The sequence below is a fragment of the Oscillatoria sp. FACHB-1406 genome (genome assembly GCF_014698145.1).
GTDB lineage: Bacteria > Cyanobacteriota > Cyanobacteriia > Cyanobacteriales > Spirulinaceae > FACHB-1406.
In genome coordinates, this window is sequence record NZ_JACJSM010000009.1 from 1 (window position 1) to 115,343 (window position 115,343).

Annotated in this window: 95 protein-coding genes, 2 tRNA genes, 1 pseudogene, 1 CRISPR repeat array and 1 riboswitch (1 of these 100 running past the window's edge); of the genes and pseudogenes, 41 read left to right on the forward strand and 57 right to left on the reverse strand. The window is 48.0% G+C overall.

The window, feature by feature from the left end; translation table 11 throughout:
- Positions 1-239: 239 nt before the first annotated feature.
- Complete coding sequence (locus H6G50_RS11140; protein WP_190716175.1) at positions 240-2,006, reverse strand: GGDEF domain-containing response regulator; 1,767 nt, start codon at positions 2,004-2,006, stop codon at positions 240-242.
- A 154-nt stretch (positions 2,007-2,160) separates the two neighbouring features.
- Positions 2,161-2,257: riboswitch (TPP riboswitch) on the forward strand.
- A gap of 8 nt (positions 2,258-2,265) precedes the next feature.
- Between H6G50_RS11140 and thiC the strand changes: the two genes are divergently transcribed.
- The 3 genes from thiC (at position 2,266) to H6G50_RS11155 (ending at position 7,018) form a co-directional block, all read left to right on the forward strand.
- Complete coding sequence (gene thiC, locus H6G50_RS11145; protein ID WP_190716176.1) at positions 2,266-3,642, forward strand: phosphomethylpyrimidine synthase; 1,377 nt, start codon at positions 2,266-2,268, stop codon at positions 3,640-3,642.
- Between the two features lie 51 nt (positions 3,643-3,693).
- Positions 3,694-5,787 carry an adenylate/guanylate cyclase domain-containing protein gene (locus H6G50_RS11150; RefSeq protein WP_242032791.1) on the forward strand — a complete coding sequence of 698 codons (2,094 nt, stop codon included), beginning with the start codon at positions 3,694-3,696 and terminating at the stop codon, positions 5,785-5,787.
- Positions 5,788-6,160: 373 nt separating this feature from the next.
- Entirely contained in the window at positions 6,161-7,018 is an 858-nt protein-coding gene (locus tag H6G50_RS11155) for a metal ABC transporter permease (protein WP_190716177.1), read from the forward strand.
- Positions 7,019-7,413: 395 nt separating this feature from the next.
- Here H6G50_RS11155 and H6G50_RS11160 read toward each other — a convergent pair.
- From H6G50_RS11160 to H6G50_RS11170, 3 genes are all read right to left on the reverse strand, one after another.
- A tRNA-Ser gene (locus tag H6G50_RS11160) sits at positions 7,414-7,500 on the reverse strand.
- 196 nt (positions 7,501-7,696) lie between these two features.
- Positions 7,697-9,913, reverse strand: a complete 2,217-nt coding sequence (locus H6G50_RS11165; protein ID WP_190716178.1) for a ComEC/Rec2 family competence protein — start codon at positions 9,911-9,913, stop codon at positions 7,697-7,699.
- Positions 9,914-10,276: 363 nt separating this feature from the next.
- Entirely contained in the window at positions 10,277-10,549 is a 273-nt protein-coding gene (locus tag H6G50_RS11170) for a hypothetical protein (RefSeq protein ID WP_190716179.1), read from the reverse strand.
- A gap of 140 nt (positions 10,550-10,689) precedes the next feature.
- On the opposite strand from H6G50_RS11170, the gene H6G50_RS11175 reads away from it, so the two are divergent.
- Positions 10,690-10,929 (forward strand): helix-turn-helix transcriptional regulator, encoded by a 240-nt coding sequence (locus H6G50_RS11175; RefSeq protein ID WP_190716180.1) that lies wholly within the window; start codon positions 10,690-10,692, stop codon positions 10,927-10,929.
- Positions 10,930-11,229: 300 nt separating this feature from the next.
- Here H6G50_RS11175 and H6G50_RS11180 read toward each other — a convergent pair whose 3' ends face one another.
- The 3 genes from H6G50_RS11180 to trmB all read right to left on the reverse strand — a co-directional run bounded on the left by H6G50_RS11180 (position 11,230) and on the right by trmB (position 13,238).
- Positions 11,230-11,628, reverse strand: coding sequence for a type II toxin-antitoxin system VapC family toxin (locus tag H6G50_RS11180; protein ID WP_190716181.1), 399 nt, complete (start codon positions 11,626-11,628; stop codon positions 11,230-11,232).
- Positions 11,625-11,870: an AbrB/MazE/SpoVT family DNA-binding domain-containing protein gene (locus tag H6G50_RS11185; protein ID WP_190716182.1), complete on the reverse strand. Its 246-nt coding sequence runs from the start codon at positions 11,868-11,870 to the stop codon at positions 11,625-11,627. Before H6G50_RS11185 ends, H6G50_RS11180 begins: the two co-directional genes overlap by 4 nt.
- A gap of 726 nt (positions 11,871-12,596) precedes the next feature.
- Entirely contained in the window at positions 12,597-13,238 is a 642-nt protein-coding gene (trmB, locus tag H6G50_RS11190; protein WP_190716183.1) for a tRNA (guanosine(46)-N7)-methyltransferase TrmB, read from the reverse strand.
- A 46-nt stretch (positions 13,239-13,284) separates the two neighbouring features.
- Between trmB and H6G50_RS24395 the strand changes: the two genes are divergently transcribed.
- From H6G50_RS24395 to cutA, 5 genes are all read left to right on the forward strand, one after another.
- On the forward strand, positions 13,285-13,416 hold the full coding sequence (locus tag H6G50_RS24395) for a hypothetical protein (protein WP_277882682.1): 132 nt from the start codon (positions 13,285-13,287) through the stop codon (positions 13,414-13,416).
- A gap of 404 nt (positions 13,417-13,820) precedes the next feature.
- Positions 13,821-14,486, forward strand: a complete 666-nt coding sequence (locus H6G50_RS11195) for an Npun_F0813 family protein (RefSeq protein ID WP_190716195.1) — start codon at positions 13,821-13,823, stop codon at positions 14,484-14,486.
- Positions 14,487-14,594: 108 nt separating this feature from the next.
- On the forward strand, positions 14,595-15,584 hold the full coding sequence (locus tag H6G50_RS11200; RefSeq protein WP_190716196.1) for a hypothetical protein: 990 nt from the start codon (positions 14,595-14,597) through the stop codon (positions 15,582-15,584).
- Positions 15,581-16,498 (forward strand): transposase, encoded by a 918-nt coding sequence (locus tag H6G50_RS11205; RefSeq protein WP_190716197.1) that lies wholly within the window; start codon positions 15,581-15,583, stop codon positions 16,496-16,498. Before H6G50_RS11200 ends, H6G50_RS11205 begins: the two co-directional genes overlap by 4 nt.
- Positions 16,482-16,823, forward strand: a complete 342-nt coding sequence (gene cutA / locus H6G50_RS11210) for a divalent-cation tolerance protein CutA (protein ID WP_190716199.1) — start codon at positions 16,482-16,484, stop codon at positions 16,821-16,823. The genes H6G50_RS11205 and cutA overlap by 17 nt, the downstream gene beginning before the upstream one ends.
- Positions 16,824-17,111: 288 nt before the next feature.
- Here cutA and H6G50_RS11215 read toward each other — a convergent pair whose 3' ends face one another.
- The 4 genes from H6G50_RS11215 to ribD form a co-directional block, all read right to left on the reverse strand.
- A complete protein-coding gene (locus H6G50_RS11215; protein ID WP_190716201.1) occupies positions 17,112-17,786 on the reverse strand; it encodes a hypothetical protein in 675 nt (224 codons plus the stop codon).
- A gap of 274 nt (positions 17,787-18,060) precedes the next feature.
- The gene (locus H6G50_RS11220) at positions 18,061-18,912 is read right to left on the reverse strand and encodes a hypothetical protein (protein ID WP_190716203.1); all 852 of its coding nucleotides are present in this window, start codon (positions 18,910-18,912) and stop codon (positions 18,061-18,063) included.
- Positions 18,913-18,957: 45 nt separating this feature from the next.
- The gene (locus H6G50_RS11225; protein ID WP_199302807.1) at positions 18,958-22,077 is read right to left on the reverse strand and encodes an AAA-like domain-containing protein; all 3,120 of its coding nucleotides are present in this window, start codon (positions 22,075-22,077) and stop codon (positions 18,958-18,960) included.
- A gap of 411 nt (positions 22,078-22,488) precedes the next feature.
- Positions 22,489-23,628: a bifunctional diaminohydroxyphosphoribosylaminopyrimidine deaminase/5-amino-6-(5-phosphoribosylamino)uracil reductase RibD gene (gene ribD, locus H6G50_RS11230; RefSeq protein WP_190716205.1), complete on the reverse strand. Its 1,140-nt coding sequence runs from the start codon at positions 23,626-23,628 to the stop codon at positions 22,489-22,491.
- Positions 23,629-23,760: 132 nt separating this feature from the next.
- Between ribD and H6G50_RS11235 the strand changes: the two genes are divergently transcribed.
- The gene (locus H6G50_RS11235; protein WP_190716207.1) at positions 23,761-24,210 is read left to right on the forward strand and encodes a hypothetical protein; all 450 of its coding nucleotides are present in this window, start codon (positions 23,761-23,763) and stop codon (positions 24,208-24,210) included.
- A gap of 79 nt (positions 24,211-24,289) precedes the next feature.
- Here H6G50_RS11235 and H6G50_RS11240 read toward each other — a convergent pair whose 3' ends face one another.
- Positions 24,290-25,489: an acetate kinase gene (locus H6G50_RS11240; RefSeq protein WP_190716209.1), complete on the reverse strand. Its 1,200-nt coding sequence runs from the start codon at positions 25,487-25,489 to the stop codon at positions 24,290-24,292.
- A gap of 112 nt (positions 25,490-25,601) precedes the next feature.
- Here H6G50_RS11240 and H6G50_RS11245 point away from each other — a divergent pair, with 112 nt between their 5' ends.
- Positions 25,602-26,675, forward strand: a complete 1,074-nt coding sequence (locus H6G50_RS11245; protein WP_190716211.1) for a GerMN domain-containing protein — start codon at positions 25,602-25,604, stop codon at positions 26,673-26,675.
- A 192-nt stretch (positions 26,676-26,867) separates the two neighbouring features.
- Positions 26,868-28,010 carry a glycosyltransferase gene (locus tag H6G50_RS11250; RefSeq protein ID WP_190716213.1) on the forward strand — a complete coding sequence of 381 codons (1,143 nt, stop codon included), beginning with the start codon at positions 26,868-26,870 and terminating at the stop codon, positions 28,008-28,010.
- Positions 28,011-28,240: 230 nt separating this feature from the next.
- Here the strand turns inward: H6G50_RS11250 and hisIE are convergent, their stop codons facing one another.
- Positions 28,241-28,891 carry a bifunctional phosphoribosyl-AMP cyclohydrolase/phosphoribosyl-ATP diphosphatase HisIE gene (gene hisIE, locus H6G50_RS11255; RefSeq protein ID WP_190716214.1) on the reverse strand — a complete coding sequence of 217 codons (651 nt, stop codon included), beginning with the start codon at positions 28,889-28,891 and terminating at the stop codon, positions 28,241-28,243.
- Between the two features lie 174 nt (positions 28,892-29,065).
- On the reverse strand, positions 29,066-29,824 hold the full coding sequence (locus tag H6G50_RS11260) for a metallophosphoesterase family protein (RefSeq protein WP_190716217.1): 759 nt from the start codon (positions 29,822-29,824) through the stop codon (positions 29,066-29,068).
- Positions 29,825-30,090: 266 nt separating this feature from the next.
- On the opposite strand from H6G50_RS11260, the gene miaE reads away from it, so the two are divergent.
- Together miaE and H6G50_RS11270 are read left to right on the forward strand one after the other, a co-directional pair.
- On the forward strand, positions 30,091-30,690 hold the full coding sequence (miaE, locus tag H6G50_RS11265; RefSeq protein ID WP_190716219.1) for a tRNA isopentenyl-2-thiomethyl-A-37 hydroxylase MiaE: 600 nt from the start codon (positions 30,091-30,093) through the stop codon (positions 30,688-30,690).
- Positions 30,691-30,803: 113 nt separating this feature from the next.
- Positions 30,804-30,889, forward strand: a tRNA-Leu gene (locus H6G50_RS11270).
- 236 nt (positions 30,890-31,125) lie between these two features.
- Here H6G50_RS11270 and H6G50_RS11275 read toward each other — a convergent pair.
- Complete coding sequence (locus H6G50_RS11275) at positions 31,126-31,599, reverse strand: molybdenum cofactor biosynthesis protein MoaE (RefSeq protein WP_190716221.1); 474 nt, start codon at positions 31,597-31,599, stop codon at positions 31,126-31,128.
- Between the two features lie 247 nt (positions 31,600-31,846).
- Between H6G50_RS11275 and H6G50_RS11280 the strand changes: the two genes are divergently transcribed.
- Positions 31,847-32,077, forward strand: coding sequence for a GUN4 domain-containing protein (locus H6G50_RS11280; protein ID WP_190716222.1), 231 nt, complete (start codon positions 31,847-31,849; stop codon positions 32,075-32,077).
- A 236-nt stretch (positions 32,078-32,313) separates the two neighbouring features.
- A complete protein-coding gene (locus H6G50_RS11285) occupies positions 32,314-32,853 on the forward strand; it encodes an SRPBCC family protein (protein WP_190716224.1) in 540 nt (179 codons plus the stop codon).
- A 359-nt stretch (positions 32,854-33,212) separates the two neighbouring features.
- On the opposite strand, the pseudogene hemF reads toward H6G50_RS11285, so the two are convergent.
- Positions 33,213-34,235 (reverse strand): annotated as a pseudogene (hemF, locus tag H6G50_RS11290) (oxygen-dependent coproporphyrinogen oxidase); the annotation flags it as partial.
- Positions 34,236-34,477: 242 nt separating this feature from the next.
- On the opposite strand from hemF, the gene H6G50_RS11295 reads away from it, so the two are divergent.
- Together H6G50_RS11295 and hemN are read left to right on the forward strand one after the other, a co-directional pair.
- Positions 34,478-35,230, forward strand: coding sequence for a heme oxygenase (biliverdin-producing) (locus tag H6G50_RS11295; RefSeq protein ID WP_190716226.1), 753 nt, complete (start codon positions 34,478-34,480; stop codon positions 35,228-35,230).
- Positions 35,231-35,335: 105 nt separating this feature from the next.
- Positions 35,336-36,733 carry an oxygen-independent coproporphyrinogen III oxidase gene (gene hemN / locus H6G50_RS11300; RefSeq protein WP_190716228.1) on the forward strand — a complete coding sequence of 466 codons (1,398 nt, stop codon included), beginning with the start codon at positions 35,336-35,338 and terminating at the stop codon, positions 36,731-36,733.
- Positions 36,734-37,045: 312 nt separating this feature from the next.
- Here hemN and H6G50_RS11305 read toward each other — a convergent pair whose 3' ends face one another.
- From H6G50_RS11305 to H6G50_RS11315, 3 genes are read right to left on the reverse strand one after another with little or no spacing between them, the layout of a single operon-like run.
- A complete protein-coding gene (locus H6G50_RS11305; protein ID WP_190716230.1) occupies positions 37,046-37,618 on the reverse strand; it encodes a hypothetical protein in 573 nt (190 codons plus the stop codon).
- On the reverse strand, positions 37,615-39,174 hold the full coding sequence (locus H6G50_RS11310) for an LlaJI family restriction endonuclease (RefSeq protein ID WP_190716232.1): 1,560 nt from the start codon (positions 39,172-39,174) through the stop codon (positions 37,615-37,617). The genes H6G50_RS11305 and H6G50_RS11310 overlap by 4 nt, the downstream gene beginning before the upstream one ends.
- 6 nt (positions 39,175-39,180) lie before the next feature.
- A complete protein-coding gene (locus H6G50_RS11315; protein WP_199302810.1) occupies positions 39,181-40,398 on the reverse strand; it encodes a restriction endonuclease in 1,218 nt (405 codons plus the stop codon).
- A gap of 322 nt (positions 40,399-40,720) precedes the next feature.
- Between H6G50_RS11315 and H6G50_RS11320 the strand changes: the two genes are divergently transcribed.
- Positions 40,721-42,028, forward strand: coding sequence for a hypothetical protein (locus H6G50_RS11320; protein WP_190716235.1), 1,308 nt, complete (start codon positions 40,721-40,723; stop codon positions 42,026-42,028).
- A 23-nt stretch (positions 42,029-42,051) separates the two neighbouring features.
- Here H6G50_RS11320 and H6G50_RS11325 read toward each other — a convergent pair whose 3' ends face one another.
- Positions 42,052-42,531: a GNAT family N-acetyltransferase gene (locus H6G50_RS11325; protein ID WP_190716237.1), complete on the reverse strand. Its 480-nt coding sequence runs from the start codon at positions 42,529-42,531 to the stop codon at positions 42,052-42,054.
- Positions 42,532-42,662: 131 nt separating this feature from the next.
- On the opposite strand from H6G50_RS11325, the gene clpB reads away from it, so the two are divergent.
- Entirely contained in the window at positions 42,663-45,422 is a 2,760-nt protein-coding gene (clpB, locus tag H6G50_RS11330; RefSeq protein WP_190716239.1) for an ATP-dependent chaperone ClpB, read from the forward strand.
- A gap of 7 nt (positions 45,423-45,429) precedes the next feature.
- Here the strand turns inward: clpB and H6G50_RS11335 are convergent, their stop codons facing one another.
- Positions 45,430-46,014 carry a GNAT family N-acetyltransferase gene (locus H6G50_RS11335; protein ID WP_190716241.1) on the reverse strand — a complete coding sequence of 195 codons (585 nt, stop codon included), beginning with the start codon at positions 46,012-46,014 and terminating at the stop codon, positions 45,430-45,432.
- A 124-nt stretch (positions 46,015-46,138) separates the two neighbouring features.
- Here H6G50_RS11335 and H6G50_RS24405 point away from each other — a divergent pair, with 124 nt between their 5' ends.
- The 7 genes from H6G50_RS24405 to H6G50_RS11365 all read left to right on the forward strand — a co-directional run bounded on the left by H6G50_RS24405 (position 46,139) and on the right by H6G50_RS11365 (position 59,263).
- Entirely contained in the window at positions 46,139-46,453 is a 315-nt protein-coding gene (locus tag H6G50_RS24405; protein ID WP_190716421.1) for a pentapeptide repeat-containing protein, read from the forward strand.
- A gap of 512 nt (positions 46,454-46,965) precedes the next feature.
- Positions 46,966-47,268, forward strand: a complete 303-nt coding sequence (locus H6G50_RS11345; protein ID WP_190716243.1) for a type II toxin-antitoxin system HigB family toxin — start codon at positions 46,966-46,968, stop codon at positions 47,266-47,268.
- A gap of 151 nt (positions 47,269-47,419) precedes the next feature.
- A complete protein-coding gene (locus tag H6G50_RS24120) occupies positions 47,420-47,554 on the forward strand; it encodes a membrane protein insertion efficiency factor YidD (protein WP_242032792.1) in 135 nt (44 codons plus the stop codon).
- 219 nt (positions 47,555-47,773) lie between these two features.
- Entirely contained in the window at positions 47,774-50,863 is a 3,090-nt protein-coding gene (locus H6G50_RS11350) for a peptidase domain-containing ABC transporter (protein ID WP_190716245.1), read from the forward strand.
- Positions 50,864-51,101: 238 nt separating this feature from the next.
- Positions 51,102-53,414: an HlyD family efflux transporter periplasmic adaptor subunit gene (locus H6G50_RS11355; RefSeq protein WP_190716247.1), complete on the forward strand. Its 2,313-nt coding sequence runs from the start codon at positions 51,102-51,104 to the stop codon at positions 53,412-53,414.
- Positions 53,415-53,499: 85 nt separating this feature from the next.
- Entirely contained in the window at positions 53,500-56,388 is a 2,889-nt protein-coding gene (locus H6G50_RS11360) for a DUF4114 domain-containing protein (RefSeq protein ID WP_190716249.1), read from the forward strand.
- Positions 56,389-57,049: 661 nt separating this feature from the next.
- The gene (locus H6G50_RS11365; protein WP_190716251.1) at positions 57,050-59,263 is read left to right on the forward strand and encodes a hypothetical protein; all 2,214 of its coding nucleotides are present in this window, start codon (positions 57,050-57,052) and stop codon (positions 59,261-59,263) included.
- A 323-nt stretch (positions 59,264-59,586) separates the two neighbouring features.
- Here H6G50_RS11365 and folP read toward each other — a convergent pair whose 3' ends face one another.
- The 7 genes from folP to H6G50_RS11400 form a co-directional block, all read right to left on the reverse strand.
- The gene (folP, locus tag H6G50_RS11370; protein ID WP_190716253.1) at positions 59,587-60,471 is read right to left on the reverse strand and encodes a dihydropteroate synthase; all 885 of its coding nucleotides are present in this window, start codon (positions 60,469-60,471) and stop codon (positions 59,587-59,589) included.
- On the reverse strand, positions 60,468-61,214 hold the full coding sequence (tpiA, locus tag H6G50_RS11375) for a triose-phosphate isomerase (RefSeq protein WP_190716256.1): 747 nt from the start codon (positions 61,212-61,214) through the stop codon (positions 60,468-60,470). Before tpiA ends, folP begins: the two co-directional genes overlap by 4 nt.
- Positions 61,215-61,705: 491 nt before the next feature.
- Positions 61,706-63,040 carry a DUF2330 domain-containing protein gene (locus tag H6G50_RS11380; RefSeq protein WP_347239921.1) on the reverse strand — a complete coding sequence of 445 codons (1,335 nt, stop codon included), beginning with the start codon at positions 63,038-63,040 and terminating at the stop codon, positions 61,706-61,708.
- Positions 63,041-63,270: 230 nt separating this feature from the next.
- Complete coding sequence (locus H6G50_RS11385; RefSeq protein WP_190716258.1) at positions 63,271-64,599, reverse strand: DUF2330 domain-containing protein; 1,329 nt, start codon at positions 64,597-64,599, stop codon at positions 63,271-63,273.
- A gap of 101 nt (positions 64,600-64,700) precedes the next feature.
- Positions 64,701-65,579, reverse strand: coding sequence for an RnfABCDGE type electron transport complex subunit D (locus tag H6G50_RS11390; RefSeq protein ID WP_199302821.1), 879 nt, complete (start codon positions 65,577-65,579; stop codon positions 64,701-64,703).
- 591 nt (positions 65,580-66,170) lie between these two features.
- On the reverse strand, positions 66,171-67,268 hold the full coding sequence (locus H6G50_RS11395; protein ID WP_190716262.1) for a hypothetical protein: 1,098 nt from the start codon (positions 67,266-67,268) through the stop codon (positions 66,171-66,173).
- Positions 67,269-67,391: 123 nt separating this feature from the next.
- Positions 67,392-68,363, reverse strand: coding sequence for a hypothetical protein (locus tag H6G50_RS11400; protein WP_190716264.1), 972 nt, complete (start codon positions 68,361-68,363; stop codon positions 67,392-67,394).
- A gap of 386 nt (positions 68,364-68,749) precedes the next feature.
- Between H6G50_RS11400 and H6G50_RS11405 the strand changes: the two genes are divergently transcribed.
- Positions 68,750-69,085: a helix-turn-helix transcriptional regulator gene (locus H6G50_RS11405; RefSeq protein ID WP_190716266.1), complete on the forward strand. Its 336-nt coding sequence runs from the start codon at positions 68,750-68,752 to the stop codon at positions 69,083-69,085.
- Positions 69,086-69,163: 78 nt separating this feature from the next.
- Complete coding sequence (locus H6G50_RS11410; RefSeq protein WP_190716268.1) at positions 69,164-69,796, forward strand: ImmA/IrrE family metallo-endopeptidase; 633 nt, start codon at positions 69,164-69,166, stop codon at positions 69,794-69,796.
- Between the two features lie 100 nt (positions 69,797-69,896).
- On the opposite strand, the gene H6G50_RS11415 is transcribed toward H6G50_RS11410, so the two are convergent.
- From H6G50_RS11415 to H6G50_RS11425, 3 genes are all read right to left on the reverse strand, one after another.
- Positions 69,897-70,703 (reverse strand): WecB/TagA/CpsF family glycosyltransferase, encoded by an 807-nt coding sequence (locus H6G50_RS11415; protein ID WP_190716269.1) that lies wholly within the window; start codon positions 70,701-70,703, stop codon positions 69,897-69,899.
- Positions 70,704-70,957: 254 nt separating this feature from the next.
- Positions 70,958-72,031, reverse strand: a complete 1,074-nt coding sequence (locus tag H6G50_RS11420) for an NAD-dependent epimerase/dehydratase family protein (RefSeq protein ID WP_190716270.1) — start codon at positions 72,029-72,031, stop codon at positions 70,958-70,960.
- Between the two features lie 177 nt (positions 72,032-72,208).
- Positions 72,209-73,441, reverse strand: coding sequence for a glycosyltransferase (locus H6G50_RS11425; protein WP_190716271.1), 1,233 nt, complete (start codon positions 73,439-73,441; stop codon positions 72,209-72,211).
- A 158-nt stretch (positions 73,442-73,599) separates the two neighbouring features.
- Between H6G50_RS11425 and H6G50_RS24545 the strand changes: the two genes are divergently transcribed.
- Positions 73,600-74,871 carry a WD40 repeat domain-containing protein gene (locus H6G50_RS24545; protein WP_190716272.1) on the forward strand — a complete coding sequence of 424 codons (1,272 nt, stop codon included), beginning with the start codon at positions 73,600-73,602 and terminating at the stop codon, positions 74,869-74,871.
- A gap of 32 nt (positions 74,872-74,903) precedes the next feature.
- Here H6G50_RS24545 and H6G50_RS11435 read toward each other — a convergent pair whose 3' ends face one another.
- The 4 genes from H6G50_RS11435 to H6G50_RS11450 all read right to left on the reverse strand — a co-directional run bounded on the left by H6G50_RS11435 (position 74,904) and on the right by H6G50_RS11450 (position 80,067).
- Positions 74,904-75,998: an acyltransferase gene (locus H6G50_RS11435; RefSeq protein ID WP_190716273.1), complete on the reverse strand. Its 1,095-nt coding sequence runs from the start codon at positions 75,996-75,998 to the stop codon at positions 74,904-74,906.
- A 249-nt stretch (positions 75,999-76,247) separates the two neighbouring features.
- Entirely contained in the window at positions 76,248-77,900 is a 1,653-nt protein-coding gene (locus H6G50_RS11440; protein WP_190716274.1) for a hypothetical protein, read from the reverse strand.
- Positions 77,901-77,909: 9 nt separating this feature from the next.
- Positions 77,910-79,061, reverse strand: coding sequence for a glycosyltransferase family 4 protein (locus H6G50_RS11445; protein WP_190716276.1), 1,152 nt, complete (start codon positions 79,059-79,061; stop codon positions 77,910-77,912).
- A 115-nt stretch (positions 79,062-79,176) separates the two neighbouring features.
- Positions 79,177-80,067 (reverse strand): glycosyltransferase family 2 protein, encoded by an 891-nt coding sequence (locus H6G50_RS11450; protein ID WP_190716278.1) that lies wholly within the window; start codon positions 80,065-80,067, stop codon positions 79,177-79,179.
- Positions 80,068-80,169: 102 nt separating this feature from the next.
- On the opposite strand from H6G50_RS11450, the gene H6G50_RS11455 reads away from it, so the two are divergent.
- Together H6G50_RS11455 and galE are read left to right on the forward strand one after the other, a co-directional pair.
- Positions 80,170-81,111, forward strand: a complete 942-nt coding sequence (locus H6G50_RS11455) for a hypothetical protein (RefSeq protein WP_190716280.1) — start codon at positions 80,170-80,172, stop codon at positions 81,109-81,111.
- Positions 81,112-81,204: 93 nt separating this feature from the next.
- Positions 81,205-82,197 carry a UDP-glucose 4-epimerase GalE gene (galE, locus tag H6G50_RS11460; protein WP_199302823.1) on the forward strand — a complete coding sequence of 331 codons (993 nt, stop codon included), beginning with the start codon at positions 81,205-81,207 and terminating at the stop codon, positions 82,195-82,197.
- Between the two features lie 198 nt (positions 82,198-82,395).
- Here the strand turns inward: galE and H6G50_RS11465 are convergent, their stop codons facing one another.
- From H6G50_RS11465 to H6G50_RS11475, 3 genes are all read right to left on the reverse strand, one after another.
- Complete coding sequence (locus H6G50_RS11465; protein WP_190716282.1) at positions 82,396-83,346, reverse strand: glycosyltransferase family 2 protein; 951 nt, start codon at positions 83,344-83,346, stop codon at positions 82,396-82,398.
- A 96-nt stretch (positions 83,347-83,442) separates the two neighbouring features.
- Entirely contained in the window at positions 83,443-85,545 is a 2,103-nt protein-coding gene (locus H6G50_RS11470; protein WP_190716284.1) for a YCF48-related protein, read from the reverse strand.
- A gap of 137 nt (positions 85,546-85,682) precedes the next feature.
- Positions 85,683-86,540 carry a sulfotransferase family protein gene (locus H6G50_RS11475; protein WP_190716286.1) on the reverse strand — a complete coding sequence of 286 codons (858 nt, stop codon included), beginning with the start codon at positions 86,538-86,540 and terminating at the stop codon, positions 85,683-85,685.
- Positions 86,541-86,792: 252 nt separating this feature from the next.
- On the opposite strand from H6G50_RS11475, the gene H6G50_RS11480 reads away from it, so the two are divergent.
- The 3 genes from H6G50_RS11480 to H6G50_RS11490 all read left to right on the forward strand — a co-directional run bounded on the left by H6G50_RS11480 (position 86,793) and on the right by H6G50_RS11490 (position 89,762).
- On the forward strand, positions 86,793-87,986 hold the full coding sequence (locus H6G50_RS11480; RefSeq protein ID WP_190716288.1) for an RNA-guided endonuclease TnpB family protein: 1,194 nt from the start codon (positions 86,793-86,795) through the stop codon (positions 87,984-87,986).
- 87 nt (positions 87,987-88,073) lie between these two features.
- Positions 88,074-88,418 carry a 6-phosphogluconolactonase gene (locus H6G50_RS11485; RefSeq protein WP_190716290.1) on the forward strand — a complete coding sequence of 115 codons (345 nt, stop codon included), beginning with the start codon at positions 88,074-88,076 and terminating at the stop codon, positions 88,416-88,418.
- Positions 88,419-88,577: 159 nt separating this feature from the next.
- The gene (locus H6G50_RS11490) at positions 88,578-89,762 is read left to right on the forward strand and encodes an aldo/keto reductase (protein ID WP_190716292.1); all 1,185 of its coding nucleotides are present in this window, start codon (positions 88,578-88,580) and stop codon (positions 89,760-89,762) included.
- A gap of 267 nt (positions 89,763-90,029) precedes the next feature.
- Positions 90,030-91,003: direct repeats of the CRISPR family, unit length 36 nt; unit sequence GTTGCAACAAACATTAATCCCTATCAGGGATTGAAA.
- A gap of 138 nt (positions 91,004-91,141) precedes the next feature.
- Here H6G50_RS11490 and H6G50_RS11495 read toward each other — a convergent pair.
- From H6G50_RS11495 to H6G50_RS11505, 3 genes are all read right to left on the reverse strand, one after another.
- Entirely contained in the window at positions 91,142-91,366 is a 225-nt protein-coding gene (locus H6G50_RS11495; RefSeq protein ID WP_190716294.1) for a type II toxin-antitoxin system HicB family antitoxin, read from the reverse strand.
- A gap of 94 nt (positions 91,367-91,460) precedes the next feature.
- Entirely contained in the window at positions 91,461-92,405 is a 945-nt protein-coding gene (locus tag H6G50_RS11500) for a glycosyltransferase (protein WP_190716296.1), read from the reverse strand.
- Entirely contained in the window at positions 92,406-93,629 is a 1,224-nt protein-coding gene (locus H6G50_RS11505; protein WP_190716298.1) for a glycosyltransferase family 4 protein, read from the reverse strand.
- Between the two features lie 266 nt (positions 93,630-93,895).
- Here H6G50_RS11505 and H6G50_RS11510 point away from each other — a divergent pair, with 266 nt between their 5' ends.
- Positions 93,896-94,885 carry a glycosyltransferase family A protein gene (locus tag H6G50_RS11510; protein ID WP_190716300.1) on the forward strand — a complete coding sequence of 330 codons (990 nt, stop codon included), beginning with the start codon at positions 93,896-93,898 and terminating at the stop codon, positions 94,883-94,885.
- A gap of 51 nt (positions 94,886-94,936) precedes the next feature.
- Positions 94,937-95,872, forward strand: a complete 936-nt coding sequence (locus H6G50_RS11515; protein ID WP_190716302.1) for a DNA adenine methylase — start codon at positions 94,937-94,939, stop codon at positions 95,870-95,872.
- A gap of 185 nt (positions 95,873-96,057) precedes the next feature.
- On the opposite strand, the gene H6G50_RS11520 is transcribed toward H6G50_RS11515, so the two are convergent.
- The 4 genes from H6G50_RS11520 to H6G50_RS11535 all read right to left on the reverse strand — a co-directional run bounded on the left by H6G50_RS11520 (position 96,058) and on the right by H6G50_RS11535 (position 100,643).
- Positions 96,058-97,059 carry a zinc-dependent alcohol dehydrogenase family protein gene (locus H6G50_RS11520; protein WP_190716305.1) on the reverse strand — a complete coding sequence of 334 codons (1,002 nt, stop codon included), beginning with the start codon at positions 97,057-97,059 and terminating at the stop codon, positions 96,058-96,060.
- A gap of 39 nt (positions 97,060-97,098) precedes the next feature.
- Complete coding sequence (locus H6G50_RS11525) at positions 97,099-98,058, reverse strand: DUF1517 domain-containing protein (protein WP_190716307.1); 960 nt, start codon at positions 98,056-98,058, stop codon at positions 97,099-97,101.
- Positions 98,059-98,315: 257 nt separating this feature from the next.
- Positions 98,316-100,295 carry an AAA family ATPase gene (locus H6G50_RS11530; protein ID WP_190716309.1) on the reverse strand — a complete coding sequence of 660 codons (1,980 nt, stop codon included), beginning with the start codon at positions 100,293-100,295 and terminating at the stop codon, positions 98,316-98,318.
- A 108-nt stretch (positions 100,296-100,403) separates the two neighbouring features.
- Entirely contained in the window at positions 100,404-100,643 is a 240-nt protein-coding gene (locus H6G50_RS11535) for a hypothetical protein (protein ID WP_190716311.1), read from the reverse strand.
- A 259-nt stretch (positions 100,644-100,902) separates the two neighbouring features.
- Between H6G50_RS11535 and H6G50_RS11540 the strand changes: the two genes are divergently transcribed.
- Positions 100,903-101,334 carry a YraN family protein gene (locus H6G50_RS11540; protein WP_242032793.1) on the forward strand — a complete coding sequence of 144 codons (432 nt, stop codon included), beginning with the start codon at positions 100,903-100,905 and terminating at the stop codon, positions 101,332-101,334.
- Positions 101,335-101,339: 5 nt separating this feature from the next.
- On the opposite strand, the gene H6G50_RS11545 is transcribed toward H6G50_RS11540, so the two are convergent.
- The 4 genes from H6G50_RS11545 to H6G50_RS11560 all read right to left on the reverse strand — a co-directional run bounded on the left by H6G50_RS11545 (position 101,340) and on the right by H6G50_RS11560 (position 104,323).
- The gene (locus H6G50_RS11545) at positions 101,340-101,870 is read right to left on the reverse strand and encodes a hypothetical protein (protein WP_190716315.1); all 531 of its coding nucleotides are present in this window, start codon (positions 101,868-101,870) and stop codon (positions 101,340-101,342) included.
- A gap of 66 nt (positions 101,871-101,936) precedes the next feature.
- Entirely contained in the window at positions 101,937-102,281 is a 345-nt protein-coding gene (locus H6G50_RS11550; RefSeq protein WP_190716317.1) for a hypothetical protein, read from the reverse strand.
- Between the two features lie 150 nt (positions 102,282-102,431).
- A complete protein-coding gene (locus H6G50_RS11555) occupies positions 102,432-103,028 on the reverse strand; it encodes a CDP-alcohol phosphatidyltransferase family protein (RefSeq protein WP_190716319.1) in 597 nt (198 codons plus the stop codon).
- Between the two features lie 224 nt (positions 103,029-103,252).
- Positions 103,253-104,323 carry a RuBisCO accumulation factor 1 gene (locus H6G50_RS11560; protein WP_190716321.1) on the reverse strand — a complete coding sequence of 357 codons (1,071 nt, stop codon included), beginning with the start codon at positions 104,321-104,323 and terminating at the stop codon, positions 103,253-103,255.
- Between the two features lie 215 nt (positions 104,324-104,538).
- On the opposite strand from H6G50_RS11560, the gene hemJ reads away from it, so the two are divergent.
- Positions 104,539-105,099, forward strand: a complete 561-nt coding sequence (gene hemJ / locus H6G50_RS11565; RefSeq protein ID WP_190716322.1) for a protoporphyrinogen oxidase HemJ — start codon at positions 104,539-104,541, stop codon at positions 105,097-105,099.
- Between the two features lie 261 nt (positions 105,100-105,360).
- On the opposite strand, the gene H6G50_RS11570 is transcribed toward hemJ, so the two are convergent.
- From H6G50_RS11570 to H6G50_RS11590, 5 genes are all read right to left on the reverse strand, one after another.
- Positions 105,361-106,800, reverse strand: a complete 1,440-nt coding sequence (locus tag H6G50_RS11570; protein ID WP_190716324.1) for an MFS transporter — start codon at positions 106,798-106,800, stop codon at positions 105,361-105,363.
- A gap of 306 nt (positions 106,801-107,106) precedes the next feature.
- Positions 107,107-107,328 (reverse strand): hypothetical protein, encoded by a 222-nt coding sequence (locus H6G50_RS11575; protein WP_190716326.1) that lies wholly within the window; start codon positions 107,326-107,328, stop codon positions 107,107-107,109.
- Positions 107,329-107,426: 98 nt separating this feature from the next.
- Positions 107,427-107,951 carry a hypothetical protein gene (locus H6G50_RS11580; protein WP_190716328.1) on the reverse strand — a complete coding sequence of 175 codons (525 nt, stop codon included), beginning with the start codon at positions 107,949-107,951 and terminating at the stop codon, positions 107,427-107,429.
- A gap of 313 nt (positions 107,952-108,264) precedes the next feature.
- Positions 108,265-109,362 carry a hypothetical protein gene (locus H6G50_RS11585; RefSeq protein ID WP_190716330.1) on the reverse strand — a complete coding sequence of 366 codons (1,098 nt, stop codon included), beginning with the start codon at positions 109,360-109,362 and terminating at the stop codon, positions 108,265-108,267.
- Between the two features lie 181 nt (positions 109,363-109,543).
- Positions 109,544-110,761: an aspartate aminotransferase gene (locus H6G50_RS11590; RefSeq protein ID WP_190716427.1), complete on the reverse strand. Its 1,218-nt coding sequence runs from the start codon at positions 110,759-110,761 to the stop codon at positions 109,544-109,546.
- A 281-nt stretch (positions 110,762-111,042) separates the two neighbouring features.
- Between H6G50_RS11590 and H6G50_RS11595 the strand changes: the two genes are divergently transcribed.
- Complete coding sequence (locus H6G50_RS11595; RefSeq protein WP_190716331.1) at positions 111,043-111,639, forward strand: GNAT family N-acetyltransferase; 597 nt, start codon at positions 111,043-111,045, stop codon at positions 111,637-111,639.
- 210 nt (positions 111,640-111,849) lie between these two features.
- Here H6G50_RS11595 and grxC read toward each other — a convergent pair whose 3' ends face one another.
- The 3 genes from grxC to H6G50_RS11610 all read right to left on the reverse strand — a co-directional run bounded on the left by grxC (position 111,850) and on the right by H6G50_RS11610 (position 113,964).
- A complete protein-coding gene (grxC, locus tag H6G50_RS11600) occupies positions 111,850-112,119 on the reverse strand; it encodes a glutaredoxin 3 (protein ID WP_190716333.1) in 270 nt (89 codons plus the stop codon).
- A gap of 56 nt (positions 112,120-112,175) precedes the next feature.
- Positions 112,176-112,925 (reverse strand): TIGR00297 family protein, encoded by a 750-nt coding sequence (locus H6G50_RS11605; RefSeq protein ID WP_190716335.1) that lies wholly within the window; start codon positions 112,923-112,925, stop codon positions 112,176-112,178.
- A 79-nt stretch (positions 112,926-113,004) separates the two neighbouring features.
- On the reverse strand, positions 113,005-113,964 hold the full coding sequence (locus tag H6G50_RS11610) for an FTR1 family protein (RefSeq protein WP_242032794.1): 960 nt from the start codon (positions 113,962-113,964) through the stop codon (positions 113,005-113,007).
- 239 nt (positions 113,965-114,203) lie between these two features.
- Between H6G50_RS11610 and H6G50_RS11615 the strand changes: the two genes are divergently transcribed.
- Positions 114,204-115,343, forward strand: the 5' portion of a protein-coding gene (locus H6G50_RS11615) for an NAD(P)H-quinone oxidoreductase subunit 4 (protein WP_190716336.1). It continues 546 nt past the right edge of the window; 1,140 of the gene's 1,686 nt are visible here — the first part of the coding sequence; it begins with the start codon at positions 114,204-114,206; its stop codon lies off the right edge, out of view.

The following is a 115,343-nucleotide window of genomic DNA, read 5'->3' on the forward strand; positions in this document are numbered from 1 at the left end:
GGGGGAATTCATCTTTGAGAAGCCCATCAGTTACAGTGCCATGATTTCATTTTCCCTCATCAGGGGACTTGACTCCTACTCCCTCTCACCTGTCGCACAGAAGGACTACTTTTTGTCGTGCGGAATGGGGGATTTAATGCTGGTGGGCGCTGCCCACCCTACTAAAATTACTAAAATTACGAATTACGAATTACGAATTACAAATTACAAATTACAAATTACGAATTACGAATTACAAATTACCCTTCATGACTCATGATTAACTTTTTATCGCTCTGAAGAAGTTCAGTAAACCGAGCAGCAGATAAAGGTTGGCTGAAGATATAACCTTGAATTTCATCGCAGTGGTGCGCGCACAAAAAATCTAATTCTGCCTCAGTTTCTACCCCTTCAGCCACTACTTTAATGCCCAGAGCGTGAGCCATTTGAATAATCGCGCTGATAATGGCTTGGTTGGCATAATTATCGACCAAGTTTTGAATAAAACAAGGATCGATTTTGACGACATTGAAGGGAAATTGACGCAAGTAATTAAGAGAAGAATAACCCGTGCCGAAGTCGTCGATCGCGAGAGTCATTCCGAGGGCTTTGAAGGCGTTGAGGCGTTGGGCGGAGATGGCGGCATTTTGAAGCAGACTGGATTCGAGAAACTCTAACTCGATCGATTGATAATTGAGGGGAATTTCAGCCAAAATTTTAGCGATACGCTGGCGCATATCGATTTGGTTGAACTGACGAGCGGAAATATTAACGGCAAGACAGAGATGCTTCCAGCCCGCCTGATGCCATTGATAAAGCTGCTTGCCGCCAGTTTTGAGAACCCATTCGCCAATTTCGCCCATGAGTCCCATTTCTTCGGCAGCGGGAAGAAATTTATCGGGCGCAATCCAACCGCGCTGGGGATGTTGCCAGCGCAGGAGTGCTTCGCAACTAACGATTTGCCCGGTTTTAAGTTCGACTTTGGGCTGATAGTAAACTTCGAGTTCTTGGCGCTGCCAAGCGCGGCGAAGTTCGCTTTCAAGGCCGATGGGATTACTGCGATCGATGTTTAATAGGGCGGTGTAGAGTTCGACGCAGTTTCCCCCGCGCGTGCGAGCGGTATTCATGGCTCGGGTGGCGCGATGCAGCAGTTTGTCGAGGCTTCTACCATCTCGAGGGTACAACGAAATACCAATACTGGCACTTAAAAAAACTTCTTGGCGATCGAGATGAAAGGGTTTGCTGAAGGGTTCTCGGATGCGTTCTACGGTATCGAGAACTTCTCGTTTATGGGCGACAGGCGGCAGGAGGAGGGCAAATTCATGGGCGTTGGAACTGGCAACTACGCCCCGTTCGCCCACGGCTTGGGCGAGTCGGCGGGCAGCCGCTTGCAGGAGGCGATCGCCCCAAGCATACCCGAAGTGGTCGTAGATGCGGTAAAAGCGATCTAAACTGAAGCAGAGAACCGGGACGATCGCGCCGTTGCTTCTTTCGGAGATATTTAAACCGTAGCGTTCGAGAAATTCTACGAAGCGCTCGTTGAGGGTTTGGCGATCGGGCAATTGCGTCAGGCGATCGCGTTCTAACTGCCGCTCGAGCCGTTGGGCGTAATACTGACGAATGGCTTGATGTTTCTGTAGCTGCGTTTCGAGCGCTTTGAGGGTTTTCTCAGCTTCTAAGGGCGCATTGAGGCAATTATCGCCGCCTGCTTCGATAATTTGTTGTAAATCTACCGTTTCACTGCTCGAACCGAGGACGATGAAAGGAACGATCGCAGCCTGCGAGTCCTTTTTTAAGGCGCGCAACACCTCCCAACAGTCCGCATCGGGTAGCCGCGCTTCGCATAAAATTAAGTCGGGACGTTGGGTTTGTGCCAGTTGCAGGCCGGAACTCGCGGTTTCCGCAGCGATCGCATTGTAGGAACCGCTTTCGAGCCATTCAAGCAGTTGAGCGCGAGCGCTCGATTCGACGGCGATCGCGAGAATTTTAGCTTGTTTGGAAGTTCGGGCGCGATCGTTTCCTCTCATAACTCCACTGAATTCCTTTGTTGTTAAGATTTTTTGCGGGTTCTCTTTACGGTCAAATCCTTCTCCAGTTGCTTGTTACCGACGATCGGTACCGCCATTTATTAAAAATTCCCGACAGCCTCATTTTATCCAACTCAGTAATGTTACGATATTGAATCTAAGCTAGGAGCGCCCGGATTTTCGGGCTGAGATCGTATCCTTAGAACCTGAATCCGGTTAGGACCGGCGGAGGGAAGCTGTTAATTAAGAGGAACCAAATATGCGTACAGAATGGGTTGCAAAGCGTCGCGGGCAAGATAATGTGACGCAAATGCACTACGCTCGTCAAGGTTTGCACACGGAGGAGATGCAATACGTCGCGCAGCGGGAAAATCTGCCGGTGGAGTTGATTCGCGAGGAAGTAGCGCGCGGACGCATGATTATCCCCGCTAATGTCAACCATGCCAATCTCGAACCGATGGCGATTGGGATTGCTTCTAAGTGCAAAGTGAATGCCAATATCGGCGCGTCTCCCAACTCGTCGAACCTCGAAGAAGAAGTCGCTAAACTGCAATTAGCGGTGAAGTACGGCGCGGATACGGTGATGGATTTATCGACCGGCGGCGGCGACTTGGATATCATTCGCACCGCGATTATCAACGCTTCCCCCGTTCCTATCGGTACGGTTCCGATTTATCAAGTGATGGAAAGCGTACATGGCAAAATCGAGAATCTCACGCCCGATGATTTTCTCCACGTTATCGAGAAGCAAGCCCAACAAGGCGTGGATTACATGACTATCCATGCTGGGATTTTAATCGAATATTTGCCTTTAGTCCGCAATCGCATTACCGGAATCGTGTCGCGCGGCGGCGGGATTATCGCGCGCTGGATGTTGCACCACCACAAACAAAATCCGCTCTATACCCACTTTAACGACATCATCGAGATTTTTAAAAAGTACGATGTGTCTTTCAGTTTGGGCGATTCGCTGCGTCCGGGTTGTACTCACGATGCTTCCGATGAAGCGCAACTCTCGGAGTTGAAAACTTTGGGGCAGTTAACGCGCCGCGCTTGGGAACACGACGTTCAGGTGATGGTGGAAGGTCCGGGCCACGTGCCGATGGATCAAATCGAGTTTAATGTCAAGAAGCAGATGGAAGAGTGTTCCGAAGCGCCGTTTTACGTGCTGGGGCCGCTTGTCACCGATATTGCGCCGGGATACGACCATATTACCAGCGCGATCGGGGCTGCGATGGCGGGATGGTACGGTACGGCGATGCTTTGCTACGTGACTCCAAAAGAACACCTCGGACTGCCGAATGCAGAAGATGTGCGTAATGGCTTGATTGCTTATAAGATTGCCGCCCACGCTGCTGATATCGCCCGCCGCCGCCCCGGAGCGCGCGATCGCGATGACGAACTGTCCGCAGCGCGGTATAATTTCGATTGGAATCGTCAGTTTGAGTTGGCTCTCGACCCCGATCGCGCCCGCGAATACCACGACGAAACGCTACCGGCCGATATTTACAAAACAGCCGAATTTTGCTCCATGTGCGGGCCGAAGTTCTGTCCGATGCAAACCAAAGTGGATGCAGACGCGCTGACGGAGTTAGAAAAGTTTCTCGCTCGAGAACAGGAAGCAGTAGCGCGGTAATTTCAACGATAACGGCAAACGGGGCAGGGAGAAGAAGGAGTTGAAGTTGAGTTGAAACGCTCCCTGCTGTCAAAGTTAATAAGGTTAGTTGCGATCGCGGGTTTATTTCTCGCGATCGTCTTTCCCTTTACCGCCGTCGTCCATCAACTGATCTCTGAAGTTGATACCCAAATTCAGTTCGCCCGACAGGAACGACGCGGCCTCGAGTACAATGCTCGATTGCGAACTGTATTAGAGTACCTTATCGAGCATCAAAGTCAAGTCCAAAGATATTTAGAAGGGGATAGCGCTTACAAACCGAGAGTTCTCGCGATTGAATCCCAAATCGATCGCGAAATCGAAGCAATAGACGTTCTCGATCGCCGCCTCGGACAACCCCTGCGTACAAGCGAAGAGTGGCGCAAACTTAAGGGTGAGTGGCAGCAGTTGAAAAAGCAAGTCTTCAGCCTCGATGAAGCAGCAATAGTCGGCGCGCACGGGAAATTCGTCACGAAAGCGATCGCACTAATGAAGCAAGTCGGCGATACTTCCAACCTGATCCTCGATCCTGTCATCGATAGCTATTACTTAATGAGTCCCGTCGTCGTTTATCTCCCGCAGTCAATCGAAAGCATCGACTCGGCTAGAACTCTCGGCGAAGAAGCCATCCGACGCGATCGCCTCGCGATCGACCAACAGGTTCAACTGTCCATGCAAGCGGGAACCTTAGAAACGGCTAGGGACGAGGTAGCGCGGGGGATGGAAGTGGCCTATCAAGCCAACCCAACGCTCAAATCTAAACTCGATACTGCCGTCCGGAGCTATATTAACACCGCGAGTTGGTTCTTGGAAGATTTAGCCCGCCTGAAAGCGGTAGAGGAAGCTTCCAAAGCGCCCGCGATCGATCTTTATACCACGGGCGCGCAAGCCCTCCAAGCAAGCTTTCACCTGTACGACGAGACATCGCCTGCTTTAGATCGACTGCTACAAGCGCGTTTGAGTCGGTTAATCCGCAAAAAATACCTCATCGAACTCTTTAGCGTTGCTGTTCTGGCGATCGCGATTTTGGGCTACCTGGCCTTTACCCTCAACCTAGAAAAACGCCGACAAGCCGAACAAGCCGTGCGTCAGGCAGAGACTAAGTTTCGCAGCATTTTTGAAAATGCCACCGAAGGCATTTTTCAGATCGCCCCCGAAGGAAAATATCTCAGCGCTAACCCGGCGTTGCTTCGCCTCTACGGGTACGACTCCCTCGAAGAACTCAACCGAAATCTCGATGAAACCGGACTACATTATTACGTGGATCCGCAACGACAGGCTCAATGGAAACAGGAAATTGAGTTACATCAAGCCGTTGCCGGATTTGAATCCGAAATTTATCGCGCTGACGGCAGTCCGATTTGGATTTCAGAAAATGCCCGCGTTATTCGCGATCGCGGCGGTAATATTGCCTACTATGAAGGAACTGTGGTCGATATTACCTATCGCAAGGCAGCCGAAGAAGCCCTGCGTTTAGAACAGGAACAATCCGAACGCTTGTTGCTCAATATTTTACCAGAAGCGATCGCCCGACAGTTAAAAACCGAACCGACAAACATCGCCGAATCCTTTGAGGAAGTTACCGTTTTATTTGCCGATCTAGTTGGGTTTACCGTCCTTTCGGCGCGAATGCCTCCCAAGGAATTAGTACATTTATTGAATACTATTTTTTCGGACTTCGATCGCCTTGCCGAACAACACGGATTGGAGAAAATCAAGACAATTGGGGATGCTTATATGGTCGTCGGGGGCGTACCGTTGCCCCGACTCGATCACGCCGAAGCCGTTGCTGCAATGGCCCTCGATATGCAAGATGCGATCGCGCAATTCAACGAGCGGACGGGCGAATCGTTTAGCATGAGAATTGGGATTAATACGGGCCCCGCGATCGCTGGCGTAATTGGGATTAAAAAGTTCATTTACGATTTGTGGGGCGATACGGTTAATGTTGCTAGTCGCATGGAATCGCACGGATTAGCCGGAAGTATTCAAGTGACGGCAAAAACCTATCATTTATTGAAAGAACTTTTTGAGTTTGAGGAGAGAGGACTGATTCAAATTAAGGGAAAAGGCGAAATTGAGACTTATCTATTAACAGGAAAAAAGAAGATAATTTATAATTCGTAATTCGTAATTTGCGGTCATCGATCTTGCCGAAATGCCGAAATGTAATTCGTAATAATTACCCCATGAATCAAGTCCTACCAATTCCCAATCGCGATGCACTAAATTCTTTTGCTGTAGGGGCAGCCACATTGTTATACCCTCTTCGGGAATCGTACAAAATCAATGAGAATTGGTATCAGGTGCTTGAAATGCGATGCTAGGAATTTATTTGTTTTCCAGAACTGAAGTTAGTTGCTCTAAAAACCGTATTATAGGGCTACGCAACTCGCTTAGAATATTGAGTAGCGGGCAGTTCCACCTCCAAAGGCTTGGTAAGTAGCATTATAATTAAGTTTGCCAGTAATTACGAATTACGAATTACGAATTACGAATTATGTTGACATTCTTACTCGATCCACTCCACTATGAATTTATCCGCCACGCGATCGCGATTGGCTTAATCGTCGGTATTCTTTGCCCCTTCGTCGGCACTTATTTAATCGTGCAGCGCATGGCTTTACTCGGCGATGTAATTGCCCATTGCGTCTTACCGGGACTCTCGATTTCCTTCTTTCTCGGCATCGATATTCTCATCGGTGCGTTTATTTCCGGGATATTAGGTTCCCTCGCGATCGCAGGAATTCGCACTCAATCCCGCGTTAAAGTTGATGCAGCAATGGCATTGACATTTTCGAGCTTTTTTGCATTAGGGATCGCTTTGATTACTGTGTTGCAAAATAAGCTGGATTTAGATAGTTTTTTATTCGGCGATATCTTAGGTGTAACCCAAACCGATATTTTACGAACCTTCTGTATTGCAGTACCGATTTTACTCGCGATTAAACTCTTTTATAAAGAACTCTTATTCTACACCTTCGATCGCACCGGCGCGCAAGCAATGGGTTTACCGGTCAACACAATTCACCTCGGCTTCATGGCAGCAATTACCCTGACTATTATTGCCAGTATGCAAGCCGTTGGCGTTATCCTTGTCATTTCCCTCCTCGTCGGCCCCGCTTTAACGGCTTACCTCCTCGTTAAAGAACTGCATCAAATGATGTTTGTCGGAGCAATCTTCGGTACTTTGTCCAGTATTACCGGCGTTTATCTGAGCTATTATACTAATCTTCCTTCCGGCCCCGCGATCGTTTTAGTATCCTCCAGTTTCTTCGTTTTGGTATTATTATTTAGCCCCGATCGAGGCCTACTAACGAACAGTCGTTTGTTAACTCAGAAACGCAATATGAGTTGAAATTAAGCTTTAAAAATATTGAACGATCGAACAGTCTCCGATGACGCACATTTTGCTAAAAGGGATAAACCAATCGCAGCAGAGAACGAGGTTTTGAAAAATAGTCCACAGTTGAGTCGATGCAGTAGGGTGCGTTAGCAAAGCGTAACGCACCGCTATATTGACTTAAATTTCAAGTTCGTAAATCCGTTGCAACATCATACTAATTGGAATCTGTATCTTACTCGAAAGAAAAACGCTATATCCCTTGTAGTTCATAGGATGAATCGCAATCTCAATTAATGCGATATAACCCTCATTCAACTGGAGTGCTTGTCCTCGCTACCGCACGCACCGACAGCAAAGCTTAACAAGTCGCCCGGTTTGATATTGCGCTCTTGAATGCGTATTAGAAACGGAGAGGGAGGGATTTGAACCCTCGAAGACGTTGCCGCCTTAACGGTTTTCGAGACCGTCGCATTCAACCACTCTGCCACCTCTCCAAGGTGCTGGCCTGGTTTAGTATAGCATAAAATTTGCTGAGTAATTGACAATTCGTTCGGCTCTGCCCAACGAGGGATGTGATGTAACGAAAAAAGATTAGGCTTCAACAGAGCAATGAACGGCTGCGAACGTTATCCATTGTCAATTATCCAAGACGTTATCCATTATCCATTGTCAATTATCAATTGTCCATTATCAATCTTGCTCGGAGAGGGTTTGCCAGCCTTTTTGGGGAGTCCATTGTAGGGGATTGTCGCGGGTGAGGGTGTAACGTTGCACGTTGGGGGGAACGGTTGCGAAAGAGGGCGCGATCGCAACTTTCGGTTTAAATTGCTTTAAAACTTCAGTCGGTAACGGTTTTCCCCACCAAAGCAGCGTCTCGATAGGCGAGGTGGGAGGAGCGATTTTGCTGGGGATAGCCAAGCTTGCATCGACAAATAACATTTTTTGCGCCCCAATCTGCAATTGCAAAACGGGCGGTTGCACGCTGAGAATTTGAATCGCGGTTGTGCCGATTCGCTCGGTTTGTCCGATTTTTAAGGGCTGGTATGTTATGTTTTGAGGTTCATCAGCGGGAGTTTTCGCAGGCTCTACACTGCTTAAGAGCTTATTTACTTTTAAATTTGAGATAACTTCTTTCCAACCGCTTTTCAGGGGATTGACTGGCGCGATCGCGAAATCGAGGCGGTTGATGCCGCGATCGCGCAAAAATGGAATCAGGGTATAACGGGCGCTATCTTCATCGGGATTCGCAATCGCAACCGCTTTACCTTTATCGCGAAGCAGGAGAACAGGTAGAGGACGTTCCGGCAAAATTGCAACTTGCACTCCTGTAAAATGTTGATAGCCCAGAGGAAGCAACACCGCCGTCAAAGCAGCCAGGATTGGTAGCAACCAACGCTTTTGCAACGCAGGCAACAGCCAAATCCCCACAATTGCCCCATAAACAAACAGCAGTTGCCCGAGGGTAATCGTTCCCACTGCCCAAGCACTTCCCGGCAAGCGATTAAAAATTTCCACGATCGCGATTAACCCCCGTAAGGGATAATCGAGTAGCCACGCGATCGCGCTTCCCGCCGGTGGAAACGCCAACGCCGCCGCAGCAGACACCATTCCCCCCAAACTCAGCAGCGCAATTAACGGTGTCGCGAGGACATTCACGATTAAACTATAAGTCGCGATCGTACTAAACGCATAGATGAGTAACGGCAGCGTCCACAACGAAGCCGCCACCGGAACTGCAATCGCGCCCGCGATCGTTGGCGGCAACCAGTCCAAACGCTGAGTTATCGCCGTTGCGGAAACAATTAAGCCCAACGTCGCCAAAAAACTCAACTGAAACCCCAAATCCCACACCCACAGCGGATTCAACAGCAATAGCACCGTCGCCGCCGCTAACAGCAAGCCCAACGGCTTTAACTTGCGATCCGCCGTTAGCGCTGCCAATACCGCCGCCCCCATCAACGCCGCGCGCATCACCGAAGGCTGAATTCCCGTTAAAGCGACGTAAAAGAATAGCATTGCCAAACCGGAAATTAAGCGCGATTTTGCCCCCAACTTCCGCGTCAGCGCCAGCGCCACCCCCACCAACAGCGAAACCTGAAACCCAGACGCAGCGAGGACATGGCTGAGTCCGGCGCGGCTAAACTCATCTTGGATGTCAAACGGCAAATCCACCGCCGCGCGCCCCAACACCATCGAACTCAACAACTGTCCCCTCGGACTTCCCAACCACCGCACTTGCGATCGCACGATGCGCCTTCGGATTTGCCACCATCCCCAAGGAGTCCTGCTAGGTTCTCCAAGCAGTTCCCCTGCCATCCCTGCAAAAACACCGCGCCGCGCTAAAAAGGTTTGAAAATCAAAAGCGCCGGGTAATGTCGGCGCTTGGGGTTGATAGAGTTGTCCGCGAAGGCGAATCCTGTGTCCGGGTACGAGTCCGGTTCCTTGGAGTAGGGGAACGGTAACGTAGAGTTTGCCCGTAACGATGCGATTGTTGGCGCGTGCCGCTACGCGGATCCCTGCGGGATCGCATTCCAGGGTAAAACGCACCTTTTGCTTGCGATTCAGGGTAGGAACTTCGGCAATCGTACCGCTAACTTCTACGGCGGTAGGCGGAGTTGTAACCAGGCGGCTGATATCGTTTTCTCCGGGCTGCGGTACTCGCCATTGCAAAGATACGACCGCTAGCGCCGCCACGATTCCCGCCGCCAACCACAGCGGCAAGCGCGGCCCGACTCGCCAAAATCGCGGTACGATAAAACCGGCTAACAAGCCTAAAATCGTCCATCCCGCCGCCAAGCCGCCCCACTGCTGCCAAGGAATATCCCTTAAATCCGTTCCTAAAATTCCCGTCGAGAACAAGCCAAGAATATAAGCACCGCAGAGAATCGCCCAGCTTGTCCCGTTCATCGCTTATTGTGTTAAATCTTCGGGAAAATATAGCATTTTTCGGTCAAACTTGCGCCTCGTAATCTTACCGAATCCGGTCGGGGCATCATTGGGGTAAAAACCAAATCGGTAGGGGCGAATGGTATTCGCCCTCTTGGGTGTAACTTATACCAATTCTCATTTTCAATGCACTAAATTTTGTCTGTAGGGGCCATTAGCGTCAACTTAAGCTTAAACCTGCTCACCTAGCCCGCCTTGGGTTCAAACCCAAGGCTAATAGCTCAAGTCCTCATTTATAGGACTGGGAAATTCAAATGTATCCAACCCGTTTCAACGGGTTTCAGCTATCAGCCAGGAACTTGAGTTCCTGGCGGGCTAAGTGTTTCACCTTAAGTTGACACCCATGAACACTGTTATGCCCTCGCTCTGGGGAATAGTGCAAAACCTATGGGAATTGGTAATAGACTGGGCAGTAATGGGCAGTTCTTCAATATCCAGCAACTTCCACCCATAGCGTCGTTCCATATTGTGGCAATTTTCCTTACCGACTGCTGCATGGCGGGAAATATCTTTATCTTCGTCGTATCGAGGTTTCATAAACGGCTCGGCAATATCATCGCACGCTCCTTCGTCGATCGGCTTGAGTTTGACTCGCATCTGGTGCAACACTAGAGACAAGGTTGGTAGAGGAAGTCAATTGTTATCGGCATCCCGGAAGCATCATAAATTCGATTCTAGAAATCAATTTACAGAAAAATCGGGTTGTTGTCAATAAATTTCTAGAAATATATTTCGCGATGCCCGGAGAAAGTTTGCCAAGGTCGGAAGAGTTGAAATTCAAACAGTTGAGAGAAAATGCAGGACTCTCTCAAGAAGCATTGGCCAGAGCGTTGGATGTAACCTCAAAAACGGTCAGCAATTGGGAACGGGGAGTTTCGCCAGCGAGTCTGACGATTCCTCAAGTCAAGACTCTCTGCAAGCTCTTAAACATTACCTTAGAGGAATTGCCCGATTTGCGCGGCCCGAACGCTAAGTAGGGAGGATGCAGAAGACAAGAGAACCATCTATGCAGGAATGGCACTGACGTTAAGCAAGAATAAATAGCCTGTAGAGACGTTGACTTGCAACGTCTCTACAGATATTTCGTAGGGTGGGCAGCGCCCACCAGCCTTAAGTCAGTGCCATTCATCTATGCAGCAATGCCGACAGAACCGACTCGAGTGGTTGGTTCCGGAATCGGCTCTCCGCGCTCTTGCAAAACCTCGGGATACAGTTCAATCGCTTCTTTAATATTTTCCTGAACTTCTTCCCTCTTTTTGGGTTGAGTATCGTAAAATTCAGCGTAAAGAGTTGATGTGCGGTAAGTGACTTAGTTTGGCATCGAAAGAAGCAGTTTCACTACATCCTGCTAACTGATTTACCCTCGCAATTAAATAATCTGAAAAATCCGCATTCCCTAACCTCATTTGCTGAATCGCCCATTCAATAGCAGATGGCTCTTCAAATACAAAAATGTTAGCTCTTAAAAGACTTTCTAATGTTTGAATGAGTTGTTCGCGACCGAGTTTATATCGACTTCGTAAAACCCAGGCAACCTCACAAAGGACTATATTATTGATGAAGCAAGGTTCATTAACTTGTAAAGCTTCATTAATATAGCAATCGGCAATTTGCCACTGTGTTGGGTCGTCGCGGACTAAGAAACGCACGATGACGTTAGTATCTAAGCCCCTCAAACTGATTCTCCTGCGCTTTCAATAATTGCCGCATCCATTTCCGCCAGGGAAATTGCTTCTCTCCCGGCTTGATATAGCATTCCCGATAAGGTGCGGACATCAATCGGTGCAGGTTGGATGTAAACTCTGCCATTCGGCGCGATCGCTAACTCAATTTTGTCGCCCGGTTTTAAGTTTAGTCGTTCGATAATTTCTGAAGGTAAGGTAATTTGTCCGGAAGCCGTCAAAGTTGTAAGTGTCATGTTTTCACCTCACTCATGGAGTTTTTGGTTAGAGGGCCAGGATAACGCTATAACAATCACTATCAGTATTTTATCGGGTCTGTTGGTGGGCAAGTTTATCTTAATGAATCTCTCAAAAAATCCTACTTGTTACCTTGTCCACCCTACGTTTACTAAATTTTATCTGTAGTAGTTATTCTAACCCGTAATTGAGGATTTTTTTTCTGTAATACCAAATCCCCGTCCTGATGCAATAAATTTTATCTGTAGGGGCAGCCGCATTGCTCATTAGCGTCAACTCAAGGTGAAACACTTAGCCCGCCAAGAACTCAAGTTCTTGGCTAATAGCTGAAATCCGTTGAAACGGGTTAAATACATCTGAATTTCCCAGTCCTATTTATAGGACTTGAGCTATTAGCCTTGGGTTCAAACCCAAGGCGGGCTAGATGAGCGAGGGGTTAATACCAATTTAAGATTATGTTGCCTAGAATCAACTCTCCTAAATTCTCAGGATAGCGGTGCGTTACGCTCCGCTAACGCACCCTACTTTTCATTCTATGCAGCTTCACATCAATCTGGTATAAGCTTAAGTTGACACCCATGAGCATTGCTCTGCCCTAGTTGATGCGAATAGTGCAAAATTAATGAGAACTGGTATAAGTTAGATTTAATAAGTATTAAACTCCCCTCAGTTTTTGGTTAAGATAATGGTGCGTTACGCTTCGCTAACGCACCCTACTTTTGATTCTATTCATTATTCACTTTAAACAAGCATCGATAGACGGGTTCGTTGCGTTCTAAGGTGGCTTTTTCTCGTTCTGTGGCGATGGGAAAAGGGTTTTCTGTTAGCCATTCGTCGGAGTGTTGCAATTTGAAAGCCGAGCAAGCGTTGAAGCGATCGCGCATTTGTCGGGCGATCGCTTCAACATCCGATTGCAGAAAAACCTGTCCGCCTTCCGGCAAAATTTCTGCTAACAATTCAACGAGTTCCGGTTGCACGGCGCGTCGCTTAGCGTGCCGTCTTTTGAACCAAGGATCGGGAAATTGAAGGGTGACGCATTGTAAGGTTCCAGCGGGTAGCGATCGCGCAATAACCGGCAGATCGATATTGACATTTCCGCACAAATAGTGTAGGTTTTTTGCCCCTAAATCATTCCGCCAGCGATTCGCTTCGACGACCAGCGGTTCGCGAATTTCCAACCCTAAGTAATTCCAATCGGGTTGAATTTGTGCCAAGTCTCGCAGAAACCGTCCCCAGGCGCAGCCGATATCGAGGTGGAGCGGTTGTTTGGGGTTAAGATAAATTTCCTCCCAATTCGGCGGCGCGATCGGGTTTTGATACTTATGACTGAGGGGGTTAACGTGCTGTCGAACTCGAACGCGAGACATACTGAGGGGAAATTGATAATGGATAATGGATAATGGATAATTGATAATGAAATTCCATATTACCGATGCTCTGAGTATCCCTATTAGAAGGAATAATCTTTCGGTAAGCCGCGATCGCAGCACGACGGGAGCAGCAGGAAATCTTTTCTCGAACGATAAAACTGCGAACATCCCCTGAATTGTTTTCAGGCAAGATTCGGATAGTACGCGATCGCTTCAATGAGTCACGCGGCAAAAATCGAGCTTCAAAGCATCGAAACGGGGGATTAGGTCGGGAGCTTCGGCAGGAAAGCGCCTAAAGCGTTGCATCGCGACCTCAGAATGCGTCCTGCCAATTTGTCACGCAATGCTGCATTGCTGTAATACTATACCATAAGGCGACCTTCAGTTTTGCTGACGGGAAGAATGCCGCGCCTTGAATTCTCGGTTTACCCAGATATCTCAGATCGGATAAAATCGGGCTATGATACACCCCCCTGAATTTTGTTCTCTACAAAATATCGTTAGGGACAAAGCCTTTGCGTCCTGCGATGGTTAGTTTACAGACCCTACAACCCTGTCAGGAGTCATTTGCCAGAGACTATGTTTATTTTAAAAAGACAGGATGTTGAAATTTCAAGCATTCAGCACCCGAAGCGAGAGCAAAAAATCCCAATTCTTAAATATCAAGATCAGAGTTTCCGGCTGATCGGTGTTTTCGCAGCGAACCAAGCCGAAGAAGCGCGGAATTACTGGCGAGATCTCACAGACAACCAAGGAAAGTTCTGTATTCTCCTCGAAGAACCCGATCGCCATAGTATTTGGGGTAGAATTCGTGCCGATCAGTTGAGCGACGAAGAGAGTATGGCGGATGCTCGGCTCGTTCCCCTCGCGCAAGCAAGTTTAATCCTGTTACAGACGGTGTATCTAGATATCGAAGACTTGCTCGGCAATCGACAAGCCAAACAATTCCAAAAAGATATCGCTCAAGTCTTTGTCGAGTGGAAGTTTGCCCAAGCCGATTCGCCCGCAGCCGTCGAAAGACTGTTAACTCAAGTCGATCCCCTCGATATCAGCCAAGTTCAGCCTTGGGAAGAGCATCAATTGATCACCCTTCTTCAAGAACTGTACCGTTTCGGCAAAGCCTACTTTGGCAATACGAGTTTTGCTGAAGAAGTTGAAGATATTTTACAAGATATGCCCGATAAGGAGAGAGAGCAGTTTCTGGCTTGGCTGAAACGAACTCCTTTAGGCAAATGCTGGCGATAGTTTCGCCTTGTTCGGGCAGCCCAGCGCAACCCAAAACGCGCGATCGCCCATTCCTTGTTGAAAATCATGTCAAAATATTGTTCTGATTTAGCACCCAAATAAAGTCCTATGAGCAGTGCTGTAGAAAAATCCCAGGAATCTGGCACCTACTTGAATGGTCAGAAAGTCATCTACGTTGGAATTGCTTGGGCAATTCTCTCTTTATTTCTGTTTATTGGTGGCATTGTTGCGCCAGAATTTGGCGACTCCCAAGCCTATTTAATTGCTACCTATGTTGCAGAATCGCTACCCTTTATTTGTGCTGCGCTCTTATGCTACCGAAACTGGAAAAGTCCGAAAATTGTTAGCGGTCGCAACGTTTGGTTATTCGTCGGTTTGGGCATTCTTTCGTACTTCATTGCCGACTTGATTTTTGGGTTTTGGGAAGTTTACTGGGGTCTCGATCCGGAAGTTTCCCCCGCCGATTTCTTCTATATGTCCTTCTATATTTTGCTCGGCGGCGGAATGGTTTTGGCAGTGTTATCGAGGCGCTTGAACCTGGAAGGCTGGCAGTGGGGGACGCTTTCAGTTATTGCGGTTATTGGCATGACGCTAGCCGTGTGGGTTGCCTTAGCCAAACCAGCAGTATCCGCCGATCTCGAACCGGCGATCGCAACACCAGCCGCGATCGAACAAACCGTACCCGCCCCAGAACCCCCTAAAACAGAAATTGAATCTCCGGCGCGCCAAATTCCCGCTTGGGTTCCCGCTACCGAAGAATTTTTACTTCAGTTTTCCACGCCGATTAACGTTTTTTACATCCTCTGCGATGTCGCCCTGCTCATTATCGCAGCAATGTTGTTACTCGCGTTTTGGGGCGGGGCTGTATCCCTCTCGTGGCGCATGATTGCCGCCGCTGCCCTCGCGAAATACGTGGCCGATATGTGGTTTAAATATGCAGGGACGCTTCCCACTGAATATGTCAGCGGCGGGCTGCTCGAAGTGTTCTTTGTTTTTAGCGGTATTCTCTTTGCAATTGGTGCTGCCTTAGAATATGACATATCTAGTCGTCCGCGAAAACGGCGCAGAAAGGCAAGCGATCGCACTGAAGTAGCATGAGTCCAAGAAAACTGACCGACTCCGACAAACAAGAAATCCTCCAACTCTATCGAACGCCCCAGGAAACGACTTCCACCCTCGCAGAGCGCTATCAAGTTAGTAGCTCTACGATTAGTCGCTTCCTGAAAACTCACCTCGCGGAAAACGAGTATGAAGAACTCATCCAACAGAAGCGCCTCAGCCGAACTCCCGCTGGTGCTGCCCAAGTTATGAGTCAATTCACCCCGCCCCCAGACGAGCCAGAAGCGCCCCTGCTTGAGTTATTGAGCGCCAACGAACCCGAGGAACTCAAAACCCCCTCTCCTCCCGCCCCTAACCCACGGCGGACGCGGCGACGCTCCTCTGCCCCCTCTCCCGAAACTGCCGTCGAAAAACCAATCCTGTCAACGCCAGCAGTTAACTACTTTGAGGTAGACGAGGAAGAAGACGAGGACAGCGTTCATGCTCTCGAAGAAATGCTTGGAGAAGATTTGGGCGATCTCAACCTCGATACCGAAGAAGATCTCGAAGATTTTGAAGAAGAGGGTGATGATTTTGATGAGGAGGACGACGATTGGGCTGACGGGGAGGAAGTAACCCCCACCGTTAAAAGTCGGATTAAAATTCAAGTCCTACCTTTTTCCGAAGCAACATTACCGAGAATATGCTACTTAGTCGTCGATCGCGCAGCAGAATTGGTTACGCCACTGTTACGCGAATTCGGCGACCTCGGCACGATTCCCACCGATGAAATTCAACAAAAAACGCTGCCGATTTTCGACAATCATCGCGTTGCTCGGCGTTTCTCCAAACGTTCACAACGGGTGATTAAGATTCCCGACGGCAAAATGCTCGAAAAAACGGGCGCTTGTTTGGAGGCAAAAGGCATTAAGCGCTTGTTAATTAACGGTCAGGTTTATGCTCTCGAATCTTAGTCAAGAATCGAACGCTGACAGTTACTGCGTTGTTCTTGTAACCGCCGCCTCGCAGCAGGAAGCAGAAGCAATTGCTTCTGCTCTTCTTTCCGCGCGACTCGCAGCTTGCGTCAGCATGGCTCCTATTCATTCGATGTACGTTTGGAAAGGGGAAGTAAATGCGGACGAGGAATGGCAACTGACGATTAAAACCCGTCTGGCTTGTTTTGCAGCGCTCGAAGCAAAAGTTCGGGAACTTCATTCTTACGAAGTTCCTGAAATTATTGCACTACCAATTGTGGCGGGTTCTCAACCCTATCTCGATTGGATAAAAAATGAGTTATGAATTATGAGTTATGAGTTATGAATTACGTCTGATGTGCAATATCCGAAAGTCTTAATTTCCCTCACCCCCAGCCCCTCTCCCAATGGTGGGCGAGAGGGGAAAAAGAACAGTAATACCATTTCCTACAAGTTTTGCACTAAATTCGTCGCCGTAGGGGCATAACACCGTTATGCCCTCTTAGGGATTCGTGCAAAATCAATGAGAATTGGTATAAGATCGAGCTTTCTAGCTTCTAATTCCCATTAGGAGTGAATTGTGAATGGGGAATGATGAGTCGCTAATTACAAATTAAGAACGAAATCCAGTTTCTCTTAAAATGATGCGGTTTCCTTTGCGAACAATTAAGTTTGCAGGTCGCTGAGAATTCTCTGTAATAAATTGTTCGAGAACATAGGAATATTCTCCATTTCGCCAAGCAGTGCGGCAAACGCCATCCCGACAAGTGACTTTTCCGCCCGTTAAATCAATGCAATTATTTTGGTTGTCGCAACCGCGATAAGTCACATTTCCAGTTCCATTCGTTCCATCCCAGGAACTCATATTTCCAATTTCTAAAGTCCATTTTCCATTGCGTAATACCAGCAAATCTTGCTCTGGCAAATCTGCTAGTTCAACTTCAGAAATCAGCGTCTCTAAACGAGTTTTTCCGCAAGGTTCGATACTTTGGCAGTCATTGACAGACAGTTTATTATAGGTTAAATTGACTCTTTGATTGAGAATTTCGGAAGCGCGCTCGCAAATTTCAAAAGTTGCACCAATGTTATAAGTTTGATTGCTATCGCTGACGACTGTTGCATAGCACATGATATCGCCAACTTGCAGTTCGGTAATAGTCCCTAATCTCGGATAATTAGAGGAGTTTTGAGCGTGGGCGCTGTCGATCGCAATACTGCTTAATAATCCAGAACTCGCACCCACAATTATGCTTAAACTAGCGATGGCCCGTCGAGTAATTTTAACCATTAATATTTCCCTAACATTATTACTGCTATGCTAACCAATCGTTTAGCCTTCCGCAAGACATCGAGACGATCGAACTCACTTTACAAAATTTTATGACATGGATTTGTATAGCAGTTTTCACAGGGATGAGGTACACCTAGCGGGCGAATACCATTCGCCCCTACGGGGCGGCGTTTAATTTCGAGGCGACCTCGAAATCCGCGCCCCTACCGATTTGATTTTTGGAACTGTACCTCACGCAAACGAAAAACGCTATATAATTCTTTCCTAAAAATTAAGAACGAAATTCAGTTTCTCTTAAAATAACTCGATCGCCTTGCCGAACAATCAAGTTAGCGGGTTTTGCTTCCCCATCCGTTATAAACTGTTCGACGACATAAGAATATTCTCCGTTTTGCCAAATAGTACGGCAAACGCCCTCCCGACAAGTGACTTTTCCGCCTGTTAAATCGATGCAATTATTTTTGTTGTCGCAGCCTCGATAACTCACACTTCCAGTGCCATTCGTTCCATCCCAAGACTTCATATTGCCAATTTCTAGCCGCCATTTTCCATTACTTAAAATAGTGGTATCTTGTTGGGCAGAATCGCCAGAATCGGCAGAACCGACAATTTTAACCTCAGAAATCAGGTTTTCTAAGCGTGTTTTGCCGCAAGGTTCGTTACTTTGACAGTCATTGACGCGCGTTTCTTGATAAGTTAAACGAGCTTTTTTATTCAATAATTCTGAAGCGCCTTCGCAAACTTCAAATGTTGCGCCTAGGTTGTAAGTTTTATTGTTATCGTCTGCGACTGTTGCGTAGCACATTAAATCTCCGGATTGTAGTTGAGTAATCGTTCCTAAGCTTGGGTAACTTGAATCATTTTTAGCAGCTTCTTTTTCAGAACTCTTGACATTTTCTTTCTGAGGACTGCTGGATTTTTCTGTTTCGGGACTCTTTAAAGTTTCCTTTTCCGAACTGCTTGAATTTTCCCTTTCAGTAAGGCTAACGTTTTCTTTTTCAGCACGGCTCGGATTGTTTGGTTCGGAAAGGCTCGAATCCTTAGAACAACTTCCTAAAAATACTGAAACCGTACCTAAAAGAATCATTAAACTCGCAATCGCACGTTGCTTTATTTTCGCCATTTTACTTTCCACCAAAAGCTTTAGCCATAAGCTAGCTATGCGTTTTCAGGCTGAGGGAAGACTGAGTGCCACTTGATAAATAGGCACAGGTTCGGGCAATCCCTTTAATTCCTGCGGTCCGCAATAGTTAACTTCAAGAGACAAATTATTTTTTACGACTTCATAAACGGTTTGCGAGATGCAAATCCCGCCCGGTTCTGCTTTGGCTTGCAATCGCGCGGCGATGTTGACTCCAACGCCTAAAACGTCGTCGCCGTTAAAGAAAACATCGCCAACGTGAATGCCAATTCGATGTCTTAGAATTGCAATATCCGGCAAAGTTTCAGCCTTTTTCGCTAACGCTCTTTGAATTTCTCGAGCGCAATCGACGGCTTTAACGGCGCTGACAAAATAAATTAATAAGCCATCGCCCATCGATTTAAGAACTTGTCCGTCGTAGCGCTGACAAATCTCGCGCATGAGTTGAAAGTCGCGTTGCATCGATTCTAATGCTTGGGTAGGATTGGCGACAGAAAGTGCAGTAGAATCGACAACATCGGTAAAGGCGATCGCGGCTAAGCTGCTTCCTTGCGTTGCAATAGAGGGTGTTTCCGGACGAGGGGCAATTTGCGAAACTCCCTCGAGACGCTCGCGGAAATAATCGCGATATACCGCACAGCGAGGTAATACTTCATTGCCGCTCAAATGCAATAACCCCATACTATACAGTTTAAAAGCCGTGTCGGGTTGAATAGAAACAGGTTCGTTTGCTGCTACCACAACCCTAAAATCGATCGCGAGTTGGGGATATTGTTTGAGAATCCAGAGATTGCGGCGCAGGTGATCCCCGTATAATCCCGATTCCGAGGCTCCGGTTTGCAGCAGTCGCTCGAGGGTTGTATCGCCTTTAGCAATATGATAGAGAGCGAGGCGCACTAGGTAAGGATGTCCGCCAACGGCAGCTAACAACGGTTCGATCTCGCGCGCTTTCCAGTCCAATCCGTGCAACTGCGCTAAGTGCTGCACCTGTTGGCCATTAAATTCAGGCAGTTCGACGGGCAACCCGACGTTAAACGGCGATTGATTGACATTGAGGCGCACGTAAACTTCCGTCGAATGCACCACGACTAAGCGCAACTTTTGCCAAATTTCTCGATTTTTCGCCTCTTCGTGCCAAGCGCGCAACAAGCTAAAAAAGTCTTCCGCAATTTCAGGATATTCAAAAACGCGATCGACTTCATCGAGTCCGAGAACGATTGGACTCTCGATTTCTTGCAGTAAATAGTCTTCAAAATACGTCGTACAATTTTCCTTACTGCCGAAAAGATCGTCCCAGTAATCGCCAACGCGGTTGGGGATTTGTAGGCGGCGGGTAATACTGGCACAAAACCAGCGCAAAAATTTATCGAGATCGGCAAAAATTTTGCCGTCGGCGAGTTGAAAGCTAAGGCTGACGGGTTTGCCGCCCTCTTGTTCGGCGTGCTGGAGAATGCGCGCCATCAGCGAGGTTTTGCCCATTTGTCGGGGCGCTTTAATGCGAATTAAACTGCCCGGTTGGATGATGGTTTCGTAGCAGCGCGCTTCGATGGGCGGGCGTTCGATGTAGAAGACTGATGTTAAACCGACTTGTCCTTCGGGTAGAACGGGTTCGGCGGCGGGTAAGGGTTTGCCGCTGGGACTTTCTTCGGCGGGGAGGAGGGTGGGGAGATAGTCTTCTTCGGTTGGGAAGTCTTCTGGCGCGCCGGAAAGCCGAAGGTGCAGTTCTTCGAGGAGGGCGGGCGTGTCGGCGGGAGAGTGCCAGTCGCGCGTGCCGCTGCGCGGATCTTCGTTAGAGCGTAAACTGGCGAGATAGCCGCGCAATTCGTAGTTGAGGGGGGCGCGTTCGGGCAGGTTGACTCGTACTAGGAGGATGGCGGGTTTACCGTCGAGGGAGCGATCGCGCCGCCCTTTGACGCGACTCACCTGCTCGGTTATCATTTCGCTGGTGGCTGCATACTCGCACAACAACACCACGAACAGATCGCAAATTTCTAAACCCTCGTTGGCGCGGCTGTTCCATTCTTCGCTCGGACAGAGGAAGACGCGATAACCCTCGGCGGTTAGCGCTTGGTAAAGTTCGTTAGCGAGGGTGCGATCGATGTCGCGATCGGCGTAGGCGATCGAGACGATCTCCGGGCGATCGACAACGGTTGCTTCTGCCTTGAGGGTTAGATTTGAGAGACGACTCGTTTCAAGGACAACTGTTTCGGCATCCGTTTCATCGAGTTCGGGCTGGCTGCTGGGGAAGAGTTCGCCGATGGGAGTGGTGAGGACGCGACTCACGCCTTGGAAAAAACGACTGAGGGGAGAGATGTTTTCGCCGTCTCGAGCGCGCCGTTCTAAATCCTCTAAGACAGCTTTAGCAGATGGATAGCGCTGGGAGTAGGAAGGGGAAACCATTCTCGAGATAACCGCGATCGTCTCCGGGCTGATAATTAAATCTAGATGCCAGTTATTTTCCCAATCGGGTTCGCTTTGGAACTGAAGCGGTTTTTTGCCGGTGAGGGCTTGAATGGCGATAATACCGAGGGCGTAAATATCGCTGTTGGGCTGGGGGTTGCCTTGGGCTTGTTCGGGGGCGATGTAGCCCGGAGTGCCGATAACAACGGTTTGTGTTGCGGGGTTGCGCTCGTTGCCAGAAACCGTTCGCACTTGCTTGACGGCTCCAAAATCAATCGGACAAAGCTTATCATCCGAGGCGCGCCGGATAATATTATCGGGTTTGAGGTCGCGGTGAATGACCCCAAAACTATGAATGAACTCGAGAACGGGCAAAATTTCTTTGAGGAGATTGAGAACTTGATGTTCTGTCCATTGTTGCCCCGGTAAGAATTCCCCGCGCAAGGAGAGTCCGTCGATGAATTCCTCGACGAGGAAAAATTCGGCGTTCTGCTCGAAGTAAGCCAGTAGGCGCGGAATGCGATCGTGATTGCCGAGTTTTTCGAGGATTTCGGCTTCTTGGTGAAATAACCGCCGCGCTACCGTTACATCTCGCGGCGTGTTGCTTAGTGGTTTGAGTTGCTTGACGACGCACTCCGGCTGTCCGGGGCGGCGGCGATCTTCAGCCAGGTAGGTTTGACCAAATCCTCCCGCTTCCAAAACTCGAATAATATGGTAGCGTCCGTCTAGGACTTGACCTAATATCACCGACACCTCACCCCCTTGAAGAAATTAATGGCGTTATCCTCAGTTTAGCGAATTGTTGAGTTTTATCCACCCTTAAACGCTCGTTGCGCGATCGCGCTAATCTTCGCGATTTTTCTGCATAGGACGTTTAAGCGATCGCTGTAGTAAGCGATCGATATCGAACTCTTTAAAGGGGTAAAAAATAGCCATCTTGTCAGATTGAAATAGGGCTTGCTGAATAATGAATAATTGATACTCTTAAGACATCCCTCGGTTGAAAGGTTTTCATTCTCACTATCAGCAAATAGTTATTGAAGTAAAAAGAATGCAGTCGTAGAGACGTTTCATGAAACGTCTCTACTTATTGAATCGGTTAGAGCGGAAGGTTAGAAGAAATAACTGTTGAGGTTATCTCCAACTCGCTTCAATGGGCTACGAAATTGAATCATTCGCTCTGTTTTCTAGCGGCAAATATCCTTCGATGAGAAAATCGGGTTCTATACCCGTCACGGTAACGCGCTCCAGTTGTAACGCTTGCGTCATTTGAGTTAATCCTAATTCGCCGATGGGAGAAGGCGCATCGCGACCGCCGATAATTTTGGGGGCGACAAAGGCCATAATTTTATGAACGGCAGATTGCGCGATCGCTTCAGCAGCCAAAACGCCCCCACATTCCCATAAAATCCGAGAAAGGCCGCGATCGTACAAATGCGCCATTGCCGCCGCTGGAGTTAAGGGCGACAATTCCACCACTTCTACGCCCAGTTGCTCCAATTTCCCGCGAACGGTGGCATTTGCCCCCGTTTCTGTTAATACCAGTGTTGCGACTTCCGCCGTATGCCATAACTTCGCCTCGAGGCGTAAGTTCAAACTGCGACTCATAACGACGCGCAACGGGTTGTGGGGATGGACGTTATGGCTGGTGAGGAGGGGATTATCTTGGCGCGCGGTGTTGCCCCCAATAATAACGGCATCGGCGGCGGCGCGTTCCCAGTGGACGAGATGGCGTGCTTTCTCTCCCGTTACCCAAGCACTATGGCCGCTGCTAGCCGCAATTTTGCCATCTAGGGTCATGGCATACTTGAGAATGCCGAAAGGTTGTTGGTAACGGATGCGATGAAAGAAAGCTTCGTTCAGTTGGCGACAGGCGGCTTCTTCGACTCCGACGATAACTTCGATTCCCGCCGCGCGCAGGCGATCGACTCCCGTTCCGGCAACGAGGGGATTGGAATCGATCGCGCCGACTACCACTTTTGCCACGCCTGCCGCGATTAAAGCTTCAGTACAGGGCGGGGTTCGTCCGTGGTGATTGCAAGGCTCTAAATTGACGTAAACCGTCGCTCCGCGCGCGTTTTCGCCCGCCGCTTGCAGCGCAAAAATTTCGGCATGGGGCTGTCCGGCTGCGGGATGGAAGCCTTCGCCGACAATCTCGCCATTGCGCGCAACAATCGAACCGACGAGCGGGTTTGGGGTTGTGCGCCCCAAGGCGCGGCGGGCTAGTTCTAGACAGCGCTGCATCATGGCGCGATCGACCCAACCGATCGCGTCAGGGAAGGGGGAGGAAGATTGCATAGCAACAGATGGGGGAAGTAAGATGACAGCAATTGTGGCTCTAGGGGAAGTGGCAAGATTGTCGTGGCTTCAGCCCGACGTAGTGTGTCAAAATAGGCCCAAGCCCGACTTTATTTTTAGAGATACCACACAATGTTTGTCCGGTGGGAGCAACGGAAGGAGAATTTAGAAGCAGTGCTGGTTGAGGCTGACAGTCAAGCTCGGCAACGAGTTGTCAAAACGCTAGCCTGCATTAAAAACGAAGACGTTCATACATATTGGGGACATCTGAATTTTTGGAAGGATGTTTCGAGTGTCTTAGAAGATTTCCCGGACGAAACGCGCGAGCAAATCGTTGGCGAGCTTTCCGGGCGGATTGTCCCCGTTCCAAATTGGGCGGTGGAGAGAATGGAAGCTTTGTTTAACGAATATCATCAACGAGGCGAATCGCTCTTGGAAGCGATCGAGGCAGAAAAACAACGGCACGAGATGAAGTTAATCGAACTGACGCTGCAAGAAAAAGGCGAACGCGAAGAATTGGAGGCGAAGAAGGCGACGTTGTTAGAGGAGATTGCTAGCGAGTTGGGTCGGAATGATGAGTGATGAATTGTGAGCGATCGATTATGAGTAGAGGCGGGTTTTAAAACTCGATACCTTATACTCTTTCATCATTCAGAACTCATCATTCATCATTGATTTTCCAGCATTCTTGCGCGATCGCCCAATCTTCCCGAGCGCGGATAACAAAGACGCGAACCGGCGATTCAGCACTGGCAATATCGCGATCGATGGGACGCGCTTCATTTTCGGCTTCATTGAGTTGCAATCCGAGGAATTCTAAGGCTTGGCAAGCACTGCGCCGCACGAGGGGAGAATTTTCGCCGACACCGCCGGTAAAAACGAGGGTATCTAAACCACCTAAAGAGACTAGCATCGCTCCAATGTGTCGCTGCAAGCTGTGGAGGTAAACCTCTAAGGCGAGTTGGGCGCGATCGCTTCCAGACGCGATCGCGCGATTAATTTGTCGCAAATCGTTCCCCACTCCCGACAGTCCCTTCAACCCCGATTCTTTATTCAGCAAGCGGTTTAAGCGTTCGACATCGTAGCCCTGACGCAGTAAGTGAATGAGAATGCCGGGATCGATACTTCCGGAACGACTGCCCATCATTAACCCTTCCAGGGGCGTAAATCCCATTGTCGTATCGATGCAAGTGCCGTCGCGGATGGCGGCGAGAGATGCGCCGTTACCGAGGTGGCAGGTAATCAGGCGGTGGGGAAGGCGATTTTGTAGCGCTGCGACGCGATCGCGGCAATACTGATGGTTGATCCCGTGGAACCCATAGCGGCGAATCCCTTGTTCGTAAAAAGAGTAAGGAATGGGATAAACGGCGGCGGCGGGGGGAAGGGTAGCGTGAAAGGCGGTATCGAAGACGGCGACTTGCATTACATCGGGCAGCACTTTAGAAATTGCGTCGATTCCTTCGAGGTTGACGGGATTGTGTTCCGGTGCAAGGGGAATCAAAGACGCGATCGCCTCGACAACTTCCGGAGTCACGCGCACCGCTTCGCGATACTTCTCGCCGCCGTGAACGATGCGATGTCCGACAGCATCGATTTCTTGGAGATCGGATAGCACTTGCGTTTCACCTTGATACAGCGTCGCTAACATTCGCCCTATCCCTTCTTGGCGTTCTCCCCCTAAAATTTGTTCTTCTAACGATGTACCTTGCTGCGTTGTCACCGACAGCATCGCCGCATCCTGCATCCAGTCAATTTTCGCTTCCCAAAGCGGTTTGGGCGGCGTATCGGGAAGGGCATTCAGGATTTCGTACAAACAGCTTTTTTGGGTGCTAGAACCCGCATTTAAAACCAGAATTTTCATGGCGATTAGTTTAGCGCTTCCTGCAAGATTTCTTAGAGCGAGCTTGTTATCGTTAGTTTAGAAGAGTCCTCGTTAGTGACACTTTAAGACTGTAAGACTGTAAGACTGCGATATGTTTAACCGCTCGAAGCTATTCCTTCTCTCCCTCCTCGCTATCTCAGCAACCCTAAATGGATGCCCTAGCGTCCAACCCCCCGTTACCAATAATCCGCCCTCCCCCGAACCCAGCCAGACTTCTGAACCCCCTCCTAGTTCTCCTAAACCCGCCTCGCCAACCCCCACGCCTCAACAACCTCAATTTAAAAATCGCGTTAAAGTTTATTTCCCTAAAACGCCTGAAAGTAACGAGAACTTCAGTTACGTCGAACCCGTTTGGAGAAATACTAACAGCGATGGGGTCGCTCAATTCGCGATCGCGCAACTCCTCGAAGGTCCCACCTCCCAAGAACAACAAGTCGGACTCGTCCGCGCCGTCCGACTAAAAGACGCATCCAACTGCGGCAGCGACTTTAAGATTGAAATTGCCAAAAAAGTCGCGCAACTGCAATTTTGTCGCACGGTTGTTTCCGGCGGCGTGGGAGATGATGCGCGCGCCCTCAGCGCCCTCAACGCTACCCTCAAACAATTTCCCACCGTCGATTCTGCTGTTATTCTCGATAAAAATGGCAACTGTCTTGGCGATGGTAGCGGCGACAACCGCTGTTTAGCCAACCTTCCCCGCAAACTCGATACGACGGCAAAACTTGCCCTAACTAGCCTCGGCCCCGTTCGCGTCGGGATGACCCCGGAAGAAGCAAGCCGCGCCGCCGGAACTAAAATTGTCGAGTGGGGAACCAACCCCGAACGCTACTGCCTGTACTATCGACCGGAAGGCGAACCGAAAGACGTTTCTTTTATGGTCGTCGAAGGTCGAATTGCCCGCATTGATATCGACACTCGCAGCATTACTACGCTCGGAGGCGCAAAAATTGGCGACAGTGAAGCGCGCATTCGCGCACTCTATCCCGGACAAATCAAAGCAGAACCCCACGAATACGTTTCGGGGGGCAAATATCTCATTTTTGTGCCGCGAGACTCCGCACAGGGCAATTATCGGGTAGTTTTTGAAACTGACGCGAGCGGAATAGTCACCCGGCTTCGCAGTGGCAAATTGCCGGAAGTGAAGTATGTTGAAGGCTGCGCTTAGCGATACAATTTTCGACACGGTAGCTCGAGCGAGGGCGACTCGAAACAGTCGAATCAGTGGGCTACGAGTTGGAATTTCTTTGGAGTTTTAAGGGGAATGTGCCTCCCCCAAAGAACGTTTCGCAAGCTTCAAGGGATTCCATTCTCAATTGTCCTTGTCAATTGTCAATTATCCATTATCCATTAGCCCCCTATGACCAAAATCCTCATTCTCTATTCCTCCCTCGGTTCGGGACATATCAGCGCGGCGAAGGCACTGGAGGAAGCTTTTGCTCGTTTTCCTGAAGTGACGGTGACGAGTGAAGATGCTCTCGATTATGCCAGTCCGATCTATCGCAGTGCAGTTACCCAAGCTTACAAGCAATTAAGCGAGAAAGCGCCGCAGTTATACAAAGCGTTTTATGAAGGCAGCGATACGGCGGATTTGGAAAAATCCCTCGATAATAACCTCGCTTGGGCAAAAATCGAACGTCTTTTCTTTAGGAAATTGGGTCAGTTGGTACGAGATCTAGACCCCGATGTTATTGTTTGCGTCCAACAAATTCCCAGTCGTTTTCTGCAATTATTGGAACAAGAAGATAAGCTTTCTAAACCGCAATATGTCGTTATTACCGATATCATTGCCCACAGCACTTGGATTAATTACGGTGTTGATGGCTATTTTTTGCCGAATAAATTGGGAGCTAATTTGTTGATTCAACGTGGCGTAAATCCCGATATTCTCCACGTTACCGGGATTCCCATCAAGCTGGAGATTATGGAACCAAAAACGAAGGAAGAGGTGCGATCGCGTCTCAATCTTCCCTTAGATGCTCCCGTTATAACCCTTTTTGGCGGCGGACTCAATTCCCGTCGAGTTCGCGCTATGGTTGTGGATTTGCTAGCGACTTTGCCTTCGGGAACGTTAATCGTGGGGGCGGGGCGCAATGAGGATTTGTTGGAGGCCTTGGAAGAAGTTGAAAGCAGTCCGACGGTGGAGTTACGCAAGCTTGGGCTTATCGATTCGGTTGACGATTTGATAGTCGCAAGCGATGTAGCGATCGCGAAGGCGGGCGGACTGATTAGCAGCGAAATCTTGGCACGCGGTACGCCGACGGTAATTGTGGATCCGATTCCGGGACAAGAAGAACAGAATGCCGACGCGATCGCGGCAGCAGGGGCAGGCGTACAATTGCGATTATTAGAAATGGTTGCCCCAGCAGTTCGTTATTTGCTCGAACATCCAGAACGCCTTCAGGAGATGCGAAAATCTGCCCTCGAAATCGGGCAACCTCGCGCTGCGTTGAATATTGCTGAGTGCATTCTTAATGATTGGCGATCGCGGAATAATGAATAGTGAATAATGAATAATGAATGATGAGTGGTGAATGGGGGAATGATGAGTGATGAATAGTGAATGATGAATAATGAATAGTGAATGATGAATAATGAATGATGAGTGCTTGAGGAGGAAGCACAATTGGCTCGCTAACTCCTATTTGGGACGTTCCAACAAGCCCTAATTATCCATTATCCATTGTCAATTATCCATTACCTAATTATCCATTATCCATTGTCAATTATCCATTATTTACTTCGTTCTTCTAAGACGCGATAAACATCCCGCAATTCAACGTTATGGTGTGCCATCGCGACGAGGGCGTGATAAAACAAATCGGCGACTTCGGAAGCGATCGCGCTTTTATCGTCATCCTTACAAGCCATCACCACTTCTGCGGCTTCTTCCCCAATTTTTTTCAAGATTTTGTTATCGCCGCCGTTGAATAACTTGCAGGTGTAAGACGTTTCGAGGGGATTATCGCGGCGATCGCGAATTGTTTCGTACAATCCCGATAACGTATTGGCTGGCGGCGCTTCTTTCCCCTCCCCGACTTGATGGAAACAACTGCGCTCGCCCGTATGACAAGCGATATCGCCGATTTGTTCGATCGCGACCAAAATCGCATCGCTATCGCAATCGTAACGCAGCGATCGCACCTTTTGGAGGTGTCCGGAAGTTGCCCCCTTATGCCACAATTCTTGGCGCGAGCGGCTCCAGTACCACATTTCCCCCGTTTGCAGCGTTTTCTCCAGGGATTCTCGATTCATCCAGGCCATCATTAGCACCGTACCATCGAGGTAATCCTGCGCGATCGCTGGAACTAAACCTTGTTCGTTGTAGCGGATGCGATCGAGGGGAATGGCGCGATCGAGACTTGACGGGGAAACAGTAGACATTGCAGAAACTTAACTATCGGGCTTGTAGCTCCAATATTGTATAGTCTCCTATGATAATTCGTAATTCGTAATTCGTAATTCGTAATTCCCCCCTCATCATTCACCATTCACCCATTCATAATTCATCATTCATAACTCATAATTCCCCCACTCATCATTCATAACTTAAGAGTATTACGAGCGGCTATAACGTAATCCTCGCCGCCCTCCTAAAAGCTTAAGGGGATGAACTTTGGTTACGACTTCTTCTAAGGGGAGAACGCGCTGCCGATCCGTCAGCGTATTGACTTGATAGACTTGTTGATTGGTATAGTCAAAACCCGTCAGCCAGCCGCTTTGGTGGTGATAAGCCCCTGTATCGATATCGAGCCAACCGCAACCGCGCGCTAATTTTCCAGGCTGAACGCCGGGGAGGGTAAAGGTGATCGTATGACCGGCGATAATTAGTTTGTCTGGGAAAAAGGGTTCGACCATGTAATGAAATTCATCGCGAATCCAGCAAAACTGTTCGATAGTTTGCTCTTCGAGGGGCATTTGCGGATGCACGCCTGCATGAACTAGCCAAATATCGCCTAAATCTAGGTAGGCGGGCAGATTTTTTAGCCATTCAAAATGTTCGGGCGGAATTCCGCGATCGCCGTAACTGTCGAGGGTGGCTTGACCGCCGCTGTAGAGCCAGGATTGACGAATGTGATGGGGCAAATCTGGCTCTTCTAGGACATCGAGAAACATTTGTTCGTGGTTGCCGAGCAAACAAGGACAGTTATTTGACATCACGAATTCTACAACTCGATCGCTGTCCGGGCCGCGATCGATTAAGTCGCCCACAAAGTAAATCATATCCTCCGCAGTGGGTGCGATCGCATCTAGTAACTGCATGAGTGCATCGTAGTAACCATGCACATCTCCAATAAAAATTCGACGCTTTGTCATTGTTTCCCTTCGCACATCCAAAAATACATCGAACAGCAGATTTTCCTTAACATCGAGCAATCCTAACGATTTCCCCGAGTGAGAGGGATTGTTTGTTATGCCGATCTGTTTAACGTTCCCGATTTTGACTGGCAACCACTATTTAATTATAGGAACTGCTATAAGAACCGCGACGGGCTGCACTTTCTGCTCTTATACGTTAGCAGCCCTTCGCGCGGAAAATCCGTTAGACTTAACCCTAGATAAGGTTTGAGGTTCAGTAGGGCGTGACTTATTCTACAGCAGTAAAAATTAATATTTTGCAACAGCCAACGAGTGGAGCATGGGTCGAACAGGCGATCGCGAATCTCGATGAAGTCTTACTCGACCATTCCCACTGCGAACGCAAAGCAGCAGCCACGGCACTCAATCTCATGTTTCGCTACCCTGCGCGCGAGGAACTCGTCCGACAACTGACGGCGATCGCGCGCGAGGAACTGGAACATTTCGAGCAAGTCAATCAATGGCTGGCACGACGAGGCGTACCGCTTGCACCGCTGAACGCGCCGCCCTACGCTGCCGGACTCAAAGCGCAAGTCCGCCGCGCCGAACCGCACCGATTGCTGGATTCCTTGCTTGTTTCGGCGTTAATTGAAGCGCGATCGCACGAACGCCTCGCCCTCCTCGGGGAATATTGCCCCGATCCCGAACTGGCTAAATTCTACCGCGCTCTGGTCGCCTCAGAAGCTCGACACTACGGCGTTTATTGGCTGCTTGCCGATACTTACTGCGATCGCGCCGTCGTGCAAAGTCGCCTCGAAGAACTCGCCGTTATTGAGAGCGAACTGCTTGCCACCTTACACCCAGAACCCCGCGTCCACAGTTGAGCGAAATTCCCCGTATCGGGTAGGTTTGCCAAAAAATTCAGCATTAAGGCAGCGATCGCGTTTTTAATTGACACAAATGCTGCTACACTAAATAAGCTAACCTCAAAGGTTATGGGGGCGTGGCGGAATGGTAGACGCTGCGGACTTAAAATCCGTTGACCCTGAACAAGTCGTGTGGGTTCAAGTCCCACCGCCCCCATTCTAATTCGTAGTTCGTAATTCGTAATTCGTAATTGGGAGTCTTAGCTTAGGACATTGGGTAGGGTGGGCAGCGCCCACCAGCCAAGACTTTCAGCGGGGAGGGCGGGTTTTTATTTCTAGATCGCTCTCATAACAATAGTTTCAGCTAAACCCGCCCCTACAAGTCTTGTTAACTTTTTTTATGCCCTCCTACTTACAGGCGATTTATTCTTTCTTTATGTCAGTGCTATTCGATTAGGGCTGAGTTTCGCACGCACCAATACTCACCCACTCGCTCGAACCATCTTGCCAATGTTCCTTTTTCCAAATCGGGGCATTATGCTTGAGCGTATCAATTGCGTAACGACACGCTTCAAACGCTTCACCGCGATGGGGACAACCAACCGCCACCAAAACGCTAATTTCGCCAATTTGAAGTTTCCCAACGCGATGGTGAATAATCACTCGATTGGTACTCGGCCAGGTTACTTGAATTTCTGCGGCAATTTTGCGGAATATTTCTAACGCCATCGGTTCGTAGGCTTGATATTCCAAAAAAGCGACGGATTTTCCATCAGTTTTATTACGAACCGTACCGCTCATTACGACAACTGCCCCATTACTTGCATTATCCGCTAACCCATACGCTTCTTCTAAGGAAAGGGGGGCAAACGTAATGCGAAAGGCGTTTCTTTCTACAATTTTGGAGTCGGCAAGAGAGGGAATCATGAAACTATAGCAATCCTTTCTTAACAAGGGGTGAAATCGTCGTAATGCCGATTCCTAACCGCGATACACTGATTTTTTTCCTGTAGGGGCATAACACTGTTATGCCCTCTTGGTTATGTTCTCTTGGGGAATCGTGCAAAATCAATGGATCCAGTAGTGGCAATCGTGAATAATAGAAAAAGAAGCTGAAACCCAGCAATTGCACATTCATTTTATCCTTATCTGCTCATCTAAATTCTCGAACGATATGGAACAAAACACCGATCCGTTGGATGCAGTCGAACTGAAGTCAGAAAAAGGCGCGGACTACACCCCACTGAGAGACCTGCTGAAGACGCAACAATCGAAGGACGCGGACAAAGAAACCATGATAGTGATGCTCGAAATTGCGGGACGGAGAAGGCAAGTTTGGTTAGATACTGAAAGCATCGACACATTTCCCTGCGCCGACTGCGTACTACACCCCATTGTTTATTGAGATTTAGGATGGGATGCGTCACGTTTGTGTAGGGGCATTGCTGGCGATCGCTGAGTAAATATACAGATGTCTCTCGCTCTGTCAACCTATCGGTAAAAACTACACGGGTTTTTCACCATAACTTCACGAAAATTTTGCATTATTAGGCATTCACGCGAGTAAATTGGTAAATAGGTGCTATTCGCTTTCGGTATTAGCGATCGCCATTCCGCCCAAACTTCGTTACCTATATCGGTATGCCTGCACTTTCCGCCTGGACTCAATATCAACAAACCGCCCTCCTGAGAGGAGAAATTATTTTGAACGCGCAGTCCCATACAGCTTGGGGTGGCGCTTGTACGGCGAGTATGTATCTGCCGATGGCGCGATTGCTCGTTTGGCAGCAAGTTACGAACTATCCGCGTTGGGTTCACTACTTCCCCGATATCGTCGAAAGTCGGGTTTTACCGGAAGCCGAAGGTTTGACTTCTGGGTACAAGCGATTGTATCAAACGGCTCGCAAAGCTTTTCTGATGCTGGCGGTTGAGGTGGAAATTTACCTCAAAGCGATCGAAGTTGTCCAGCAGCAAATCCAATTTCGCATGGAAAAAGGAAGTTTCGTCGATTTCAGCGCCGATCTCAAGTTAGAAGACTTTGAGAACGGCACTCTCCTATCCTACAGCGTTGCTGCTACTCCCTTAATCCCCGTCCCCGGACTGTTGATTCAGCAAGCGATGCACTTCGATTTACCCACGAATATGCGGAAAATGCGTCAGGTTTTGTGCGATCGCGCTTAGAGGCTATATCGTGAAGAAAATCTCGAATTCTCAGTTGGGCAAGCATTGTCTTTCCCGATTTTAAATCAAAAAAAAGGGACGGTATTGAACCGCCCTAGAAGGAGATTACACGGGTAAAATAGTCATCTTTAAGGGGCTTCGTCTGGGTAGACTTTTTGATACTCCTCCAATTCTTCGACGGAGAGTAACGGCTTAAAAGCTTCTTGGCGCGATTGCAATAAACTTTGAGCTAGCGCCGACATTTCGCGATCGCGCAATCCTGCATCTGTTAGTTCGTCGAAGCAGCGATGATAAACTTGCTCCAGTTCGTGGTGAAATTTAAACCGTAAATCCCGCGCTTTATTTTCATCGGATTGCTTCCAGTTAACCCAATCTTGCGCTTTGAGAAACACTTCCGTTAACTCCGCTTCCGGCGTTCCCGGTTCGGGTTGATAGCCATATTCCCAGCGGGTTAAGGGCGGCAGCGACATTAAAATCGATTCGGTGCGCCCGTTGGTTTGCAAGCCGAAAATCGTGCCGCGATCGTAAACTAAATTAAACTCAACGTAGCGTCCCCGGCGATACAATTGGAAGTTACGTTCGCGATCGCCGTATCCCAAATCTTTTCTGCGATCGACAATAGGCAAATACGCCGGTAAGAAGGAATGCCCGCAGCTTTGAGCGAACGCAAACAAATCTTCCCAACCGCGCCCCACAAAACCGACTTCTTTCGCGTACTGCCCCGCCTCCTGTTCCGGATTTGAACCGCAGTACAACTGCCCGCGATAATCTTGGTAATCAAAGAAAATCCCGCCTACGCCCCGTGCTTCTTGGCGATGTTTCAGGTAAAAATATTCATCGCACCAGCGTTTAAACACATTGTAATATTCCGGGTGATGCGCGTTGCACGCTTGCTGGATGGTTTTGTGGAAATGAATGACATCTTCAACAAAAGGATAGTACGGCGTGAGATCGATACCACCGCCAAACCACCAAATCGGGCCAGCTTCAAAGTAACGATAGTTGAGGTGAACGGTGGGAATGTAAGGACTGCGCGGGTGGAGAACCATTGAAGTTCCCGTCGCAAAGTAGCTGTGTCCTGCTGCTTCCGGGCGTTGCGCCAAAATTGAAGGCGGAAGCGTATCCCCCCACACCGCCGAGAAATTAACGCCGCCTTGCTCGAATACACCGCCATCGCGAATCACGCGCGTGCGCCCGCCGCCGCCGCCTTCTCGCTCCCAGCTATCCTCCTTAAACTTCGCTTTGCCATCGATTTCTTCTAAACCTTGGCAGATTTCATCTTGTAAGTCCATTACGAACTGCTTTGCTCGGTCTTTGGAGTCCGCAGGCGGCATTCTGTTTTCGGTCGTGGGTTGGGGAAGGGGTTGGACGCGATCGCTCATAACTTCTCAATTCCTTCGTTGCTGAAAAATTTGCCTTTAATAACTCTATGGATATAGACCGCTTTAAGAGCGATTTCTTTTCAAATCTTCACATCCTGCCGTTAAAGCACGGATTAATAGGCTTTGTAGCGTTACTCGTTCCCTCCAATGTAAAGTTTTGAAAACTTATTTATCTCCAAATGCTTTATCGCTATAGAGTGATTAAACGAAATCGCCCATTTCCCAGCTTAGGAGAGCAACCCATGACTTGCGACTTAGCAACGCAACTGCGAGAAGGAACCAAGCAATCCCACACCCTAGCGGAAAACACCGCCTTTATGAAATGCTTCCTTAAAGGGATTGTGGAAAGAGAACCACTCCGCAAACTTTTTGCCGATTTGTACTTCGTTTACAGTACCCTAGAAGCAGAACTCGAACGCCACATCGAGCATCCGGCTGTCGGAGCGATTTATTTCCCCGAATTAAACCGTAAAGAGAAGTTAGAGCAAGACTTAGCGTATTTTTATGGGGAAGATTGGCACGATTTGATTCATGCGTCCGCAGCGGGAAAAACCTATGTCGCGCGCATCAAAGAAATTTCCAACAACGAACCCGAACTCCTGATTGCTCATGCCTACGTTCGTTATATGGGCGATCTTTCCGGCGGACAAGCCCTGAAAAATATTATCCGTTCTGCCTTAAAATTACCGAGCGATCGCAGCATTAACTTCTATGAATTCAATGCAATTTCCACCGTTGAAGCGCGGCGAGAATTCAAAAATAAATATCGCGACGCGCTCGATCGACTGCCGATTGATAAGACTACCGTTGCCAGAATTGTTGAAGAAGCAAATTATGCGTTTGCGCTCAATCGCGATGTCGTTCATGAATTAGAAAACGAAGTAAAAGCCGCCATAGGTATTCATGTTTTCGAGTTACTAACGCGCCAAGATATTCCAGGTAGTACCGAACGCGCTCCCGGAAAACCAGCAGTAGAATTAGTCGCGGTTGAATAATGAATAATGGATAATACGATGATACGGCTTAAAGTATTTTAAGCTATTATCAACTATCCATTATTTATCGTTTTTTTACATTAGAAACTTTCCTCAAAAACTGTAATGCAACTTCTAGAACAAGCCGTAAAATTCGATACAAACCTAATTCAAAAATACAATAAACCCCTACCTAGATATACGAGCTATCCCCCGGCTACGCAACTCACAACCGATTTTACAGGCAACGATTTCAAAGCCGGAATCGTAGCCGGAAATTACAAACAAACGCCACTTTCCCTCTATTGCCATATTCCCTTCTGCGAAACGCCGTGTTATTTTTGCGGTTGCAACACCCTGATAACGCAACGCAAACAAGTTGCGGAACCTTACCTTAACTACCTCGCCCGCGACATCAAACAAGTTGCCGAACTGGTTGATTCTCAGCGCCAAGTTAACCAGATGCACTGGGGCGGGGGTACGCCAAATTATTTAAATCAGACTCAGATTGAGTTTTTGTGGCGAACGATTCAATCGCACTTTAACTTCAATCCGGACGCAGAAATTTCGATTGAAATTAATCCTCGCTTTGTCGATCGCGACTACATTTTATTTTTAAGAAATTTAGGCTTTAATCGCATCAGTTTCGGCATCCAAGACTTTAACCCCATCGTTCAGCAAGCCATTAATCGCGTCCAACCCGAAGAAATGCTATTCAATGTGATGAGTTGGATTCGCGAGGCAGAATTTGAGAGCGTTAATGTCGATCTGATTTATGGATTGCCTTTTCAAACGCTAGAAACTTTTACAGAAACCATCAAAAAAACGCGCGAACTTAATCCCGATCGCGTGGCAGTATTTAACTTTGCTTACGTGCCGTGGATGAAAGCAGTACAGCGCAATCTTCCCGAAGATAAGCTACCTAATGCTGCCGAAAAACTCGCTATTTTCAAAATGACAATCGAGCAGCTAACGGGGAATGGTTATGTTTATATTGGTATGGATCATTTTGCCAAACCCAACGACGAACTTTCCATCGCGCAACAAGATGGAACCTTGCACCGCAACTTCCAAGGCTACACGACGCAGCCCGAATCGGATTTGCTTGGATTTGGGATGACTTCGATTAGTATGCTGCACGACGTTTACGCGCAAAATCACAAACGTCTCAAGGATTATTATGCCGCGATCGATAACAACGAACTGCCAATAGAGCGCGGTGTCAGTCTCAGTCGCGATGACTTAATTCGACGCACAGTTATCATGGAATTGATGTGCGAATTTCAACTCTCATCCCACGCCTTAGAAGAAAAATATCATTTAGGGTTCGATTTCGAGTTTGAGGATTATTTCAACCGCGAAATTCCCGAATTCAAAGCCTTAGAAGACGACGGTTTAATCGAAATCGTACCGCACGGAATTAAAGTTACCGCAGCCGGACGATTGTTAATCCGCAATATTGCTGCTGTTTTCGATGCTTATTTGCGGGAACCCAAACATCAGCAGTTTTCTAAGTCTATGTAAAGCTAATTATAAGGACGTTTAATTGAACGTTCCTACGATTTCTAGGCATTTCTAGATTAGCCCTAGTTTTAATATAAAATAAGTAGTAGTCGGGCGGGCATTACAGCAGCACTTTTAAATTTAGGGTGCAACTTTAAATTTGCAATGCCCACCCTATAAGACTTTGGTGAGCAACACAATTCAATTAATTGCTTAGGAGTCATACTCGTTACCTTGCCTACCCTACTAGACCTTCCGAATGGTTTCGTTTAGAGCGAGGAAGTATGCTTAAAAATCAATTGTGAGATCGCCATTGATACTTGACAATTTTATTCAGAAGCGATTTTCAGATGGTTGTTTGAGAGTATCTAGAATTTCTTGAAGAGTAAAATGTAAATAGTAAAATACAGGTTCTCCATTGACAGAAATAAATCCATATTTTCGATAATCTAGAAAAAGTTTTTGCGGGCGATATGAAAAATATGGACGACCTTCTCGACGATCTGAGTAACTAAGCCTCGCTTCTCCACTATTCCCTGAAAATGAAGGACTAAGATATGCAACTTGAATTGGGGTCATTTCTTCATCAAATGCAACGCTCCATTTCAACTTGTTGATTAGTCTTCCATTAATATCTCTTTCACCTAAGTCGAAAAATAAGGTGTTGTAAAAATATTCCATTTCTACTTGGTTGAAATCTTTCAAAGTTATAGTCTCCAAATATGGAACGAGTTGAACTGAATCCTCAATTTTAAGTATGCTTTTAAAGAAAACATCAGCCTCCCTAATAACGTAAGATTCAGCTATACCCTTATGCTCTTGAGTAGCAAAAGAAATAAATGGAATGTAAGAGCTATACACTCCACGATTGTTTTCATGAATTCCAAAAATGCTAAAATCACTCATGAATTTTCATCTAGATAAACTTTTTGAATTAATAAAAAATTAGCTTTAAAGACATCAATTTTGACGCGCATACCATTGTATTTTAAAGGAAACCCGATTTCTCCCCAAGGATTAGCTTCGGGTGGATTTTCGTAAAAGTAAGGAATAAAAAACCAATTTTCCGAAATGGTATGAGTTTGTTGAATAGCAAATTCATACGTCAGTTGTTTTATAATATCTTCCCTAAACTTTTGTTGTGATTTTTTAGAAAGACTGGAGTTCGTGTAAAAGCTTAATGGCACATACTTGTAGTCAACAATTATAACTTTAGAAGGGTTTCTTAGAGATCTTAAAATTAAATCTGGTCTAGGAAAGCGACGAAATCTAGTCTCACTTCTATCTCTTGCATTAAAATCGTCATATTGCCGATTTGTATAGACTAATGTGCCAGGTTTACTATCCATCTCGATACACAGTAATTCGTTCCAACCAAAGAAACCGTTCGTCTTGGAATAGGGAATATCAGAAATAGTACAATAAATCCATTGATTCCAATGTTTGCTTCCATCATGAGTAGAATAATTTCCAACTCGGCTTTGTTCTCTATCGTTTCTACGAAGATTAGAATAATTTTTTAGAGAAATATCTGTATCAGCGTATAGTATTTCTTTACGGTATTTCTTGAAAAAGAATGTGTGGCACATATCCTCCCAAAGTAATGAGAAGCCTTTAATCCCCCAAAAATCTCCATCTGTTTGGTTAGAGTTTAGTTCTCCGTATAGAAAGGTTTCTATAGCTTCATAAAGTTGCCAATAATCAGAATCTTTGTAGTAAGTGTTTCTATCAATATTGTCTAATGCTTCTTTCAAAATACTAACTGTTTCAACAAATGTATCTTTATCAAAGATAGATTGATTAACTGTAAGATAATTGTCCTGAAAGTGTTGTGAGAAGAACTGAATATCTTGCAAGCGCGCTTTAATATTATCAGGAACATCTTCTTGAAGTTGTTGCACAATTTCATCAAGAATATAGCAGTACAAATTTATTAATTCTGTACTTTCATATCTAACTATGGGACGCGCTAAGTCCATAGATTCTACATAAACTACATCATTTTCCAAGTAAACTGCTCTGTCTAAATATCGATGTATCTGAGAATAATTAATCTCTTCGCTTCGTCTAACTTTCTTTTGAATTGAATTTATAGCAAGATCGTCATAAGCTTCTAGAATTTGCTCAATCATCTTTATCTTGCTATATAAAACGCATACTTCCCCTTCTGCCGTCTGCATACTTACCCCGCCTGGAGAAAGTGTTGTTTGATCTTGGTCTCGTTGAAAATGTGAAGGATTACGATTAAATCGATTTGTAGTTATATTATCCTGCTCAAACTTTCTAAAAGTTCGATACATTCCAAAAAATAAGTTCCTAATCTCATCAAAATTTCCTTCTGGAAAGTCCTCAAATCCGTTTGGAAGACAAAACTCAAACTCTTCGCTAGATGAAGATTTACGAATTCCCACAAAAGAATCCTTAGAACCCTTTACTAGCTTAAGATCGGAGAAATCAAACATTAGTTATTAAGGAGAAAAATTTGTTTCACTATTACTATTTGAATTTGCTGCTGTTTCTGTCCAGTTCATCAAACTATGTACGAAATTATTATGGAGCAGAGTAAAGTCACCAAAAGTAACTAGCTGGTCACGCTTAACCCCTAGTAAGTCAGCTAGTGGCTTTTTATCTCGGTTGAAAACACTATCCCATGCAAAAAACATCAATTTATTCTGAATCTTCGCAGAAGTGACAGGTTGTTTTATAAAAAAATAACCAACTTGCTTATCTTCAATACCCCGAATAGAAGCATGATGAGTTTTAATAAAGCTATTAAAATTTCTAATCAACTTCTTCCATTGTTCTTCAGTTAAAATGCCATGTTCGCCATAAGTTGGCGTTGGTGGCTTACTGTCATCCCAGTCCACAAATTCCCAATCCCAACGACGTTTAAATGCACTATCCATAAAATAGATAGAATTATCTGATGTATTCATGGTGGCTATTATTGAAAGATTGGGAGGTAGCCAAATTTTTCGATCCTTTAAATTAAGTTTCAGTCCATCAACTCTATTTTGAAAAGTAGTGTAATTTTTAACCCAATCGCTTTCGCCTGGAAATTTATATTCAAACTGATCTCCTTCAAGGGCTTTTTCCTCAACTCCTATTAATGAAAGCAAAGTTGAAAGTTCTATTTCTGTAATGTTGATGCCGTAAGAAGACCATCCACTATCATCCCGATCTAAAAGCTGAAAGACTGTACCAAAAATAGCGGATGAGTTTCCCCTATTAATTTCATCTATGACTAAAGCAACATTTGAAGCTTGATTACAAGCTATCTCTCGAGCGCGATTAATCTCAAAGTCTTTATTTTTATCAGAAAGTTCTTTAAGCTCTTTACTTTTTGTGGGAGCGATGTAGTGAGACAGAATATTTTTATAGGCTTGAGAAAGCGCTTTTAGAAAATGTCCTTCATAAAACTTATATCTAACGCTTCTACCTTTTGTTATGGGTACAAGTTTACCCATAAAATCACCATAAGTATATTCTGGGTGAAAAACTGTTTTGATGATACTTTCTGGATTAATGGTCTCGTCAATCTTCAAGTCTTTAGGAATTATCTCTCGATCGATTCGGTAACTCTTACCTGTGCCAGGGCTTCCAAACAAGATTTTCTGAATTGGATGTGTAGTATTTATCTGCTGTGTTTCTGTGGTTGATGATTCGCTATGAGGAGCATCATACATACGTTTAACTGATGAGGGTCGCATACCTGAGCTAGTGGATATTATATAAATTTAGCATTTCAACTATGTAATTATTCCCAGTTATTACTACCGATTTAAAATTTAACAGGAGAAATATAACCAATTTGTTTAAACTGTTAAGCATGGTCAGTCCCAACTTGGATGAAACATTTAATGGAAAGTCAGAATATCTAAATTAGAATTGTATCGCAAATACAGTACGATATAGAATACTGTCTAATTTTGATTTTTCCCGATCGCCAACAACATTAGCGCTACAATAGCGATCGCGCCAAAAATTGCGATCTACCGCTAACTGTTAATGGTCGAACACCGCCAACTCAATGCCCTCTCCCTCGCCGCTCTGCTCGTTTCCGCTCACTACGGTTTGGGGTTTCTCCTCGGTACAGGGGAAAAAGCCTTTACCCTCGGAATGGCGGGCAGTCTTTACGCAATTTCAATTGCGCTGGGAACGATCGCTCTCCTCGCTCTAGCTAAATTTTACTGGGAAAATGTCGAACAAATTTGGACGTTGTTAGGACAGCGTTACGGGAGAGGCGCGCAAATTTTAGTCGGTTCGATGTCGTGGTTATCTTTAATCGGTATTGAAGCGGTACAAACGATCGCGGGCGTTTCCATTCTGAATGTTGTCGGCGCGCCCGCTCTACCGACGACGATCGCGTTAACATTAGTTTTTCTCCTCGTTTCTCTCCTGCCCGTAGAGAAAGCCAGTCGCCTCTTTCAAGCCCTGTTAGCTTGCAATCTTTGTGCTTTATTTTACAGTTTAATTCAATTGCACGGTTTGGGAGAATACGCGCGATCGCCGCTCGCGTTTATTCCCTCCCTCCAACAAGCCGAACCGGCAAGCGCGATCGGGATTTCTTTGTGTACGATCTTGTTGGTTCTCATCGATATGAAATACCAACAATATATCGTCCGCGCTAAAGATTTAAAAAACCTTTACATCGGTTGCATTTTAGCGGCATTTATACTATTTGCTTTAGCTTTATTGCCTTCCGCTGTCGTCATTTCCGCGCAAAATGCTGAGATTTTGCCGCCAGAAACTACTGCCAAAGCTGCCATTCCATACATCCTTTCTTGGGTAGGCGGCGGCATTACCAATCCGCTGGGGATTTTACTGATTATTTCCCTCATTGTCCCGGCATTAGGAGTCGGTAGCAGTATTCTGCGAATGCAGACTAAAACGATTCTCGATTTTGGCTTTATCGAAGCTTCAAACGTCAATCGTTTTGCCGTGGCGAGCGCGAATGCCATCCTTGGGTTTATGGTGGCCCTGCGCGGCGGTTCGATTGTGAACTTAATCGTGCAATTTTATGCCGTTTATGTGGCGACGATAATGATTCCTTTTGTGGCTTACCTTTTAGCAAGTTTTGAACGATATATTTTCTCGTCTTTTAGCGTTTATTTTTCGCTGGGAACGGGGGGAGCGGCAGCAATTTCGATGTTAGTTTTAACGTTAATCGATTCTAAAGTTGCCGTTTTGAATAGTCCTGAATTAACGATTATGGGGATGGGGTTTGGGTTTGGGGTGTTGGGTTTGTTGGTGGGACAAGCGATCGCGATTAGGACAGCGCCGAGGGAGAGTTCCGAACCGCGCGAACTTTCTTAGGTTGACAAGCAGATGTTAAAGCCCTACGATGCGCCGACCGATAAATCTTTAGCAAAAACCATCGACTGCTTGATATTTGCATAGCCTAAATGTTGGTAGAAGCGGTGCGCTGCTGGGCGAATAATGTTAGAACGCACTACAATGCGATCGCACCCGCGCTCTTTTCCCCACTGTTCGCCGCATTCAACTAACCTTCTGCCAGCCCCGCAGCCGCGATACTCCTCGTCAACAATCAACCCTAAAATGAAAGCAGAGGTCGGCTCGATCGCGAGATAGCAACGATGGACGTGAATCCACGCGATCGCGCGATCGTCCTCGGTTGTGGCAACATAAATAGCATGGTCATCGTGGCGCAACAAAACCTGAAGGCGTTCTCGCATTTGTGCCTCCGTTGTCGGATAGCCCAAGCGATCGGATAATACCGAAATGCGATCGGCATCTGGCAATGTCGCCAAACGTAACTTTAAGGAGAATACAGAGTTCATCCACAATTCATCACTCATAATTCATCACTCACAATTTATCCCCCCGTCTCCCCATCCCCCCAAGAACCCAGAGATTTCCTAACCCGAAAACCGTAGCCCGGTGAGGTGAATTGCTATAATACCGCTACGATAGCCCCAAACAGAGGGAAATGCAGCCAACCGATCCGAGTTTATTTACCGAGTCAGCCTGGGAAGCGATCGTCAAATCGCAGGATATCGCGCGTCAATTCAAAAGCCAGCAACTCGAAGTCGAACACGTCATCATCGCTGTTCTTGAAGGCGAAGGCGTTGCCCAAACCATTTGCGCCCGCGCCAACATTGACGTATTGCGCGCCGTCCAACAACTCGAAGCTTTCGCCAACCGCCAGCCCCGCGCCGTTAACGTCACTCAACTTTACCTCGGACGCGGACTCGATACCCTCCTCGATCGCGCCGAAGCCTCCCGCAACAGTTGGCAAGATAAACTAATCTCAGTCGAACATCTCCTCCTCGGTTTCGCAGAAGACGATCGCATCGGCAGACAACTCCTCAAAAAATTTAACCTCGATCCCCAAGATCTCGAAGCGATTATCAAATCCGCCCGCGAAACCCAAAAAGCCGCCGAAACCACCCAAGCGGAAACCGAAGCCGCCGAAGAAAAATATCAAGCCCTCGAAAAATACGGGCGCGACCTCACCGAACAAGCCAAAGAAGGTAAACTCGATCCCGTCATCGGGCGCGATGAAGAAATTCGTAGCGTCATCCAAGTCCTTTCCCGCCGCCTCAAAAATAACCCCGTCCTCATCGGCGAACCCGGAGTCGGGAAAACCGCCATCGCTGAAGGACTCGCCCAACGCATCGTCAACGGCGACGTTCCCGAATCCCTCAAAAACCGCCGCCTGATCTCCCTCGATATGGGCAGCATCATCGCTGGTGCGAAATACAGGGGCGAATTTGAAGACCGTTTGCGCGGCGTGCTGCGGGAAGTTACCCAATCCGACGGTCATATCGTCCTGTTTATCGACGAACTGCACGTTGTCGTTGGTGCGGGGGCTGGCAGTCAGGGGGCGATGGATGCGGGCAACTTGCTTAAACCGATGCTTTCGCGCGGGGAACTGCGTTGCATCGGCGCGACGACGTTAGATGAGTATCGCAAGCATATTGAAAAAGACCCCGCCCTCGAGCGCCGCTTCCAACAGGTTTACGTCAAACAGCCCAGCGTTGAGGATACGATCTCGATTTTGCGCGGACTGAAGGAACGCTACGAACTTCACCACGGCGTAAGGATTACCGATTCTTCCCTAGTGGCTGCCGCTACACTCTCCCATCGTTATATTAGCGATCGCTTCCTCCCCGATAAAGCGATCGATGTCGTCGATGAAGCTGCCGCCCGCCTGAAAATGGAGATTACCTCCAAACCCGTCGAACTCGAAGTCATCGACCGCCGCTTGATGCAATTGCAGATGGAGAAACTCTCCCTCGAAGGCGAAGGCAAAACCTCCACTTCCACCGTTTCCGCCACACAAGACCGCCTCAGTCGCATCGAACAGGAAATTAGCGAACTGCAAAGCAAACAAGAAAGTCTCTCTTCTCGCTGGCAAAATGAAAAGCAGATGCTCGAAGCTATTAGCAGCTTAAAGGAAGAGGAAGAACAACTGCGCCTGCAAATCGAGCAAGCAGAACGCGCTTACGACCTCAACCGCGCCGCCCAGCTTAAATACGGTCAACTCGAAACCCTCCAGGAAGACATCGCCGCCAAAGAAAGCGAACTCCTCGCCCTGCAAGCGCAAGGATTAGCCCTGCTGCGCGAAGAAGTCACCGAAGCCGATATCGCCGAAATTATCGCCCGTTGGACGGGCATTCCCGTGACGCGCTTGCTGGAATCGGAACGCCAAAAATTATTGCGTCTGGAAGATCACCTGCACCAACGGGTTATCGGTCAAGGAGAAGCCGTTTCTGCCGTCGCCGCCGCCATTCGTTTGGCGCGGGCGGGGATGAAGGATGCGGGAAGACCGATTGGTTCGTTCTTGTTTATGGGGCCGACGGGCGTGGGCAAAACCGAACTGGCGCGCGCCCTTGCCGTGTTGCTGTTTGACAGCGAAGAAGCGATGATTCGGCTGGATATGTCCGAATATATGGAAAAACATACGGTTTCGCGCTTGGTGGGCGCGCCGCCGGGATATGTGGGCTATGAGGAAGGCGGACAGTTAACCGAAGCCGTGCGCCGCCGTCCTTATGCGGTGGTGCTGCTGGATGAAGTGGAGAAAGCACACCGGGATGTTTTTAACATTTTATTACAAATCCTTGACGACGGTCGCGTTACGGACTCTCAAGGGCGCACGGTGGATTTCCGCAATTCTATTATCGTGATGACGAGCAATATCGGCTCGCAGTATATTTTAGAAACGTTGATGGAGGATGGGGAAGGGAAGCCGGTTGAAGAGGATGAGAATTATGAGAAGATGCGATCGCGCGTTTTGGATGCCTTGCGCAGTCATTTCCGCCCGGAGTTCCTCAATCGCATCGATGATTTGATTATTTTCCATACCTTGCGTCGGGACGAATTGCGATCGATTGTGACGTTGCAACTTCAACGGATTCAAAAGTTACTTTCCGAGCAAAAGATTGTCCTCGAATTAACCGAAGCGGCGATGGATCGTATCGTCGAAGCGGGTTACGATCCGGTGTACGGCGCGCGCCCCCTCAAACGAGCAATTCGACGCGAATTAGAGCAGCCGATGTCTACAAAAATTCTTGAAAATGCCTTTGGGGAAGGGGATACAGTCGTTATTGATTGTCGGGAGAATGCGCTTGTTTTTGAGAAGAAAGAAGCGGCGAACGTAATTCCGACTAAGACGACTAAGAAAGCAAAATCTCCAGTGCCAGTCCCGACAACGGTTGAGGTTGTGGCTGAGAGTATTGAATCTTAATATTCTTTTAATCGGTCTTATTTCGAGCGATTTGATAGACTATCAAATCTAAAATTTCACCATTTTGTGTTTCGAGCTTCGATTCCTCAATCGGCTTTCCCCCTAAAGATTGAGGAATCTTAGCACTTGGGATATTTTGGCGATCGACGGGATAAATCATACAATCAAGATCGAGATGCTGCCAGCCCCAATCAACCAAGGTGCGAATCGCTTCCCGCCCGTAGTGGTGGCCGTGGGCGCTTTTTTTTAGCCAAATACCGAGTTCTGGCTTATCAATTTTACCTCTGCCATGCAAACCGCAACAGCCTAAAAATTCCTCAGTTTGCTTGGATAAGATAGCGAAGACTAAATTGTTACCAATCTCCATCCAGCGACGAGTTTCCGTAATAAAATGCTGGGTTTCAGAAATTTCTTGAGGCGGAGAAGGTGACATATACTTCGTCACTTCAGGGGTAAATTCCCGGAAAATATCGCTCGCGAACTGTTCGGAGATGGGGACTAATCTCAATCGTTCGCTTTCCAGGGTAAGCTCGAGAAAGTTTATCGGTTGAGCGTCAAGGAAAGTAAACGCTCTCATTTCATCGGTATCCATGAGATGTCAAGCGCGATAAAGGTTAGGAGAAGTCTTCATACCATTATAAACAAAATAGATTTTGATGTAGCTTGACTCGATAAGTGCTATATTAATCGACCTAAATATTGTTACTTCATGAAGGATACGACAAGCTAATTTAGAAGGGGCAACCTTTGAGGGAGCAAACTTAGCTCGGGCCGATTTTCATTGTGGTGCGGGAAGTTGTACTGACTTAGACAACACGAACTTTAAAAATGCCAATCTCGCGGGAGCCGATTTTCGCGCGGTTGGATTTACCGTTGTGGAAGAGATTGGCTTACCCAACGTTGATTTTACGGGGGCAGATTTGAGTGGGGCAAATTTTGAGGGGGCAAGCTTAAAGGGAGCTTTGCTGGATGGCGCTAAACTTTGCAAGACTACCTTGCCCGATGGAAAAATTTCAAACCGAAATTGCTAATAGTTTTAAGCTTGCCGGTCTACTACCCGATGTCTCCGAACGTTATCCATTGTCCATTGTCGAATGGCACTGACTTAAGGCTGGTGGGCGCTGCCCACCCTACGAAATTATCTGTAGAGACGTTGTATACAACGTCTCTACAGGCGATTTTTCAACTCTTATTTCAGTGCCATTCGTCCATTGTCCATTATCCATTACACGAAGTCCGCCTCAAAAAATCCCTACGAATGTTGGGTTTCCTTTCTCGAGCTAACTTATAAATTGAATGATAGGCGTAGTGCTATAAATCATAGCTGAACAACACTAGCTTAAGGCTGGTGGGGGCTACCCACCTACAATTTCTAGCTTGAATTATGTATGTAGTGCTATGAATTATAATCGATCGCACGCTGTTTTTAGGAAATAGAGGAGTCAGTCTTGTAGATAAACCCCAGACTTGACGCTCGGAGAACTCCGAAGCAGTCGAGTCAACGGTCTCTAACAGTAAGCTAACGCGATTTATTATAGACCTTATGCGAATTTTATCCTCCAGAATCCTCCGTAAATTCTGTAAATCTCATCCAGATGTTAAAAAGGCACTGAAAAATTGGTTTTACGAGGCTTCTCGTGCCAATTGGCGCAGTCCTGCCGATATCAAAGCCCATCGTTGCAGTGCTAGTATCCTTGCCAATAATGGTGTGGTCTTTAACATTCGAGGTAACAATTATCGGTTGATGGTTAAAGTTCACTATAAAAAGGGTCTTATCGTTATCAAGTTCATTGGCACTCATGCAGAGTATGACAAAGTTCCGATGAATGGCCTTTTATTAGCTTAAAAGGGATTGATAGCGTCAACTCGGGCGGGCAATTACCCGCCTTTTTTTCAGGAAATTGCGAAATAATGCTTGTAGTTACATTGAAACTCGGTCGCACCAGGACTTCCTAGCGCGAGTCGAACCAACAGTTTTTGAAAGCAGTTTTAATAGGGTGAGTTTAAGGCGGCGGAATGCGATCGACAGTTTAGCGATCGCGGCGATTGGGGTTTATCAGCGCCATCTCTCCCCCCGTAAGGGTTTCGCTTGTGCGTATCGCGTTCTCCACAACCGCGATTCTTGTTCTTAAAATTTAAGTGATTTTTGATGACCTTCGTGCTTCTCAAACAATTAAGCGCGCTAAAAGCAAATTTTTGACTCTGGTACTGTTTGAGGAGGGTCGATCGCCGCTGGGAGAAGGGTTTTCTCAGTCTTCAGGAGTACGTGATAATACTTAATTTAATGTAACCTATCCGGATTGTCGGAGGAGATCGCGAAGGATAGAGAGGTAGCGAGTCTCCATAAGCGCATGACGACTGACGAAACCACGATTCAAGACTTCCTGGGGCATCTTCCACCGTTCGATCGCCTTCCAGACCAAGCCCGCACTAAAGTTGCCAAACAACTGCAATTGCGAACCTATTCAATGGGAGAAGAGATTTTAGTCGGAACGGCTTTACCGACTGAAGTTTTGATTATTTATCAAGGTTACGCGCGCCTTTTAGGGTACGACTCTAAAACGCGAATGCCGATCGCGCTAAAGCTGCTGCAAACCGGATCGATGCTGGGTTGGACGAGTTTGCTGCGCGGTGTCGCGACAGAAACCGCGATCGCGTCTACGGATGTAGCAGCGTTAACTTTGCCCGCATCAACCTTTCTCAAACTCCTCTCCAAACATAGCGCGATCGCGCAGTATTTCGACCAGCACGCCTCGGAAAGCGAAGTTTTTGAGTTATTCGGTCAATATCTTCAAGGACAAGCCAAAAAGATTCCGAACGCGCTCGATCTCGTCCAGCAAGCTTGTCCGGATGCCGTTATTTGCAACTTTCCCGCCGGTCAAACTGTTTTACGCAATCAACTCGATGCGAACTATCTCTGGTTTGTAAGTTGCGGCGAAGTGGTGGCACTGTCGGAATCGGGCGCAACGCCTGCGGTTTACTTACCCCTGGATAAGAGCGATTTTCGCATTATCGGCGATCGCCCTGCCCGGTTGTTAGGAATTCTTAAATCGACCTCCTTAGAAGAAGCGGGTATCATTCAAACTTTAAAACCCGAAATTAAAAAAGAGCAAGAAGAATCGGGAATTGAAAATGAAAAAACCGAGTCTGAAAATAACCGCGAAGAAGAGGAAACTAGCGTTCAAAGCTTAGAATTTAACCTTCCACGGGAAGGAGAACGCGAACAGAGAAGAGAAAGACGCACTGAAGGAGAAAGAACGAGTTCGGTTGGTAAACCCTCCAATTCAAAAACGAATTATCCGTTTGTTCGAGGGCGACGGGGCGCGATCGATATCTCGATTGCTTGCTTGACAATGGTGAGTCAATATTTCGGCGTACCGCTGCGACGAGAGGTGATGCAGCGAGTTTTAAGCGATCGCTTGCAAGGACGCGATCGCCCTTCTTTAGCGGTTTGCGGTGCTGTTATCGAATTAATGGGGCTGCACGCCCAACTGATGAACGTTCCCGCACGTGCAGCGGCGCGCATTCAAGCCCCCGCTCTTATCGGTTGGAAAGATAGCATCGCCGTTCTTTGGGAAGCGAGCGATCGCGGTTTTATCCTCAGCGATCCTAAAGAAGGCGTTCTTACTTATACCCCCGAAGAATTCGCCCAACACTGGAATAAAACGACCCGCGTTCTCCTCATTCAAGCGGGAAAAGAAACGCCCCGACAGCGCTTTGGCTGGCAATGGTTTTTGCCCTCCCTACACCGATACCGTAAAGTCTTACTTCTCGTTTTAGTTTCCTCTTTTTTCGTTCAACTCGCAACCCTCGCTAATCCCCTCATCGTTCAACTCATTATCGACCAAGTTATCGTTAAAGGAAGCTTTGAAACGCTCAACACTTTAGGGCTATTTCTCCTTATCGTCGCCATTTTTGAAGCATTACTGGGAAGCTTGCGAACTTATCTCTTTGTCGATACGACTAATCGCATCGATCTTACCCTCGGTACGCGCATCATCGACCACTTATTGCGCCTGCCCCTTCCCTACTTTGAAAAGCGTCCTGTCGGCGAACTTTCCAGCCGCATTAACGAGCTTGAAAATATTCGCTCCTTCCTCACGGGAACGGCATTAACCGCAGTCTTAGATGTAATCTTTTCTGCCATTTACATTGTGGTGATGATTATCTATAGCTGGCAACTGACCATTGCTGGCTTAGCCACCGTTCCCCTCTTTATTCTGCTGACTTGGTTTTTCTCGCCCGTGATTCGCCAACAACTGCGCGCTAAAGCCGAACAAAACGCTCAAACGCAATCCTACTTAGTGGAAGTGCTATCGGGAATTCAAACCGTTAAGGCGCAGAACATTGAAGCGCGATCGCGTTCTTCTTGGCAAAGTCGTTACGCGCGTTATGTCAGTTCCGGATTTAAAACCGTTATTTCTTCTACGACGGCTAATTCTATCAGCAACTTCCTGAACAAAGTTTCCGGTTTATTGGTGCTGTGGTTTGGCGCTTCTCTCGTTCTGAAAGGAGATTTAACTCTCGGTCAATTGATTGCTTTTCGCATCATCGCCGGTTATGTCACCGGACCGATTTTACGGCTCGGTCAACTTTGGCAAAACTTACAAGAAACGAGCTTATCTCTTGAACGTATTGCTGACATTATCGACCACAATCGCGAATCAGAAAAAGACCGTACTAATATCCCGATGCCGAATATTCAGGGAGCCGTAACTTACGAAAATGTTGCCTTCCGTTTCCGCAGCGGCGAGCGCCTGCAACTCGATAATGTCAACTTAGAAATTCCCGCCGGTCAATTTGTTGGAGTTGTCGGTCAAAGCGGCGCGGGAAAAAGCACTCTGACTAAGCTATTAGTCCGATTATACGACCCTGAAGGCGGGCGAATTTTAATCGACGATTACGATATCAGTAAAGTCGAACTTTACTCGCTCCGCCAGCAAATTGGAGTCGTTCCCCAAGAAACATTGCTATTCGACGGAACGGTAGAAGAAAATATTGCCCTCACCAATCCCGACGCGACAACTGATGACATTATTCAAGCCGCAAAAATCGCCGTCGCTCACGAATTTATCATGAATCTTCCCAATGGTTATAACACGCGGGTTGGCGAAAGAGGTTCTGCCCTTTCTGGCGGACAAAGACAGCGAATTGCGATCGCGCGCACAATTCTTCAATACCCTCGAATGTTAATCTTAGATGAGGCAACCAGTGCATTAGACTACCAAACCGAACGTCAAGTTTGTGACAATCTAGCCCGCACATTTTCCGATATGACAGTCTTCTTTATTACCCACCGTTTAGGAACCGTGAGAAATGCCGACCGCATTCTTGTTATGGATAAGGGACGAGTAGCAGAATCCGGCAATCACGACGAACTAATGATGATGAAAGGACGCTATTTCGTTTTATCCCAACATCAGGAATTCGTACTGGGATAGTTTTAATTGACAATGGATAACGAAAGAGTTGTTTTAAGTTAATTATTTTGTCTGAGTTTGAATTTTGAGTGTGTTTACTTTTCATTGTCAAACTGCACTTTTTGAGTTATCTATCGTCAATCGCCAAACTGATTTATCCACCTCTTCGTTATCCATTATCAATTCCCCTATCTTCGTTATCCATTGTCAATTATCAATTAAAACTATCCATTATTCATTATTCATTATCTATTAACCTATGCTAGCCCTACTCGCCTGCACGAACTGTTTAGAAACTCCTGCCGTACCTGTTGCTGCACCCGCAGAACGCGATCGCGGTAGCGAACAACAAACTTCAGTCAAACATCGCCCAACAGACGCTCGCAACCCCAGCGGAATCGGCAGCCCGGAAACGATCGCGACTCCGCCGGAAACAAGCCAGAAAGCTAAGGCAAAGCTACCCCAAGCAGCGGACAATTTGCAAGAAGTTTCTACGCAGTCCGCTCGCTCGAAACTCGCACTCGGCAGCGTTGGCGCTCCCGTACTGCAATTACAATCAAAATTGCAAAAACTTGGTTATTATTCGGGGGATTTAGACAGTCGCTACGGCGAAAAAACGCGATCGGCGGTTGAAGCGTTTCAAAAAGCACAAGGCTTGCCGCAAGATGGCGTGGTTGGGGCGAAAACTTGGCTGCGTTTGTCTGGCGGTAAAACGCCTACTACAGCGACTCCTTTTAATTCGCAAGCTTTTGTTAAAAGTCAAGCCGCAACACCTACTAATCCGCCTAAAGCGATCGCGAAATCGAAAATTACGACGGCATCTTTATTCGGCTTGCTCGTCTTCTTTTCGGCGGGATTGGGCGTAGTCGCGGTGATGCGGAAGTATGGAACCGTGGCGCAGCTTCAAACGGCGCTGGCGGGCGATTTCCCCTATCCGGTGGAACGACGGGGTAACGGTTTGTTCGACGAACCGGAGGAAATCGAGGAATTCGAGCAACCCGTGATGCTGCAACAGTCTCCGGTGCTGCCAAACGCGATCGCTTGGACGCTAATTGGCTTAGCACTGTTCGGGCTAACCTGGGCTTCTGTCGCCAAAATCGAACAGGTGGTTCCGGCGCGGGGACAACTCAAGCCTCAAGGAGCCGTCAAAGAAATCCAAGCACCAACTAGCGGTGTTGTCAAGCAAGTTTTTGTTAAAGACGGGCAGCACGTCAAAGCGGGCGATTTGTTGGTGAGTTTCGATCCCACCGCACCCAAGGCGGAGTCGGAATCATTACGAAAAGTTCGCGCCTCCTTAGTTGCGGAAAACGAGTTCTACCGTCGGATTTTGGCTTCTTCGAGTCCCATTCAGGTGCGCCCGACGGATATTGCGCTTGCGCCGGAAGTGCTGTCCCTGGCGAAAAATCGCGCCGCGCTGCTCGCGGAAAATCAATTGTTGCGATCGCGCCTCAATGGGGGTAACGGCGCGGGGGCGGATGCAGACGAACGCTCTCGCCTCGCCGTTGCCAATGCCGAATTTCAGGCGCGCCAGCAATCAGCAGCCCTCGCTGTGGCACAGTTAGAGCAAGAATTAAGTAAAAACCAAGCCCAGCTTGCCGATTCTCGCACGCGCTTAGCGACCGATGAAGGCGTGTTGCAAAATATTGCCGCCCGCAATCGTTTAGCCGTTGCCAACGCGCAAAAAAGCCTGGAGATCGATAAGACGATTTTGGGGCGCATCGAACCCTTAGTCGAAGAAGGTGCGATCGCGCGCGTTCAATACGATCGCCAACTCCAAGAAGTCACGCAGCGTTCCAGCACTTTACTCAATGAAAGCAGTCAGGGGCAAATTCAGTACAATCGCCAACTCCAAGAAGTACAAACGCGCAAAGCAGAAATCGCGCAACTTCAAGCCGAACAAAAACGTCTTCGTTTTAATATCGCTCAAAGTCAGGCTGAAGCCATTGATAAGACTTCTACCATCCAAAAAGATATTTTGGATACCATTTCTGCTAACAAACAAAAATTAGCAGACCTGGACAGTCAAATGAACAAAACGATTCTGGAAAATCAAAAAAGTTTAGCAGAAATTGATAGCAAAATAAGTCAAACTGAGTTATCATTGAAATACCAGGATTTGCGAGCGCCAGTCGATGGTACCATCTTCGATCTTCAATCCAGGGATGCCGGTTTTGTAGCTGACACGAGCAAAACTTTAGTCAAGATTGTTCCCGATGATAGTTTAGTTGCAGAAGTCTTTATCACCAATAAAGACATTGGATTTGTTCGCGAAAATATGAAAGCTGATGTCCGCATCGAATCTTTCCCTTACAGCGAATACGGACAGATTAGCGGCAAAGTAATTTCCGTGGGTTCCGATGCACTACCGCCGGACAATACTCATCAAACTTATCGATTTCCAGCCAAGATTAAATTAGACGAACAAGCGCTCGATGTAAACCGCCGCAAAGTTTCCCTGCAATCGGGAATGGCAGTCGATGTCAACATCAAGATTCGCGAAGATCGGCGAGTGATTAGTTTATTGACAGACCTGTTTACTAAAAATATCGAAAGCTTGGAAAACATTAAGTAATTAACAGTGACTTGCTCGTTGTTAATTGCTTCCGATAACGGTTCGCTATTTGCCTTTGTTCACCTTTCACTGTTCGCTAAATATTATGGCAACGATCGCAGTAACAAACATCAATGATAGCGGTGCGGGTTCTTTGCGCGCTGCTCTATCCTCCGCACAATCCGGCGATATCATCGTCTTCGATTCCGCCCTCACCGGACAACAAATCACTCTCACCAGCGGTCAACTCACGATCGCAAGCAATGTCACCCTTGACGGTTCCGCAGCCTCCGGTGTAACGATTAGCGGTAACAACGCCTCCCGCGTCATCGATGTCGCCGCCAACCTCAACGTCACCCTCAAAAACTTAACCATCGCCGACGGACACACCACCGGAACCGCGATGGATGGTGCTGGAGGTGGTATTCGCACCGGACTGAACACCACCCTCGTTCTCGAAAACAGCACCCTAAAAAATAACTACGCCAGCGGCGACGGCGGCGGCGGACTCTGGGCAGGCAACAACAGCACCACAACCATTACCAATAGCACCTTTGAAGGAAACAGTACCGCCGGATTGCAAGCACCCGGAAGCGTTGGCGAACGCGGCGGCGGTGCGATTGCCGTTGCCAGCGAAAGCGTCATTACCGTTAGCGGCAGCACCTTCAATAACAACACCGGCATTAACGGCGGTGCGATTAATACCGTCCTTAGTACCCTCACCGTCAGCGGTAGCACCTTTACCAACAACGATACGACTCCCGGTGGCGCATTTGGCCCCGATACGCGCGGTTACGGCGGTGCGATTTACTCCGACGGCGGTAAAACCGGAGTCAGCGATTCGATTGCGATTACAACCAGTCGCTTCGACGGTAACAAGGCAGCGGGACAAGGCGGCGCAATCTTCCTGTATCCTTATTCCGGTCACGATACGGCTTCCATCAGCGATAGCACCATCGTCAATAATTCCGTCATTAAAGATGCCAAGGGCGACTCCCTCGGCGGCGGAATTCGCATTGGCGGCGGCGGCGGTTTTACGATGACAAATACCACCGTTGCGAACAATACTTCCAACAATCAAGGCGGCGGACTGTGGGCAGGAGAAGGCTCGCCGATTGAGATAACTAATAGTACCTTCTACGGCAACCGCGCCCTTTCTACAAATGGAATTAATGGAGAGGGCTTAGGCGGTGCGATGTTGCTGGCGAATAATCCTCCGACAACGATTACCAGCAGTACCATTGCCAATAACTACGCAGCGTTTCAAGGCGGGGGATTCTGGGGCGGCGGCAGCAATACAACGATTAACGATAGCTTAATTACCAGCAACCAAGCTAACAACAACAATCAGGGGTGGAATATCAACCACCAAACTGGCGTAACTTATAACGGCAGCGGCAACGTTGAGTACAATCCTTACAATGGCAACGATACTAAAGTCGTTGGCAGTTCGCAGGTTGTGGATCCGCAGTTGGCTACCTTCCTCGATAATGGCACAGCTTTGCAAAGTCCCCCACAACCGGGTAATGCGACAGTGACGGCGGGGGCGGATCCGAACGGCGCGCCCTTACCGACGATTCCCCTTGCGCCGACGAATCTCGTGGCAACGGCGGCGAACGATACGGAAATTGCACTTTCTTGGGGGGATAGTAGCAATAATGAATCGGGATTTAAGATCGAGCGATCGCTTGATAATACCAATTGGTCAACCGTCGGTACGGCAGCGAGCAACAGCACCTCCTACACCGATACGGGATTGAGCGCGAATACCCAATACTATTATCGCCTCAGTGCGATTAATGGGGCCGGGGCTTCGGGCGCGATCGCGGCAGACACTACCACAACAAATACCGGAATCGGCGGCACTCCTGTCGGCGGCACTCCCATCGGTGGCACTCCCATCGGCGGAACTCCCATCGGCGGAACTCCTGTCGGTGGCACTCCCATCGGCGGAACTCCCATCGGCGGCACTCCTGTCAGTGGCACTCCTGGAAGCAATCCCGTTACACCCAGCTTGACGCAAAATGCCAGTAATATCTTTACCCTCGTCGGCGGCGAAAATCTGCTGTTCGCGCTCAATGGTACTAATACTCAGGCTGTCAACGAAATTGCCGCTTTCAAAGTAGACGACGATCGCGGTACGATTAACGGCATTGCGCCGGGAGAAGCCGGTTACTTACAAGCCGCCCTCAGTAATAGCAAAGTTATCTTTTCTGCCTTACCCAAAATTTTCCCCAACCTCAGCACCAATCGCAATATTAGCTTCGATTCCGGCGATAAACTCGGTTTCTACTTGGTTCAAAACGGAACCACGGAAAAAGCATTAAGCGAACTTGCCAGTGGAGGCGCACCCGATAACGTCTTCTTTGCGAATGCTAGCGCCAATGCAGGCGGTGCTAGCGCCCTGCAAACGTCCGATTTGGGGAATAATCGCTATCGTCTTGCGTGGGAAGATCGGTTTGGGGGTAGCGTTGACTTCGGCGACTTAGATATGACAGTCGAACTGTCTCAAGCGCCGCCGCCGATCGCAACCCAGCTTCAAGGCACGAATTCTCTAGAAGTCCTCGACTTGACGAACCTGACGAGTTCGGTGCGCGCTCAATTTTCGGTTCATAGTGATGCTGGGTATAGCAACTCCTTCGGATTTTACGCGATCGACGATGCCACCGGACGCATCGGCGACCTAAAACCGGGAGATGCGGGTTACGCGCAAGCGGCTGTCAGCCAGCGCATCGATCTTAATTCGCCTCTATCGGGCGGTCAACTTTTAAGTCCTTTCTTAATTGCCAACGGTACGGCGGATGACTTTTTAAGTAAAAACCCCGGAAATCAAGCGAATAACGGGCCGAATGCCTACTTTGGCAGTACCAGTGCAAACCCCGATGGTGTCGATCATATTCGCTTAATTGGGGATAATACTTTTGCCTTTGAAGATTTATACGGAGGCGGCGATAAGGACTATAACGATTATGTCGTTCAGGTCAATTTTGCTTGATAACTTTGATATCAGCAGTCGTTCTGCTCTCCCCTAAAAATTAGCTAAATAACAGGAGTATTTTGCCTTAGCACAAAAACTCCTGTTTTGCCTATATTGATTTTGATTTTTAATCCATTGGCGATCGGATTTTAGGATGAGATTTTGAAGGGGCGATCGCGGCATTTGCATTCCCGATTGTCCTCTAGCTGGAAATCTAGGGGAGTCGATCGGCTTAGAGAGCGTAGTTCTACCGCTTATCTTCATCCTTAAAAGTACCGATTAATTTTATTAATTTACAAATTCTTTAAAAATAGAAAATTTAGTGTTAAGATTTGACTGGCAACCTAGTTTTCTTACAATCTAGCCTCCAGGATTATCGAAAGTTCCATGAGTCAATGGACTTTGCCTCTACCCATTGCAAGGTTGCCAAACGTCTAAGCACAATAATTAAAGCAAATCTAGAGGGGACGCTTGCAATTCGCTCGAATTACAAGCGTTGTGCAACAAAATTCGGATAACCCTTATGATTGTCAGCAGAATTTTGTAGAAATTGAGCTTCGATCGCGATTCAAAAAGCGCTATAAAGTTGCTTTTTCAGTTTTGAGCGAGCCAATTTATGCCGGGAAATTTTGCGTCTATCTCAGCCCAAACGTTTACACCATTACTAACCCATTAAGTCATGGCTATTATCACGGTTACGAATAGCAACGATAGCGGTACGGGGTCTTTGCGGGCTGCGATCGCGGCAGCCAAAGCCGGAGATACGCTGCAATTTTCCTCTACCCTAGCCGGAAAAACGATTACCCTCACCAGCGGTCAACTCGCGGTCAACAAAAACTTAACCATTGATGCAACGGCAGCTTCGGGTTTAACCATCAGCGGTAACAACGCCTCCCGCGTCATCGACATTGCCGCCAACCTCAACGTTACCCTGCGCGGTCTTACCATTGCCAATGGAAAAACAACCGGAGTGGCCTTAGATGGCGCGGGCGGGGGCATTCGCACCGGCATCAACACGACCCTAAACCTTCAAAATAGCGTCGTCCGCAACAACTTCGCTAATGGCGACGGCGGCGGCGGACTCTGGGCTAGTAGCGGCAGCAATGTCACCGTTACGAATAGCCGCTTCGACTATAACAACACCAACGGCTATCAAGCCCAGGGCAGCGTCGGCGAACGGGGCGGCGGCGCGATCGCGATCGGAAGTAACAGCAGCCTCAACGTCAGCGGCAGCAGCTTTACCGGCAACACCGGAATTAACGGCGGCGCGATTAATACCGTCCTCAGCACCCTCACCGTCAGCACCTCTACTTTTAAAAGCAACGACACTACCAAAGGCGCTGCATTCGGCCCGGATACGCGAGGCTACGGCGGCGCTATTTATGCAGATGGCGGCAAAAGCGCTATCGTTGATACCATCTCCATTACGAGCAGTCGCTTCGACAGTAATAAAGGCGCGGGACAAGGTGGCGCGCTATTCCTGTATACCTACTCCGGAGGCGATAGCATTACCCTCAAAAACAGCACCGTTACCGGTAATTACGTTGCTAAAGATGCGCAAAACCTCTCCCTAGGCGGCGGACTGCGCGTAGGCGGCGGCGGGAGTTTCACCATGACCAATACCACCGTCGCTAAGAACCGTTCTCTCGACCAAGGGGGCGGACTCTGGACGGGAGAAGGCTCGCCAATTTCAATTAACAACAGCACTTTCTATGGGAACGCTGCCAAGTCTTTTGACGGTAAATCGGGTCTGGGGGGTGCAATGCTTCTATCGAATAACCCCACAACTTCGATCGTTAATAGCACGATTGCCAACAACTATGCCGCATTCCAAGGCGGCGGTTTTTGGGGGGGCGGCTCGAAAACTACGCTCAAAGATACTCTCGTGACCAGCAACAAAGCTTACAACGGCGGCAACAACTGGAATATTTATCACGACACGGGAACGACTTTCACTAACGGCGGCGGCAACGTCGAGTACAATCCCTACAATTCCAACGATACCAAAGTAGCTCCTAACGTAACCATTACCAATCCACTCTTGGGTGCTTTCGTCGATAATGGGACGGCTTTGCAAACGCCGCCGCAACCGGGCAATACTCTGGTGACGGCAGGGGCAGATCCGGTAAGTGGAATAGCAGCAGCTAGCCCTGATATCCTGTTGGCTTCAGCAACTCAAGTCGATGCGATCGCAGTAGGAGGAACTAACGATAGCAGCTTAGTCGCCGATAACACCACGACCAAACTCGATCCGGTAACGGGAGTAGAAACCCCTGCGCCGGTATTAGGAACGCCGCCTGCTGCTACGCCCGGAAACGTGGGAACCGAAGTTACCCCAGCGCCAGTATTAGGAACGCCGCCTGCTACTGCGCCCGGAAACGTGGGAACCGAAGTTACCCCAGCGCCAGTATTAGGAACAAATAACACCCACGATGCCAGTTGCATCGATAACGCTTTCGTCGCTGCGAGCAAACTGCAAAGCGTATTTGCCGCGATCGCGAATAACCTCCAGCATGGTGCTACCGGCAGCGACAACGCTGGCGGGCGCGATCCCTTCGGACTGCACGCAAGTGACAACTTCAGCGGTACTTTCGGCAGCTTGCGGGGTGCAGTGGATTCCTTACAAGCTTCCTTCGGACAGCAACTCAACCTCAATGCTGTTGCTGAAAGCGAGGAACAATTCAATCCGGCAGCCCTGGCTAAGCAATTCCTCGGTAACGTCAACGTTCCGGGCGAAGGAGACGGTTCGATCTCTCTGGGAAGTACCAGTACCCCGACCGGCAACTCAGAACGCCATCCGCTACTCGGAGACAATACTTTAGCCGTCGAAGATTGGCACGGAAACGCCCATAAACTCCCTGAAAGCGTCGCTACCGCAACGCATATTGCCTAAATCGCAATAGCGAAGAAGCGCTGAATGGGCTTTTTCTAACTCACTCTGACCCTCAGTTGAGGGTCAGAGCAATGAATAGTGAATAATGAATAGTGAATAATGAATGGGGAATGGTGAATAATAAACACTTAAACTACTGTTAGAATTTCTCTCTCACCCCGTCTCCTCGTCTCCCCCTCTTCATTATTCATTATTCATCATTCATCATTCATCCCCCCGTCTCCCCCTCTTCATTATTCATCATTCATTATTCATTATTCACCCCCCCGTCCCCCAGTCCCCGGTACACTGAGCGAAGTCGAAGTGCCGTCCCCCCGTCAGCTTTAACTGAGGTCATTCAACCGGATTTTAGGTGATGGCGTGCGGAAGAGGGCATCGGCGACGCGGCAAACGTCGTACATTTCGGCAACATCATGGATACGCAGAATATCTGCACCGCTCGCGATCGCGCGGCAACAAACCGCAGCAGTTCCCCAAACGCGCTCTTTGGGCTGCGGCTTATCTAATAAATGCCCGATAAAGCTTTTGCGCGAAGGGCCGACTAAAATCGGAGCTTGCAGCGATTGAAAGCGATCGAGATGGCGCAGCAGTTCGAGGTTTTGGGGGTAGGTTTTGGCAAAACCGATACCGGGATCGAGGATAATCTGCGATCGCGCAATTCCCGCCGCGATCGCTTTTTCCCTTTGCGCCCCCAGAAATTGGCAAATTTCCCCAACTAAATCCTCGTAATCCGTCAGGGTTTGCATCGTTTGGGGCGTTCCCCGAATGTGCATTAGGATGATGGGGACGTTCAGTTCTGCCGCCGTCGAGAACATCGCCGCATCGAACGTGCCGCCCGATATATCGTTAATGATATCGGCTCCGGCTGCGATCGCGGCTTTTGCCACCGTCGCCCGCGTCGTATCCACTGAAATCGGAATTTCCGATACCCCTCGCAGCGCCTCAATAACGGGGATAACGCGCCGCAACTCTTCCGTTTCGTTAATTTGTTCCGCTCCGGGGCGCGTCGATTGACCGCCGATATCGATTGTGTCCGCGCCCGAGGCGACCATTGTCCGGGCGCGTTCGAGGGCAGAATCGACGCGATCGAACTCGCCCCCATCGCTGAAACTATCTGGGGTAACATTGAGAATCCCCATCAAATAGGTGCGTTCTCCCCAAATGAAAGAACGCCCCCGCACCGTTAAGCTCAACCTCTCCCCCGTCATTGGCTGAGATTAGCTGGGGTTTTGAAATTGACAATTCGGGCAAACCCCGCCGGATCCAAACTCGCACCACCCACCAGCGCGCCGTCAATCTCCGGCTGCGCCATAATCTCATCGATATTATTGGGGCGCACCGAGCCACCGTATTGGATCGACACATTAGAATTATCCAACAGCGATCGGATCAAACCAATCGTGCGATTCGCTTCCACTGCCTCGCAGGTATCCCCCGTTCCAATCGCCCAAATCGGTTCGTAGGCAATGACTAAATTCTTTTGGTCGATCCCGATCAAATCCTGCTCGATTTGCTGGGTAATGACCTTCTCCGTGTCTCCTGCATCCCGTTGTTCCTTGCTTTCTCCCACGCACAGAATCGGGGTAATATCGTGCTTCTGGGCGGCTCTCAAACGCCAATTTACCGTTTTATCGGTTTCCCCAAAATATTGGCGGCGTTCGCTATGTCCGACAATCGCGTAACTGACGTTCGCTTCTGTCAGCATCGGGCCCGAAACTTCCCCCGTATAAGCTCCCGTGTCCTCCCAGTGAATGTTTTGCGCCCCCAGACGCACCCGCCCCCCGTGGAGACTCGCGGACATCGCACCCAGCGATGTAAAAGTCGGACAAAGAATTACACCCCGCTTTTCATCAACCTCTTCTAACTCGGGTAGAAATGCTTGCAGAAACTGCTTGCACTCCGCCTGAGTCTTATACATTTTCCAATTACCAGCTATAAGAATTTTCCGCACGGTTCTGTATGAATTGCGTTAATTTCAACACTTCGCAAATTTAAGTTTAAAGCTTTTGGGGGATTTCTTAAAAGTGTAGCATTGCCGACTGCCTCGATCTTGACAATATCCGACACCCATGATAAAGAAGCTCTAGCAGTAGGGTGCGTTAGCGAAGCGTAACGCACCATTCCTTTACCTTCAGAAAAATCTAACCCGTACAAAATCCTCTTACAATTGTGCAAATAAGCAACTTAATATCGATCGCGCTCATCAAACAATTTAGCAGCGAAATTTTTATTGCGGAAGTGCCTTAACGCTCTTCAGATAATTTGCACGTAGGGGCGAATGGTCATTCGTCCTTCTAGCAACCCATTGATACGTGAATGGCACTAACTTAAGGCTGGTGGGCGCTGCCCACCCTACGAAATCGCCTGTAGAGACGTTGTATACAACGTCTCTACAGGCGATTTTTCAACTCTTATTTCAGTGCCATTCTATTGATGCGTCCCTCAATTCCAAATCCTGCGCCACCAGGGACGAGAATCGACCTTGGGGAACTCAATCTTGCGGCGAATCTCATTAACATTCCAGCGAGTCAAACTTGCTAAAGTCGTCGCTTCCTTCTCCAATCGTTCCTGTAATCCCTGTTGATAATTTTCTGCTGCCGGACAATCCATCTCTCCTTTGTAAGGATGGCGGATAATATAGCGCCCTTGGAAGTTTTCGCGATTTCCCGTTTGTTGGAAACGCAAGTCTTCCGGGAAGGTATTGCGGTTGTAGCGGACGTGCAAGCGGGTCATAAAAACGTTGCTACCCCCGCCGAAATTGCGTTGGGGCTGTGCGGAATTAAGCCAAAATACGCCCGCTTCTTTCAACTCTTCTGGGGTTAAGGGTTCGGCAGCACAAGGGTCGCACCAAGCCATATCCCAAGCGTATTCGAGAAAGGCGACTTTCTTGTTTTCTCGTTCGTGGGCGGTTTGATACATTGCCTTGTAAAATTCGGCGAACTCTTCTTTAACGAATTCGGGAATTTCGGCATCGGACGGGATTTTAGCGCTGCGATAATTGGTCAGTTCGACTTGTCCTTGGGGGGAAAGAACGTAAACGATTAAGTCTTGTTCGCCTTGTCCGTTGACAGTTCCCAAGCGAATTGGAAGCATAAATCGGGGCGATTCGTAGGCAATAGCCAGAGGACGCAGGGATTGAAAGTCGCTTTTTTGGAATTCTTCGAGGTTGACTTTAGCGACGAAGAATTTCATGTTGTCGCGGATGTAGGGTTGAAGGAGTTGACTCGCACCGGGGGGAATTTTGTAGCCGTTTTGCACCAGCCAAGTTTCGAGTCCGTCGGATTCTTTAGCTGAAAGGATGAGGATGTCGTACTCGCCGACGGTGAAGCGTGCTTCTACGGTTACGCCTAAACCATCTGCTGCTTGTTCGCGCGCTCTACCACTTACCATCGGAGCGGGTGCGGCTGGTAAACTCCTTGATGGAGGTGGAGTATAACAGGGATCTTCGTCAAAATATTCTACTAAACGCGGCGCGCTGAAGTTATCGAGTCGTTCGATAACTTTTGGATTGCTGACATGAACTTGGTCTTTTGTTATCGGCACGGGAACGGGAACGACGAGGGCAAAGTCTTTGGCTTCGCCTTTGTAGTCGTTCGCCATTGTTAGGATAGTTCGTTCTCCGTCCCGCGCGATAATCACCTGCGAGGCTTGATTGTACAAACTGGAGTCAGCTTTAGCGACATAAAAGCCACAGAAAGCCCAAGCGGGTCGTGCTAAGCCGATTAACGCGATCGCAACGACAACAGTTGAGAGTAAAATTCGGATAAGTTTCATCATTTTTATTGCGGGAGTGCCTTAACGCTATTCAAACATTTGCACGTAGGGGCGAATGGTATTCGTCCTTCTTATTAACCTTCTGTAGGTAGCAACCCATTGATACGTGAATGGCACTAACTTAAGGCTGGTGGGCGCTGCCCACCCTACGAAATATCAATAACGACGTTGTATACAACGTCTCTACGGCGATTTTTCAACTCTTATTTCAGTACCATTCATTGATGCGTCCCTCAATTCCAAATCCTGCGCCACCAGGGACGAGAATCGACCTTGGGGAACTCAATCTTGCGGCGAATCTCATTGACATTCCAGCGAGTCAAGCTTGCTAAAGTCGTCGCTTCCTTCTCCAGACGTTCCTGCAATCCCTGTTGATAATTTTCTGCGGCCGGACAATCCATCTCTCCTTTGTAAGGATGGCGGATAATATAACGCCCTTGGAAGTTTTCGCGATTTCCCGTTTGTTGGAAACGCAAGTCTTCCGGGAAGGTATTGCGGTTGTAACGAACGTGCAAGCGGGTCATAAAAACGTTTTGTCCGCCTCCAGAATTGGGCTGTGAGGAATTAAGCCAAAATACGCCCGCTTCTTTCAACTCTTCTGGGGTTAAGGGTTCGGCAGCACAAGGGTCGCACCAAGCCATATCCCAAGCGTATTCGAGAAAGGCGACTTTCTTGTTTTCTCGTTCGTGGGCGGTTTGATACATTGCCTTGTAAAATTCGGCGAACTCTTCTTTAACGAATTCGGGAATTTCGGCATCGGACGGGATTTTAGCACTGCGATAATTGGTCAGTTCGACTTGTCCTTGGGGGGAAAGAACGTAAACGATTAAGTCTTGTTCGCCTTGTCCGTTGACAGTTCCTAAGCGAATTGGAAGCATAAATCGGGGCGATTCGTAGGCGATAGCCAGAGGACGCAGGGATTGAAAGTCGCTTTTTTGGAATTCTTCGAGGTTGACTTTAGCGACGAAGAATTTCATGTTGTCGCGGATGTAGGGTTGAAGGAGTTGACTCGCACCGGGGGGAATTTTGTAGCCGTTTTGCACCAGCCAAGTTTCGAGTCCGTCGGATTCTTTAGCTGAAAGGATGAGGATGTCGTACTCGCCGACGGTGAAGCGTGCTTCTACGGTTACGCCGAGGTTAGCGTTTCGTCTATCCCCACCGCTAAATAGCATTTCTCCGTTTAATTTTGTCGTGGTTGAAAAAGCGTCCTCGTCCAACATAATGCAAGGGTTGGAATCAAAATATTCCACCAAGCGCGGCGCGCTAAAATTATCGAGACGCTGAATAACTTTAGGGTCGCTGACATGAACTTGGTCTTTTGTTATCGGCACGGGGACGGGGACGACGAGGGCAAAGTCTTTGGCTTCGCCTTTGTAGTCGTTCGCCATTGTCAGGATGGTTCGTTCGCCATCCCGCGCGATAATCACTTGGGAGGCTTGATTGTACAAACTGCTATCCGCTTTAGCAACATAAAAGCCGCAGAAAGCTAAGGCGGGCGGGACAAAGCACATCAGTGCAATAACTGCAACGAACGCAACTATGAAACTTCGCAATATTTTCATCGTCAACTCCTTTTGCATCGATAACCCGGACAGACGCGGCTGGTTCGCGTCTTTCCTAATATTGGGGGAACCGAATTTGTGTGAAATACGGGTTTATCTGTTTAGTTAACTCGAGGGATGGGGTTCGGTAAGTTGGGAATCCAGTTGAAACGTTCTTGCTTCCAAATTGCGTCGAGAATGAGGGTGAGGGGCGAGAAGGCAAAGAGCGTCCAGAAGATGGCGGTGGAAAGGTAGTATTGATACTGTAGGATGAAGGCGACTGACGCGATCGCAACAGACCATACCAAACGACCGACGCGCGCATCGGGAATCGATCGCGGATCTGTTAACATGAACAGTGCAAAAAGCAGCAAACTCCCGCTCGATAGTTGGTGAATGCTGACATCCCAGCCTTGTCCCAGCCAAAAAGTCCGCGCCGTTTCCAATCCTGCGTAGGTGGCGAGGAAAGTTGCAGAAGTATCCCAGCGTCCGACGCGATGCAGAACGATTCCCCCCGCACCCGCAAATAGCAATAAATACCACCAATCCGTTCCCCACTGTCCCGGCGATACCCACGCATCGGGCGTTAACACGAGGGCGGCGATAATCCCAAAATTTGCCGGATTGAAAAAGTGCTTGCCTCGCCAAGAACAGATAAACTTACTAGCGATGGCAAGAAATCCTGCAAGCGCCATCGTTTTCCAGTCGTTAGCGCGCAGCAGCAAGCACAGTCCCAAACCCGTGATTAAAGCGCTACGCAGTGAAGATACGAGGGGAGGGGATTTTGGGGGCGAATCGGTTAAATCGGGGAGGAGGCGAGTTTTGGCACTCAGGAAGGGAACTCCGGAAACAAATAGCCATTGAGTCACCAGACAACTGGCGATGACGACAAACATTAAATCGGCGCGCAGCGTCCAGTCGCGGGTACTGATTCCTAGAATCAGGAAAGTAGACAGGAAGAGGATTTGATAATCGCGAGCATCTTTGAATAGCGTTTTCATGGCGCGATCCATACTAGAATTTTAGTTCTCTTAGTATGTCTGCTAGGATGCCGCATTGTTCCTTCGTTACACTTTATGTAACAAGAGAATCGAGCGCGCGGGTTTTCCTATCGATTCGATAATGCCTAGCGAGGAATTTTACAATAAACTCGTCCTACTGCGCTAATACCAATTCTCATTGATTTTGCACGATTCTCGAAGAGGGTATAACAATGTTATGCCCCCGATAGTAAAAAATTTAGTGCATCGCGATTGGGAATTGGTATAACCCATCGCAATTAAGCCCCATCTGGCAAAGACTATCGGCGAATTTGAAAGCATATCCCGCAAAACTAAAGGCGTTAGATACAACATCTATACATTAATGGCGCTGACTTAGGGCTGGTGGGCGCTGCCCACCCTACGAAATTATCTGTAGAGACGTTGTATACAACGTCTCTACAGGTGATTTCTCAACTCTTATTTCAGGGCCATTCATCTATACATATTTTGTACCCAAATCTTAAATCTTTAAATGCCGATCTATTCGCAAAAAAAGGGTGCGTTACCGCTAACGCAACCCCTGTCCGGAAACTTTAACCGAGGAAACTTTTAAGACTTATTTTTAGGTTGATTTTTAGCTTGTTCGATCGCAATTTCTTTCATTGCCTCAAAAGAGTTACGATTCGAGCTACCTTCAATCGCTTTCACTGCCAAATCTTGGACTTGTTTGAGCGCGGCATCGAGTTGTTTCGATAGGCTTTGCAGGCGCGCTTCTTGGTTTTGAATTGTTTGCTCTAATGAGTCAATTCGGAGGTCGTAATTGCGCTTCTCACCTTCAACTTCCTTAGCGCGCAGTTCGGATTTAACTTTAGCGTTATAAGAACCGATATTGCGCCCATTTTCTTTACCATTTTTGATATTTTTCTCTAACTCTTCCTTAAACGCTTCAACTTTTTGTTTGGTTTCAGCATATTTCTTCTCCTGCTCGGAAATACTGTTTTCACGCTCCGTCCATTGCTTTTCTAACACCTGACGTGCTTCTTCTAATTGCTGATAGCGCTGCTTTTTCTCTTCCTCGTGTTTTTCTTCATCCAGCGCGCGCTTCAGTTCGAGATTGTATTGATATTCTTCTGCTTCGCGCTGGCGCTGCTTAAAGTTGGTTTCGTTACGTTCTTTTAGCTGGCGCTGATAAATGTCTTGTTCTTTTCGCCAAGCTTTCTTTAAGTCTTGAAGTTGTTGTCCCAATGTCTCTTGACGTTCTGCCAGTTCTTCTTCAAAAGTTTTAGAGCTTTCGTTATAAGATTGAATCAACGTCTCTAAAGTCGTTTCGTCAATTTCCTCCAGTTCGTGCAATTCTTCGAGCTTCTGAATGGCTTCATTCGCTCGTTCGCGCACGCTTTCAAATTGGGACGCTTCTGCGATCAGCTGTTCGGAAAGATTGCTGACAGCACCGCCAAATCCAATTTGAATTTTTTCTAGGCTTTCGAGGGTTTGAGCGATGCGATCGTGATTTGTCATTGGCTTAACTTCTTTCGTTTTAACAACTTCAACGGGAGGGACGGGAGCGGCTGAAGGCGCTTTTTGAGGGGGATTAGCATTCAGTTTTTTGACTTCGGATTCGAGCGCTGTGGCTTCTTTCCGCAATTCTTCGTAAGCTTCGATAATTTCGGCTTTGGTGTTGCGATCGGTTACTTTTTTCTTGGTCATTTTTTTTGCTCCAGATTAGCGATTCGGTAGGATGTTTATGTCTTGCAACAATTAAGAGCGTGGCTGGTGCGTTACGCACCCTACTCAATGCGGATACACCATCTAATTAGGATGCAGTTTTACTTAAGCTTGAAAGGCGCGCATTGCAAGTTGTTGGGCTTGGTTGGTTGCAGCTTGTAAGCGTTCGGTGAGTTCGGAAATTTGAGCAACTTGACGTTCGATCGCGCTTTCTAAAGAAGCAACCTTTAATTCATAGCCTTGTTTGGCAGCTTCCCATTCTTTCTCAAATAAGTCTGACTTCACTTTCGCTTCGCGATCGGCATCCTTAATCGCATCTTCCTTTGCTTTAATATAAGCCTTTTTCAATTCTTCTTCAAAACCTTCCACTTTCTTTTGATTGGCTTCAAATTCTGTACGATTGTCCGCCAAAAATTTCTCACGCTCTGCCCAGGCTTTCTCTTTTTCTCGATCCGTTTCCTGCAAATTCCGCTCTTGGACGCGCTTTTCTTCTTCATACTCGTCCATTTCAATTTTGCGCTCTCGTTCGATTTCATATTGATAATCTGCGGCTTCTTGTTCTCGTTGTTGGGCTAACAATTCCGCCTCTTCTGCAACTTTAGCGGTAAATTCACTTGCCTCTTTTTCCCACGCTTTTTGCAGTTGCGCTTTTTCTTTTTCAATGGCTTCTTGTTGGCGTGCGGAATCTTCCGTTAAAGCCGCAACTTTTTCTTGGTGTTCTTGTCGTAAAATATAAAGGGAGTCGGCGACGAGGCGAACTTTCCGCAGTTGTTCGAGGTTCTGGCTTTCAACCGCGATCGCGCGTTTTAATTCTTCCAGCTTATCGGACTCTGCCGACAGCCGTTCCGATAATTCCACAATCGCGCTACCGAAGTCGAGTTGCAATGATGCCATACTGTTAACGATGCGATCGACAGTATAAGCAGAGGCAACTTCGAGTAGTTCCTTATTCTTCGCTTTTTCGACTTCTTCCTCTTTTGTGGCGACCTTTGATTCGATTTGCTTCTGTTCGGTGAGGAGTTGACGAAAAGCAGCTAAAATTTGCGCTTTACTATCTTTTACAGTCGCTTGGCTCACGGTACTTCTCCTTAGATTACAATTGAATAAACAAACCTCTACAGGTGTATTGCACCCATTTCAGGCTGAAAACTAACAATGCGATTCGAGAAACTTCAAGATAAAGCGGACACCCAAAAATCTAGTTTCTCCACAAAATCTAAGATTTGGAAGAAAGCGATGTAGAAACTGCTTTTATTGAGTACCAGTCTGGGAGAGTTGTTAGCGTATTGACTTTTTATTCAACCCTGCTCTTATCATAACTGCTGTTGAAGTTTTCGTCAAGCTTGCGTTAGAATAAATTTACGCAGTCCGGCAGATTGCTTTCAAAACTAGACAGAGATTAGCTTTGCGGTTATAGAGTCATTTTGCCGGACGGTGCAAACTTTAATGGGAAACACTGAAAAATGGCAAAATTTGGAGAACTAATCCGCCAAGCGCGCAAGGATAAAGGGTACAGCCAGCGAGACTTAGCGAAACTGCTGGGTTTAGACTTCACCTACCTCTCAAAACTAGAAAACGATCGCGCCGACTACGCCCCCAAGGAAGAAGCGATTCGCGCCCTCGCCCATCATCTCGGCTTGGATGAAGAGGAATTGATCTTTTTGGCAGGGCGAATTCCGAAGCAGGAAGAGGAACTGTTGAAGGAACATTATAAGGATATGCCGGTGCTGTTCCGCCGGATGCGCGAGAATCCGGAATTTGCGCGTAAGGTACTGCGGGAAGCAATGAATAATGAATAGTGAATGGGGGAATTATGAATTATGAGTGATGAGTGATGAATGGGGGAATTACGAATTACGAATTACGAATTACGAATTATGACTATCTTCAAGCCGTTTCGTTTTCTTGACAAATTCGCAATTGAATGCTCCGCTCTCAATATTTTAGAGGCGATGGAAATCACGCCGAACTATAAGCCCAAGTTTCCGCTGGATGCGAGTCGGGTGGCAGAGTTTTTGGGTTTAGATGTGGTGTGGGATCGCATTCCCGAAGATGAAGAGGGACAAATTGCGGCGCGAATTCTGCCGTTAGAACGTTTAATCGAGATTAACGAAGATATCCCGCAGTTGCGCGGCGGTTTCGGCGAATCGACGGTGGCGCACGAAATCGGACATTGGGTGCTGCATATCGATACGGAAAAGGCGCAACGGTATGCGAGTTTGCAAGCGAAGGGAGTGAAGATTTCGGTTGAACCCCTGTTGTGTCGTTCGGGGGATAACTTTGAGGGAATCGAGTGGCAGGCGCAATATTTTGCGAGTTGTTTGTTGATGCCGCAATATGTTTTGCAGCAGCAGCGACAAAGGCGCGATTTAAGCCAATGGCGATCGCTGTACGAGATGGCGGAAGAATTAGGAGTTACGATCTCGAATTTGGTTCATCGATTGGAGGATTTGCGCTGGATTGAAGTCGATCGCACCTCAAAGCAAATCCGCCAACCGTTAGCCGTTTGAAACTCCGAATTCCCAATTCCCAATTACGAATTACGAATTACGAACTACGAATTACGAATTACGAATTACGAATTACGAATTACGAATTACGAATTACAAACTACCCATACCGTAACTCTTGCTGGGGCGCTTGCGTTGCCTCCGGATCGAAGCGGCGCAAACCCAGCATTTGCTGACTCAGCAACCAAACGTAATGGGGATTGAGTAAGATGTAGCGCTTCCAAAGGCGCTTCGGTTCTTGAATGAGGCGAAACAGCCATTCTAAGCCGAGGTCTTGCCACATTTTCGGGGCTTGGGGGAGTAGTCCGGCGTGGAAGTCGAAGGCAGCACCGACTGCTAAAAGTGGCATGGAAAGTGCCTCGCGGTATTCGTAAGCCCAAACTTCTTGGCGCGGACAGCCCAAACCGACAAGAGTAATGGCTGCACCGCTGTCTTTAATTTGTTGGACGATTTCTTGCTTTTCTTCTGCGGTTACTTGTCGGAAACGGGAGGGTTGCGCGCCTGCGATTTGCAACCCCGGATAGCGCGATCGCAAATTCTCTGCGAAGGCATTTAAAACCTCCATGCGACTGCCGTAAAGGTAAATGGGCAATCCTTCTTTTGCGGCGCGCTCGCAGGTAAAAAGGGTCAAATTCGGGCCGTAAACGCGATCGCGCAATCGAGCTTTGTGCATCGCATTTAACGCCCAGCGTACCGGCTGTCCGTCGGGACAAATCAGATCGAAGCGATTGAGGCGATGGCGGTGAGTATCGTCCAATACCCCCGTCATGACTCCGTGGACTGCTAACGCAGAAACGGAAAGTCCTTGCTTGTTTTTTGCTGCTTGGATAATGCGATCGACTGCCGCCTCGTAATCGACGACATTCACCTTAACTCCAAGCACATTGCGTTTGCCTGCATCAATCATTTTAGTGAATTTGTGGATAGTGAATCAATAGCACTGAAATAAGAGTGGAAAATCGCCGGTAGAGACGTTGCAAGTCAACGTCTCTACAGATAATTTCGTAGGGTGGGCATTGCCCACCAGCCTGAGTTCACCGCCATTCGATAGTGAATCGTTATCAGCGATCGGCGAATGAGGAACAGTGAATAGATATCCGCTAAAGAGTCTGTTTTAGAAACAATTCATCATTCCCCATTCATCAACTCATAACTCAGAATTTATCCTTCCTTTCCCCAACGTTCGTGGTTGTATTCATAAATCTCTTTCAAGATTTCCGGCACGTTGTACTTCATCTTCCAGTTAGGATAATGAGATTCAAAACGGCTGTTATCGCTAATCCACCAAATATGATCCCCAATTCGGTTCGTTTCCGAATAGGTATAAGTCATTTCCTTGCCGGTGATTTCTTCCGCCATTTTAATGGCTTCTAACATCGAGCAATTGCTAAAGCGTCCGCCGCCAGTATTGTAAACTTCTGCACTGCGAGGCGCTTTATAAAACTCGTTGAAGGCATTAATTAAATCCGCGCTGTGAATATTATCCCGAACTTGTTTGCCCTTATACCCAAAAACCGTATAAGGAACACCCGTCGCCGCGCACTTAACTAAATAAGCTAAAAAGCCGTGTAATTGCGTCCCCGAATGATTCGGCCCGGTCAAACAGCCGCCTCGGAAACAAGCCGTTTTCATATCAAAATAGCGACCGTATTCTTGCACTAAAACATCCGCTGCCACCTTCGATGCACCAAATAAACTGTGGGTGGTATGGTCGATGGACATATCTTCGCGAATGCCGCCGACGTAGGTATGATTGGGATCGATTTCCCAACGAGTATCCTTTTCAATTAAGGGCAGGCGGTTGGGCGTGTCGCCGTAAACTTTGTTAGTGGAGGTAAAAATAAAGGGCGCTTCCGGGCAGTTTTCGCGCGTTGCTTGCAGGAGGTTTAAAGTGCCGTTGGCGTTAACGCTAAAGTCCATGTGGGGATCGCGGGCTGCCCAGTCGTGGGAGGGTTGGGCGGCGGTGTGGACGATGAGGGAGATGTTGGATCCGTACTTTTTAAAGAGGTTGTCAATCGCCTCGCGATCGCGAATATCAACCTCGACATGAGTATAATTGCTCCCCAACTCCTCCTCGAGCCGCTTGCGATTCCACGTCGTCGAAGCATCCTCGCCAAAAAAGACGCGGCGCATATCGTTATCGATTCCGACCACTTCTAAGCCTTGTCCGGCAAAGAATTTAGACGCTTCAGAACCAATTAAGCCAGCCGAACCTGTAATAATTGCAACAGTCATGACAATTTTGGATTTTTGGATGTTAGATGTTCAGATGTTGGATTGAGTATGGGGGTACGGCATTTTAAGACTTCTGCCGAATAACCCTCTGATGTAACGTTATGGACCCATTGCTTTGACCGTACTCTGTTAAGTCATCAGCGAGCGGGAGTCAATAGGCAATTTGCTGTTGACTGCTTACCGGCTGCTATTTGCTGTTCTAACTTTGTCATATAGTTGAGCGAAAAACTCGCCTTTTGCATCCCAATCATAGACTTCGCGGACTCGTTTTTTTCCTCCTTCTCCTAATTGTTCCCGCAATGACGCATTTTTCGCCAAAAGAGTCATTGCTTCTGCTAAATCCCGCACAGCTTGCTCGGGATTGCGCGCGGGAACTTTAATTCCCGTTTCTTCGGTCACTTGAGTATCCGGCCCTCCCAATGCCAAGCAGATAATCGGACGACCCGCAGCCATCCCTTCTAAGCAAGTCCAGCCGCCCGAATCGTGCAAACTGGGATGAACGAGAACGTGAGATGCCCCTAATTTTTCTAAACTTTCTTCTCGAGGTCGTCTGCCCCAAAATTTAATCCGATCTTCGCACCCTAATTCTCGGGCAATAGTTTCTAAATGCTCGCGATCGGGGCCATCCCCTAACAACCAATATTCTGCATTAGGGAGGTTGGCTTTAGCGAAGGCGCGGACGGAAAGGTGATAGCCTTTCCAGTGTAAGAGGCGACCCAAACTGATAAATCGGATCGGTTCTTCTGAAGGCATTGTATACTGTCCCAAACGCGCGATCGCGTCCTTCGATAAACCCGCCTCGGAGTAAATTTGTACGTTTTTCGCCCCCATCGGTCGCACTCGTTTTGCCGTATCCTCGGTGGTTACGGGAGTAAACACACTCCGTCGCGCGGTGAGGCGCGTTAGGGGGTCGAGTTCGCCGATACGCTGGGCGACATCCCGCGCGAATTCGTAAAGTTTTCCTTTGGTGCTGAAGTCGCGCCAAAACGGTTTGGGGGCAGATTCGCCGCCGCCAATCGGCCCCCAGATGAAGGGAACGGGCAGCAAACCCACTAAACTGGGCGACCAAAACTTAACGTAGGTGACGTGGCGCGTTACGTCGAAGTGAAGTTTTCGGTGCAATTCTTTGGCTTTGCGGTAAGCGAGAATCTGCCACAAATAATAGTGAAGTTGCAGCCCTCCTTGGCGACCTTTAAAACTTTCTTTCCAACCGAAGGGTTCGACGTAGACGAAATGTAAGTTGGGAATGGGGTTGCGCTGCAATTCTTCTTCGATGGGCGGTCGGCAAAATTCGCGGGTGATGACCCAAACTTCGTTGAATCGCGCCGATTGTACGGCGACATTCCAACCGACTCCTTCTTCAGATCCTTGTCCGGGTTCGCAGGCAAAGCAAGAGAGTAAAATTTTCATAGATACAGTGTTCTCGATCGCTTCCCAACTCATGCAGGCGAATTGTTGCACAGGAAGTTAGGGTTAATGTTCCCAGGTTAACTCGCCTTTTTACCATTGCGGCATTTAACTGGCAAGATTCAGTGTTGTTTTAAGAAGGTTCAATTCAAAATTTGACCGTGCAAAAGCAATCTCCCTTTTCTCAAAATTCGCGATCGCGCCCAACGGCTAATACGGGATGTTTTGGCTGTTTGGCTTCTGTGGTTCGCATGACCCTCGCTTTCGTCGCTTTAAGCGCTTTAGGGCTGTGGGGATTCGATTTGTGGGTTCGCACGACTTTAAGCTCGAAGCCTCTCTCCGAGCATTTACGCGACCAACGGCGGGACATTGCTAGCCTGTTCGGTACGACGGTTGCGATTAATGAAAACGGTCAAAGGATAGATGAGAATGGGAAGGTCATTCCCATCCCCGAAGTCGCAAATGCTTGCTTGGGAACGGCTTCCAATCCCGCACCACCGCCCGAAGCTTGGAAAATTTTCGATTCCGCAGGGAATGGCGTTGCGGCGCGCGGTTTTGTCCTCGACAAGGGGAACGGTTACGGCATTCCTAGCTTGGCGCTTTCTGCCGACGGTAAAACCCTCGTTTCTGGGGGAAAACAGGCTCGGGTATGGGATTTGTCGGCGCGCAAGCTGCGTTACAATCTCTCGGGTTCGGTTAAGTTTGTCGATGCAGTGGCCTTGAGTCCCGACGGAAAAACGATCGCGATCGGCGATGAAGGCGGCGGAATTTGGCTACACGACTTGAATACGGGGAAACTCAAGCGAAAATTAAACCATCAAGCCCGCGTCGAACAACTACTTTTTACCGCCGACGGCAAGTTCTTGTTGAGTAGCGATATAGGGGGAACCGTTCGCCGTTGGAACCCGAACAGCGGACAGCAAGCTCATTTTAAGACGCGCTATCCGGCTCAGTTTATCGCCCTTCTGCCCGACAAACGCTCCCTCGCGATCGCCGCCCAAGCCAGCAATGCTGTCGAGATCGTAACTTCGAGCGGAGAAATGCAGGAACTCCTCATCCACGGCAACCAGGTTGACGCGATCGCGCTTTCGCCGTCGGGACGAATTTTAGCCTCGGGCAGCGGCAGCCCTCAAGGGATTCGACTTTGGGATTTGCAACGCAAACCCGTGCGAGAACCGATTAAAACCCTGAAAGGACATAACGGACAGCCTTTCGCGATCGCGTTTAGTCCCGACGGCAAAACGTTATTTGCAACTGGGGATGGTTCGGGAGGGCGTAACTATGCGGTCACAGTTTGGAATGCTTGCAGCGGCGAACTCGTGCATCGTTTTGGCGAACAAGTTCGAGGTTCTGCGCTGGCGGTGAGTCGCGATGGCAAAACTTTGGTTGCGGGCGATCGCAAAGGCAATCTTCAACTGTGGAATTTGCTGTAGAAATCGAAACAACTGGCTTGTTTTCCACACTTTCAGACCAATTGCTTGAAAAATTTAACTCGTTTCAACGCTAATGTTAAAATAAGCGACCCCAGGAATAAACTCCAAAATCTGAGAAAGCTCATCATAGCAATATCGCTGCTTAAATCGTAGTCAAATTTAACCACAATTTGATGTAAAGCTATCCCGATAAAGTTCGGTAAAAATTTGTGGATGCAGTAAATTCCTAGCGAACAAAAGGAGAGGAGTACGACGAATGCGTTCGGTTTGGGATTATAGCGGATAAAGAGGTAAGTTATTAAAGAAGAGGATAAGACACAAGAAACTCGCGCATATTGAGGAAGGCGATCGTATAAAAAGACTTGCGGAGCGTCAGATAAGTTAAAAAATCTCCCTTCAAGGACGATCGAGAAAATAATCACTCCTAAAATGACAGCGATTGCGAGCGTCTCGTTTTGCCAGCGATAGTTTTGGTCGTTTTTAGTATCCTTATTTTTTTGCCAAATGAGGTAGGCGCTAAAAATATAAGGTAGGAAATTGAGAGGATTGTTGTGCGCAACCCAAGGATAACTTTTAAGAGTAACACCGATTGTTGATTGGACAATTAATAACAAACAAGTCAAAAAGAATAAGCTGTATTCTACCCCTATCCAGATTCGCTCGCTGGGTTGCCAATACGATTTAACTCTCATTTTTAAATCGGCTAAAAAAGAAAGGAAAATGAGAGAAAATAGAAAGTAAAATAGAGTATCGCCTCCTGTCATAATAACCCACATCAAATATAACGGCTCGGTTAGCATCCGGCTCGATTCTATTTCTCCTAAATAAATTTTTCCGAGAACGGCGATGGGAACCCAAAACGCATAGATCGAAAGCAACTTATAAAATCGCTTCTGATAAAAATAGTTGGGTTTTTCTCGTTGTTTTTCGTAAAACAAGTATAGAGATATTTGAAAAAAAATAGGGACAGCTAGCAAACTAATATTTTGATAAAAAAAATCTATGATTTGTCCCAGAAAAATATTGTTAAATTCAAAAATCCTTAAAGCGTCGGTATGACGGATGACCACCAGAAGACAGCAAATTGCACGCAAATACTCAAAACCACCAATAGACTGATTTTTCATACTCTACCCCTGGAATTAATTCATTAGTAACTTGCTCCTAAGCGCGGCTGGTGCTGAAATTACAGCAACTGCCGGAAGGGCGAACAAAAAGTGTCGTTCTGCGCCATAAAGGAAAGATACTGTCCCTTTATAACAGAATTTTTAGAAATGAAAATAGATTGAAGACTCCGCGTTACCCGCTAAGCCCCAACAGCCGCACAAGCAAAGAGGGCGACAAAAAAGGTAAAGAAATACTTAATTTTAATCAGTTTAGCGATCGCGTTTACACTTCTTAACGGTTGCTAAAGGCGATCCCTGCCGCATTACTTCATAAACAACCGGACAATTGGGATAGACATTTTGTAAATTCATATAGTGCATGGCGAGGTAATAGTTCGGTGGTTCTCCTTTTTTTCCGTAATCCAAATCTTTGTCGATATCCAAAAATTTAAGATGAGGAACGGCGTAAATTTGAGGAAGAATTTGTTCGCCGCCAATTGCAACTTGTGAATTGGGTTCTGCATTGCGATTAATCCATTCCATTCCTTCGCGCAAAGCCAGCCCCCAATAATCTCGATCGTATTGTCCGTAAGTTTTGCTTAAGCCCCCCGCAAGGCGATTGAAGTAAACGTATTCGTAGGGATGTAACGTTACCATATCAACCGCGATCGGGCTTAACAAAACGAGGGTTAACGCTAGGAAAAACCAACGCACCGCTTTGCGTGCGAGGCTTTGATAGAACCAAAGGGCTGCTGTTACTGCGATCGCCGCTACTCCCGGCAGCACAAATAAAAACTGCCGTTCGGCATTGTACAGCGGAGACTTACCAATAATCGCGATCGCAGGTAAGGTAAAGATTTGCAGAAGCGTTAAAATCGTACAAGCTTTCTGCAAATAATCGAGTTTTCTGTACTTCCAAATTAAACTGATTAAGCCCCCAATGAAAGCAATTTGAAAGATGACAGGAATTGTTAGATGCAGCCATTGAGGGAGGTAATATCGAGGTATTCCTGTCGCCGTAACTAACTGACCTGCAAATAGATTTTTTCCCGGCCAAGTATGCTTCGATAAATAGTGTAATGTTGCGAAAAACCAAGCAATGGGATTCGACCATGAAGAGGGGTAAAATAGGATTGTGAAGGCAGCCCAACTCAATCCCATTAATAGATAAAAGGGATAAAACCGAAAAACCTTAGCATAAAGATTTCGGCTTCCCAAACCGACTAAAAGATGAGCTAAAGCAACGAAAAAGAGCAGGAAAAACCCTCCGATGCGAATTCCCGTTACGGCAGCAACCAGAATGCCATACAGAAAAGAATATAGCGTCAGACGATTTTTTCCCAGCTTTAAGCGTTCTGGAGGGGCTTGAAGATAAGCTTGAATTAAATAAGCGCCTAATACTGTAGCGAGGGTAAAAAGAGCGGCAAAAGGGATATCCTTGGGGTTAAAGAAACTGTGGCCCCAAAAGCGAGGAAAGAGAACTAACGCGATCGCGCCCGTCCAAGCATACTCCCACCCTGCTAAAATACCCACGATCGCGCCAACCGCCCCGTAAGCAAAGAGGGCGACAAAAAAGGTAAAGGGATGCTTAACTTTAATTCGTTCGGCGATCGCGTCGATAATTGCGCGATCGCCCTCCTCTAAGTTTTCGTTTTTGAGGGGGTTGTAATTAACCCCTTGGCGAAATACCTCTCGGACTTGATAAGCAACTTCTGCCGAAAAGTTGAATAGAACGCCGTAATATCTCAAATCCTTGGGAATTTCTCGACCTTTCGCGATCAATTCATAGTTATACTTAACCGTAGAAATTTCCGTGCCTTCATCCCAAGAAACCCCATAATGACCGACGGTAGAAAAGCCGAGAATCGCGATCGCGCCCAGCACCGCAATAAGCTTCAAATAAGCCCCCTTCAGCCCGAACATCAGTTCGCCTCACTTTTTTGCTAATGTTGCTTCCGTTACCTCAACAAAATCGCGGGCTGCCGTTGTGGGCGTAGTGCGCGCGATTAATTCTCGCGATCGCGCCCCCATCCTTTCAATTAAACTCGGATCGTCGAGAAAATGGCTCATTTGCTCGGCTAATTGCTTGGGGTTGTGAGGGTCAAAAATATAACCATTTCCCCCCTCTTCCACTAACTCCAACGCCGCCGCCCCATTCGAGCAAAGCACCGGCTTTCCAAACACCATCGCCTCCGGCAAAACCATTCCCCAAACATCCTCATAAGTTGGGAAAACAAACACATCTGCTTGCTGGAAATACGGCCCCAAATTGCCATATTCAACCCATCCCGCCCAAGTCACCTGGGACTCAAAACCTTTTTCCCGAATCAACGCTTCTAGTTCTTCTCGCTGATCCCCCGTACCGACAATCAAAAGATTAAAATCTTCATAACCGCGTTCTTTTAAAATCGCGCAAGCTTCAATCAACGGCTTAATTCCCTTGCGCTGGGTGATGCGCCCCACATACAAAAAAGTCGGGCGTTTTAAATTCAAATCGACCTTAGCACTGCTTTCCAAACCTCGCTGTAGCGCTTGTGCGTCCGGAACCAAATAAACGTGCAAAGAAATTTTGGATTCCGGAACCTCCAAACACTCCATTAAATACTTCTTACCCGCCTGACTATTGGCAACAAACGTATCGCAAAACTTCGCCAACCACTTACGAACCGTCGTGCGAAACTTTGAATCCCGAAAATCTGTATTCGGCGAACTGCCATCGTAAATCAAGATAATTTTCCAGCGAAAAATTGGCTTGAGTAGCACGCAAAAAACCGTCCACAGCGAAAACGCTTGGGGTAATACAACCTGGGGTTTAAACTGTCGCAGGCGACCGACAATCGCCGGAGAAACAGCAATGAAGCCCCGCGTGTAACCTGCCTCTACCTGTTGAGTTTCCAAAAATGATGTTTCTCCCACCAGTTCGATAACCGAACATCCCGGTAGATTGGGGTCGAATCCCGGCCAGACTTGACCGGTATAAAAAACCGTGTTGGGATAGGTTTTAATAAATTCTTTCAACACGGGCTGCCAGTAAGCACCGAGTTCGACCGAAGGAATAAGCCAAGCAATACGAGTCTCTTTCATGGATTTTAGAACGCTTCTGTATTCAGCTAAAACGCGATGAAATTTCTCAATCGAAATTCTCCCCCTCTCCCCCCTCCCGGTCAGCACCGAGACCTGATTTAATTGATGTAAATGGTTAGGCTTTCTTCGGGTTGCGGAAAAGCATCGTCGGGAGCAACCGACGGTAGGGAAGCAGCCAAAAGATCGGCCACAATAACCCGCCGTGTCGCTTCATGATAATTTTCCATTCGTCAAAGGATTGTAGCGTGACATCTTGGAGGGCTAAACCTTTGGGTTGCCCCATTTTCTTAAGACCTTCCTCGAGTTTGGGAACGCTTCCCGGTTCGGGGGTCGGGTTTCTCGGACAAGTTCCCTGATATCCCGGGGCAATCCACACCGTACAGCCTTCTTGTTTGGCTCGCAAACCGTAGTCCCAATCGCCCGCATAATGGGTTAATTGGGGGTCGAGATTGCCAACCCGCTGCACCACCGATCGCGGAATCAGCACGATATTACCGCACATCGCGTCGCATTTTTGCGGCGTATCGGTCGGTTCGATGGAACGGACTTTAAATGGGGGAAACAGCGGACCGTGCTGTTTAATCCCGCCGTAGGTAAACTCTTGCGTGTCTGGGTCTTGCGTGGAACCGGCGACAATGGCTTTATCTTCGCCTTTTGCGGCCAACTGCGCCGAAGTTTCTAGTAGCGCGGCTAGGGCGTTGGGATAGAGCATGGTATCGTCATTGAGCCAGACATAGTAGTCGTAGTCGCCTTTAAGCGCTTCCTCGAAGGCGTAGCGCATTCCCCCATTCCAAAACAGACTCCCCGTTCCGGAAAAAATTTTAACTTGGGGATAAGTTTGGCGAATCGCATCGGCGGTTCCATCGGTACTGCCATCGTCTACCAGATAAACGTCTAAGCTTACCTCGGAGGTAAAGTCTTGGTTAAATAACCGCTGCAAACAGTCTAGAGTTTTGCTTTTGCGGTTATAACAGGTTAAGAGGACAGCTAAGCGAGCGCAATTCATCGACTTCAGGGTATATAGAATAGGAACGACTGCGGGCAAACTAAAATCAGAAGTGTTTCTCTGTCCTTAAGAGTACCCGTTTAGAAATAGGAATACACGATCGTGGAAGATTTTGGCATTATCGTTATCTGTTGCGACCAAGACTATCTCTTCGCCAAGGGCGTTTGTGCCAGTATTCGGTACTTCCTGGGCGATGTTCCCATTGCTTTGTTAGTCGATGGGAATTTTTCAGTAGCCGATATGCAGCAAGCTTACGACGTTAAGGTTATCAGTCGCGAAACGATGACCTCTGAGGTTCTCAAGCAGCGCAGTTTTGGCTGGGGGACGACGCGGATGATTGCGTTTTGGGAAAGTCCGTTTAAGCGTTTTCTCATCATCGATTCCGATGTTGTCGTTTGGGGCGATGTTCTTAAGTATGCCAACTTCAATGACTACGATTTGATTATCGACCAGCCCTGCTATCCTTATACTCCGGAGATGGTACAGGAATACTTTTTCGATTTACCCATCTTCGAGAAAGATTATGCCGGTTTTGAGTGGCGCGATCGCACTTTCGTTTGTCCGGCGGTTTTATTCGGCACGCGAGATATTTTCCCTCTCGAAGAGTATATTGGCATCCTCGACTATCTCCAACAAAAACCGGGCGTGTTCAAGTACGGCGATATGGGATTCATTAACTATATGATGTTCAAAGGAGCCGAAGAAGGGAAATTGCGCCTCGGACAGGAAGATATTCAGTATATCGTCGCCGATTTCCCTCGCGAAGATTTCGAGAAACGCTACCCGATGGGTCCCGACGGCCCGATTGTCAAGGATAATGAAGGCGTGGTCATCCACTGGGCAGGACCTAAACCTACGTTATCCACAAAAACGACCTACTCCGAACCCATGAACTTCTTCCGACGCAAGGCGTTAAAAGATTATAATGGCACCACGGGAATCGCTGCCGAAGCGATTTTGCAAGCTGAAGATTTTCAACGCAATTTCTTCGTTTATAACAAGAAAATTCGCAAGAAAATCGGAAAGTTGGTCGGCGCGAAGTAACGCTCGATCGGGATGAGGGACGACGAATGAGAGAAGGAATCCCTCATCCTGAATTACGAATTACGAATTACGAATTACAAATTACAAATTACTATGGTTCAACCTACAATTTTAGTGACGGGCGGTGCGGGTTATATCGGTTCTCATGCCGTTCTCGCTTTACAAAATGCCGGTTATAACGTCGTCATCCTCGATAATTTGGTTTACGGGCATCGAGATATTGCTGAAACAGCGTTAAAAGCTGAGTTAATTGAAGGAGATACAAACGATCGCGCCCTGCTCGATAAACTCTTTTCTAGCCGCAAGATCGATGCGGTGATGCACTTCGCCGCCTATGCTTATGTGGGCGAATCGGTGGAAGCGCCGGATAAGTATTACCGAAACAATGTCGTCGGGACGCTGACGCTGATTGAAGCGATGCAAGCTGCCGGGATTAATAAGTTTGTATTCTCCTCGACCTGCGCGACGTATGGCGTACCGGAAACCGTTCCGATTCCTGAAGATCATCCTCAAAATCCGATCAATCCTTACGGGATGTCGAAGTTAATGGTGGAAAAAATTCTAGGCGATTTCGATCGCGCCTACAATTTCAGATCGACGATCTTCCGTTACTTTAACGCCGCTGGAGCCGATCCTTCGGGGCTTTTGGGCGAAGATCACGACCCAGAAACGCATTTAATTCCCCTCACGTTATATGCTGCATTAGGAAAACGGAAATCGATTACCATCTTTGGCACCGATTACCCCACGCCGGACGGGACTTGCATTCGCGATTATATCCACGTTTCCGACCTTGCTTCCGCCCATGTTCTCGGTTTGGAATACCTATTTAAGGGTGGTGAAACGACGGTATTTAACCTCGGGAACGGCAATGGATTTTCGGTGAAGGAAACGATCGAAACGGCGCGAGAGGTAACGGGTAAAGAGATTGTCGCCGAAGAACGCGATCGCCGTCCGGGAGATCCGCCAATGTTGGTGGGAAGCGGGGAGAAAGCGCGATCGATTTTGGGCTGGAATCCGCAATATACCGAACTGCGAGATATTATCGCCCATGCTTGGCAATGGCATCTGAAACGTAATGGATAATGGATAATGAATAATGAATAATGAATAATGGATAATGGATAATGAATAATGGATAATGAATAATGGATAATGAATGAATGGCACTAACTTTAGGGTGAATTGATAATTGGGGGTTCATTGACCGCGAATTACGAATTACGAATTACGAATTACGAATTACGAATTACGAATTACGAATTACGAATTACGAATTACGAATTACCGTTCAAATCCTACTACTTCAGCGAGGGTATAAAGCGGCCTACCTTTAACTTCTTCATAAATTCTGCCGATATATTCGCCCAAAATACCGATACAAATGAGTTGAACCGAACCGAGAAAAAAGATTGAGACGATAATCGCGGCCATTCCCGTTAAAGGCGAGTTAGGTTGGTAAAAACGCCAATACAGAACTAGAAACGCCATAATAAGGGCTAAAAACGCGGAAAAAAGCCCTAAATAAGTTGCAAGTCGCAGGGGTACTTTAGAAAAGGAAACGAGGCTGTTAATCGCGAGGGCGAAGGATTTGCGGAAGGTATATTTAACTTCTCCAGCAAAGCGCGGTTCTCGCTCGTATTGAATGGCGGTTTGGGGGAAACCCACCCAAGCGCGCAATCCTCGGATATAGCGATCGCGTTCTGGCATACGATTTAAAAGCTCGACGACTTTCCGATCCATCAAACAAAAATCCCCCGTATCGGCGGGAATATCGACATCGGCGAGGTAGCGCAACAGGCGATAGAAGGTGTAAGCAGTAAAACGCTTAAACCATCCTTCCTTGCGGCGTTTCGTGCGACGGGCGTAGACGACGTAATAACCTTGTCGCCACTGTTCGAGTAGTTGAGGAATAAGTTCTGGCGGATCTTGTAAGTCGGCATCGAGGACGATAATTGCTGTGCCTCGCGAGTAATTCAATCCAGCCGTCACTGCCGTTTGATGCCCGAAGTTGCGCGCAAAACTTAGATAGCAAACCCGCGCATCTTGTTGGTGCAATTCTCGCATCATTTCCAGGGAGCGATCGCTGCTGCCGTCGTTAATTAAAATTAGTTCGACAGTTCCGTCTAAGCTATCCATAACGGCGCTCAAACGTCGATACAATTCGGGGATCGTTTTCTCTTCGTTGTAGATGGGAACAATCAAAGAGTAATTCAGAGATTCGTTTGCGTTCATATCTCGAGTTTGAGAATCTCCCGCTAATGGGGTTGCGTAACGGGAGAGAGAGAGTTAACAATTTATCAACAATTTAAGAGAGCGAAAAACATCCCCTTATTGGAGTTGAGATTTTTTGGGTTTTAGTTCTCCGAGGAGTAAGTACCCTCCAACTCCGAGGGCAAGCGCTATTAATAATCCGAGAATCTTCTTTTTGTAAATCATGCCGATCAGTTGCAGGCGCGTCATCAAATCGTAGCGATTATTATCGACTTTAGGAACGGCAATTATATCCCAAGTTGCGCCGCTATCGGTGGATTTGAAAACTTTAGTCGTAGTAGCGCCAAATCCATAAAGGGTGCGATCGCGCGCGTAATCGGGGGAGAATTTAATCGGGACGGGGGCAGATGGCGGACCGACCATTTTCGCTAAGGCAAGGCTGTCGTTGCCGATTTTGCGGAAGGTTGCGCCGCCATCGCTGCTTTGAAATAATCCTTTGCCTCTGACGCTGGCAATCAAGGTGCGATCCGCTTCGCGGATCCCTTCGGGCGCGCGCGCGTAATCGGGGGAGAGGGCAACGCCTTGCACATAGCCCTCAATTCCGGGCAATTTCTTCCAGCCAGCACCGGCATCTGACGTTGTAAAAATGCCCCCATTGCTGCCAACGAAGAGGGTGCGATCGCGCTTATAGTTGGGAGAGATAGCGATTTGCAGGTTGCTGCGTTTCTGGAGTTCTGTCCCCCGAGCCGCTGGCTGCCAAGTTTTGCCGCCATCGGTTGATTTAGAGATGCCGTTGGTACTGTTGTAAATATACAGGGTTTTATCGGCAGCAAAGTCTGGCGAAATCGCGAGCGAGGGCGGATCGTTACCCTTCACTTTCTCCACTTTGGCGATGGTTTTAAAACTATTACCGCCATCTTCCGATTTCATCACATTTCCCCCTTGATTGGTGACGAAGATGGTTTTGTCGGCGGCGAAGTTGGGCGAAACAGCGATGGTTACACCGCGAACGCTTTTCGGGAGTTTGACGAGTTGCCAAGATTTGCCATCGTTAGTGGATTTTAAGAAATAAGTCCAGAGAACGCTGGCAAAAAGGGTTTTATCTTTGGCGTAATTGGGAGAGAAGGCAATATCAAAAAAACGCCTCGGATCTTGATGGGGTTTTTTGAAGTTGTTGGTAAAGCGCGGCACTTCTAGACCAGTGGTAATGTTACTCCAGGTTGTGCCTTTATCGCGACTGATGTAAAGATTGCCTACATAGTTCGCGATCGCGACGGTAGAATCATTTTGATAGTTGGGCGAAACGGCAAGTCCGATAATCGTACCGCGCGACAGGGTTTCTAGTTCTTTCCAAGCGCGCCCGCCGTCAGTGGAGGCAAACATCCCGTCAAATCCGCCTAGATACAGGGTTTTATCGGTGCTGAAGGCGGGGGAAATCGCAAGATCGTAGAAGTGGGGAGCGCTAAATTTGGGAACGTCGGCTTGATCGTCTTTGGTAATCCCTTGTTTGTATTCTGTCCAAGTTTTACCACTGTCGTTGGATTGATAAACTGCTTCGTTCCAGGTGGCAGTGAATAAGGTCGTATCTTTAGCGTAGTCGGGAGAGACGACGATCGCTTCAATCGCACCGCTAGCAATGCGCCCTCCGGGGGTGAAGGTTGCGCCGCGATCTCGGGTTTGCCAGATATCTTTTTTTTCCGTTCCTGCCCAAAAAGTACCATCTTTGGCAAAATTGGGCGAGGGCGCGATCGCGGAAATTTTACCGCTTCCAGCGATCGCGGTTGCTTTTTTCCAGGTTTTGCCGCCATCTTCAGAGAGGGATAACGCCCCTTGAAGGGTTCCGATCGCAACGCGGTTGGGACTGTCGGGAAAATAAGCGATCGCAGAGATTTTTTGGGTTTTATCGAGGGCGGTTTCCCAGGTTTTGCCGCCGTTTTCGGTGCGGTAGAGTCCGCCTTCGCTGCTGGCGGCGAGGGCGCGATCGGCGCTGTCGGGGGCTACTGCGAGAACTTCGATCTTTAAGGTTGGCAGCCCTGGGTTCGCTTTCGCCCAAGATTCGCCGCGATCGCTCGATTTAAATAAATTTCCCCGCACAAAACTATAGACTGTATTATCTTGCGCGTAACTCGGAGAAAGGAGGACTTGCTCGATTACATCGTGGGGACGATGGGCATACGCTGCTTTTACGTCAAAGAAAAAGCACAATAAAAAGATTGACAATAGAGCAAGGACCCCAGATAATCTTTTGGATTTCCAGAGTTTTATTAACATTTTGATTAAACTTTTAGAAGTGGTGGTAAATAATTCGCCATTCTAGTCCTCGATCGCCGAATCTGTCTCCTTTTTGTAAAGAAAAATTAAGGCGATGGAAGGGTTTGGCAATACTGAGATAACGTTTCCGCGCAGCGATCGAAAGCTTGCTGACCTCGTTCCACAACTTCCGGCGAGACGTTGCAGTTAATTTGGCGACGTTCCCGCACAATTTTTCCGGCTTTAATATTCCCTTTAGAGTCGCCAACTCCTTTGGTTCCTGTTGTATTCAACACTTCGTATTCTTCCGAAAATCCTTGGCGAGTTCCGAGCAGATTTTGGAGGGCGGCAAAAACTTCGGAAGTGCGATCGAGCGATTGTTCGTAGGTAATAAACAAACTTCGGCGCTTATCGTCGATTAATTTTGCATAACTTTCGAGGACGGGCAAACGCTCCGTATAATACTCAATTGCTTCTTTTTCCGTCCAGTGCGATTTAAGGTCGAGGAGGCTCGGTAGCGTCCTTTGGGGTTCTCTTAATAAGAAGATTGCATAAACGTTCGGTGAGGTTAAAAAACTGGGATTGGCGAACTTACTATTATGCAAAACTTTATCGAGAACGTAACGGTGAGACATTCCCAATCCCGTCAGATTTGCGCCTTTCAGATTGTAGATATTTCGCTCGTAAACCTTCGCGATTAAAGTTTTAAAATCTCCTTCTTTTTCATATTGAAGGTGAGTTTCTCCGTAGCCGATTATCTCCGGATTAGAAATGAGAAGATGGGAAAGCAACGAGGAACCAGAGCGCATATGACTTAGAATTAAAAGAATGCGGTAGGGTCGATCGCGCCATAAAATGCTGTAAGGCTCGTCGTCGCCTTGGATTCTAAAGTTACAATACTGGCGCAGTACATCGTGCTTGAGTTGGCGAAGCTTATTGAAAAAGGTAGAAGATGGATTTGGCATTTTGAGTCAGGAGCAAAGAATTAAATTAAAATTGGCAAGCGATCGCTTTGTCACAGCGTTACCAAGAAACTGGGTCTAAAGCCTCGCCCTTCTAGGGCGACTTTTCTTGTTTTATAGCAATCCCAAATTGTTTAAAATATTTTTCGGAAGATATAGCATTGCTGCGTATGGCTTTCAGCGCTCGTACTTATCACAACCTATTTGGGATTGCTATATATCGATAATTCGCTATAAACAGGATACAATAAACACATGATTGTACTAGAGTTTAAGTTAAAAGGTAAGTCTCAGCAGTATCGGATCGTTGACGAAATGATCCGCACCGCTCAGTTTATCCGAAACAAAGCTCTAAGGTACTGGATGGACAATCAGAACGTTAAGCTGTCCGACCTCTACAAACAATGTGCTGTCTTAGCAAAAGAGTTTGAGTGGGCAGGAAAACTTAACTCAATGGCGCGTCAAGCTTCGGCGGAACGTGCCATTTTTGCTATCCAACGGTTCTTTGCTAATTGCAAAGCCAATAAACCTGGAAAGAAGGGCTATCCACGATTTAAAAAGGGGACTCGTTCTGTCGAGTACAAGACATCAGGCTGGAAGCTTTCTCCTGATAAAAGAAGTCTAACTTTCACTGATGGCTTTGCCGCAGGAACCTTTAAGTTAGTTGGTTCTCGTGACTTGCATTTCTATGCGCCTGACGAAATTAAGCGGGTGCGGGTAATTGGTCGTGCTGATGGGTACTACGCTCAGTTCTGCATCAGTGTAGAACGTACAGAAGAAGTTATCCCAACAGGCAAGGCTATCGGTATAGATGTCGGGTTGAACCACTTCTTAACCGATAGCACCGGAGCAACCGTATCTAATCCTCGTCACCTGCGTAAAAGTGAAAAGGGATTAAAGCGGGCGCAGAAACGGGTTTCCAGCAAGAAGAAAGGGTCAGCCAACCAGAAAAAGGCTATCAACCGACTGGGAAGAAAACACCTCAAGGTCAGTAGGCAGCGTAAAGATTTCGCCATAAAGACGGCGTTGTGCGTAGTGAAATCTAGCGATTTCGTAGCCTACGAAGACCTTCAGGTGCGAAACATGGTGAAGAACCATAAGCTTGCTAAAAGTATCAGTGATGCAGCGTGGTCGCAGTTTGCTCGATGGTTGCAGTATTTAGGTAAAGTGTACGGGAAAACAGTTGTTGCTGTTGCTCCCCAATACACCAGTCAAGACTGTTCAACTTGTGGCAATACGGTTAAGAAGTCGCTATCAGTCAGGACTCACATTTGTGGTTGTGGAACAGTGTTAGACCGCGACCACAACGCAGCGCTGAATATCTTAGCTAAGGTTTTGAGGCAGGCGGGAATCAATTTAAATACCCTAGGGCATAGGGAAATTAACGCTTGGGGACAGAGCGACCTCTACTCATTGGTGGTGACATCAATGAGCAAGTTGACTGGTTGAGCCAAGAATCCCCGTGCGTTCACGCCGGGGAGTGTCAAAGTAAAGGAGTTAGGTTGTCAGTGGGAAGTTCGAGGGAAATAGTGGGGCGTGGTGGAACCGAATATCTTTCGAGTTGATGCTCTAGAAGTGCGCATCTATAGTAATTCGCAGGTGCTTGCAGTTGCCGCCGCGCAGATAGCGAAAATTGAATTGCAAGCTTGTATCGCACAGCACGGGCGGGCGCGCGTCGTTTTCGCGACAGGAAATTCTCAAAAAGAATTTCTCGAGTTTTTAACAGCAGCAGATGGAATCGATTGGTCGCGTGTAATTTGCTTTCATCTTGACGAATATCTTGGCATCGATCCGGAGCATTCGGCAAGTTTCCAGAATGAATTGCGCGATCGCGTCGAAAAGCGCATCCATCCCCAAAAATTCCACATTCGTAGTTCGTAATTCGTAATTCGTAATTCGTAGTTCGTAATTCGTAGTTCGTAGTTCGTAATTCGTAATTCGTAGTTCGTAGTTCGTAATTCGTAATTCGTAATTCGTAATTCGTAATTCACCATTTCCCATTCATTATTCATTATTCACCATTCATTATTCATTATTAAAATGCTTTATCGTCGCTTCGGACGCACAGAACTGCAAATGCCCGTTTTTTCCTGCGGGGGAATGCGCTATCAGTATAAATGGCAAGATGTTTCTCCTTCGGAGGTTCCCCCTCAAAGCCAAGATAACCTCGAAGCGACAATTCGCCGCGCCCTCGAAGTCGGAATTACTCACATTGAAACGGCGCGAGGTTATGGAACTTCCGAGATGCAGTTGGGGCGAATTTTGCCGCAGTTCCCGAGGGAAAAATTAATCGTTCAAACCAAAGTTTCATCTCTGAGCGATCCGCGTGAATTTCGCCGCAAGTTCGAGCAATCTTTGAAGTTTTTGCAATTAGAATACGTCGATTTGTTGGGGTTACACGGGATTAATACTGAGGAATTGTTGCGCGATAGTTTGCGTCTGGGAGGGTGTTGGGAGGTTGCCAAACAGTTGCAGCGAGAAGGACGAGTGCGGTTTATCGGTTTCTCGACGCACGGCGCGACGGATACGATTGTGAAAACGATTGAGAGCGATCGCTTCGATTACGTTAACCTGCACTGGTACTATATTAATCAAAATAATTGGCCCGCGATCGCAGCAGCAACGCGCCACGATATGGGCGTATTTATCATCAGTCCGGCGGATAAGGGCGGCAAACTTTACGCACCGCCGCAGAAGTTGGTTGAGTTGTGCCAACCCTTGAGTCCGATGGCGTTTAACGATTTGTTTTGCCTGTCGCATCCGCAAGTACATACGCTCTCGGTGGGTGCAGCGCGTCCTTCCGACTTCGACGAACACTTAAAGGTACTCCCTTTATTGGAGGAAGCGGAGACGGTGTTAGCGCCGATTTTGGAGCGATTGGAGGAGGCTGCGATCGCGGCATTGGGGGCAGAATGGTATTACACTTGGCACAAAGGTTTACCCACTTACGATCGCACACCCGGACAGGTTAATATTCCGATTATCCTCTGGTTGCGGAACCTCGCGATCGCTTACGATATGGTAGATTACGGCACGATGCGCTATAACCTACTCGGCAGCGGCGGGCATTGGTTCCCCGGTAACAAAGCCAATAAGTTGCCCTCTGCGCGCGAGTTGCAGCGCTGTCTGGCAAGCAGTCCCCACGCCGATAAAGTTCCCGCCCTCCTGGCGGAAGCCGATCGATTGTTGGGCGGTAAGGAGGTTAAACGATTGTCTGAAAGTTAGGGGCGCGGTGCGAATTTTGCGGGAGAGGGTAGGTGTAGAAATTGCCGCTTGGAAAAATTGGGCTGTAACCCAATAACGGTAAGGGTTTGATGCCGGCCAGGGAAATTAATCTCTCCCGCGATCGCTGAAAGCCTTGCTATATCTAGGTTTGCGAGGATAAAATTGGGGGTGAACTTGACAGGTCGAAGTCTGAAATGGTACTTTTAGGAAAGTCTCCCGGAACTGTACCTTGAAAAGTCCATATAGTAAGGGTTTCAGAACCAAGCGGTTGCAACAAACATTAATCCCTATCAGGGATTGAAATCCGTTTCCCAAACGGCCGCCGCCCCCACCCAATAATGTTGCAACAAACATTAATCCCTATCAGGGATTGAAATGTAATTCCGCTGATCTCTTTTTTGACTGGTGTTTTTACGACGTTGCAACAAACATTAATCCCTATCAGGGATTGAAATAGCACCCCCACATCGGCTTACGGGGAGTTCATCGTTGCAACAAACATTAATCCCTATCAGGGATTGAAATATTCTCTCTGCAATCTTCGGGACGGATATCTATTAGTTGCAACAAACATTAATCCCTATCAGGGATTGAAATTTTACGTCCATCGAGACGTATTGATCGATCAAAGTTGCAACAAACATTAATCCCTATCAGGGATTGAAATCTGGAAACGGGTAGACGAGAAAAACCCCGCTGAGTTGCAACAAACATTAATCCCTATCAGGGATTGAAACACGCCTGCTCGCAAACACTCGGTAATGAAGGTATGCCTGGTTGCAACAAACATTCATCCCTATCAGGGATTGAAACCCGCTAAGTAGCGATCGAGGCACGGATCGCCACGTTGCAACAAACATTAATCCCTATCAGGGATTGAAACCGGTCTGGCGCTTGCTGCCTTGACCGTTGCGCGTTGCAACAAACATTAATCCCTATCAGGGATTGAAACTCCCAATAACCCCTATCCCGGCAAGCTCGCGTTGCGGTTGCAACAAACATTAATCCCTATCAGGGATTGAAACTCGATAGTTGCGCTTATTCCAAGCATCGAATAAATCCTGTTGCAACAAACATTAATCCCTATCAGGGATTGAAACGCTCAAAGAAGGCTCGGAGGAAGCAGCGCGCCGTGGTTGCAACAAACATTAATCCCTATCAGGGATTGAAACAAGGATTCGCTTCTGGCAAAGGGAAGCTCATTAGTTGCAACAAACATTAATCCCTATCAGGGATTGAAACATATCAGCCGTCTGATGTGTCTAGGTTCGATTCGTCGCAAACGATCGAGATCGCGCTCTATAATTGAGCTATATTGACGCAAATGAAGTCGGAATCTTTCGGAAACAATGCGAAAGATTTTTATCCGTCTGAATTAGTTATGCTGCTTGCAATGTTTGAGGTGTCGGTAACAGTCGTCCTTCTGCTTCATAACTTTCGATTAATAGAGCTAAAACCTCACGAGCGTTATTTAACGCTTCTTCATGAGTTTCTCCGTGAGTAAAATACCGCTGAATTTCTGTTGCAAATTCCGGCAGTTCTACAACATAGCAATTATCATCGTCCGACCAAATAATATCGATTCTGTACTTGAGTTTTTCCATTTTATTCTTTCTTCTTTACGCTCGATCGATTTGTTACAGTCGCAGTAGAAATGGTGTGTCACGGCACTACAGAGGAATGGCTTTTCATCATCGATTATCCATTATCAAACTGTTCGATCGCGCGGGCATTTTCCGGGAGTCGCGCGTCCGTTTGACCGCGATCGCGCGCCCAGCTACCATATAAATTTAAGGGCGTACTCACCACATCGACCCAAGGCGTTTTCCCCGCGATCGCGCCCGCTGCTTTCCCCGGCAATTCTTTGAGTAACCAACGACTGATTAAATACCCAGCATCCTTTGCCGTTACCGGAGGGCGCAACGCTACGCCGTGCAGTTCGTGTAAATAACGATTCGATCGCCCGTAACGCTGCCACTGACTGCGGTATTCTAATAAAGTCGCTCGATGTCGGTGCTGCACGATCGCATCTTCCACAAAGCGGTACTGCCACGCCGTTTCCCGCAAGATTCGCCAGCAAATATCCGCATCGCCGCCGGTGGTTAAATAAGGGCGAAACAATCCCACTTCCTCAAAAACCGCGCGTCGTACTGCCAAATTTGCCGTTTGTCCGTAGGGACAAAAGGGATGGGCGAGGGTATTCTTTTGCGATAATACACCTTGGCGATCGGCGTGGCGTTCGAGCAGCGTATTTCCGGGTAAGGCGGCAATTTCGCCGATCGCTAAACCGACTTCTGCTTCGCTGAAAGGTTGTACCAAGCACTCCAACCATTCGGGAATCGGGCGACAATCCGCATCGGTGAAGGCGAGAATTTCGGCGGTGGTGGATTTAATTCCCTGGTTGCGTGCAGCGTAGGAACTTTGGATATTCGCTTCGCTGAGGGGATGGAGGGGAAGGGTTGCGGTTTGGGCGGCGGCGGCGAGGAGTTCGGCGGTGCGATCGCGGCTATTATTATCGATAAGGAGGTATTCGACGCGATCGCGCGGATACGTCTGTTGCTCCAAACAGGTTAATAATTCCGGTAAATCTGCTTCGCCGTTGTAAATCGGGATAATAACGGCAATTTTCGGGCAAAATTCCACTTAATTTTCTCCTAATAGCACTCGTTCGTACCGTTCTCCGGCGCTTTCCCAGGAGAATTCTTTCTCAATCAGAATTCGCGCGTTCTTGGCGATGTCCGCACGCAACTCGGGGTTTTCAAATAAGCGCGCGATCGCGGTAATATATTCTTCTACGGTATTGGCTCGCAGCGCCCGCAACGGCTCTCCATCGACTTCTAAGCCTTCCAAACCGCGATCGCTGCCCACCACCGGAACGCCCGCTGCCATTGCTTCTAAGGTTTTATTCTTAATCCCGAACCCAGTACGCAGCGGCACGACGCAAACCGTCGATCGATGCAAATACTCTACCATTGAAGGTACTTTGCCCGTCACCACCACTCCCGGATGTTCCCCAAGCGCTTGTATTTCTGCGGTTGGACGGTTCCCCGCAACGATAAACTCCGCGTCGGGATAGCGCTGACGCAGGGGCGGCAAAACTTCGAGGGCAAAGAAACGAACGGCATCGATGTTATGCTGAAAATCCATCGCGCCGACAAAGATTAAACGATGTCCGCCCGGATCTTCGGTACGGTAAGGAAAGAGTTCTAAATCTACGCCATTGGCAATGATTTCAATACGAGCGTCGGCATTAAATCTATGTAAGAATTCTTCATCGTCGGGCGTGGTGACGACAATGCGATCGATCGCGTTACAATACTGTTTTTCGTAGCGATACAGCGTGGGTAAGTAGAGGAAATCGCGCGGCGCATTTTCCGAAGCATTCATCTTCAAATAATTCACCGTCCCCCAATACACCGAACTATGCACGTTCACCACCGTTCGCGTGTAATTTCGCAACTCCGGACGCGCGTAAATGGCATTGGCGCTATGTTCGCACGTCATCGCCGCGAACTCTCCCCTGGTAATGCGATCGTCGATCCAAGCCTGCATTTGCGGCGAATAGCGATGTAAAATATTAGGCGGCGTTGCTGTCGCCACTGACTCCCAAAACCGTTGTGCTTTCCCCATCAAATTACCGAACTTTGATGAAGAAGTCGCTTCCCCTTGCATCGGAAAAATCTTCATCTCATCAACCCAATGCCCCAACGCTTCAATATCTGCCTCCGTCGTTCCCTCCGAACGCTGCGTCGCGAGAGCGATCGAATGATTTCGCTTCAAGTATTTCAGTAAATTGAACGTTCTCACCTCCGTTCCACTGCGACTTGGCGGATAAGGAAACGTCGAGGAAACCATTAAAATTTTCATCTGGCAATTGTCCGAGCGGCTTGCAAGTTTTGCTATTATAGCCAGGAGAATCGAACCTTGAATCTAGAAGAATTATGACAACGCTCGCTCTGCCAGCATTGTAAATTTTTTCCCCTTGCTTTGTAAATTTTTCCCCTGGTTGACATCTTCAAGAAACCTTGGCTATATTAAAGCTATTCTAACCAAGGCTGGGAAGCCAGTCAAGGACTTAATTAAATTCAATAAAATCGAAACAAAGTTAGAGAAAAAGACTTAATAACCGTTTCATGAACCTCTATCCGTCGAGCGATTCCGCCAGTCAGCCCGAAGCGATTCAATCCATAACCTTATCGATCGTTACTCCCACCTTGGGACAATTCTCAGATCATTGGCTTTCCCGTCTTTTGCAGGTCAAAGGAAATATTGAATTTATTCACAGTTACGCTCCCGGAAACCTGCCAAGACCTATAGAGGATCCGAGAGTAAACGCAATTTTCAGTCCTTATAAAGGCGAAATGATGCAGCGGTTTGTTGGCTTGTTGAATGCGAAAGGAAAATATATTTTAGCGCTTGATGATGATGACTACGTGCATCCCGATATTTGCGCGCTCTGCGAGCGCTATTTTCATGAATTCCCCGAAAGTTGGGTGTTGAGATTACAGACCCAAAAAATTGATTATCTCGACTGTGAGAGTATCCAAAAAGATTGGCAGAAAATCCCGAAACTAGAAGATTTAACTGTTGTCGAAAAACGGAATCGCGATAACCCAAATTCGACTTTACGAGAAATCCCGATCGCGCCCTTGGATAAAGCCTTTGACAAACGCTTTCTCATTTGGCCGTTGCTCGAACGTCGCGACGATCGCGGGCCGCATATTGAAAACTTTAACACTAAAGTTTGGAAGAACGAACTCGTTCAACAAACACTTCCAGATATTGCCCGCGCCACCAAAATTTTTGGTCTTTTAACCTGGATTCCCTTTTGTGCCTTCGATCGCTTTATGGGTCTTTTCCTCCAAGCTAAATTCTATCAAAAGGATGCGATTGTCGGTCATTGGATGCCCAAACCGGAGCAAATTCGCTGTATCGATAAAGATCCGGCCTTAAAACCGCCGAGGTATCACGTCGCATCGGATATCTTGTTAGTCAAAGCCTTCCCGCAGTACGGCTATCTTTGGAACTTATTTTTTCGGAAATTTTACGACATTCCCCGCGTCGTTGGTAAAGCCATTAAATGGAAAGTCTTGAAAAAATCGACACCGCGAGCCAAAGTTTAGTTTGTATTGATAATTATTCTATAATTTATCGATCTCGATTGATAGTTTTTCATGCCAGTCAATATTTCGCAACCCGTTCGCCCTAAGCCCTTTTTGAAGTGGGCTGGCGGGAAAACTCAACTTCTGCCGGAAATTCAAGATATTTTAGAACGAAAGTTTTCTAATGATAGTGCTTGGACTTATATCGAACCTTTTGTGGGCGGAGGCGCTGTTTTATTCCACGTTCTCGATCGCTTTCCTGGAATCGAACGCGCGGTTATTAATGATATTAATCCCGAACTGGTCGCCGCTTACCGCGCGATGAAAGATAATATCGTAGCTACGACTGCGAGTTTAATGAGTCTTGAAAAAGCGTATAACGACTGTCCCACAAAAGAGGAAAAAAAGAGTTTTTACTGCAACCAAAGGAAAGAATTCAATCGTCTCAAACTCAGTCCGGATAGTTTGGTAAGTTCTCCGCATTTTTCCCAAGTAGCACTGTTTATTTTTTTAAACAAAACTTGCTTTAATGGCTTGTATCGTGTAAACCGCAAAGGAGAGTTTAACGTTCCCTTCGGAGATCGTAAATCTCTCAAAATCTGCGATCGCGAAAATCTGTTGAGAGGGAGTGAGTGCTTGCAAAAGGTTACGATCGAGCTTGGAGATTTCGAGGAAATGTTAAAGTATGCGGGTAAAGATGTTTTGTATTATATCGATCCGCCTTATAAACCGCTGAATGCAACGTCTTCTTTTACGGCTTATACGCAAGAAGATTTTAGCGATCGCGATCAATTCCGGGTTAAAGCATTTTGCGATCGCATCCATGAATCGGGCGGGTACTTTATTCTAAGCAACTCAGATGTTGTGGAGACTGACAAACACCCTAGTTTTTTCGACGAACTGTACGCGAGTTATACCATAAAAAGAGTTCGCGCCAAACGTCAGATTAACTGTAAAGCAGAAGGTCGAGGTTCGATCTCAGAACTTCTCATTACCAACATAGGGTAATTCGTAATTCGTAGTTCGTAATTCGTAATTCGTAATTCGTAATTCGTAATTCGTAATTCGTAATTCGTAATTCGTAATTCGTAATTCGTAATTCGTAATTCGTAATTCGTAATTCGTAGTTCGTAATTCGTAATTCGTAGTTCGTAATTAAAAATTAAAAAATTACCCCATTCATCACTTATCACTCATAATTCAATCGCCAATTTTCCCGTCGTCGAACCCAACTCCAAAGCCCGATGCGCTGCTGCTGTTTCTTCTAAAGGGAAAGTTTGCGCTAAATGAATCGTTAACTTCCCTTCATCCATCCAAGTCGCGCATTGTTCGAGAATCGACGCTTGATACTCCAAGGGGCTAACCAAATTGTGCAACATAGGCGTTAACATCAACTCAAAACTTAAGCGTTGATTGCGCGATCTAGCAACTTTAAAATTACCCTGATTGCTGTCGGGTTCGAGAATGCTGACAATATCGCCATAAACCCGCACTGCTGGAAAGCTTTCAAAAAAAGTTTTACCCCCTACCGTATCGAAGGCGATATCCACTCCTTCGCCCTCCGTCCAATCCAGTGCTGCTTTAACCCAATCGGTTTGGCGATAAAGGATGGGCAAATCTGCGCCCAACTGACGCGCTAAACGTTCCTTATCCGGCGAACTCACCGTCGTACAAACTTCTGCACCGCGCAACTTCGCTAACTGAATCGCGACGTGACCGACACCGCCCGTACCCGCATGAATCAGCACTTTTTGACCGGCTTGCAAGCGCGCGCGATCGTACAATGCTTCCCAGGCGGTAATTAACACCAAGGGTGCGGCGGCTGCCTCGCTAAAGCTTAAATTCGCCGGTTTGCGGGCGATAAAGCGTTCGTCTACCACCGCAAATTCGGCGTAATTTCCCGTTCCCTTTTTCCCCAGTCCCCCTTGACAAAAGTACACCTCATCCCCTTTCTCGAACTTCGTAACCGCCGCGCCCACCGCTTCCACGATACCCGCCCCGTCGCAACCGAGGATGGCGGGCATCTGGTCGGGGTAAAACGTCCCGCGAGTGCGGATTTTGGTATCGATGGGATTGACTCCGGCAGCAACTAAGCGCACCAACAGTTCGGTAGGCTGGGAAATTTGGGGTTCGGGGACTTGTTGGAGTTGCAGCACGTCCGGGTCGCCCAGTGCGGTCATGAGAATCGCTTTCATGAGTCAATTCGTGTGGGGTTTGAGGTGCAAACGTTGAGCTTAAACTAACTTCAAGTTAGGGTAGTAAGCGAGGATGTCGTTGGTGGTTAGAGTATCACCTTCGGCTTGAGGAGTCCATAAGACTTCGACGGCTAAAAGGCGATCGCTACCCACACTACCAATTTGACGCAGTGCTTGGCGCAAATCGTCAGTATCGTTGATAGCAGGCAGTTCGAGGCGGTTGAGCGCGCCGACAACCAGGGTAACGAGAATGTATTCGCCGCCCCCATCGCGAACTTCTGTTGAAAGATCGCCACTGGCAGAAGTTAGGGCTTTAGGACTTTCCCGCAATTGGTTATTGTAGTTCGAGAGCGTTTCTTCAGCAAACTTGCTGCGTTCGCCCAAGGCGTACTGATTGAACTTAGCCTCTGCGGATGCGATCGCAGTCTGTTGCGCTTCAGCCGCGCCGTACACCCAATATTCCGGGTGGCGCAACAACGCTAAACTGGCTTCCTGAAGCAGTTCCGCGCGTCCTTCCGCCGTAGCAGTATCGGCAGAGTGGGCTAATTGATTGAGTTCGGTTTGCAACTCGCGCGCATCGGCGAGTAGCCCGACTTGAACGCGCGCAACCGAAGCGCGAGTCGGATCGACGCTGGCGAGTTCGCCTTCTGCACCGCTGCCGCGAACTGCTTTGACCAGAAAGTTAGCGATCGCGATAAACACTAAAATCGTGAATAAGCTACCGAACCCGCCAAACCCCAAGAAGGGCAACAGGAAGGGAAAGCCGATACCACCGCCGCCGTAGCCGTAGCCACCGCCATAGCCATAACCGCCGCCACCCGGAGGTGCGTAAGTGCGAGTGGGAGCCGGAGAAGTGCGAAAAGAGCCGCCGCCAATTCTGCCGCCACTACGGGCTGCTAGAGCGCTGTCCGCACTGCCCAGAGAGAGAACGAGGACGAGGACGAGCAAACATAGAGATTTGAAAAAAGGTTTGATTTTCCCGAAAAATTTTTTAGGCATAAGACAAGGTTTACCTCCTTCGCATACTTAATACTGTATCGCACCCGCCCCCACCCACTCGACGGCTTTCCGGGGCTAGGAGGTGTTGATTTCCGCAATGGGGGGGGAAATTATGAATTATGAGTTATGAATTATGAGTTATGAATTATGAATTATGAGTGATGAATTATGAGTTATGAGTGATGAATTATGAGTTATGAATGGTAAATTACGAATTACGAACTACGAATTACGAACTACGAATTACGAATTACGAATTACGAATTAAAAATTACCTCAGCCTTCTGCTTGATTTTTGTTACCAACACCGACGGTTGTACGACCTTAACTTCGCCCCCAAATCCCAAAATCCAACGCCACAAATCCACATCGTCTAACGACCAAATCGGCACTGTCAAGCACAAGCGACGGGGATATCTTTCATCTTCCGTATTGGAAAGCCCAAACAACTTTGCATCTACAACTTCTTTGCTTTTCCAAGGGGGACGCGACATTTTCAGCGGCACTCGCCCGAAGCGTTGCGTTCCTTCGGCAATGAAGCAAAAACTCTTATCACTCGCCCACAATTCCACCGTTACCCTTGCCCCCTCTTCCGCCGCTAAAAACTGTTGCTGCAACGCCGCGCTGTTGCCCAAAAATAGCCCCACGCTAGCATCGTACAACTTTATCAGCCGTCGCAGCGATCGCACCTGCACCTCCCTACTTCGTCGGTTTTCCACCACCTGCCGCCCCAAAAATAACCGTTCCAAGCGCTCGAACCGCAGCAATCCTCCCACTTCCTCATAGCCCAAATACCAAGCAATGTTGTGAAACCGCAGTTGCAGGGGATAAGCGCAGAAACATTCCTCGCTGTCTGTGGCGTAACCGCCGACACCCTGGAAGCGATGAAACTCCCAGCATTCTCCCGCTAAAATTGCTTCTTCTACCCGTTCCGGTTGACGGGCGAGGGAAAATTGGGGCAAATCCTCAATTTTCGCGATCGCGTGCAGCGAAATCGCCCGCGTTGGATAAATTGGCTGGAAATCGAGCCATTTCCCCCAGGATAAGCGCTGCTGCCAAGTTTGGTAGAGTTCGATTAGGGCGCGATCCCGACTTTGGAGAGCGTAAGATTGTAACCATCGAAACGTTTCTCGCAACTCCGACGCGGTAAAAATCGCCGTTCCAGCAAAATATCCCTGTTTGTAAGGAACCGCTTCCAGGATGCCGTAAGGTTTAAGGACTTTTTCGATATCCTTGCGAACGCTATCGACGCAATCGTACTGCACCAGACCGCGCGACTGCATGGATGCAATCAACGCTTTTTGTACGCCCTCGCTGCCCCCGCCCTCAAAGGGATGGCGGAGGACGAAACGCAGGGTTTTTATCAGGCGGGTAAAGGGTTCGATGTCGCTGTAAGCATGAACGGAAAACGTTCCCCATTCCGGCTGCGGCATTGTCTCGAGAAAGTGCAGTTCCGTCGCTTCCGCCTCGTAGCCGATTAAACCGTTGAGGGTTAACCATTCTAAATCTTGCGCTAAAGCCGCGACATTGCTGTAAACGCTGCCCCATTGCCGACTCATTGCCGCTGCTACCGCCTCCGCAGTTTCAATCAAGTCATCGGTAGGACTTCCTAAACCGGGATGCTGCAACAGCAGGGAAATCAGGTGCATCAACCGCTCGAAGTCTAGCAAGCGGGAGTAGGGATGGAAGGTATAATTGCGGGTGCGGTTGCGGCTGTTAATTTGGCTGCGAGGGAGTGCGGCGATTTTGTCCCGTATCGCTTTGGAGGTGAGGGGGGTTTTGTGGGGAGTGCAGTCGTAAACAGCGGCGAATCCTTCAGCGGCGACGGGCGGAAATTGCTTGAGGGCGCGGTTCATTGCTTCGAGGACTTCAGCGGGAACGATGCGGCTGCGTTTTTGGTTCCATTCCTGGCAAATTTTTAAAGGAGTTTTGAGAAACCAAGCCAACCAATCGACAGCGGCGATTTCGGGGTGCTGCAACCAGGTGAAGCGATGGCTGCGTTTGTAGTTAGTTGCATCGTAGATGGGGGTTTTTCCGGTATCAATGGCGGTTTGAATTTGTCGGCGCATTTCGGCTTCAATTTCCTGCCATTCGCCTTGAATAGTTTCGTCGCCGTAAAGTTGAGCGCGAATCGCGTCGGTAGCGATAATCGTGGTGTTGGGGAGCGTTTTTGCGAGGGAACGAGCGAAGGTAGATTTACCGCTTCCGGGAGGGCCGATGAGAAGATGACCTAGCATTTAGTTAATTCGTAATTCGTAATTCGTAGTTCGTAATTCGTAATTCGTAAATCATGACTTATCACTCATGATTTATCATTCATAATTTCACCATTCATTATTCATTATTCACCATTCATTATTCTTAGATCGCTCCAATCGCGCCAGCTTGTCGTTCAACTGCTGCGCCGCTCGTTCGTTTGCGCTTTCCACGACGATCGCGACTACCGTTTGGATGGCGACGTTGAACAGGATGTTATCGCAGTAGCCCGTCAAAGTCGCAACACCCGCTACCGTTGCGACTTTGACGGCTACCGTCCGCAGCAGTTCGGGGCGGCAGAAAGCGGGGCGGAGTGGAGGTTGAGTCATGGGGTTATCTCCAAGCGTCGGTTCACAAAAAAACGTCTGCCTCTGCTGGTTTCAAACCCGTGTCGTAACGACCATGACTATAAGATAAGAGCGATCGCGCCAGGAGTGCAATAAGATTGGTGCGAAGGACAAAAAAAGCTCCCGGTTTGGAGCTTGTTGAAGATTTTTAGTTAAAGATTGCGATCGGGTTGCGGTAAATCGATATTTTGAAGCAGAGCATAAAATATTTGCAGAATCGATAAACTTTTTGAATTTTGAGTTGACTAATAATACCGTCGGACAATTGGGAGAAGAAGTAGTGGCGCGTTGGCTGCAAGGGCAAGGCTGGGAGATTCTCCAGCGTCGCTGGCGCTGTCGTTGGGGAGAAATCGATCTGATTGCGCGCCGCGAAGAACTGCTGGTGTTTGTCGAGGTGAAAACGCGCAGTCGGGGTAGTTGGGATGAGGGCGGATTGCTCGCGATCGCGCCCAAAAAGCAAGCTAAACTATGGCAAACAGCCGAAATCTTTCTCGCGCAATTCCCCGATTTAGCAGACTGTTCTTGTCGCTTTGACCTAGCACGGGTGAGTTACAGCCCATCGCCCCAACCTGAAAATACCGACAACAGCGCGCGCCCCGTCGTTCTCGGCGAAGCGCTGGTTTTATCCGGCTATCGATTCGTTTTACAGGACTATCTCGAAGCGATTCTCTGATTGAGTTAAAACTTCATCCCCACACCGCCTTGCAGCGAAAAAGCAGGGCCGCCACTATTGCGATAGGCATCGAAAGCAATGATGGCATTGCCGAACAGAACGGCGTTGCTATTGGGAAGGACGTAATCGATACCGGGTTGAACCGCAAAGCTGGTTTTATCGCCAATCGGAGAAGGTTTGCCTTCGTCACTCCCGGCAAACGTTGCCCCAACTCCCACATAAACATCGGTTTGCCAGTTCAGGGGAATATCGTAGGAAATGGTGGGAACCACGGCTGTTGCGTGACCGATGAGGGCTTGGGCGCGCAGGGAAAGGGGCAGTTCGAGGAGTTTGTAGCGCACGGCAACGACACCGCCGATTTGACGGCCGTCGCCGGTACTAATCCCGAAACTGGGGCCGACACCGATGTAACTCCCGTAGGCGGCTTGGGCGAAGGCTGGTTTGGGGGCAATCGCTGTAGCAAGTGTTGCCAAAGCAACGGCGATGCTAGCTACCGCACTTCCGTTGGCTCGAAATTGGACTCGAAAACGTTTCATCAGAGTTTTCCCTTCACGCGCGATGCGAACTCGATTCGCTGTTTGAGCCGATTTTAGCTGTAATTTTTACGATTGGGAAGATTGAGGGGCGATGAGTAATTTGTAGACGGCGAAGAGTAAAATACCTGCGATCGCTAAGCTGGCTAAGGCAGAGACGAGTTGCAGTACGGTTTTGAGAAGGGACACGGCAACCAGCACGCAGACAACGATCGCGATCGCCTTTCCGCCTTGTGGTAAATTAGCGAACCAAGAGCGCACTTGTAACCCCAAGGGAGGTAAACTCTTTCCCGTCTCTGCATCGGGGTTCTGCGGCGCGCGGTGAGTTGTCGGCAAAGGCGCGGGAATCGGGTCGATTTCGACTTCGACTTTGCGGGCTTCAGTTTCCCAATCGGGCTGATTTTCTGGATTCATGTAACGGGGGCTGAGTGATGAAGGCTGAATTCTGTACGATCTGCATTCTTACTGCATTATAAATAATAGAGCGGGAAGGTACGGGCGGTCATCGGTACTATTGCCCGGTGCGCGCTACGCGATCGCTGCTGGTTGAAGGTTAGGGGCAATTCAATTTAGCTGCATTTGTCGCAATTGTAGAGCGTGTTTGAAACTTAAAACATCGTGCGTCCAAACGGGCAAAATTGAGGTCATGGCAATTTCTTCGAGGGTGTGAAGAATGCCGATGATAATGGCAAGCCACAGCGTTACACCGCTATAGTGGAAACCGAAGAGCGCGATCGCGGCGATAAATAAAGATAAGCCCCAAAGTTTCGCCGAATAAGTGTGATAGCTCGCGGGTTTACCGTATTTAAGCAAGTTAGCAACCCACCACCATAATTGCACGAAAACGACAGTCAGCAGCGGAATGCGAAAGACAGCGATCGCGTCCGGACGAACCAGCAGCGCGCTTGCACTCACGCACGCATAAAGCGCTACATCCGCCCAACTGTCGGCTTGGCGCAGTTTTGCGGTGCTGACATCCAGGCGACGCGCGATAACCCCATCAAAGATATCGGAGAGGAAGGCGGCGACAAAGGCCACAATAAATAACTGGCTTGTGTTGCCATCGAAGGCATCGGCGAGTAACACTGGAGCCAGACAAAAGCGCAGCAGAACCAGAGAAGTGGGGAGATAGGGCAGAAGTTTAGTTAATTCGGCTAACATAAGGCGGCTGAAGGGCGATTTATGAGGATAGTTTTACTGTCGCAACAATGCTCTCAATCCTCAAGACGCGATCGCCCAGTTTGCCCAAGAGTCCATCGCGCTCTAACTTCAGCCTTCCTAAAACTTCCTTTTCTGTTGCTTTATTCAGGGACAGTTTAAACTTTTGTCCCTAATTCCTCATGCTGTTGAAGTCCGCATCACGAACGAAGATTAAAACAAACCGCTTAATCGTCCATCTGCCACGGTTCGAGGAGGTTATTTTCGTCGAAGATATTTTTCGGGCGCAAAATTAACACGACTTCGCCGAGGATTTCGCTGTGGGCAGGTTCGGGGAACCATTGCACCTCAAGTTCTCCTTCCCGTTCGACGAGAAAGTATCCTTTCACATCCCAATCGAGCGATCGCCGATCGACAATAATAACGACGGTTTCCAATCGTCCTCCTTGCACGTTCGGCAAGCGATCGCTCTCACATAAGATAGCAACGGGATCGCCTGCCTTTAAAATCGCCTGCCAGCCGGGAACGGGGATAAACGCCCCCTCTCCTGAATATTTCACCATCCCAAAGGGTTGGATTTTTTCGGCTGAAGGAACTGCATCAAATTGCGATCGCGCCAAGGGCAATTCTCCCGCTACGGGAATAATATGGGCGAGTTCCTCTTCCTCTTCCAAGCGATAGAGCGGCAGCATCGGCGCGCGCGCCGCAGAAACGACCGTAAAATCGCTCAATAACTGCTCGATTTTCTCCCGAGCGGTGTTACTACTAGCAAATTTTAACCCCCGTGCGATCAGACGCGATCGCTCCTGTAAATCTTTCTTCTCCCGCGCTCGCTTCCAGCTTTGATACGCTACCGCATCCCCCGGAGCAGGTGTAAATCCTTCTGGCGGCAAACTGAAGCGCGAAAACTCCTTCATCGCCCGCGCGACATCCTTAGCATCATCGACATCCAGGCGCTTCTCCATCGCCAATTCCGCCGCCGCTAAGCGCTGACTGGCATTGAGGACTCGAAACTCGTACAGCACATCGCTGCGCGGCCCCTTAAAATAGGCTTGCATCTCCTCAGAAATTTCGGCTTGAAGCAAGCTTTCGTACACTTGCGCCGCAACGATGACGAGATTTTGATAGCTGCCCTCAATCCCCGTCTCTTCAAAAATTGTCGAAGCTAAATAGCCTGCTTTTTGCAACTGCGAGCAGGCGCGCCCCCATTCCACCCACGTTCCTTCTTTGCGGCGCAATTGGAATAGCAGTTCTCTGGCGGTTTCTTCGGAAAGGGAGGAAGGCTGAGGCTCGGTCATTACAGTTATCAGTTAACCTATCAACCCATAATAGTAACTTGCTTTCGAGACAGGCTGAAGCTTCGATCGCGCGATCGCCCTGAAGGTAAACTTTTTTGAAGTCCTCGCCCCCGAAGCCGCGAAAGAGTTGCGATCGCACTATATCCTGGTAGGGGCATAGCACTGCAATGCCCCTACTACAACGCATCATAAACCTGAATTTAACAATCGCAATTATGGCTTATCAATGGTTTAAAGCATTTCACATTATCGGCATCGTCGTTTGGTTTGCCGGACTTTTTTATCTAGTACGTCTGTTCGTGTATCACGCCGAAGCCAACGATAAACCGGAACCCGCGCGCTCCATCCTCAAGGAACAGTACGAGTTGATGGAAAAACGCCTCTACTACATCATCACCAATCCGGGAATGTACGTCACCGTAGCAATGGCGATTGGTTTGCTTTGGAGCCAACCGAGCTTTCTTCACGATTGGTGGTTGCACGTCAAACTAGGGTTCGTGGTGCTGTTAATCGGCTACCATCACTATTGCAAGCGGATCATGAAAAAGTTAGCCGCTGGCGAATGCAATTGGACGGGACAGCAGTTCCGCATTATGAACGAAGCGCCGACGGTATTATTAGTTGCGATCGTACTGCTAGCTGTATTTAAAAATAGTTTACCCCTCAATTGGACGACTTGGGCGATCGCGGCGATGGTCGTAGCGATGGCTGCCGGAATCCAACTCTACGCGAAAAAGCGCCGTCAGGATCGCGAAAAGCTAGAAAGTGCCGCGTGACGAATGATGAGTTACATTTCGACAGGCGCTCGACTGAGCTTGCTGAAGTCTCAACGATCGCGAATTACGCCTAATGTGAATTAGAAGCTAGAAATATCGCTCTTACTATTCTTTATCCCCTCGCCCACCGATTGGGAGAGGGGCTGGGGGTGAGGGAAATCAAGATTTTTGGGTAATGCACATCAGACGTGAATTAGAAATTCTGAGGGGGTGAATAAGAGCATTGCTTGCAAACTTTAAGTCAGTGCTATTCATTCTTCCCTACTCATTATTCATTAATTCACTCTTCCCCCGATGGCGTTCGTCCAATTGCAAGCGAATTTGCGCGTGAATCTCTCGGGTGAGGGGATAGAAATAAGCGAGAACCAAACCGCAAATAAGGGAAAGAGTGGGGAGAGGGCCAATAGAAAAACGAATCAGAGAAACAACATTGTCGGGTTGTTCTGCTATGGGAAGTTTAGCATCGTAACCCGCCCAGCCCAAACCGGCTAATAATACGGTTACGGCAAGACCTAAACAAACCTTTTGTACGAAAGTAATAAAACTGTAGAATATCCCCTCGCGTCGCTGTCCGGTATTAAGTTCGTCCAACTCAATCACATCGGGTAACATCGACCAAGGAACGAGATAAGCAATCGATACCCCAAACCCCGCCATCACTGCTAAAGCGTACATCAATCCGACTTGTTCGGGTTGCAGGAAATACAATCCCGCTTGAGCAATAATCCAAAGCGTCATCCCCATAAAATAAATACCGCGTTTGCCGAAACGCTGGCTCAGACGACTCCACACGGGCAGCATCGCCATTGCAGTAACTTGAACGCAGAGAATCACAGTTCCCTCAATTAATGGATTATCAATCTGCATTCGGTTGCGAATGAAGTAGGGAATAATTGAGGCGGTAAACTGGACGCTAAGCCAGGAACAAAGATAAATTCCCACCACAAACAGGAAAGGGCGATTGCGAAAGACGATGCGGAGTTGTTCGAGAATCGGGAGGGAAACGGGCGTTTCGATTTCGGGGTGGGTAATGGCGACGGATAGCGCGCGTCTGTGCGTTCCCCAAACGCAGAGGTAGATGGGGATGACGGAGATGAGTGCGAGGACGATCCCCATAATGAAGTATTGTTGCTGAGGATCGGCGATTAAGCGGCGAATCAGGTAGTTAAAGATGACGATGGAAAGGATGCTACCGCCAATCGAGAAAAAGAAGCGAAAACTATTGAGGTTGGTGCGTTCGTCGTAGTCTTGGGTGAGTTCCGGGGTGAGGGAGGTGTAGGGGACGTTGACGACAGTATAGAAGGAGTTGAAGAGGATCGAGATAATGGTGTAATAGAAAAAGAGTCCCCATTGATTGGCTGCGGAGAAGGGAACAATCCATTGGAGGAAGAAAAATAGACCAAAGGGAATTGCACCGTATATCATCCAAGGATAGCGCCGTCCCCAACGTTGGTTTTGGGTGCGATCGCTCATAACCCCGACAAAGGGATCGTTAATCGCATCCCACACCTTCCCGACGAATTGACTCGCGCCCGCCAGGAAAGGCGTTAATCCGGCAACATCAGTGAGAAAGGGCGAGAGGTAAAATACCAAAATATTGGCGGTGATGGCAGCACCTAAGTCCCCCGAACCGAAGGAAAGTTTGGTTAGAAAGCTTAGTTTTTCTCGCTCTGGGGATTTGGGGACGATCGGCTCGCTCATGGCTTGTATGCAAACGTCAAAACTCATCGTTGGGGCGAATTTTGAATGGAAGCTTTACGTTGCGTGCAAATGTACGCTCCGCTCAACCTGCCCCTCGTATCTTTATTAAGAGTAGCTGAATAATTGATAATTGAAAATTGACAATGGATAACGTCTTGAAGAATGAAGAGTTTGAAGTAGGGCTTGGGTAAATCAAGCCCTACTTAACAAAATGCAATCCAAAATCTTAAGAAAATATTAAATTGAATGAACTTTTTTTCACGGACAACAGTTGTGCGAGCATGGCTCTACTTATCGTCGCCACTCTCAAACCTGTTGGAGAATTAAGGTAGAGAGTTGCGCGACGGTTAACGCAGAAGAGCGAGAGGTTTCACCACAGCGATCGCGATTTAAGGTGAGGTTGTCGAGGGCTTGAGTCAAAACCGAAATCTCATCCAGGAGAACATTCGTGCGGCTAACAAATTGAGCCGTTAATCCTTCGACTTGAGCAACATTTTCCTTAACGCTTGTTAATGTTTGTTCGTTCATGGGGCTAAATCTTTATTTTTCTAAACAATTTTTATTGTAAGCACTGTATGCTACTCGAAAAATTTCTTAAAGAGAATTACCAAAAGGAGTAGATGGTTTCAATCCCCCAGCCGAAAAGAACTCCAGAACGCTTTAAATTCCTGCTCGGCACGCTGATAAGTTTGTTCCTTCTCTAGAAGGGCTGTTTGGGAAATTTCGCCATCCTCGTATTGCTTGCGGGCAAGTTCGAGCTCCAGCTTTTTGAGTTCGTAGTCTTGATGTCTCAAGGTTCCTTCGATCGCGCCAGTCCAGTTGAAAAAGCCAAGATGTTGCGTTTCCCAGTCTGTATTACCAATTCCCGCTAGTTCGGGGCTTTTTTCGGTTAAGCGAATAAAGCTTGACAGAGCGCCTTTAATCTGAGTCAGTCGTTCTAAAGCACTGGGGAAGGAGAAGCGATCGCGCAATGTCTCTTCCACCGACTCATCGGGAGAAATGGGGGAAAGTTGCGGCGCTTCAACCTCGGCACGCGCTAGGGCAGAAAAACGCGGCGGACTCTCTAAAATTGCCAAACCCATGAGGGGAAGCAGCAACAACCCACTCATACCGGCGACAGCGATCGGTTTTTTGAGGATGGGGAACATCATGACCTTTCCACGAGCAACTTACTCAATATTTCTTCGACGGGAGATTAACCCGATCCGGATATTTTTCCCAAATCGAGCGATCGACTTTTCTGGCGATCGCTCGCAAACCCGATCGCGGTATAATCCCAATTCTCCGAGTTCGGACGACACATCTTGAGGCTGAAACTCCTAATAGATATAGGTTTCTTAATTTTTAATTTCTAATTGATATAAATGTCTACTCTATCGCTCTGCCAACAAAAAAGAGCCAAAATTCGAGAATAGCTTCCGAACTTCTGACTCCGGTAATTCTTCTAAAGGCTAATCGGAAATCTTACTTCTGCGTTAAAGTAATGCGAGTTTGAGCAGTTTGCGAACCATTATTCGCGATCGCGGTGACGTTATAGCGAATGCCTGCCGTCAGAATCAGCGGACGCGGTACGGGAACCGTAAATGTACCGTTGCTATCGGCCGTCACCGTCGTACTGACTAAGGTGCTTTCGCCGAATAGCGTCGGGCTAGTAACTACCACGCGCACTCCAGCATTCGGCTGCGTTTGTCCGATCAAAGTAAAGCCTTGGCTGGCAATGATACCGCCATCTTGGTGACTCGTAAAACTCGGTTGTAAGTTAACGAGGGTTGTTGTGGTAGGTTGCTGTGGTGTTGTGGTAGGTTGCTGGGGCGTAGTCATCGGCTGTCCCGGCGTTGTCGGTGTAGTTTGAACTTGCGTTACCTGCGTCGAAGCAACATTCGGTTGGAAGGCAACAGCTTGGGATGCAGCATTATATACAGCTTTGCCATCGCGCTCCAAGCGACCGATGACAATACCTTCATTAAAGCGATCGCCCGCATTCAAATTCAGCGTCGCCACATAAACCCCCGATGAAACTTCTTGAGCGGGAATTCGCCGCATCGTCGTACCATCTAAAATCAAGACCGACGCTTGCGCGCCCGGAGTGCCGTTAATCGTTGCTAAAAAGGTTGAACCGGAACCGAGGGCAGTCGTCTGACCATTGTGCGATACTGAAGTAATATCGAGCGCGGCTCTCGGTTGCTCGACTTGGAAACTCCAGTTGGCGGCAAATCCTTGACCGTTGGTATTTTTAAACTCTACCCGTACCTGATTTTCTCCCGGACGTAGAGCTTGAGTAGGGCGGTAACTAAAGAAGTTACCGGTGATGACGCTTTGACTGGTTACGTCTTGGTTGTTGACAAAAATCTTTACCGATTGCATATCGATTCTTCCGGTGCTGGCATCAAAAGAACCGTAGATCGAACTATCGGAAGAAACGTTTTGGCTGTTAACCGTGGGATTGACATTTGTTACCTGTTGCGCTACGGCTATGGGTGCAATGGCAACCGGCGCGATCGCAAAGCCCGCGATCGCGAACAGATTAAGACAAGTGTTTCTAACCGATCGAATAGTCTTCATATAACATCTAACTCCTGCTTGTGAAGGCTCCCTCTACGTTGCCCATCATCTTCTCACAAGCCTTGACATCTTGAAATCCTTCGAGAGTTCGAGAGAAAGGCAGATGTTCGGCTGGTTAATATCTCTAGCGACGAAAAAATCCTCTAAGGGTTCCCACAGGAATCGGGAGGTGAGTGATGAATTACGAATTACGAATTACGAACCTCGCCGTTTCTGGTTGATAGCGAATTCCCGCTTGTTTTAGCCGTCCGATCGCTTCGCCGAGGCGATCGCAATCTGCAATTAAACTCAAGCGCACGTAGCCCTCTCCCGCTTCCCCAAAGGCATTTCCGGGCGTAAGAACAACCCCCGTTTTTTGCAGTACATCCAGCGCAAAATCCGTCGAACTCATCCCCACCGAACAAGGAACCCAAAGATACATCGTCGCCTTCGATTTTGGGATATCCCAGCCCAACTCTGAAAAACCTTGAATGACAAAATCGCGGCGAGTCCTATAGCGTTCTTGAACCTGGCTGACGTAGGAATCGGGCAGTTCTAATGCCGTTTCTGCCGCTGTTTGAATGGCTGCAAAAATACCGTAGTCGAGATTCGTTTTCAGCGTTCGCAAGCCCTGAATAATTTGCGAATTGCCAACAACAAACCCGACGCGCCAGCCCGCCATATTATAAGTTTTAGAGAGGGTATGAAATTCCACGCCAATTTCTTTAGCGCCTGGAATTTCCAGCAAACTGGTCGGCTGATAGCCATCAAACGCGAGTTCGGCGTAGCAAAGATCGTGAACGAGAATAATTTCCCACTTGCGGGCGAAGGCAACAATTTCCTCAAAAAATTCCCTCGGAGCCGTCGCAGCGGTAGGATTATTGGGATAGTTAAAGTAGAAAATTTTGGCGCGGCGGGCGACTTCATCGGGAATCTTCGTCAGATCGATCAGCCAATCTTGTTCGGCGCTGAGGTCGATCGCGTGAATTTTACCACCGGCAATTAGGGGGCCGCGAAAATGAGCGGGGTAGGAAGGACTGGGAACGAGAACGAGATCGCCGGGATTAACATAAGCAAGGGCTAAATGACCGAGACCTTCTTTAGAGCCTAACAAAGGTAGAGCTTCGCTGTTAGGGTCGAGAGCCACGCCATAGCGACGATTGTACCAGCGCGCGATCGCGCTGCGAAAATTCGCCGTCCCTTCAAAGGGCGGATAGCCGTGATTTTTAGGGTCTGCCAACGCCGCCGTTACTGCATCGATAACGGGCTGGGGGGCCATACCATCGGGGTTGCCCATACCGAGGTCAATTAAATCTAAACCTTGTTCTCTAGCCCGGGCTTTAAGTTCGTCGAGGCGGGCAAAAACGTAAGGAGGTAGCGTACTCAGTCGTTGGGCGGGGGCAATCCAGTTCAAACTCATCAGCACAGGGAGGCGTGAAAGGGAAATTTTCATTCTCGCACGCTTGCGATCTCATTTCGCAATCTTCCCGCCTCGAGTTTTTATTTAAGTACGCGCGTAAGTAATTTAACCAAAATGGGAAAACTAGCTGTAGTTTTTAGAATCTCGACTCAGTACCTATCTTTCATTACGATCGCGCAATCGCTCGCACCGTCAACTTCACACCTATGCCTAAGATTGTCAATTTGCACCAATATTCGAGAAAAGAGCGCAAAAATCCTCATTCTGCAAGGGGCAGATTCATGAATGCAACTGCACAACCCACTATCGCAACCGAGCGCCTAATTTTACGCCCTTTTACTTTAGATGATGCGCCGGACGTTCAGCGTTGGGCAGGCGATCGTGACATTGCTGCCTCAACTTTACGCATTCCCCATCCCTATCAAGATGGATTAGCCGAAGCTTGGATCGGTTCGCATCCTCAAGCTTTTAAAGAAGGGAAAGCCGTTCATTTTGCCGTCGTCGCGCGCGAAACAGAGCAATTGTGCGGTGCAGTCGGACTCGGACTTGATATCGCTAATATCCATGCCCAACTCGGCTATTGGATTGGCAAACCTTTTTGGGGACGAGGCTACTGCACTGAAGCAGCTAAAGCTACGGTTCGCTATGGTTTTGCCGCCCTAAAATTGCATCGTATCTATGCCAACCACTTTACGCGGAATCCGGCTTCGGGACGAGTCATGCAAAAACTGGGCATGATGCACGAAGGGTGTCTGCGCCAGCATACTTGGAAGTGGGGCAATTTTGAAGATGTCGAACAGTACGGTTTGCTCAAAGCCGAGTGGCAATCGATGCGTTTTTTAGAAAAACCTAGAGCGATAGAAACCCCTCACAATTGATCGCAAGGGATATAAAAGTACAAAGGTGGGCAATTTTGCTCACCTATAAGTAGAGACTTCGCCTTAAGGAAGCAATGAATTTGTACGAACGTTGTCAATTATCCATTGTCGAATGGCACTGACTTAAGGCTGGTGGGCGCTGCCCACCCTACGAAATATCAATGCTTTGGGTGATTTTTCAACTCTTATTTCAGTGCCATTCATCCATTGTCAATTATCAATACTGGCTTGTAACCAGGAATCTAACTCGCCGCGATCTTCAAGTTCGTGCAAGTCATCGCATCCGCCGACGTGACGGTCGTTAATAAAAATTTGAGGCAAGGAACGCCGTCCGTTTGCCCGTTTTGCCATTTGAGCGCGCGCCGTTTCGTCGCCATCGATGCAATACTCAGTGAATTCAACTCCTTTTTCCTTGAGTAATGCTTTGGCTCGAATACAAAAGGGGCATCGACTCCAAGTATAAATTTCAACTTTTGCCATACGGTTTGCTACGAAATATTAATTTATAGTTAATATTAAACTCTATTTTGCCTTTTTCAGGTATAGAGATTAAGACTTATAAGGGCAAGGCGCAAGGCGATCGCGACGGCAGCCCCGATCGCGGTATTAATAATATTAACCACTTCATTGGTCAGCCAATCGAATTTTGCTTGTAGGGTTGCACCGATAACGCTTTCTAGGTTAGTGGCGACAAAGGCAGCGAGAAGACAGCACAGAATATCCCACGGCGCGATTAACCTAATTGCGAGCGCCAAAACCGCGATCGCGCCCGAACCAACAATTCCCGCGATCGTTCCCTCCAAGCTTACCGCGCCTTCGGTTCCCCTGGCTACGGGTTGCAGCGTCGTAATCAAAAAAGTGCGTTTTCCGTAAGCTTTCCCAACTTCACTCGCTGTGGTATCCGAAAGTTTGGTACTGAAACTCGCCACGTAACCCAGAATAGCTAAAGCGCGCGCCGTAGGAGGAATAAATAAGGTTGCTAGCGCGCAAATTGCTGCCGTTAGCGCCGAACCCCAAACATTTTCCGGTCCGCGCGCGCCAGAACGCTTTTCGGCAATGCCTGCGGCTTCTTTTTCCTTCATTCCGATATAGGTTACCGCCGAACCGACTAAAAAATAAAAGGCGACGACAACGTAACCCTGCCATCCTAGCGTTCCCCACACGATAACGCCTAAGAGTCCGGCATTGAGAATCCCAGCAGGAGTCAGTAACTTTTTGGGGGCGAACCACACCAAGCTTAATAAAACGGTGTTAAGCAGGATGCCGACAATCCAAGGATTTGTCATGTTAATGAGTTATGAGTTATGAGTTATGAGTGGTGAGTAATAAATTACGAACTACGAATTACGAATTACGAATTACGAATTACGAATTAGTGTTAAGTTCTAAACTGCGAAAATAAATGCTGCCGACCCAGCCGAGAAAGGCAAGATAAGCGATCGCTTGACCTAAGAATAACGTTTGTCGGTAGCCGAATAAGGTTTTTAGCAAAATTCCGGGAAATTGTTTGTCGGGTAGGGTTTGCGAGAAGTCCCACAATTGCGGCCCTAATAGGCAAGATGCACGATTAGAGAAGCATAATACTGAATATTGCGGGTCGATTTGTCCTGAAAGCGCGATCGCGGCATCCAAATGCTTGAGCGCACCGATAACTAAACCGCCGACAATTAACAGTAAGAAAATTCCCATCACTTGGAAAAAGCGGCGGATGTTGATTTTAACGCCGAAGCGAAATAGGGCAAATCCCATCAACGCCGCAGAAGTTAGCCCTAGTATCGCACCGACAGCCGGAGAAACCCAGCCGCGCTGAAATTGGGCGGCAATAAAGAGGACGGTTTCAAAGCCTTCTCGCGCGACGGCGATAAAAATGAGGGCAAATACGCCCCAAGCTGCATTGTTAGTATTTTCTAATGCTGCCGCGATCGCGCCCTCGACTTCTGCTTTTAACGACTTCGCTTGCTGCGTCATCCATACCAGCATCCAACTCAACATCGCGATCGCAAAAATTCCCAATCCCGCTTCCAACAATTCCTTAAAAACCGGCGCGTATAGCGCATTTGAGGCAGCAAGTTGTTGGAGAAGGCCACCTAAGATTGCTCCAAGCAACACCGAAGCTAAAATACCACCGAGAATGCCCAATTGCACCGAGCGATACAGTTGCGTTTGCTGGGCTTTTTGCAAACAAGCACAGACAATCCCCACCACTAAAGCCGCTTCAAACCCTTCTCGTAGCGTCACTAGGAAAGTGGGTAAAGCGGCACTCGACGCGATCGCATTTAACCCCAATCCCCCTCCAGTCCCCATAAGCATCGTAGCTGACAACATCTTCTCTTCTGTCTCCTAAACTTTCAGATGCGCGACTTGACGCAACTTAAGCAGTCTTCTACCAACCTGGATCGAGAGCGCTCCCTCCTTATCTTGACACGCTTTACCAAGTTCGTTCGACGCTCGATACGCTTACATTTGATATTTTTCACAAAAATCGATCCCAAAGATCTATTTTACAATTGTTCACAAAACTTAGTAGAATAGAGGCAACACACAACTAAGTATTTTTGCTCACCATGACAGCGGATGGATTCCCCTGGCTGACCGCGATTGTTTCGCTCCCTCTCATCGCATCCTTAATCATCCCCATCGTCCCCTCGAAAGGTGGCAAGCGAGTGCGTTGGTATGCCCTGAGCGTTGGCATCGCAGACTTTGTGCTCATGTGCTTCGCTTTCTCCCAACATTACGACGCGAGCAAGTCAACCTTTCAAATGGTTGAAAAATTCGCTTGGATGCCTCAATTAGGTTTAAACTGGACGCTTTCTGTTGATGGCGTTTCGATGCCCCTAGTCTTGTTAGCCGGATTTGTTACGACTTTAGCCATGTACTCCGCTTGGCAAGTCAATGTCAAACCCCACCTCTTCTACTTTCTGATGTTGGTGCTGTACTCGGCTCAAATTGGGGTATTCGTCGCCCAAGACTTGCTCCTGCTTTTCATCATGTGGGAGATCGAACTCATTCCGGTTTACCTGTTGGTTTCCATCTGGGGCGGGCCGAAACGTCGCTACGCTGCAACTAAATTCCTACTGTATACCGCTGCTGCTTCCATTTTTATCCTCGTCGCAGCATTAGGAATGGGACTTTACGGCGGCGGCAACTTAACCTTTGATATCGTCGAACTCGGTGCGAAAAATTACCCCCTCGCCCTCGAACTTCTTTTATACGCAGGATTGCTCGTTGCCTTCGGGGTTAAACTTGCAATCTTCCCCCTCCACACTTGGCTTCCTGACGCGCACGGCGAAGCTTCTGCACCTGTCTCGATGATTTTAGCGGGTGTGTTATTGAAAATGGGCGGCTACGGCTTAATTCGCTTAAACATGGGACTGTTAGGCGACGCTCACGTTTACTTTGCTCCGATTCTCGCAACCCTCGGTGTCATCAACATTATTTACGGCGCGCTAACGTCCTTCGGACAGGCGAATATGAAACGCCGTCTGGCTTACTCCTCTGTCTCTCATATGGGCTTCGTGCTGCTGGGTATCGCTTCCTTTACGGACTTAGGCATTAGCGGCGCGATGCTACAAATGCTATCCCACGGCTTAATCGCTTCCTTATTGTTCTTCCTGGCGGGCGTAACTTACGATCGAACTCACACCCTGATGATGGACGAAATGAGCGGTATCGGCACGCTGATGCCCAAAGTTTTCGCCCTCTTC

Coding starts and splice junctions, on each gene's coding strand:
- H6G50_RS11140 (WP_190716175.1), bottom strand. CDS start 2,006: ATGAGAGGAAACGATCGCGCCCGAACTTCCAAACAAGCTAAAATTCTC.
- thiC (WP_190716176.1), top strand. CDS start 2,266: ATGCGTACAGAATGGGTTGCAAAGCGTCGCGGGCAAGATAATGTGACG.
- H6G50_RS11155 (WP_190716177.1), top strand. CDS start 6,161: ATGTTGACATTCTTACTCGATCCACTCCACTATGAATTTATCCGCCAC.
- H6G50_RS11165 (WP_190716178.1), bottom strand. CDS start 9,913: ATGAACGGGACAAGCTGGGCGATTCTCTGCGGTGCTTATATTCTTGGC.
- H6G50_RS11170 (WP_190716179.1), bottom strand. CDS start 10,549: ATGCGAGTCAAACTCAAGCCGATCGACGAAGGAGCGTGCGATGATATT.
- H6G50_RS11175 (WP_190716180.1), top strand. CDS start 10,690: ATGCCCGGAGAAAGTTTGCCAAGGTCGGAAGAGTTGAAATTCAAACAG.
- H6G50_RS11185 (WP_190716182.1), bottom strand. CDS start 11,870: ATGACACTTACAACTTTGACGGCTTCCGGACAAATTACCTTACCTTCA.
- trmB (WP_190716183.1), bottom strand. CDS start 13,238: ATGTCTCGCGTTCGAGTTCGACAGCACGTTAACCCCCTCAGTCATAAG.
- H6G50_RS24395 (WP_277882682.1), top strand. CDS start 13,285: ATGAAATTCCATATTACCGATGCTCTGAGTATCCCTATTAGAAGGAAT.
- H6G50_RS11195 (WP_190716195.1), top strand. CDS start 13,821: ATGTTTATTTTAAAAAGACAGGATGTTGAAATTTCAAGCATTCAGCAC.
- H6G50_RS11200 (WP_190716196.1), top strand. CDS start 14,595: ATGAGCAGTGCTGTAGAAAAATCCCAGGAATCTGGCACCTACTTGAAT.
- H6G50_RS11205 (WP_190716197.1), top strand. CDS start 15,581: ATGAGTCCAAGAAAACTGACCGACTCCGACAAACAAGAAATCCTCCAA.
- cutA (WP_190716199.1), top strand. CDS start 16,482: ATGCTCTCGAATCTTAGTCAAGAATCGAACGCTGACAGTTACTGCGTT.
- H6G50_RS11215 (WP_190716201.1), bottom strand. CDS start 17,786: ATGGTTAAAATTACTCGACGGGCCATCGCTAGTTTAAGCATAATTGTG.
- H6G50_RS11220 (WP_190716203.1), bottom strand. CDS start 18,912: ATGGCGAAAATAAAGCAACGTGCGATTGCGAGTTTAATGATTCTTTTA.
- ribD (WP_190716205.1), bottom strand. CDS start 23,628: ATGCAATCTTCCTCCCCCTTCCCTGACGCGATCGGTTGGGTCGATCGC.
- H6G50_RS11235 (WP_190716207.1), top strand. CDS start 23,761: ATGTTTGTCCGGTGGGAGCAACGGAAGGAGAATTTAGAAGCAGTGCTG.
- H6G50_RS11240 (WP_190716209.1), bottom strand. CDS start 25,489: ATGAAAATTCTGGTTTTAAATGCGGGTTCTAGCACCCAAAAAAGCTGT.
- H6G50_RS11245 (WP_190716211.1), top strand. CDS start 25,602: ATGTTTAACCGCTCGAAGCTATTCCTTCTCTCCCTCCTCGCTATCTCA.
- H6G50_RS11250 (WP_190716213.1), top strand. CDS start 26,868: ATGACCAAAATCCTCATTCTCTATTCCTCCCTCGGTTCGGGACATATC.
- hisIE (WP_190716214.1), bottom strand. CDS start 28,891: ATGTCTACTGTTTCCCCGTCAAGTCTCGATCGCGCCATTCCCCTCGAT.
- H6G50_RS11260 (WP_190716217.1), bottom strand. CDS start 29,824: ATGACAAAGCGTCGAATTTTTATTGGAGATGTGCATGGTTACTACGAT.
- H6G50_RS11275 (WP_190716221.1), bottom strand. CDS start 31,599: ATGATTCCCTCTCTTGCCGACTCCAAAATTGTAGAAAGAAACGCCTTT.
- H6G50_RS11280 (WP_190716222.1), top strand. CDS start 31,847: ATGGAACAAAACACCGATCCGTTGGATGCAGTCGAACTGAAGTCAGAA.
- H6G50_RS11285 (WP_190716224.1), top strand. CDS start 32,314: ATGCCTGCACTTTCCGCCTGGACTCAATATCAACAAACCGCCCTCCTG.
- H6G50_RS11295 (WP_190716226.1), top strand. CDS start 34,478: ATGACTTGCGACTTAGCAACGCAACTGCGAGAAGGAACCAAGCAATCC.
- hemN (WP_190716228.1), top strand. CDS start 35,336: ATGCAACTTCTAGAACAAGCCGTAAAATTCGATACAAACCTAATTCAA.
- H6G50_RS11305 (WP_190716230.1), bottom strand. CDS start 37,618: ATGAGTGATTTTAGCATTTTTGGAATTCATGAAAACAATCGTGGAGTG.
- H6G50_RS11310 (WP_190716232.1), bottom strand. CDS start 39,174: ATGTTTGATTTCTCCGATCTTAAGCTAGTAAAGGGTTCTAAGGATTCT.
- H6G50_RS11315 (WP_199302810.1), bottom strand. CDS start 40,398: ATGTATGATGCTCCTCATAGCGAATCATCAACCACAGAAACACAGCAG.
- H6G50_RS11320 (WP_190716235.1), top strand. CDS start 40,721: ATGGTCGAACACCGCCAACTCAATGCCCTCTCCCTCGCCGCTCTGCTC.
- H6G50_RS11325 (WP_190716237.1), bottom strand. CDS start 42,531: ATGAGTGATGAATTGTGGATGAACTCTGTATTCTCCTTAAAGTTACGT.
- clpB (WP_190716239.1), top strand. CDS start 42,663: ATGCAGCCAACCGATCCGAGTTTATTTACCGAGTCAGCCTGGGAAGCG.
- H6G50_RS11335 (WP_190716241.1), bottom strand. CDS start 46,014: ATGGATACCGATGAAATGAGAGCGTTTACTTTCCTTGACGCTCAACCG.
- H6G50_RS11345 (WP_190716243.1), top strand. CDS start 46,966: ATGCGAATTTTATCCTCCAGAATCCTCCGTAAATTCTGTAAATCTCAT.
- H6G50_RS11350 (WP_190716245.1), top strand. CDS start 47,774: ATGACGACTGACGAAACCACGATTCAAGACTTCCTGGGGCATCTTCCA.
- H6G50_RS11355 (WP_190716247.1), top strand. CDS start 51,102: ATGCTAGCCCTACTCGCCTGCACGAACTGTTTAGAAACTCCTGCCGTA.
- H6G50_RS11360 (WP_190716249.1), top strand. CDS start 53,500: ATGGCAACGATCGCAGTAACAAACATCAATGATAGCGGTGCGGGTTCT.
- H6G50_RS11365 (WP_190716251.1), top strand. CDS start 57,050: ATGGCTATTATCACGGTTACGAATAGCAACGATAGCGGTACGGGGTCT.
- folP (WP_190716253.1), bottom strand. CDS start 60,471: ATGACGGGGGAGAGGTTGAGCTTAACGGTGCGGGGGCGTTCTTTCATT.
- H6G50_RS11380 (WP_347239921.1), bottom strand. CDS start 63,040: ATGATGAAACTTATCCGAATTTTACTCTCAACTGTTGTCGTTGCGATC.
- H6G50_RS11385 (WP_190716258.1), bottom strand. CDS start 64,599: ATGAAAATATTGCGAAGTTTCATAGTTGCGTTCGTTGCAGTTATTGCA.
- H6G50_RS11390 (WP_199302821.1), bottom strand. CDS start 65,579: ATGAAAACGCTATTCAAAGATGCTCGCGATTATCAAATCCTCTTCCTG.
- H6G50_RS11395 (WP_190716262.1), bottom strand. CDS start 67,268: ATGACCAAGAAAAAAGTAACCGATCGCAACACCAAAGCCGAAATTATC.
- H6G50_RS11405 (WP_190716266.1), top strand. CDS start 68,750: ATGGCAAAATTTGGAGAACTAATCCGCCAAGCGCGCAAGGATAAAGGG.
- H6G50_RS11410 (WP_190716268.1), top strand. CDS start 69,164: ATGACTATCTTCAAGCCGTTTCGTTTTCTTGACAAATTCGCAATTGAA.
- H6G50_RS11415 (WP_190716269.1), bottom strand. CDS start 70,703: ATGATTGATGCAGGCAAACGCAATGTGCTTGGAGTTAAGGTGAATGTC.
- H6G50_RS11420 (WP_190716270.1), bottom strand. CDS start 72,031: ATGACTGTTGCAATTATTACAGGTTCGGCTGGCTTAATTGGTTCTGAA.
- H6G50_RS11425 (WP_190716271.1), bottom strand. CDS start 73,441: ATGAAAATTTTACTCTCTTGCTTTGCCTGCGAACCCGGACAAGGATCT.
- H6G50_RS11435 (WP_190716273.1), bottom strand. CDS start 75,998: ATGAAAAATCAGTCTATTGGTGGTTTTGAGTATTTGCGTGCAATTTGC.
- H6G50_RS11440 (WP_190716274.1), bottom strand. CDS start 77,900: ATGTTCGGGCTGAAGGGGGCTTATTTGAAGCTTATTGCGGTGCTGGGC.
- H6G50_RS11445 (WP_190716276.1), bottom strand. CDS start 79,061: ATGAAAGAGACTCGTATTGCTTGGCTTATTCCTTCGGTCGAACTCGGT.
- H6G50_RS11450 (WP_190716278.1), bottom strand. CDS start 80,067: ATGAATTGCGCTCGCTTAGCTGTCCTCTTAACCTGTTATAACCGCAAA.
- galE (WP_199302823.1), top strand. CDS start 81,205: ATGGTTCAACCTACAATTTTAGTGACGGGCGGTGCGGGTTATATCGGT.
- H6G50_RS11465 (WP_190716282.1), bottom strand. CDS start 83,346: ATGAACGCAAACGAATCTCTGAATTACTCTTTGATTGTTCCCATCTAC.
- H6G50_RS11475 (WP_190716286.1), bottom strand. CDS start 86,540: ATGCCAAATCCATCTTCTACCTTTTTCAATAAGCTTCGCCAACTCAAG.
- H6G50_RS11480 (WP_190716288.1), top strand. CDS start 86,793: ATGATTGTACTAGAGTTTAAGTTAAAAGGTAAGTCTCAGCAGTATCGG.
- H6G50_RS11490 (WP_190716292.1), top strand. CDS start 88,578: ATGCTTTATCGTCGCTTCGGACGCACAGAACTGCAAATGCCCGTTTTT.
- H6G50_RS11495 (WP_190716294.1), bottom strand. CDS start 91,366: ATGGAAAAACTCAAGTACAGAATCGATATTATTTGGTCGGACGATGAT.
- H6G50_RS11505 (WP_190716298.1), bottom strand. CDS start 93,629: ATGAAAATTTTAATGGTTTCCTCGACGTTTCCTTATCCGCCAAGTCGC.
- H6G50_RS11510 (WP_190716300.1), top strand. CDS start 93,896: ATGAACCTCTATCCGTCGAGCGATTCCGCCAGTCAGCCCGAAGCGATT.
- H6G50_RS11515 (WP_190716302.1), top strand. CDS start 94,937: ATGCCAGTCAATATTTCGCAACCCGTTCGCCCTAAGCCCTTTTTGAAG.
- H6G50_RS11520 (WP_190716305.1), bottom strand. CDS start 97,059: ATGAAAGCGATTCTCATGACCGCACTGGGCGACCCGGACGTGCTGCAA.
- H6G50_RS11525 (WP_190716307.1), bottom strand. CDS start 98,058: ATGCCTAAAAAATTTTTCGGGAAAATCAAACCTTTTTTCAAATCTCTA.
- H6G50_RS11530 (WP_190716309.1), bottom strand. CDS start 100,295: ATGCTAGGTCATCTTCTCATCGGCCCTCCCGGAAGCGGTAAATCTACC.
- H6G50_RS11535 (WP_190716311.1), bottom strand. CDS start 100,643: ATGACTCAACCTCCACTCCGCCCCGCTTTCTGCCGCCCCGAACTGCTG.
- H6G50_RS11545 (WP_190716315.1), bottom strand. CDS start 101,870: ATGAAACGTTTTCGAGTCCAATTTCGAGCCAACGGAAGTGCGGTAGCT.
- H6G50_RS11550 (WP_190716317.1), bottom strand. CDS start 102,281: ATGAATCCAGAAAATCAGCCCGATTGGGAAACTGAAGCCCGCAAAGTC.
- H6G50_RS11555 (WP_190716319.1), bottom strand. CDS start 103,028: ATGTTAGCCGAATTAACTAAACTTCTGCCCTATCTCCCCACTTCTCTG.
- H6G50_RS11560 (WP_190716321.1), bottom strand. CDS start 104,323: ATGACCGAGCCTCAGCCTTCCTCCCTTTCCGAAGAAACCGCCAGAGAA.
- hemJ (WP_190716322.1), top strand. CDS start 104,539: ATGGCTTATCAATGGTTTAAAGCATTTCACATTATCGGCATCGTCGTT.
- H6G50_RS11570 (WP_190716324.1), bottom strand. CDS start 106,800: ATGAGCGAGCCGATCGTCCCCAAATCCCCAGAGCGAGAAAAACTAAGC.
- H6G50_RS11575 (WP_190716326.1), bottom strand. CDS start 107,328: ATGAACGAACAAACATTAACAAGCGTTAAGGAAAATGTTGCTCAAGTC.
- H6G50_RS11580 (WP_190716328.1), bottom strand. CDS start 107,951: ATGATGTTCCCCATCCTCAAAAAACCGATCGCTGTCGCCGGTATGAGT.
- H6G50_RS11585 (WP_190716330.1), bottom strand. CDS start 109,362: ATGAAGACTATTCGATCGGTTAGAAACACTTGTCTTAATCTGTTCGCG.
- H6G50_RS11590 (WP_190716427.1), bottom strand. CDS start 110,761: ATGAGTTTGAACTGGATTGCCCCCGCCCAACGACTGAGTACGCTACCT.
- H6G50_RS11595 (WP_190716331.1), top strand. CDS start 111,043: ATGAATGCAACTGCACAACCCACTATCGCAACCGAGCGCCTAATTTTA.
- grxC (WP_190716333.1), bottom strand. CDS start 112,119: ATGGCAAAAGTTGAAATTTATACTTGGAGTCGATGCCCCTTTTGTATT.
- H6G50_RS11605 (WP_190716335.1), bottom strand. CDS start 112,925: ATGACAAATCCTTGGATTGTCGGCATCCTGCTTAACACCGTTTTATTA.
- H6G50_RS11610 (WP_242032794.1), bottom strand. CDS start 113,964: ATGTTGTCAGCTACGATGCTTATGGGGACTGGAGGGGGATTGGGGTTA.